Below are 112565 nucleotides of genomic sequence, written 5' to 3' on the forward strand. Positions count from 1 at the left end.
ACCGCCAGGCACCTAATAAACGAAGAACCCCAGCCTTACGGCTGGGGTTTTTTCGTTTATAGCGCCCAACGGCGCCCACCCGCCCATCACGGCCATCGCCGCAAGCGGTGTGGCATGGCGACGCACGTCCTTGTGCGTCGTCCCTGCGGGACCGTGCTGCGCACGTCCAAGCGCCGGTTCCCGACGCGCTTGTCGCCGCCGCTTCGTTAGCTTCTACCAGGCGTTCATTAGCGCCAGACTCCTTGTGCGACCTCATTAATCTTTCCTCATTGCCATCTTTCGACAGCTAGGCTCCTTTCCTGATGCGCCTTGCATTGACGCTGGGCGGCGCGGTGTTTTCAGGCAACTGTCTGTCCACAGACAGATTTTTTGTGCCTTTGGTTGTCACACTTTGGTGGCTGCTATCGTCTTATGACCAAAATCCAGTGGAGAAGCTGTGGCGACGGGCTTTGCAAGGGACATCGACAAAGACGTGATCCGGCGTGCCGCCAAAGGGCAGCGCCGGGCGCAGCGCCAGCTATTCGAGGTGTTCTACGACCCGGTTTATCGCCTGGCGTTGGCGATGACCCGCCATGAGGCGGATGCGCGGGATCTGGTGCAAGACGCCTTTATCAAGGCCTTCACGGCCTTGCCGTCCTTGCACGAGCCCGGCGCTTTTGGTGGTTGGCTGAAAAGGCTGGTGGTCAACCTGGCGCTCGACGGTTTTAAAGGGCGGCGCCTTGACCAAAGCCTCGACAGCGCCGAATTGGCGCCGGACTGGAGCAATGCCACCGAGCAACTGGCGGTACTGGACGATATCGATGCCTTGCTGGTCCGGCTGCCGGATCTGGAGCGGGCGCTGGTTTGGCTCTATGCGGTAGAAGGCTTTGAGCACCGAGAGCTGGCTACCCTTTTTGCCATGAAGGAAGCGGCGGTGCGCCAGCGTTATCGCCGGGCCCTGGCAAAACTGGCGGTCTGGGCAAGTAATGGAGATTGGCAAGATGCAGGCTGAACAGGATTTTGAGCGGCACTTAGCAGTCCGCTTACAGCGACTACCCAGCCAACCCTTGGATGAAGCCTTGTGGCAGGGCATTGACGGCGTGCTCAAGCATCCGGTGCGGATATGGCCTTGGGCGGGCTCGGCGGCGGTGGCGCTGCTGGCACTGCTGCTTTGGCCAAAGCCTGAGGTGGCCGGCACCATTGTGCCTTACGAATTGACCCAGCAAGATCGGCAATTGCAGCAGGCTTACCTTTATGGCGATTCCGACCAGGCGCTCAATGCCCAGTGGCAGCGGCGCCAGCAGATCCTTGATGACATGGCATCACGCCCTGAGGAGTAATCATGAGAGCACTTTGGTTGTTGGGCTTACTGGCCCTGACTTCGCTGCCGACCCTGGCGGCCGATAACGACGCCGAGCAGTTGGCCCGAGAGCGGGCTCGGGCGGCTGTGATGGCGGCAGAGACCGACGGCAACATCAAACACCAGGTACTGGAAGAGCCTGCCCGGCGCTTTTACGACTGGGGCGCGGTGATGAACAAGGATTTCGAGGTGGTGGCGGTAACACCGGGTTCCGACGCCGCCCAGATGGGCATTCAAAAAGGCGACAAGGTGTTGTCGGTTAATGGCAAGCTGACCAACAGACGCGAACTCAAGGACGTGCTGGCCCAGCTCAATGAGCTGGAAAACGGCGCCGCCCTTAGCGTGCAGGTGCAAAGGGGCAAGGAGAAGAGCAGTTTTTCTACCGAAGTACACGTCAAAGTGATCCCCGCCTGGCGCCTGGAGATCCAGCCTAAAGCCGCCACTGCCGCCGTCGACCATGGCCAGTGTGGCCGGGTATCGGTGTTCTTTACTCCGCCCCAGGCCCGCGACCTCTACCCTGCCTATGTGAACAGTATCGACGGCAAGGGGGTACTGCGTACCATCGACAGCTTCGAGCTGTCCCCTGGGCGCCACACCATAGCCCTGCATGAGCTCATTACCGATTACCGCCTGTCTCATCGCGGTATGGGGATGGAGAACGCCAAGCTGCTGACCATCGATGTCGAGCCCAACAAGGTCTATTACATGGCAGCGAAGTTTCTTCCCGAGAACCGCTTCAAGACCTACAAGTCGCAGTTCTGGGAGCCGGTGATGTGGAGGGTGGCTGACAAGGCCTGCCCTTGAGGCTGAACAAGAGGCGGCCAAGGCCGCCTTTTCCTTTTCATTTGCCGGGGGGCAAGGCAAGGTAGGGGCTCTGGATAGGGAAGTTAAAAGACCATGCAATTTATTGAAGTGATTGACAATGCCTTGCCGGCCGACCTTTGTGACACGCTGCTGGCCCGCTTTGCCGAAGAGCCGGCGGTGGCGCCGGGCCTCACCGGTGGCGGCGTTGATACCAGCAAGAAGCGCAGCCGCGACATCACCTTGGACAGGCACCCGCACTGGCAGGACATGCACCAGGCCATCATGGCGCAGACCTATCCCCATATCCGCGCCTATCTGGACAAGCATTTTATGCTGCTGATGGGAGCGGTATCGCCTCAGGTGGTACACCCGGCAACGGGCCAGCCGGTCACCCTCACCCCCGAGAATTACCTGGAGGCCGGGCGCCCCAACCTGGATGCCCTGGTGCGCCATTTCTACCGCAGCGGCTATATCAACCTGCAACATTACCAGCAGCAAACCGGTGGTTACCCCCATTGGCATTCCGAGGTGTTCCCCCAGTCGCCTCACAACGAGCCACTGCACCGGGTATTGCTGTGGATGTATTACCTCAATGACGTGGCCGATGGCGGCGAGACCGAGTTCTTCTACCAGCGCCACCGGGTGCAGCCCAAAAAAGGCCGCATGGTTATCGCCCCGGCCGGCTTTACTCATAGCCACAGGGGTAACGCCCCCCTGTCGGGGGACAAATACATCCTCACATCCTGGGTGATGTTCAACCGCGCCGAGCAGCTCTACGGCAACGCCAAAGGTTAATTGACGGTCACCCCGAGGCTGGCTAGCTGCGCCTTGAGCAGGTCGGTGTCGGCCTGCATGTCCTTGAGGGTGTGCTGCTCCATGTCATCGGCCAGGGCCCGCAGCCGGGGCACAAAGTAGGCGCGGGCATAAATGGCCTTTTCCCCTTTACCCACCAGTTCGTCAACGCCGGCATAAAAACGCCGGGCGGCGGTGAGAAATTCGCTGGGAGTTTGCAGGGTCTGGTCGGAATAACGCATGTTGTTCCAGATAAAGGTCTGCAACCTGGGGTGATATTCGGTGAGGTCGAACGGCCGTTCCTTTTCCACCGCATCGGCGTACTCGCGGACGATACGCACGTTGTCGGCTAGTTCGTCGTGCAACGAGCGGCGCAGGTAGTAATTTTTTTGCTGATCGTCGATATCGCTGAAGGTAATGGCCTGGCTCAGGCCCTGCTGGGCGGCCAGGTAAACCCCCAGCACGGTGGCCAGCAGCATAAAAACCTGGCCGACCCAAAAGCCGGTTTTTACCAGCTCGGAGTTATCCAGCCGGGGCCGGGTTTTTTGCTCGCTTTCCATAACAACCACATCCGTGCGTCTTGAATTGAGGCGTTATTATGGCCAGCGGCCCGGCCCTGGCAAGGGTCTATCTCCCTGAATGCAGGAAGAAAAGTCTCAATTTGCCTCACTCAACGGCAACGTTGTTGGCGTTTAGGTCCCGCTTCAACGCCGCGGTGTTGGCGGCCAGGTCCTTGAGCGCCCCTTGCTCGATGGCATCGGTCTTCTTGGCCAGCAGATCCAGGAAGTAGTCACGGCCATAGGTGCGGTGCTCGCCTCTGTCTATCAGGTGCTTAATCTGGCTGTAGTAACGGCGCACCGCCGAGAGGTAGGCGCTGGGGGTTTGCAGGGTGTTGCTGTTGAACTTCATGGCGTCCCAGATATAGAACTCCAGCTGTGGGTGGTAGAGCTTCAGATCGTAAGGTTTGTCTTCCTTCACCGCTTTGATGTAATCGCGGATCACCTGCACGTTGTCGGCCAGCTCGTCATGCAGTGAGCTGCGCAGGTAATAGTTCTTTTGCAGATCGTCGATGTCGCTAAAGGCGATGGCTTGGCTCAGGCCTTGTTGCGAGGCGAGATACACACCCAGCACGGTGGCCATCAGCATAAAGATTTGCCCTACCCAGAAGCCGGTTTTCACCAGTTCCGAGTTGTCCAGTTTCGGGCGGCGTTTGGGGGAGTTTGTTGCCATGGTCGGGTCCTTCTTTTTACAGCTACAGCAAATGAATCAGTGCAAAAAACCGGGCCTGGGCCCGGTTTGGTCAACGAGAGACCATCAATTTGGGATGGTCCAGTACCAGCAATACCGGGTAGCGGCGTCGCACCCAGCCCAGCAAGGCCCAACCCAGCAGCAGGCCAGCGGCAAAGCCGCCCAGGTGCGCCATGTAGGCTACGCCCTGGCCGCCGGTCGCCATGCCAAGAATGTTGATGCCCACCCAAATCAGGAAGAATACCCAAGGGGGCAGCTTCTTCTGGTAGACAAAGAACATGAAGGTGATGCTGGCTTTGCGAAACCACAGCAGGTACATGCCAAACAGGCCGGCAATGGCACCTGAGGCACCAATGGTGGGGATAACCGACGCTGGGTCAATCAGGGTTTGGGCCAGGGCCGCAGCCAGGCCGCAAAGGAGGTACAGCCCCAAAAAGCGCCAATGGCCCAGAGCATCTTCAAGGTTGTCGCCGGTTAGCCACAGGAAGTACATATTGCCAATAAGGTGCATCCAACTGCCGTGCAGAAACTGGCTGCTAATAAGCGCGCTTAAGTGCTCGCCGTGGCTGACCTCGTTGGGCACCATGGCGCCGCCATAGAACAGCTCACCAAGCTCCGGCGAGAGGATGCCGGCAATGAAAATAAGGCTGTTTACCAATACCAGCAGCCAGGTCATCCAGGGGCGTCGCTTAGGCTTGATGTTGTATTCCACCGGCATCTGGGTCAGGAATTGGAACACCCAGGTCTTCCAGTTTACCTTGCCGTTCAGCTGGCCAAGGTGGCTGTGCAGCTGGCTGGCGTTGTGGGTTTCTTCCAACTCGTCTTTGTCTATCCAAAGCCCATGGCCATTGGGGCAGCGATCCACTTCCACTTCGTAGCCCGGCAACAGGTGGTTGCGCACCATCAGTTCGCTACAAGTGGGGCATTTGAGGGTGGTTTTCCCCAAATCGTAGCCCGGAGCACTTTCTACTTCGACCTTGTCGTAGTCGTCATCGGCGGCGGCCAATACTTGGTCAAGTTCGCCTTTATCAAACCACAGGCCACCGCATTGGCGGCAGACGTCGACTTCTTCACCGTGATAGCGGGTGGGTTGCAGCTTGGCTGTTTGGCAATGGGGACAGTTCTTCATGGGTTGGGGTTACTCCACTGAGATGCCGGATTTTTGTAAGTCGCCTTTAAGACCCTGAATGTTTTGTTCCAGGCCCTTGAGGGTGGTTTGTTCGGCGGCGTCGGTTTTTTCTTTAAGCTGTTGCAGGAAGTAACCGGTGCTAAAACTCATGTGCTCGCCGTTATCAATGATTTCTTCGAGTTCGGCATAATAGCGGCGCACGCCGGCGATGTACTCGCTGGGGGTCTGCAGGGTGTTGGGGTTGTACTTCATGCTCTCCCACACGTAAAACTGCAGGCGCGGGTGGTAGCGCTTGAAGTGCATGGGGCTTTGGTCCTTGATAACGTCAGCGTACTGGCGCACCAGCTTGATGTTGTCGGCCAGTTCGTCGTGCAAGGAGCGGCGCAGGTAATAGTTCTTTTGCTGGTCGTCCAGGTCACTGAAGGTGATGGCCTGGCTAAGTCCTTCCTGGGAAGCGAGGAATACCCCCAGTACGGTGGCGATCAGCATGAACACCTGGCCAACCCAGAAGCCGGTTTTGGTGAGTTCGGAATTGTCGAGCTTGGGGCGGCGCCCCGGGCGGGATACAGCATCCTTGTCCATCTACAGCGTCCTTACATTGTCCTTGAACAAAATCTAGCCGCGCATCTTAACGATTATGACAATCTGAGGCAACGGCAGCGAAAGCGGGCAAGTTTCGGCATAATGCCCTCACGCTAACGTGGCCTGGTCACAGCAAAAACTTGGAGAGCAGCATGTCCCAATACCAATACGACCTCTTTGTCATCGGCGCCGGCTCCGGTGGCGTCAGGGCCAGCCGCATGGCGGCAGCCACCGGCGCCCGGGTCGCGGTGGCCGAAGGCAGCGCCATGGGCGGGACCTGCGTCAACTTAGGCTGCGTACCGAAAAAACTCTACGCCTACGCCGCCGATTACGGCCACGGCTTTATTGATGCCCGCGGCTTTGGCTGGCAATCGGCGCGCCCGTCCTTTGACTGGCAACAGCTCAAAGCCAACCGCGCCACCGAGATCTCCCGCCTCAACGGCATTTACGACGGTCTGATGGACGGCGCCAAGGTCACGGTTTACCGCGACTTTGCCACCATCAAAGACGCCCACACTGTTACCGTTGCCGGTACCGACATCAGCGCCGAGCGCATTCTGGTGGCGGTGGGTGGCTGGCCCTTCGTGCCCGATATCGCCGGTAAAGAACACGCCATCACCTCCAACGAGATTTTTGACCTGGCCCAGTTCCCGGCGCGCCTAGCGGTGGTGGGGGGCGGCTATATCGCCTCTGAATTTGCCTCCATCTTCCATGGTCTTGGCAGCCAGGTGACCCAGATCTACCGCAAAGACAAACTGCTGCGCGGCTTTGATGAAGACATCCGCCAGTTTGTGACCGACGAAATGGCCAAAGACGGCATTGCCTTTCGCTTTAACAACAACGTCGCCGCCATCGAGAAAACCGCCACCGGCCTGCTGTTGCAACTGGACGACGGCGAGTCGCTGGAAGTTGACCAAGTGCTCTTTGCCACCGGCCGGGTGCCGCGCACCATGAATCTGGGCCTCGAAGCCGTGGGCGTTGAGCTCAGTGAAAGCGGCGCCATCAAGGTCAATGATCGCTTTCAAAGCAGCGTGCCCAGCATCTACGCCCTTGGCGATGTGATTGACCGCTTCCAGCTCACCCCGGTGGCCCTAGCCGAGGCGATGACGGTGGTCAACCAGCTGTTTGGCGACGGCACCCGGGTGATGGACTACGAGACCATTCCCACCGCCGTCTTTACCCACCCCAATGTGGGCACGGTGGGCCTCACCGAAGCCCAGGCCCGAGAAAGGTACGGCGATATCGCCCTTTTTAAATCCGATTTTCGGCCCCTCAAACACACCTTGTCTGGCAGCAGCGAGCGCAGCTTTATGAAGCTGATTGTCGATAGGGCCTCAGACCGGGTGGTGGGCCTGCATATGGTGGGGGCAGAGGCGGGTGAAATTACCCAGGGTTTCGCGGTGGCCATGAAGGCCGGCGCCACCAAGGCGGTGTTTGACAGCACCATCGGCATTCACCCCACCTCCGCCGAAGAGTTCGTCACCATGCGCACCGAGGCAAAAGGGTAAACAAATATGTCGGCTGGTTTTGGCAACCTGAATATAAGGTAAAGTAGGTTCATCGATATCGGGAGGATGGTATGAACGTCTTTGTCTTTATTTTATCGGTGGTTATCGTGGTCACATTGGGGCGCATCATCCGTGCCTGGATGGCCAGCAAGGCCAGCCAAACCAGCCAGCCGGACCCTGAATTGAACCGGGAGATGGTCCAGCTCAAAGAGCGGGTAGCGGCGCTGGAGCGCATCGTTACCGACAGCGAATATCAGCTGAAAAAAGACTTTGAGAAACTTTAAGGGGTAGCCTTACCCCTTGATTTCTCTGAGTCTGGCCTCATGTGAGTAAGACCTGGACAAAGAGAAATCATCATGTCGAATCCGTTATTAGAAAATCCTGTCCTGCCCCCTTTCAGTGCCATCAAGGTTGAGCATATCAAGCCTGCCGTTGAAGCCTTGCTGGCCGAATGCAAAAGCGCCGTTGAAGCCGTGGTGGCCAGCACCGATGAGCCCAGTTGGCAGACCCTGATTGAACCCCTGGAAGAAAGCAACGACCGCCTGGCTAAGGCTTGGTCGCCGGTGTCGCACCTCAATTCGGTGATGAGCAGCCCCCAGTGGCGCGAAGCCTACGAGTCCTGCCTGCCGCTGCTCAGCGAATTCTCCACCTGGGTTGGCCAGCACCAGGGCCTTTTTACCGCCTATAAAAAACTGGCTGACAGCCCCGCCTTTGCCACGCTTTCTGCGGCCCAGCAAAAGGCCGTGAACAACACCCTGCGCGATTTTCGTCTGGGCGGCGTTGATCTCGCCGACGATAAAAAGCAGCGCTATGGCGAAATCAAAGCGCGGCTGTCTGAGCTTTCCAGCAAGTTCTCCAACAACCTGCTGGATGCCACCCAAGCCTGGCAAAAGCACATCGTTGATGAAGCGGAGCTTACTGGCCTGCCGGATGACGCCAAGGCCATGCTCAGCGAAATGGCCCAAAGCAAAGGCAAAGACGGCTACCTGCTGACCCTGGATATCCCCGTCTACCTGGCGGTTATCACCTACGCCGACAACCGCGCCCTGCGCGAAGAGATGTACCAGGCTTACTGCACCCGCGCCTCCGACCAGGGCGATGCCCAGTTCGACAACAGCGCCCTGATGGACGAAATCCTGGCGCTGCGCCATGAGCTGGCCCAGCTGCTGGGTTTTGCCAACTACGCCGAGCTGAGCCTGGCCACCAAAATGGCCCAAAGCACCGATCAGGTGCTGAGCTTCTTGAACGATCTTGCTCGCCGCTCCAAGGCCCAGGGCCAAAAGGATCTGGACGAGCTCAAGGCCTTTGCCGCCAGCAAAGGCTGTGAAGACTTCAAATCCTGGGATGCTGGCTACTACGGCGAGCAGCTCAAGGAAGCCCGCTATGCGGTGAGCGACGAGAAGCTCAAACCCTATTTCCCAGAAACCAAAGTGGTGTCCGGCCTCTTTGCGGTGGTGAACAAGCTGTTCGGTATCGAGATTCAGGAACGTAAAGACGTCGACCTCTACCACCCGCAGGTGCGTTTTTTCGAGATCCACAAAGACGGCGAGCATCTGGGCAGCTTCTACCTCGACCTCTACGCCCGTGAAGGCAAGCGCGGCGGCGCCTGGATGGACGACTGCCGTGGCAGCCGCGTTCTTCCGGACGGCTCTCGCCAAAAACCGGTGGCCTATCTCACCTGTAACTTCTCGCGGCCCATCGGCGGCAAACCGGCGCTGTTTACCCACAACGAAGTCACCACCCTGTTCCACGAGTTCGGCCATGGCCTGCACCATATGTTGACCAAGGTGGAGGTGTCCGAGGTAGCCGGCATCAACGGTGTGCCCTGGGACGCGGTAGAGCTACCCAGCCAGTTCCTGGAAAACTGGTGCTGGGCGCCGGAGGCGCTGGCCATCATCTCCGGCCATGTCGAAACCGGCGAGCCGCTGCCCCAATCCTTGCTGGACAACCTGCTGGCGGCCCGCAACTTCCAAAGTGCCATGCAGATGCTGCGGCAGTTGGAGTTTTCCCTGTTCGATTTTCGCCTGCACGCCGAGTACGACCCGGCCCAGGGCGGGCGAGTGCAGGCCATTTTGGATGATGTGCGCAGCCAGGTGGCGGTATCGGTACCACCCAGCTACAACCGCTTCCAGCACGGCTTTGCCCACATCTTTGCCGGTGGCTACGCAGCCGGTTATTACTCCTACAAGTGGGCCGAGGTGCTGAGCGCCGATGCCTTTGGCCGCTTCGAGGAAGAAGGGGTATTCAACCCCAAAACCGGGCAGGACTTCCTCGACTGCATCCTCAGCCAGGGCGGCTCCAAAGAACCGATGGAACTGTTCAAGGCCTTCCGTGGCCGCGAGCCGTCGGTTGAGTCGCTGCTGCGCCACAGCGGGATAGCGGCCTGATGCGCGAGCCCTTTGCCAAAATCTGGGCGCGCGCCTCAGACCGTAAGGGCGGCGACGCCGCCCTTGAATCTTTGTTGCGCCCACCGGCCCACTACGGCTCTCTCGATACCCTCACTGACGACCGGCTGCTGGCGGCGTTTACCCGCCAGATCTTCCAAAGCGGCTTTGTGTGGCGGGTAGTAGAGAACAAGTGGCCGGATTTCGAGGCGCTGTTTTTTGGCTTTGATATCGAGAAAATGCTGCTGCTCCCCGATGAAATGTGGGAGCAAAAAGCCCAGGACCCGCGCATCATCCGTAACCTCTCCAAGGTGATGACCATCCGCGAAAACGCCCAGATGCTGGCTGATTTGGCCGACAAGCACGGCAGCGCTGTGGCTTGGCTCAAGGCCTGGCCCAGTAGCGATCTGGTAGGGCTTTGGCAGTATCTCAAGCGTCACGGCAAACGCCTGGGCGGCAACACCGGGCCTTATGCCTTGCGCCGGTTGGGGGTGGACTGCTTTATGCTGAGCCAGGATGTGGAGCAGTACCTCAAGCACACCGCCATTTTCGATGGCGGCGTTACCAGCCAGAAATCCCAGCAGGCTATTCAGGCCGCTTTTAATGCCTGGCAGCAAGAATCCGGCCGCAGCTTTAACGAGATCAGCCAGACCATCGCCTATTCGGTGGGGGATAACCTGGCCAATTAACGCCTTGGCTGTAAGGAACCCCATGTCTTTTGCTTCTTTGGATGCGCTCAAGGCGCAACTGGCTACCAGCCCCGACACCATTGAATTTGCCGACGTTATCGCCCTTATCGATGCCGAGTTCGTGTTCACCCCCAGCGCTTTTGGCAACGGCGAGGTGAACAATGAGGCGGGCCAGAACAACGGTTCGTGCAAGCTGCTGGCCCTTGGCCAATACCTTGAGCTGGATAAAGACCAGACCCTGGCCCTGTTTGGCCGCTTTTACCGCGAGGACGTGCTGGGTAACCCTGGCGGCAGCGACCACGCCAATATCCGCAATTTCATGCAAAGCGGTCAGGCCGGGGTGGCGTTTGCCCAGTTCCCGCTGGTTGCCAAGGCGTAGTCGGCCTTGAAGGGGTGGCTGGCGGCCACCTTGGCCAGCATGGCGCCGTCCAGGCCTTTGCTGGTGTCCAGGTAACTCATGCCTTGGTAATGCATCCCAAGGTAGTCAAAAGTCAGCCTAAACGGCTCTTCAAAGCAGGGCGGGGGCACTCTGGCGCCACCGCTGGCAATCACCCCGGCTGCCTTGCCCCTTAATTGTCGCCCTAGCGCCTTGTGGTGGTTCAACAGATCGGTAAGGCGGTCCAAAAACACCTTCATCGGGCCGCTCATGCTGTACCAGTACAGGGGGCTGGCCAAGAGGATGCGGTCATGGCGCAGCAGCTCTTCGATTAGCCCAAGAAAGTCATCGCCGCGGCCATCACCGCGATAGTCATAGGGCCTTATCTGATAGTCGTTCAAATTCAGTGTTTTAAAGCCAATGGCCTCGCACAGGGCGGCGGTGTAGCCGTTGCCGCGGGCGCTGCCCAGCAGGGTGATGGTGTTCATGAACGTTCCTTTCCGGCGGCTGGCTGTTGCACGCCTTGAATGTTGACCCGCCAAGGGGGATTGAGCCGGTTTTGACCTGCCCAGAACAGTTTGATCTTGTTACCGGCCGGGTCTTTCAGTACCGCTTCTCGCCACAAGTAAGGCTGGTCCTGGGGCTCTTGTTCAAAGGCGATCCCCTTGGCTTTAAGCCGTGCCACCTGGGCATCTAGATCTTCACATTCAAAATAGATAACAGCGCTGTTGGTGCAGGGTGCGCTTTGCTCTATCAGCGAAAAGCTGGCTTCCCCCTGAGGGCAGGCGAAGCGGGCGTAATGCGGGCTATCGACTATCTGGGTAAAGCCAAGGTCCAGATAGAAACGGTTGGCCAGGGCCAGGTCGTGGACCGGCAGGGTGACTTGGTTAAGGTTCATGGCTCGTTCCTTGGATTTAGCTATAGCTGTGGCGCAGCGCCTGATCTTCGGTTTGGTATTCAATCAGCTCCAACATCAAGCCGGTGGCTACCTGCACATAGGCCCGTCTACGGCCGGGGTGAGGCGGGCTTTCCTTGGCTAATAACCCCAGTCGTTCGGCCCGTTGCAGGCAGGCAGCCAGATCGGTCACCACAATGCCGAGGTGGCTGAAGTAAGGCTGAGGGTTGGGAATGAAATCGGCGTTATCTGGCGGAGCCTGCAACGCCAGATAGCTGTGCTCGGTGCCCACATGGGCCCAGTCCAGCTCAAAGGGGCGGTTGCCGAAGGTAGGCTGGATAAATTCGCGGCGTCGGGCCCGAAGCCGCCAGGCCGGGAACAGCGCCAGCAGGGCGTCAATGGTGGCGGACAGGTTCGGCACCGTGATGTTCTGGTGTTCGACATAGGGCGCGGTCATGAGGCAATTCCTTTTACAAAGTTATTTGTTTATTTAATCTGGCTCCCTTCACTTGTTTTGTAAAGTAAATTGTTTATTTAATGCTTGGGGCCGTTGTCGCCAGCCGGGCAGGGCAGTAGACTTGCCCCGCCCAACAGGAGAAACCCATGGCCGTGCCTCTTATCTGCGAAAGTCCCGCCCGCGAGTCCCAGGCCGAGTTATTGCGCCAGCGCTACGGCTTTTCAGCAGAGCTTGGCGAGGCCCCTTGCGTGTTGGTGCTCACCGAAACTCGCCTGGAGCTTCGCAAGACCGACGAGCCCAAGCTGGGGGCCATTTTTGTCGATTTTGTGGAAGGGGCGGCGGCGCACCGGCGTAAGTTTGGTGGCGGCCGGGGCCAGGCCATTGCCAAGGCGGTGGGGCTGAAAAAGGGCGCCAATCCTTCGGTGATTGACGGCACCGCCGGCCTTGGCCGCGACGCCTTTGTGCTGGCTACCCTGGGCTGCATGGTGACTTTAGTGGAGCGCCACCCGGCGGTAGCCGCCTTGTTGGAAGATGGCCTTGAGCGCGCCAGGGGCAGCGAGGTGGACGATATCGCCGCCCGCATGACGCTGCATTTCGGGCCTTCGCTGGATGTGCTGCCGAGTCTTCGCGCCGATGTGGTGTACTTGGACCCGATGTACCCGCACCGGGAAAAGTCGGCGCTGGTGAAAAAGGAAATGCGCATCTTCCAGACCCTGGTGGGGGCCGACTTGGATGCCGATGCGCTGCTGGCGGCCGCCAGGGCGGCAGCGCGCGTTAAGGTGGTAGTAAAAAGGCCCGATTATGCCGAGCCTTTGGCTGGGGTGAAGCCTGCTTCCTCTGTGCCCACCAAGAAAAACCGCTTCGATATCTACCCTATTTAAGGGCCAGGCTCAGGTCGTCGGTCAGTACCAGCCAGCGGCTGCCGTCCCATTTCACTTCACCGTTGAGGGGGGAAGCCAGGCCAACATCGGCCTGGGGGCTGACGGCAACGAGGTAAAAGCCGCTGTCGTCACTGAGCTTTTTGCATTTGAGTACCTGTTGGTCGGCGCCAAAGCCGCGTTTATCGGCATCGCTGCCCAAGGTGCGTTGGTCGGCCTCGCTACCCAAGGCGCGGCCGTCGGCAGCGCTGCCAAAGCCGCGTTTATCTGCGTCGCTGCCGAGCGTCCGCTGGTCGGCGCTACTGCCAAAATCGCGTTGGCCGGCGTCATCCCCAAAGGCGCGATCGCCGGCGTCGGCGCCGAAGCCGCGTTTGTCTTTGTCATCACCGAAACTTCTTTTATCAGCGCTGCTGCCAAAGGCCCGCTTGTCGCTGCTGGCGCCCAAATCACGCTGGTCGGCACCGCTGCCAAAGCCGCGTTTGTCTTCACTGGCACCAAAGCCCCTGCTGTCTTGCTTGGCGCCAAGGGTGCGTGACGGGATGCAGTCGGCCGGAATGGCAAACCAGGTGTTGCCGATGCGCAGTGTCGGCTCGGCCTGGGCGGTGGCTGAGAGCAGCAGGGTAGCCAGCAACAGATAGCTTTTCATGGCGATTCCTTAAAAGGGATAGGCCGACATCCACAGTGCCCAGCCGTACCAGTGTTTCTCGCTCTTGGAGCCGCTGCTCCAGGAGGCGGTCCAGTACATGCGCTCAAAGGCTACCGAGGTAACGCCATTACGGGCCGCCGTCAGTTTGTCTTCTGGGATCTGCACCATGTAGGAGCGGGCACCGGGGCCGTGGGCACTGACAACGGCCTGATTGAACAGTAATACGCCATAGAGCGGCTCGCTGATCCCCTGCTGATAGATGCGAACCTTGCGGGCGCCACTAGCCAGGGCATTGTTGTAGTTCTCCAGCAGCTTATCGTCGCTGGCGAAGGCATTGCTGTTTTTCCAGCCGTAGATATCAAAGGGGGTAGTGAAGCGCTGGCCACCTTGCAGGGTGAAGCTACCGTCTTCGGCGACGATCTTGATGTCTTTATTGGCCACCACGCCGCCTGGCACTTTCACCGGCGACCAGTTAGTGGTGTCGTAGGAAGCCGGTTCGCTGGCTGAGCCCGCGGCCAGCAGAATGAAAAGGGCACTAACGGCCAGCGAGGCCAGGGTTTTCCATAGGGTCATGGTTTTGCTCCATTGCAGAGTTTGAAAGAAAGTGTGCCGCCGGCACGGCCAGCGATATTGCTGCCATGTCCAGCCAATCGAAGGTGCCCGGCAGCCAGCCTGGCCATTGGGTCAGCTCGGTGCCAAGGGCCAGGCTCAGCGCCCACCAGGGCTTTTGGTGGCCGAGGCGAGCAAGGGAGGCGGTGAGTGCGAAGGCCCAGCAAAAATCGGGCAGCACGGCGCTGATAACAGGAATTTTCGGGAGCAAAAGCCATTGGCGCAGGTTGTCTAGCCCCTGGCTGGCAGCTGGCCAATAGATCCCGAGCCACGACTCCACCAAGGTGCCTGGCCGCCAACACAGGTAGCAGTAAAAACCCACCAGCAGTGGCAGCGCGATCAACCCGTTGCGGCGGTGGAAGAGGGAATGTGTCGGGGGCATCTTCTTGATTGATAAATTTTTATTTATCAATTGTAATTTAGATGTTTCATTTGGCAACTGCATTTGCTGTGTTGCCTTAATGACAGCGCGCCCCGGGGTGGCGGCTATCAGTGGCCTGGGGTAGGCTCTTTGCAGATTTTTCCTCAAGGAGCGCAACATGATCCAGGTTGGTGACAATATCCCCGCTGCCAGTGTGCAGCAGATGATCGACGGCAAGCCTGCCGAGGTGCATACCCAGGACTTTTTCAAAGGCAAAAAGGTAGTGCTGTTTGCGGTGCCCGGCGCCTTTACCCCAACCTGCAGCGCCGCGCACCTGCCCGGTTATGTGGTGCTGGCTGATGAGATTAAAGCCAAGGGAATAGACGCCATCGTCTGTCTGGCGGTGAACGATGCCTTTGTCATGGATGCCTGGGGCAAGGCTCAAAATGCCAGTGAACTGCTGATGTGGGGCGACGGCGATGGCAGCTTTACCAAAGCTCTTGGCCTGGATGTGGACACCGGCGCCTTTGGCGGCCTGCGCTCGCGCCGCTACGCCATGGTGGTAGAGGACGGCGTGGTAACGCTGCTTAACGTCGAGCCCCCCAAGACCTTTGAGAACTCCAAGGCGGAAGTGGTGCTGGCGGTACTCTGATGGCTCAACTGAAATCCCTTTGGCAAAGCCTGTACCGCGCCATGACCGACTGGCTGGGCGAAGGTTGGCTGGTAGATGTGCTGGTGATTATCGCCGTCACCCTGCTGGTGACGGTGCTGTGGCGGGTGGTAGCCAAGCGGTTGGTGAACCTGGTGGGCCGGTCTTCTTCCACCTGGGACGACATGCTCTGGGACAGCCTCAACGGCCCGGTTAACTGGCTGATTTTGCTGGTGGGCGTGTCCATGGTGGCGCAAACGGTGGCGGGCCGCATCGACTCGGAGCTGGCCAATTACCTGCCGGTGCTGCGCAAGGTGCTGTTCGAGTGCCTGATCGCCTGGAGCCTGTGGCGCCTCACCAACGGCGGCGAGCATGAGTTTATCCGCCGTGGCCGGGACATCACCACGGTGCAGGCGGTTGGCAAGCTGCTTAAAGCTTCCATCATCGTGGTGTTCCTGCTGACCCTGTTCCAGACCCTGGGAGTGAATATCTCCGGCATCCTGGCCCTGGGTGGGGTTGGTGGCCTGGTGATCGGTATGGCCGCCAAGGATTTGCTGGCCAACTTCTTTGGCTCGTTGGTGGTGTATTTTGACAAACCGTTCAAGGTAGGGGATTGGATCCGCAGCCCTGACCGGCCAATCGAGGGTACGGTGGAGCGTATCGGCTTTCGGGTCACCCAAATCCGCACCTTCGACCAGCGACCGCTCTATGTGCCCAACTCGGTGTTCACCCAAATTTCGGTGGAAAACCCGTCAAGGATGCTCAACCGCCGCATCAACGAAACCATCGGTATCCGCTACGAAGATGCCGACAAAATGGGCGATGTGGTAGCCAAAGTGAAGGAAATGCTGGAAAACCACCCGGATATCGACCAGCACAAGACGCTGATGGTGAACTTCAACGCCTTCGGCCCCTCCAGCCTCGATTTCTTTATCTACACCTTCACCAAAACCACGGTGTGGGCCGAGTACCACCAGGTGAAGCAGGATGTGATGTTGAAGATCATCCACATCATCCACGAACTGGGGGCAGATTGCGCCTTCCCCACTCAGACCCTGCATATCGAGTCCCTGCCCGAGGGCTTTGGGCGGCCGGCCGGCGAACCCGGCGCTGCCTAACCTTGTACGTTGCAGCCGGCCTCAGGGCCGGCTTTTTGTTTCACAAAATCGAATGTACAGGGGTATTTTTTGTCATTGTGGAGATGGCTTTAGAACGATAACGTTAAGGCATCAGCGTAACGACAGAGACATTTGCCATGAAAATCATTGCCTTCGGTGCCAGCAACAGCTCAACCTCCATCAATAAAGCCCTGGCCACGTACACCGCCGGCCTGGTGCCCGGCGCCGAGGTCAAGGTCTTGGACATTCGCGACTACGACGTGCCCATGTTCAGCCAGGATCTGGAAAAGGAAATCGGCCAGGCCGACGGCGCCAAGCGCTTCTTGGCAGACCTTGCAGAGGCGGATGCCTTTGTTATCTCTTACGCCGAGCACAACGGCCATTATCCGGCGGCCTACAAGAACCTCTTTGACTGGGCCACCCGCATCGACCGTAACCTGTTCAATGAAAAGCCCGCCCTTTACTTGGCCACCTCCCCTGGCCCCGGTGGCGCCAAATCGGTGCTGGCGGCGGCCCAAGCCTCGGCCCCTTTCTTTGGCGGTAACGTCAAAGCGGCGGTGTCGGTAGCGAGCTTCTTCGACAACTTCGATATGGCCAGCGGCCAGGTAACCAACGCCGCGATTGATGCCGAGCTGCAAGCCGCGGTGGCCAAACTCAGCGCCTGAGTCGCATTGCCGCTTGGTGATGAAAAAACCACCTCCCAGAGGTGGTTTTTTCTTGCCCGGCCTTGTGTAGACTAGCGGCCCTGATTGAGAGGGGAGCCCCATGGCCCAGTTTGACGTTGTGATCATTGGCGCCGGCGCCGCCGGTTTGATGTGCGCCGCCCAGGCCGGTTACCGAGGCCGCAAGGTGTTGGTGGTGGATCACGCCAAACAGGCCGGCAAGAAAATCCTCATCAGTGGCGGCGGGCGCTGCAATTTCACCAACCTATTTGCCAGCCCGGCCAACTACCTGTGCCGCAACCCCCACTTCGTGAAATCAGCCCTGGCCCGCTTTACCCAGCACGATTTTATCGAGCTGGTGGACCGCCACGGCATCGCCTATCACGAAAAGACCTTGGGCCAGCTGTTTTGCGACGACTCGGCCAAAGACATAGTGCAGCTGCTGCTCACCGAGTGTGACTGGGCCGGCGCCAAGGTGCAGCTCAAAAGCCAGGTTAGCCAGATTGAAAAGACCGCCGCTGGCTTTAGCCTCAAGGTCAATGGCGAGGCGGTGACCTGCCAGAGTCTGGTGGTGGCCTGCGGGGGGTTGTCCATGCCCAAGCTCTGCGCCACCCCTTTGGGCTACCAGATAGCCGAGCAGTTTGGCCTGGCCATACTGCCCACCCGCGCCGGGTTGGTGCCCTTTACCCTCGACAAACCTGATTTGGATAAATTTGCCGAGCTGGCCGGGGTGTCTTTGCCGGTCAGCGCCCACAGCGAAGACGGCACTGTCTTTAAAGAAGCGCTGCTCTTTACCCACCGCGGTTTGTCGGGCCCGGCCATTTTGCAGATCTCCAGCTTCTGGCAGCCAGGGCAGGATGTGACCCTCAACCTGTTGCCGGGGCTGGATATCAGTGACGCCCTTGGCAAGATGGCGGCCAAGCACCCCAACCAGGCGTTAAAAACCGCCCTGGCGCGGTTGCTGCCCAAACGTCTTGTGGAAATATTGGGCGAACATGGCGCCATCGACGGCGAAATGCCGCTAAAAGCCCTGGATGCCGGGCGCATGAAAAAGCTGGCCACAGCGCTTGGCGAGTTTCGGGTTCACCCCAACGGCACCGAGGGTTATCGCACCGCCGAAGTGACTCTTGGGGGCCTGGATACCGATGAGTTGTCCTCCAAAACCATGGAGAGCAAGCAGGTGCCGGGGCTCTATTTTATCGGTGAAGTGATGGACGTTACCGGCTGGCTGGGGGGCTACAACTTCCAGTGGGCCTGGAGCTCCGGCTGGGCCGCCGGCCAGGCGGTGTGAGGGTCAGTCAAGGTTTGGGCAAGGCGGCTTAGCATGGCGCCATTGGAGGTAACCATGACCCGGCGACTACTCCCCCTGGTGGCCTTATTGGCCCTGGCCGGTTGTTCGGCCAATAAACCCTGGATAGTGGATCTGGGCGGCACCTGCGATGTGGGGGCCAAGTACGATATCAAGGCGCCGCGCTTTGATGAATTGGCCCAGCAACTGGCCCACGCCACCGGTTGTTTTATCGAGACCGATTTGGCGCAAACCGGCGCCGTTAAGCCCAACCCCGTCAAGGGTTACATGACCATCCGCCAAGCAGTAAAGGTGGCCATCAAAGGCACCGGCCTGAAGGTGGTGCGGGAAGACAAAGACTTTATCCAAGTTGCCAAAAAGCCCGCCTGAGCGGGCTTTTTTAATGGCCGAAGTGGCGCCTGGCGAGATTGACCAACACCGCCCCCAGAAAGACCCCAAAGGCACCGATGATCCCACTGAGCGTCGGCGGCGCCGGCAGTGGCAATTTCAGCCAGGTGAAAAAGGCCCCGGCAGAGAGCCCGGCGCACAGTGCCAACAGATATTGCATCACGCCTCCTTAGAGCCCGGCCAAAAAGCCGTTCAGCTGGGCGCCGATAAAGCTCAGGGTAGCGTCGTCGCTGAGCTTGCCGTCTTTGACCTTCTGGTGGACAAAGGTGATGGCCATTTCCGGCATGGGCGGCAGCACGCAGAGCATGGAGGAGAGCGTCTCGCGCAGCTGGTACTGGGCACGTACTCCGCCAAGGCCACCTTCGGACTGGGTGACAAAAAATACCGGCTTGCCGGCCATGGGGCTGGCTTTAAAGGGGCGGGACAACCAGTCCAGGCTGTTTTTCAATACGCCGGGGACGCCGTGGTTGTATTCGGGCACCGCCAACAACACCGCGTCGGCATTGGCTGCCAAGGCTCTGGCTTGCTTGACGCTGTCTGGTAGCTGGCCGGCTTCCAGGTCCTGGTTGTAATAGGGCAGGGCGCCGATATCGAGCAGCTTGAAGGTGCTGCCGGCTGGCAGCATGTCCGCAAGACTGGCCAGTACGGCGTGGGAATAGGATTGGCTGCGCAGGCTGCCGGCAATACCAAGGATATTCAGGGGTTTCATAAGGGCCTCGACATTATCGTGTTGATGCCTTGTATTTTCGCTATATAAAGAACTTAATCTGTCGCGTAACGGCCAACTGCCATTGAGCTCCTGCCATGTCGCTTTTTAGCGCCCAGACCCTGTCTCATCAAAAAGGCCATGAGATCAGCCTGCACAGCCACCTCCAAGGGCAGCTGACCCTGGTGCTGGGCGGCACGGCCAATATCCATAACGACCAAGGCTGGTGGCTGGCTACCGCTGGCAGCGCGGTGTGGGTGCCGCCCGGTGTGCGCCATTGCGCCAGTTACCAGGAGCAGGCCGAGATCATCAACCTGCTGCTGGACGTCGAAGCGGGTGATAAAGCCCCCGGTGATTGTTGCCTGGTGATGGTATCGGCGCTGCTGCGGGAGCTGGCCAGAGAAGCCAGCCGCCTGGAGAAAAATGACGATGCCCAGAAACCCATTCGGGCGCTGGTGCTTCGCCAGTTGCAGGGGCATGCCGTACAAACCGAGCTTTATGTGCCACAAGGGGAAGATAAAAGATTGCGGGCGGTTACCGGCTGGCTGCGCAGCCACCCCGGCAGCACCGACGAGCTGGCGGCCCTTGCCGAGCGCGCCTTTACCAGCCCGCGCACCCTGGCACGGCTCTTTGAAAAGGAAACCGGCATGAGCTTTAGCCGCTGGCGCGAGCGGCTGCGCATCGTGGTGGCCATAGACCGGCTGGTGTCGGGCCAAAGCATCATCACCATCGCCCTAGATCTGGGCTACCAAAGTGCCAGCGCCTTTACCGCCGTCTTTACCCGGGTGATGGGCATGCCGCCCCGCAAATACCTGGCCCGGCTGCAACAGCCGGACCTTTAGCCGCTAAAGCCAGGGGCGCTCGCCTAGGTAGCGCTGCTCAAAGGCGGCGATATCGGCGGCCCGCTGCAAGGTAACGCCGATGGCGTCCTGGCCGGCCAGGATGGCGGCTTTACGAAGGCCGTCGATCTCAAAGGCGATGTCGGCCATGCCGTCGGCACTGATGCGCTGGGCGCCCAGGTTGATGGTCAGGCGGTTATGCTGGGGGTGGCTAACCCGCGCCAGCAGCGCCGCTGTCTCTGGCTCAGGCAACTCGATAAGCAGCAAGCCGTTACGCTGGCAGTTATCGAAGAAGATACCGGCAAAACTGCTGCCGATAATGGCGCGGATCCCCAGTTGCATCAGCCCCCACACCGCATGTTCGCGGCTCGAACCACAGCCGAAGTTGGGCCCCACCACTAAAAACGCGGCCTGCTGCCAGGCCGCTTGGTTGAGGATAAAGCCCGGATTGGGCTGGTCATGCAAAAAGCGCTGGTCGAAGAACACCCCTTTATCCAGGCCGCTGCGGTCTATGCCTTTTAAAAACTGCTTGGGCATGATCACGTCGGTGTCGACATTGGCGGCGCCATAGGGGGCGGCGATACCGGTTTCAACGTCAAAAGGGCGCATCAGACTGACTCCTCCATCAGGGTACGAACATCCACCAGGGCGCCGGTAATAGCGGCGGCGGCCACCATGGCCGGGCTCATCAGGTGGGTGCGGGCACCCGCTCCCTGGCGGCCTTCAAAGTTGCGGTTGGTGCTGGAGGCGCAGCGGTCCCCCGGGCCCAGCACGTCGTCGTTCATGGCCAGGCACATGGAGCAGCCCGACTGGCGCCACTCAAAACCGGCTTCCATCAGGGTCTGGGCCAACCCTTCGGCTTCGGCCTGGCGGCGCACTGCACTGGAGCCCGGTACCACCAGCGCCCGTACTCCTTTGGCTACTTTACGGCCCTTGGCGACTTGGGCCGCCAGGCGTAAGTCTTCAATGCGGGCATTGGTACAGGAGCCGATAAAAGCGTGGCTGATGGCAAGGCCGCTCAAGGCCTGGGCCGGGCTTAGCGCCATGTAGTCCAAGGCGCGGCGATGTTGCGCGTCGGCGTCATTGGGCACGGCGCCGCCAATGGTGGTGGCCTGGTCGGGGCTGGTTCCCCAGCTCACCATGGGCGCCAGGGCGCCTACGTCCAGCGCTACTTCTTGGTCAAAGTGGGCGCCAGGGTCCGAGTAAAGCTGCTGCCATTGGGCCAGGGCTTGGTCCCACAGCTCGCCTTTGGGGGCGCGGGGTTTGTCTTTGAGGTAGGCAAAGACCTTGTCGTCAGGGGCCATAAAAGCGCCCCTGGCGCCGGCTTCCACCGCCATATTGCAGATGGTCATCCGCCCTTCGACACTGATGTCCTTAACAGTGGAGCCTGCAAATTCAATGGCATAGCCGGTAGCGCCGTCGGCCCCGATTTTGGCAACCAGGGCCATGATGATGTCTTTGGCGCTGACCCAGGGGCCAAGGGCGCCGCTCAGCGTCACCCTCATGGTTTTCAGCTGTTTGTAAACCAGGGTCTGGGTGGCCAGCAGGTGCTCAATCTGGGAGGTGCCGATACCGAAACCAAAGGCGCCCAGAGCGCCATAGGTGGTGGTGTGGCTGTCGCCGGCGGCCACCACCATGCCGGGCAGAATAAAGCCCAGCTCTGGCGCCACCACGTGCTCGATGCCTTGGTGCACATCGAGGATATCCAGGTGTTCGAGCCCGAAATCGCGGCAGTTTTCGGCAAGATAGCTGATTTGCCGCGCCGCCTGGCTGTCGGTGACCAGGGCGATGCGGTTAGGGGTGGTGGGGTTGACGTGGTCTACCACCGTCAGCTGTGCCTGGGGCCTTGCCACCTTGCGCCCGGCTTGGCGCAGGCCGCTGAAGGCCTGGGGGCTGGTGTATTCGTTCAGCACCTGGCGGTCGATGTAGAGCAGCACATGGCCGTCGTCGTCCAGGCGAGCAATGGTGTGGCTGTCGATATGCTTGTGATAAAGGGTCTTGGCCATGGCGCGGGCTCCGGTTGGCAGTGTCCCTTCAGGCTATTGCATACGCTGGAGCCTAAAAATGCGCCTTATGTGACAGTGAAAAACACGATTCGTGAATGATCAGCCGGCAAAATACTGCTGCAAGAACTCCACGGCGCAGCGCAGCTTGGCGGAATGGCTGAGCCGGGTGGGGTAAACGGCCCAGACATTGGCGCTTTGGCTGTAGCCGGGCAGCAGCTGCACCAGTTCGCCACTGGCCAGATAGGGCGCTAAATCCCAACTGGAGCGCAGCGCTACGCCTTTGCCGGCCAGGGCCCATTGCAGGATGATCTCGCCGTTGTTGGAAGACAGGGCGCCGCTGATTTTCACATCCTTGCGGCCGCTGCTGCTGTCGAGCTGCCAGTGGCCAAAGGAGACGTTGCGCTCCTTGAGTACCAGGCACTGGTGGTTGGCGAGGTCGGCCAGCTTTTGCGGGGTGCCGTAGCGGGCGAGGTAAGCGGGGGCAGCCACCAGCAGCCGCTGGTTGGCCAGCAATTGCTTGCTGATGTAGCGCTCCGGCAGGTCGTCGCCGACCCGGATCTCCAAGTCAAAGCCTTCGCTGACCAGATCCACATGGCGGTCAAACACGTCGAGGCGCACTTCCAGCTCCGGGTATTGGCTTTGCAAGGCCGCCAGGGCTGGCGCCAGGTGCTGGCGGCCAAAGCCGAAACTGGCGCAGATATGCAGGCTGCCCCGGGGGGAAAGCCGATTCTGGTTGAGTTGGTCCAGGAGGCTGTCCATGTCGTCCAGCACTTGCAGCGCCGAGCGTTGCAGCCGCTCGCCGTCTTCGGTCAGCGCCACCACCCGGGTGGTGCGGTGCAGCAAGCGGCAGCCCAGGGTCTTTTCCAGCAAGCTGATGCGCTTGCTGACATAGGCCGGAGATTGGCCCAGCTCGTCGGCCGCGGCCACAAAACTGCCCTTGCGTACCACCACCAGGAACACCCGCAGATCGTCCGGTAGCGGGTATTGTTGACGAACCGTGTTCATTGCCGTTCCTTTAGTGCGCTTTATGGCCAAAGTGTCTGTATATAGGATGACGGATATCAGAGGCAAGCGAGTAGCCCCCATGTTTGCAGGATTTGAAAAGAAACGGCTGGCAGTCAACGGCGTTGAAATTGCCTTTCGCATCGGCGGCAGCGGCCCGGCGCTGCTGCTGCTCCACGGCCACCCCCAGACTTCCGCCATCTGGCACAAGGTCGCGCCCACCCTGGCCCGGCATTTCACGGTGGTGGCGGCCGACCTTCGCGGCTACGGCGACAGCGCCAAGCCCGAGGACGACCCACTGCACCTTAACTATTCCAAGCGGGAAATGGCCAACGACATGGCCGAGCTGATGGCCGCCCTTGGCTTTGCCCACTTTAAGGTGCTGGCCCACGACCGCGGCGCGCGGGTGGCGCACCGGCTGGCGGTAGACCACGCCGCGCGGGTCGAGAAAATGGTGCTGCTGGATATCGCCCCAACCCTCGCCATGTACCGGGGCACCAGCGAAGCCTTTGCCCGGGCCTACTGGCACTGGTTCTTTTTGATTCGCCCCCAACCGCTGCCGGAGATGCTGATTGAGGCCAAACCGGCCCAGTATCTGCAGTCGGTGATGGGTGCCCGCAGCGCCGGCATGGCGCCGTTTAGCCCCGAGGCCCTGGCCGAATACGAGCGCTGCCTGGCGCTGCCCGGCACAGCCAGAGGCATTTGTGGCGACTATCGCGCCAGCGCCGGCATTGATTTAGTGCACGACCAGGCCGACATTGACGCCGGGGTGAAACTGGCTTGCCCCACTTTGGTGTTGTGGGGCGCAGAGGGCGCCATAGAGCAATGCTTTGACGCCCTTGGCGAGTGGCAGAAGGTGGCGCTGGATGTAGACGGCAAGGCGCTTGCCTGCGGCCACTACATCGCCGAGGAAGCGCCCGAGTTGTTGCTGGCCGAAGCCTTGGGCTTTTTGCGCTAGGCCAGTACCCGCACTTCGGCATCAACGCCGCTGCCCAGGGTAATGACGGGCACCAACAGCGGCTGCTCGCTGCCGATAAGCCGGGCCAGAATAAGTTGCAGGTCCAGCATCGAGTTGGTCAGGGACTCGGTGGCCAGCAGGCCCATCAGCACGTTTTGGCACTCAAGCCAGCCCTTGACGGCTTGCTGGATATCCCGGTTCAGGGCGTCCAGGGCCGCCAGCAGCTCCTCGGGCTGGCCTTTGAGGGTCGCCACCGCCGTTTTTAACTGGGCCAGGTAGCCCGGCAGGGCTGCCAACTGGTCAAGGTGCTTGATGGCGCCGCGAATGCGCCTGGCCTTGTTGGCCTCCCACCGGTATTTATCAGATGTGAACTGGTTCAAGACTCCATCCACCTGGGCGTCAAAGGTGCGCAGCACGGTCAGGGCGTCGCTCTGGCTGTTGCCCACCGTCATCTTCATCAGCTTGGCTAAATCCGGCTTTTGGGTGACTCGCTCCAGCACCACCTTGGCGCCGGTTGCCAACCATTGCTGGGCGCTGGCGTTTAGTAGGGTGTGCAGCTGCTGGGGGCTGAGCTGGGTGGTGCATTGTACCGCCGAGCGCTTGCTGCCGGTGGGCAGCACCACCTGGCTGTACCACTGGTAGGCACTTTGGTAGGCGCTGGCTGCCAGCAGCGGCGGTTGGGTGGTGGTCAGCGGCGCCAGCAGTTGTTTGAATTCCTTCTGGCTCATGCCCTTGTCGTCCACAAAGCTAAAACTCAGCCCCAGTTGCGGCAAGGTGCCGTCACTCAAGGCGCGGGCCAGATCGTAGCTGCACAGGAAGCCGGCGCTGCGCGACTCGCCCCAGAAGCTGGAGCTGTCGGTTTGGGCGACCTCGCTGGTGGCCAGTAGCAAATCGCCATTGGCCGCCACCTTGACGGTGCTGATGTCGTTAAAGGCGCGCTGTTGACTGAGTTCAAAGCCAAACAGCTGGCAGGTTACCCCCAGTTTGCGGCTGTGCTGGTGGCGGGCAATCAGCCAGCCTTGTGGGGTGCTGATAAGCCCCTGCTGGTTGGCGGCGGCAAGCTCGTCAAGGTCCAGCCCCTGGCCGGCCAGCAGCTTGCGATAAAGGGCGCTGCCCGCCGGCGAGCCGGCATCGAGCAGGGTAAAGGCCAGCATCGCTTCTTGCTCTTGGTCCTCGCCGGCTTCGGCCAAAAAGGCGATACCCACCTTCATGCGGGCGCTTTGGCCCAGGGCGTCGCTCACCTTCTTGCGAAGGGCTTGGTAATCGTTAAGCCAGTGATACACCCCCTGCACCAGTGGCGTCGTGGCGTTATTGACGCCGCCGGCCAGGGCCGCCAGCGCGTCTTTGGAGCGGGCTAGCTGCTGCTGGGCTTCGTCGATGGCAGCGCCGCCCTTGCTGCTGGCCCATTGGTTGATGGCCTCGGTCAGTTTGCCGTAGAGCTGGTCGATACCGCCGCTGAGGCTGTCTTGCAGCTGGGTGGTGAGGTTTGCCGGCAGCTTCAAACTGGCGCCGAGCTTGGCGGCCAGGCTCTGGGCCAGGGTGTTGGCGTCTTGTTGGTAGGGGGCCAGTTGCGCATCCATCAGGGCGCTGACCTTATCGTTCAACAGGGTTTTCACCGGGCCCAGGTTCTCGCTCTGGCCGGTCAGGTACTGGCTGATGGCGCTGACGGTGGCCTGAAGGTTGTCACCGGCGGCCGAAGTGAGCTCATCCCCCAGCCATTGGCGCAGCTTGTCGCCGGGCTTTTTCCATTCCTCCAGCACGGCGCCAAGGCTGGTGGCCTGGCTGTCCAGTGGCGCCAGCAGTTGGTCTGTCCACTTTGCCAAACCGTCGATGGCGATGTCGGCCCCCAAGGAGAGGCTGTGTTGCTGGCTGTTCTTGTGCTGGCGATAAAGGCTTAAGGCCAGCTGCGCCGGTTGCCCCTTGACCCCTTTTATAACCAGCCGGAACTGGCCGTCAAACTGGCCGGTAAAGCCGATGGCGCCGCTCAGGCTCACCCCGGCCGACACCGTGCTGCCCAGCTGATAACTCTTGCCGGCCTGCACCTTAAAATGCACCCCAAGGCGGTGGCTGCGCAGCAGGCTAAGCCCCTCAAGGCGTGGGCCGGCGCCGGGCAGCGCCAGGGCGGCGGCCAGGGCCTTGGCATCCAACAGCTTAAAGGGCTGGGCGCCCTGGCTGCTCACCAACGCCCACAAATCGCTTTGCTCAGGCGCCGAGCAGGCCACCTGATAATCCACCTTGAGGCTGCCGTCGATGCCGCCACCGAGCGCCCCGGCGTTGCCCTCGGCGTTGACGGCGAGGCTCGCCTGGAGCTGGCTTATCACCAGGCGCCGGTCGGCACTGGTGGAAAAATGCGGGTAGTCGGCGGCTTCGTCTGCCTGCACCACATCCAGCAGGGCCTGGGCGCCGGCGTCAAAGCCAAGGGCGCTGCCGCCGGGGCTGGCCTTGGCCAACGGGTACCCAAAATCCTGGTTAACCTCCCCCAATGGCGAGCAAAGGGCCACCAAGAAATCGGTGTTGATGCCTTTGGCGGCCAGCTTGTCTTTAACGGAGGAGGGCAGGCCCTTGGCCAGCAGGGCGCGCAGGCTGTCGCTGTTAAGGTCGGGGCCCAGCTCGGCGAGTAGCTCATCGAGCTGGTTAAAGGCGGCAAAGATGGACATTCGAACTCCTTTTCCTGGTGAGGTTGGCCGCCTTATTGGTAGTTCACCTTTAGCGAATGTACAAGTCAGCCTGTAAAGCCGGCCAGGACCAGCTTGCCGATGGTGGCGTTGCTTTCGATAAGGGCGTGGGCCTTTTTAAGGTTTGCGGCACTGATGGTACCCAAAACCTCAGCCAGGGTGGTCTTCAACTGGTCTTTATCCACCATGGCGGCCACCTGGGTCAGTAGCTGGTGCTGCCGTTCTATGTCGTCGGTTACAAACATGGGGCGGGTAAACATCAGTTCCCAGTGCAGCGACAGGCTTTTGCGCTTGAGCTTGCGCACATCAATCAGCTCGGGGTCGTCAATGAGCGCCAGCTTACCCTGGGGTTTGAGGGCTTCGATGATGGCGTCGAAGTGATGGTCGGTCTGGTTAAGGCTCACCACAAAATCCACCTGCTCAAAACCGGCTGCTTGCAGGGCTTGGTCCAGGGGCTGGCGGTGGTCGATAACGGCGTCGGCCCCCAGCGACAACACCCACTCTTGGCTTTGCGGCCGCGAGGCGGTGCCAATCACGGTGAGCCCGGTAAGGGTCTTGGCCAGCTGCACCAAAATCGAGCCCACGCCGCCGGCAGCGCCTACCACCAGCAGGGTTTTACCTTGAGTGTCGCGCTTATCTAGCTCCAGGCGGTCAAACAGCAGCTCCCAGGCGGTAATGGCGGTCAGGGGCATGGCTGCCGCTTCGCCGTCGCTAAGGCGTTGGGGGGCGAGGGCGGCAATGCGCTCGTCCACCAGCTGAAACTCGGCATTGGAGCCGGGGCGGGTGATGTCGCCTGCGTACCAGACCCGGTCGCCGACTTTAAAGCGGGTGACCTGGCTTCCGATGGCATCGACCACGCCCACGGCGTCAAAACCGAGGATGCGCGGCTCGCCGGGCGCTGGCTGCGCGCCGGCGCGCACTTTTACGTCCACCGGGTTAACCGACACGGCGCTGACGGCCACCCGAATATCGTGGGGGCCGGGGGCGGGCATTGGCAGCTCCATCTCTTGCAGGGCGTTGGCATCGCTGATGGGCAGGCTTTGGGTAAAGGCAATGGCTTTCATGGGGCAGGTTTCCTGTGGCGGTAAGTGGCTCCAGCATGCCTAAGGGGGTTTTCTTAAAAAAGCGGGTAAACTCGGTAACAGTTTCGCCTGGAATTTGAAAATCATGGTGCGATTGGACGATTTGCAAGTGCTGGTACTGGCCGCCGAACAAGGCAGCTTGTCGGCGGCAGCCCGGGAGCTGGACATCACCCCGGCGGTGGCCAGCGCCGCCGTCAAACGGCTGGAAGATGCCCTTGGCCTGCGGCTGTTAGTGCGCTCCACCCGCAGCCTGCGGCCCACCCCGGAGGGCTCCCATTATCTGGTGCATGCCAAGGCGGCCCTGGCGGCCTTGCAGCAAGGCCAGCAAGAGCTGAGCCGCGGCCGCCAACAGGTAGCGGGAGAATTAACCCTGTCCATGCCCTCCGATCTGGGCCGCAACCTGCTGCTGGGCTGGCTCGATGCCTTTATGGCCCACCACCCGGCCCTTAAGCTGCGGCTCAGGGTCAGCGACCGCATCAGCGACTTGTTTCGCCAACCGGTGGACGTGGCGCTGCGTTACGGGGTGCCGGAAGACTCCAGCCTGGTGGCGCTGCCCTTGGATACCAGCAATAAGCGCCTGCTGGTGGCCTCGCCGGCCTACCTTGCCCGCCATGGCGCCCCCCAGAGCCCGGCCGAGCTCAAAGATCACAACTGCCTGCGCTTTGTGCTGGGAGACAGGGTGTACGAGCAATGGCTGTTTGGCAGCGACAAGGTCAAGGTCAGCGGCAACAGGGTCAGTGACGATGCCGATTGTGTGCGCCGCTGGGCCATCAGCGGCCAGGGCATCGCCTATAAATCGGCCCTGGATGTCAGCGCCGACATCGCCGCCGGCCGCCTCAAGCCTTTGCTGGAAGGCTGGCCCACCGAGCCTACCCCCCTTTACCTGGTATGCCCGCACCGGCTCTCCATCACCCCGGCGGTGGTGGCCCTGAAGGACTTTTTGAGCCAGCAGATCAAGCAGTACCGGCCCTAAAAAAGCCCCGCATCAGCGGGGTTTTGCACTACTTCACCACCCCCATCTGGGTCAGCAGGGTGAGGTTGTCCTCGATATGCCAGTTCTCTTTGATCACGCCATCCGCCACCCGGTAGATATCGGTAGCAATAAAATCAATGGCTTGGCCTTCACCCTGCACCCCGTTGAACTGGCCGGTGAAATGGCCGGTAAAGTGCAGGTGCGCCACCACCCGGTCTGCCACGACCAGCATCTGCTCGACGGTGCAGTCAAGGTCTGGCACTGCTTGGCGAAACCCTTGCGAGGCGGCCAGGGGCCCGGCTATGCCCTGCGGCCGGTGTGGGGGCAGGGTGCGGTCCATAAAATCAGGAGCCAGGGCTTTAAGGGCCAGGGTTTTGTCGCCGGTGGCCCAGAAGGTGTCGTAGCGGCGGGCCGCCAGCACTGCCGCGTCTGCCACCGCCTTGGGCAGGCTGCTGTCCACCATCAGCTGCTGTGGCTTGACCAGCTCCTCGGCAGCCAGGGCTGGAGTGGCCAGAGCCCAGGCGGCAAGCGATGCCAGCGCCAGGGCTTTACCGGCCATGATCGGCGCCCTCGGGGTTACCGCTAGCCAAGGCCGGGTAATCGGTGTAACCCCTGGCGTCGCCGCCAAACAGCGTGCTGGGGTCTGTTACCTCGGCCAGGGGCTGGCCTTGCTGGAGCCGGGCTGGCAAGTCGGGGTTAGCGATGAACTTGCGGCCAAAGGCCACCAGATCCACCAAGCCGCTTTCTATCAAGGCGGCGCCAGACTCGGCGCTGTAGTTACCGGCCACGATCACCGGGCCACTGAAGGCGGCGCGAAAGGCGTGGCGAAAATCGTCAGAGACGGTGGGAGCGTCGTCCCAGTCGGCTTCTGCCAGGTGCAGGTAGGCGATGCCCAGCTTATCGCAGGCGTGGCCCAGGGCCAGGATGGCGTCGATAGCCTCTGGGTCGTCCATGCCCCTTTGGGTGATAAAGGGCGCCAGGCGGATGGCGGTGCGCTCCGGGCCTATGGCATCGCTGATGGCTTCAACTACCTCCCGGGCAAAGCGGATACGGTTTTCCAGGGGGCCGCCGTATTGGTCCTGGCGGTGGTTGGAGGTGCGCCGCAGGAACTGGTCCACCAGATAGCCGTTGCCGCCGTGTACCTCGACGCCGTCAAAGCCGGCCTCGATGGCATTCAAAGCGGCCTGGCGGTAATCGGCCACCACCTGCGCCACCTCATCGGTGCCAAGGGCCCGAGGCTCGGGACAGTCCAGCATCCGGCCTTCGCCATCTTTCCCCACTATCCACACCTGGGATTGTGGCGCGATAGCCGAGGGTGCCACCGGCTTGCCGTCCGGGTGCAGCGAGCCGTGGGACATCCGCCCCACATGCCACAGCTGCAAGAAGATGCGGCCACCGGCCTCATGCACGGCGCGGGTAACCAACTGCCAACCGGCAATTTGCGCCTGGCTGTAAATGCCGGGGGTAAAGGAATAGCCCTTACCCTGGGGCGAGATTTGCGAGGCTTCGGTCACTATCAGCCCGGCAGAAGCCCGCTGGGCATAGTATTGGGCCATCAGAGCGGTGGGAATGTCCCCTGGTTGGGCCGAGCGGGCACGGGTCATGGGGGCCATGACAATACGGCTGGGCAGGTGCAGCGCCCCTTTGTCGAGCGGTGTAAACAGCGTGGATAGGCTCATGATGGGCTCCAAAAATGTTGTTGCCCACAGGCTAAGTTCTGTTGCTGGCCTGAACAATTGGCGCCAATATGAAATCAATCTTCAGAAAAACTAAAGAATATGGACAAGCTTGGCGATATGGACCTCTTCGTGAGGGTGGTAAAAAACAAGGGCTTGGCCGCAGCAGGCCGGGAAGTGGGCTTGTCCCCTGCCAGCATGAGTGCCCGCATCAAAGGCCTGGAAGACCGCTACGGGGTGCGGCTGCTGATCCGCTCCACCCGCCGTATTACCCTCACCGACGAGGGGCGGCGCTTTTTTGAAGACTGTGTGCGGGTGCTAGACGCCATCGACGAAACCGAGTCGCGGCTGGTGAGCGCCAGTCAGGCCCTGAGCGGCCAGCTGCGGGTGACCACCACCGCCGACCTTGGCCAGCAGCATATTGCGCCGCTGCTGGACCGCTTTCAGCAGCGCCACCCTGGGGTCAGCGTTTATCTGCACCTGGGGGATGGCTTGGTCAACATCATCGAAGACGGCTTTGATCTCGGTGTCCGCTATGGCCTGCCGGGCGACAGCCGTCTTATCAGCCGCCGCCTGGCCCGCAGCCGCCGGGTGTTGTGCGCGGCCCCTACCTACCTGGCAACACAGGGCACTCCCCGCCATCCTGACGACCTTCGCCAGCATCGTTGCCTGGTGATGGTGCGTAGCGCCGAGCCCCTGGCCACCTGGCACTTCAACAGCCCTGGCGGCCCGGTGTCGGTGCCCATCACCCCGGCACGCCTGGCCAGCGACGGCGCCCTGGTGCGGCGCTGGGCCTTGGAAGGGGCCGGCATTGCCATGAAATCCTACTGGGACGTGGCCGCCGACCTCGCCGCCGGCCGCCTGGTAACGGTGCTGGACGACTGCGCCCTGGATTTTGAGAAAAAGGGCGTGGACGGCGGCGCCGATATCCAGTTGCTATACCCCAGCCGCGACTACCTGCCGCAGCGCAGCCGCCGCTTTATGGACGAGCTGGTGCACTATTTCGACGCCCTGCAAAAAGGCCAATAAAAAGCCCCGCATCAGCGGGGCTTTTTGAGGGCTGACTTCTTAATAGAAGTTGGCTTTGAATTCGACACCGACGATGCGCGGGTCGTTGACGAAGCCGGTCAGGTTGTTGAAGTCGATACCGCCGGTCATGCTCTGGTCGTTGTTGATGTTACGACCGTAAGCCGCGATCTCGTAATCGGTGCCGTCGGTGCTCCAGCGGTAACCGAGGCGCAGGCCGCCTTCAAGCATGGACGCATCCTGGTATTCCTTGGACTCGTACAGGAAGAAGTGGTCGCGTGAGCGCCAGGCCCAGTCGGTGAACACAAACAGCTCGCCGGTGGTGAGCGGGTAGGTGTAGGTGGCGGTGATGTTGGCTATCCACTTAGGCGCGTGGGGCAGGGAGTTGCCGTCGATGATGGCATTGCCGTTGGCATCCAGCGGGTCGGTGACGGTACAGCCGCTACCACAGATACCCACGGCCAGGCCCGGATCTTTGATCTCGGTTTTGTTGTAGCTCAAGCCGGCAGTGACCAGGAAGTCGCTGGTGACGGCGAACTGGCTGTCCAGCTCCACACCGTAACCGATGGTCTTGTCGGCGTTGATCAGGCGGTTGAAGTTGGCACCGCCACCGACGGCGGTCAGCTGCTGGTCGTTGAGCTGGTAGTAGTAGGTGTCGATGTTGACGCGGCCGCGGTTGTCGAGGATATCGGATTTGATACCCACTTCACCGCTGTACATGGTTTCAGACTTGGCCACGGTTACTTCGTCACCGAACAGCAGGCGGCCCTGGATGGACGGGGCGCGGAAGCCCTTGGCCAGGCGGCCATAGACGTTGACGTCGTTGTTGACGGTGTACACACCGCTCAGATCCCAGCTGACTTCACCGTCAGAAGGGTTGGCGTAGAGCTTGTCGGTCGGGCCGACACCCAGGAAGGACAAAGGCGATTGCAGGCGCTGGGCCTCATAATCTTTCTTGTCGTGGGAGTAACGCACACCGGCGGTAACTTTGAAGGCGTCGGTGAGGTCGTAGTCGGCAGAGCCGAAGACCGCCCAGGCCTTGGTGTCTTGTTTCTGATAGGCGTAGCCGTTCTGGATGCCGTTGTCATCGTAGTTGAAGCTATCGATGTTCAGGGACTCGTCGAAGTAGAACAGGCCTACTTGGTAGTCCAAACGGCCCAGTTCGTTGGTGGCCAGGCGCAGCTCCTGGGTCCACTGGTGGTGGCCAGGCAGGCCGTCACCGGACTCGGCAGAGGCGGCAACCACACCGGGATTGCCAGGGGTGCCCAGGTAACCGCCGTCAACGTCACCGCGGGAGAAGGCGCGGGCGCGCTCGTAACCGGTGATGGAGGTCAGGGTGTAGTCGCCGAAGTCGTAGTCGACCTTGACGCTGCCGCCACGGGTTTTCACGTCTTGGGTGGCGCGGGCGGCGGCATCTTGGTAAACGGTGTCGCGGTCAAAACCGGGCACGAAGTTGTGGGTGCCGCGCTCAATGATGTTGGCGCGGAACACGCGGGGGGTACCGTTCAGGTCACGAAAGTGGGCGTTGAACAGCACTTTGAGCTGGGCGCTTGGGTCCCACAGCAGTTGCAGGCGGCCGGCGCTGTCGCGGTAGCCTTCAAGCTGGTCGTTTTTCTCAAAGCCGGGGGCTTTGTTGTCGACCCAATCGTCGCGGTGTTGGTCCAGCAAGGAGAAGCGGCCAGACAGGGTATCGGTCAGGCCACCACCCACAGCACCCTCGAGGTTACGGGTGTTGTAGGTACCCAGGGAGCCTTTGAAGTAGGCGTCGAAATCCTGGGTGGGCTTTTTGGAGTCGAACTTGACGATACCGGCGGTGGTGTTACGGCCAAACAGCGAGCCTTGTGGGCCACGCAGCACTTCGACGCGGTCCACGTCAAAAATCGGGAAGCCCTTGAGGATGGCGTTTTCCTGGACCACATCGTCAAGGACAAGGGATACCGGCTGGGATGAGTTCAAATCGAAATCGGTGTTACCCAGGCCGCGGATATAAAAGCGCGGGAAGGTACGGCCAAAGGAAGACTCGATGGTCAGGCTGGGCACCCGGGCAGACAGGGCGCGTACGTCCTGGCCGGCAGCGCCGAAGGCGTTGAGGGTGTCACCCTTGAGGGAAGTAATGGAAACCGGTACTTCCTGGGCGTTTTGGACCCGCTTTTGGGCGGTAACCATGATCCGCTCCAGCTTACCGTCGTCGGTAGTGTCGCTTTTCTTGCCGCTGTCATCGGCCGCATAGGCCAGTGAACTGGAGGCAAGCAGCGCCGCCTGGATGCTCAAAAAGAGCGTCGATTTTTTGCTCATCATCTGCGATACCCGTGTTTTTTGTTGGGGGGGAATACGGCGTTTCTCTTCTTTATTATGAAAACGTTTCCGCGGTGCGCGACTTTACGGGTTCTGTTGGTCTTTTTAAATGCAAAACGTCATAAATTGTGAACTGAGTTGCACGCTAAGTTGTTAAATTTTCACGATGAATAGAAAGTCGCCAATAGCGCGCAACAAGGCGGAAAAAGGGTACTGTGACAGTATTCAAGACTATGTTGATAAATTGTTTAACGCCGTCACAGGACCCCAAGATGAAACGGACCTTACTGAGCGCCGCCATGCTTGCCAGTTGCTCCCTGCCCAGCTTCGCTGCAGACCTCAAAGCCACCCTCGCCCCCACCATTCATCAGCTGATGCCCCAGGTCATTGACTGGCGGCGGGATATTCACACCCATCCTGAGCTGTCCAACAGCGAAGTACGCACCAGCAAGCTGGTGGCTGATGAGCTAAAAGCGCTGGGTCTTGAAGTGCGTACCGGCATTGCTCACCACGGCGTGGTGGGGATCCTCAAAGGCGGCCAGCCTGGGCCGGTAGTGGCCTTGCGCGCCGACATGGACGCCCTGCCGGTCAAAGAACAAACCGGCCTGCCTTTTGCCTCCAAAGTCACCGCCACCTTCAACGGCGAGCAAGTGGGGGTGATGCATGCCTGTGGCCACGACGCCCACACCGCCATGCTGCTGGGGGTGGCCAAGGCCCTTAGCAGCATTCGCGCGCAGATCCCCGGCACCGTGATGTTCGTGTTCCAGCCGGCCGAAGAAGGGGCACCTCCCGGTGAAGAAGGGGGGGCGGCCTTGATGCTCAAAGAAGGGGTATTCAACAATCCCAAACCGGACGCCATCTTCGGGCTGCATGTCTGGCCCATGGAGGCGGGCAAGATTTACGTACGCCCAGAAGGCACCATGGCCGCCTCCGACCGCTTTGAAGTGCATATCAAAGGCAAGCAGACCCACGGTTCCAGCCCCTGGCGCGGCGTTGACCCCATCACCGTGACCGGTTCGATGATAGAAGCCCTGGAGCTGATCCCCTCAAGGCAGGTGGACGTTACCCAGGCGCCGGCGGTGATCTCCATCGGCCAGGTAAAAAGCGGTATCCGCTTTAACATCATCCCCGACGACGCCACCCTGGTGGGCACCATTCGCACCTTTGACGAAGGCATGCGCCAAGACATCATCAACAAGATGCAGCGCACCGTCACCCACGTTGCCCAAGCCGCCGGTGCCACTGCCACCCTCAGCGTGAAAAGCGGCGCTGCCGTGACCTGGAACGACGCCAAGCTCACCGACTGGGCCGCGCCAACCCTGGCCTGGGCCGCCGGCAAGGAAGGGGTGGGCACCATCAAACCCATTACCGGTGCCGAGGATTTTTCTTACTTCCAACAAAACGTACCGGGGGTGTTTTTCTTCCTGGGGGTCGCCCCGGACGGAGTACCGCTGGACCAGGTGGCCGCCAACCACTCGCCGCACTTTATCGTCAATGAAAAGGGCCTGGAAAACGGCGTCAGGGCGCTATCCGGCCTGGCCCTCGACTACCTGCAAAGTCCCCCAAAATCCTGACCTGCTTGGCCTGGGCTATCGCCCAGGCCACACCGCAGAGCTGCCCCCGCCGCGCCGAGAAGCGGCAGGGCATTTTGCCCACGGATGTTGCCAAAGGGCGGAAAGTGACCAATATTTAGCGCCTGTGCCCCAAACAGGGATATGAGCAAGGATGGCTCAGCAAGACACAGTGGAATTGGTGGATATCTTTGGCGACAGGTACGCCTTGGTCAGGGCAGGCAGCGTTTCTCACCGGCTGCTGTTTGGCCAGAGTTTTACCTTCATCGAGCCCCCCGAGCGCTTTTTAAACCGGCTAGCAGGCGAGGACCATGCCGTGCTGGCGAGCCTGCTGCAGCTTGTCGATAGTCTTGGCACCTTCGGTATTAGCCCTTATACCGCTAAAAAGCGGCTGGTCGACGCCCTTGAGGCAGGCGAAATTAAGGTCTACCTGCTGGAAAGTGACCACTGGCTACAAGATGCTGGCGGTGTGCCAAGTCAGTCCTCACCGCCGCCCGAGCTTAGCCGCGAAGCCCCCCGCTCGCAACAAACCGGCAGCCGTCACGCCAAAGCGGCAGCGCCTTCGGTGAAAAAAGCGGAAGCTGCCATCGCCACTGACCCTGGTATCACCGGTGGTAAGGTGGCGCGGCTGGAATTTATGGGCGCCCCGGCAACGAAGAGCGAGCTTGATGCAACCGAAGCTAATAATCAGCGGGAAGACAGCTACAGCCTCAAGCAACAGGAGCAACTGATGACCAATGGCGCCGCCAGAACCACCCGAGAGATGCTGCTTGCCATTGAATCGGGCCATATCCCCCGCTACTTGGTCAGGGTGGGGCCGAAGAAGAATTTTGCTCACGGTACCTTTGCCAACCCCAACAACGAATTTGCCTTTGCCGCAGAGCCGGCCGATCTGCGAGGCTTAAGCGCAGAAGAAGCCATGAGAAAGGTGGGATGGACAGACGAATGGATAGAAAACTGTAAAGGCGAGGAGATAGTGGCTTGTATTGTTGATACGCATTCGTCTGAGGAGTTTCAGAGCGTAGGTAATTTGGAGTGGAGCGACCTGAAGGTAAAAGCGACAAAAAATAGGCGGTTTATGTTGGACCTACGCTCCCAAAGTATCTCAGAAAGTGATTGTGAAAGATTTTTCGAGTGTGCTCAAAGCACGCCTGTTGGGGCAATGCCGACGGGTCTATCGAAACAAGACCTTGTGAAGTACGACGCTTTCCGTCAAACGCTTAGTAGAAGGATGTCTGCTAATAGTCTTTACACCGGATTTGGCGCAACAATGAGAGAGGATGGAACACTAGGCGCCCGAGAATTAATGCTGGGTAATAGGCAAAAATTAGAGGGCTTTAAGCTCGACTCGGTTCAACATAAAGTCATTTCTTTGGGTGTTGTTTAGAGGTTTCTATGGTCGGTATCAAAGATTTTAAAATAGAAAAAAAGGCTGACGCTGGGCGCGTGAGAGTGGAGTGTAGTTATACCAGCGAAATGCTCGGCCAAAAGATTAAGCACCAAATCACAGTAAGTGAGGTGATGTTCAATAAGGGATTTTCGTTGATTGGCGATATGTTGGATAAGCATACCGGCGCCTTCGACTTTATCGAAGACGGAGTGGAATTTTTGGTTGATTACGGTGGCCCTGATTATCAGCCGGTAGTGAATATTCTGGTAGTCAAAGGAGAAGAGGTTGCGTCATTGGCAATACCGGAAGATGAGTGCCGTGCTTTCCTGGCAACCTTAAACCTGTAGGGCGAGGCTGACTCTGTTCATACGCTCGACCTCATAGACAACCTGCCGCTCTACTTCCCTATCCCACCACCTTAGGCGCCTCTTTTATCGCAAACCAACCCATGGTTGCCCCCAGTAGCGCGCCAAGCAGGTCGGCCAGCATATCTTTCTGGGCATCCCATTCATCGCCCTGGGCGCCAAGGAAGCTGACACCGGCATCGCCCCCTTCAAGAGCGGCGTAGGCCCACTCGATGATCTCGTAAACCGCGGCGATGGTGCCAACCGCGAAAACGGCAAAGCAGGCGGCAATGGCCTTGGTGGCGAGCCGGCAGCGCAGCAGCCATTCCATGATGGGGACCGCGAAAAAGCCCACCATAAAGTGGCCGATGCGATCATAGGGGTTACGTTCGAGATTAAGTAAGTCCATCAGCCAGCCGAACGGCACTTTGGAGAAGGTGTAGTGGGCGCCGATGGCGTGCCAGAGCAGCGGCACGAAGATACAAAGGTAGGAAAGGTTACCAAAGCGAAAGCGCCGGGCGCTGAGCAGCAAGGCGGCGTAAACCAGCAGCAGCGGTGTCACTTCGGCGTACCAGACGGTACGGTCGGCAACCTGCCAGCCCAGGGTGATAAACAACGCGGCGTACAGCAACGCCAATCCTTCGGCAAAGTAGCGGCTCATGGCACCTCCTATAAGCCTCTACTTTACGCCTCTGGCGAGCTGGTTGTCCCTATCTTGCTAAGATTGTTCAGCTTTTTAGGGGTCAGCCTTGGGCGCTGAGGTTGTCGGCGTCGTCTGAACCGGCTTTACTTTCCGATTTCAGGGGGGTGATGTTGTTCTTCATCGGCTTGGATTCGCCGAAGAAGCGGCCGCCCTTGGCGATAATCAGCTCGTCGCAGTAAACGGTGCCTTCAATCAGGCCGCCTTCCACGATTTCCACCACCTTGGCATTGACGGTGCCGTCTACCTTGCCCGCTACCACTAGGCCGTCGGCCTTGAGCTCGCCTTTTATCTGGCCGTCTCGGCCAACACGAACGGCGTGGTCTGCTCTGATGGTGCCGTGAATTTCTCCATCGAGGTGAAGGTTACAGCTGAGCTCGATTTCGCCACTGAGGTAGGTGCCTGCTGCGATAACGGTGGTTGCCATAGGGTCCTGAGATTTTCGATTGTCGCCAGTAAAGATTGCCATGGCACTTGGTTCTCCGAGTCAAAAAGCTGTTCGTAGTTGTCCAGCTGCCAGTTCAAAAAGGGTTTTGGGTTCAGTGGGATACCTGCATACGTCACTTCATAGTGAAGATGCGGGCCGGTACTGGAACCGCTGTTGCCCGAGTAGGCGATGATATCGCCTTTATGAACATAAGCCCCCCGCTTGACCTTGACGGTTTTAAGGTGTGCGTAGCGGGTTTTAAAACCGAAGGCATGGCTTAGCAGCACCATGTTGCCGTAGCCTGACTTGCGATGGCTGACAATTTCCACCACCCCGTCGGCTGTTGCGTGCACCGCCGTGCCGGTATTGGCCGCCAGATCGTCGCCGGCGTGCTCAATCAAGCGGCCCTTGATGGGGTGCATGCGTCTGCCAAAGCCGGAGCTGATATAGGCGTAGTCCAGGGGCTGGCCGTTGGGGATCAGGTTTAAGGTGACCTCCCGGCTGCCCATGGCAATGGCTGCCAGATCCAGGCGCTGGGCCAGATCTTCGCTGTCAGCCGATGCGCTAATGCCACCACCGAGCTTGTCTTCCAGGCTGTCGAGCCGGTCGGACGCTGCGGTGAGTTCTTCGGTTTTACGGGCAATGCTGCTTTCCAACAGTTGCCGCTGTTCTTCAACCTCCTGGAAAGCTGCCTTGGCGGACTGCAAGTCCTGCTTCAGGGTGGCCAGTGCCTCACGGTTGTGGGCCAGCCTGGAGTCGGAGTCGTCAGCCTGCCATTGCAGGAAGCGGATGTAGCCGAACATCAACAGTAAAAAGACCACAAAGCCCACCAGTGTTCCCAGTAAGGCGTTGCGCCGCTTAACGGTCAGGGCAAGGTGGCGGGTGCCACTGTTGCTGCTAACGGTGATGTGCAGAATGTCTTTCATGCAAACAAGGTCTTCGCCAATGTCATTATCTGTTCTGTCGGCTGACCCTTCCTTGGGCTATGGCACTATTCCCGTTAAGGCCGTCACTGGCCATGGCAATAACTGCCCGGCAACCATACGTCATGCTTATTTTTTGTTAAAGCCTTGAGAGGCAAGGAATGTCCGGATATGTGGCCTGGATACTTTTTTCTGACGCCGTGCCCCGGCTCACTCAAGGCCTTATTCATAGTAACGACCCATAACGGCGCCATATTTAGCCAACAGTTGCCGGCCCAAGTGGCTGGTGGCGATTTTGGCGGTGACAACTAACCGGTTGTTGTTACAACTTGCCTTGGCGCATCTGGATTGACCTTTGCGGCTATGGCATGGTCATAGGGATTTTATTAATGCGAAGGATTTTGCTCATGGTGCTAAGAGCCACCGCCCTGGTGGTGTTGATGGCGGCCTCACTGGCTGGTTGCCAACATACCGCGACGCCCCCGGTTGACCCCAATGCCGTTATCACCAGCCCGGCCGATACCTTTAGCTACCGTTACCTCACCCTGGATAACGGCCTGCGGGTGGTGCTGGCGTCGGATCCAAAAGCCGACAAAGCGGCGGCGTCGCTGATGGTGGGAGTGGGTAGCACGGCCGACCCCAAGGGCCGCGAGGGCCTGGCGCACTTTCTTGAGCACATGCTGTTTATCTCCACCGACAAATACCCCAAGGTGGACGAATACATGCATTTCATCGAGGCCAACGGCGGCAGCACCAACGCCTATACCGCCCAAACCAAGACCGATTTCTTCTTCGACGTGGCGCCGGACAAGTTCGCCCCGGCGCTGGACCGCTTCGCCCAGTTCTTTATCGCCCCCACCCTGGACCCGCAATACGTTGACCGCGAAAAGCACGCCGTTTATTCCGAGTACCAGCTCAAGAAAAAAGACGACGGCCGGCGCATCAATGCCGTACTCAACGCCACCGGCAACCCCGCCAACCCCGCAGCCCGCTTTGCGGTGGGGGATTTAGATACCCTGGCCGACCGCCAGGGCGACAAGGTGTGGAGCGATCTCAAGGCCTTTCATGACCGCTACTACCACGCTGGCAACATGACGCTGGCGCTGGTGGGCAAAGACAGCCTCGATGACCTGGAAAAACTGGCGCGCCAAACCTTTACTGCCATTCCTGCCGGGCCGGCCAACCCGGTGCGCATCACCGAAGCGCCCTTTATGCCGAGCCAGCTCGGAGTGCGCATCGACATCGCGCCGCTCAAGGATTTTCGCAGCCTGATGCTGCGTTTCCCGGTGCCCTCCAGCCAGCCCTATTATCTGGAAAAGCCGCTGGATTACATCGCCTCCATGCTCTCCAACGCCGCGCCCGGTAGCCTCTACACCACCCTCAAGGAAAGCGGCTGGATAGACAGCATGTCGGCTTACCAGGACGGCCCCGACGACTACCAGCTGTTTAGCATCAACTTCAACCTCACCGAGCAAGGCGCCAAGCATGTGGATGACATCACTGCCGCCACCTTTGCCTATCTGCATAAACTGCAGCGTGAAGGGGTAAGTGACGATTTCTTCAACGAGCTGAAAAAGGCCGGTAACCTCGATTTTCGCTTCCAGGACAAGGCCAACAGCCAAGCCCTGGCCAACTACCTGGCCGGCAACATGCAAGAGGTGGCGCCAGCCCACTTGATGGATGCCGGTTTTGTCTACCAAACCTACAACCCGGCCCTGATCCACGATTACCTGTCACGGCTGACTCCAAGCAACTTGCGCCAGGTGGTGATTTTGCCTGGGGTGAAAATCGATAAAGTGGAGCCCCACTACCAGGCGCCTTATGCCATCAAGGCCCTGAGCCCCGAGCTTAAAGACAGCTGGGCCAAAGCCGAAGCCGAGCTGGCGCTGCCACCGGCCAACCCCTACTTGCCGGACGACCCCAAGGTCAAAGCCATCAAGGGCGACGCCACCTTGCCGGCGGAAATCGTCAAAGAGCCGGGGATCAGTGTCTGGGCCCTGCAAGACCCGCAATTTAGGGTACCCAAGGCCGAGAAACGGGTGGCGCTGATGCGGCCGATTGACAATATCCAAGACAGCGTGATGAACAGCCTCTATGCCGATTTGGTCAACGAGGCCCTGGAGTCCGAGGCTTATCCTGCCAGCCAGGCCGGGCTCTATTACAACCTGTCTGCCATCAGTAACGGCCTGATTTACAGCTTGTCGGGTTACGACGAGAAGCAGCCGCTTTTAGAAGATAAAATCTGGACGGCCCTGGCCCTTAGCGACCTTAGCCGTAGTAAGTTCCGCCAGTATCGCGACCAGATGGTGCGCCAGCTGCGTAACTTCAGCCAGGATTGGCCGGTACGCCAGCTGTTTGCCAGCCTCAACGCCTCCATGGTCAAGGAAGCTTACCCACCGATAGAACGGGCCGATGCCCTGAGCCGCGTTAACTACCGCCAATTCATGGGCTTTGTGCAGCATTATCGTGACCAGCTGTATTTGCAGGCCCTGGCCATCGGCAACATCAGCCCGGGCGAAGCGGCCAGCTGGGGTAAATCCATGGAGAACATGCTGGTGCGTGACGCCCAGCGCATCGACAAGCCCCAAACCCACTACGCCAATATCCCGGCCGGTGCCGAGCTGGCCCGCCAGCTGACCATCGACCATCACGACTCGGCGCTGGTGATGATTTACCAAGGCCACCATACCGACGCGGCGGCCAAGGCCCGTTGGGCGCTCTTGGGGCAAGTGATTGGCCAGCCGTTTTTTGCCAAGCTGCGCACCGAACAGCAGCTGGGCTACGTGGTACAAGCTGGTGCCAGCAGTGTCGGGTTATCGCCGGTGCTGCAATTTATCATCCAGTCACCGGTGGCCGACCCCTACAGCCTCAAAGGCCATGTGGAGGATTTTCTTACCCAGTTCGGCATCGAGTTGGCTGGCATGAGCCCCGAGCAATTCGAGGAGCAAAAAGCCGGGCTTATCAACAGCATCAACGAGGCCGACAAGCAGCTTGGCGATAAAACCAACCGCTATTGGTCTTATTTGAACAACGACCGGCCCTTTGATTGGCGAGAGCAACTGGTGGCGGCGGTCAAAGCCCTGCAATTGGGCGACATGCTGGCGTTTTACCAGCGCGACATCGTCCACAACGGTGCCGGCCGCTACCTGCTGTGGAGCCAAGGCCAGCAGCCGGCGGCAGGGGAGATGCCCAAAGCCTGCGACAGCCAAGCCTGCCTCGACCGGCAGTGGCAATACCTCGCCCAGTAATAAAAAAGCCCCGCGAGGGGCTTTTTTATATCAGGCGTTGGCGTAGCCTTCTCGGCCTGCTAGCCAGCGCTGGATAAGGGCGTCGGCGTTGGCGGGGTGGTCGCGCAGCAGCTGCTGCGCGGCGTGTTGCACCTTGGGCAGGAGGTAAGCGTCCCGTACCAAATCGGCGATGCGTAGCTCGGCAATGCCGGTCTGGCGGGTGCCCAGCAGCTCGCCGGGGCCGCGAATTTCCAGGTCTCGCTGGGCAATCACAAAGCCGTCGTTGGAATCGCGCAGCACCCCCAGCCGAGCGGTAGCGGTAGGGGACAGCGGCGCGTGGTAGAGCAGCACGCAGTGGGACGCAGTGCTACCCCGGCCAACCCGGCCCCGCAGTTGGTGCAGTTGGGCGAGGCCCAGGCGCTCGGGGTTTTCGATGATCATCAAAGAGGCGTTGGGTACGTCTACCCCCACCTCAATCACGGTGGTGGCCACCAGTAAGTTAAGCGTGCCTGCTTTAAAGGCGGCCATCACCGCCTGCTTTTCATCGCTTTTCATGCGGCCGTGCACCAGGCCGACGCGAAGCTCGGGCAGCGCCGTTTTCAGGGCTTCGGCAGTGGCCTCGGCGGCCTGGGCTTCCAGCACTTCGGATTCTTCCACCAGGGTACAGACCCAATAGGCTTGGCGCCCTTCCAGGCAGGCGTCACGGACCCGCGCTATCACTTGGTCTCGGCGGCCATCCGGCACCGCCACCGTGGTGACAGGGGTGCGGCCCGGCGGCAGCTCGTCAATGATGGAGCTGTTTAAGTCGGCGTAGGCGGCCATGGCCAGGGTGCGGGGAATGGGGGTGGCGGTCATGATCAGCTGATGCGGGTAATGCTCGCCCTGGCGGCCCTTTTCCCGCAAGGTCAGCCGCTGGTGCACACCAAAGCGGTGTTGCTCGTCGATGATCACCAGCGCCAGGTTGGCAAAGTCCACGTCGTTTTGAAACAAGGCATGGGTGCCCACCGCCAGTTGGCTGGCGCCGCTCGCCAGATCGCTTAGTGCCTGGGCGCGGGCCTTGGCCTTGAGCTTGCCGGCCAGCCAGCTAACGCCAATGCCTAAAGGCTCGAGCCACTGGCTGAAGTTAATGGCGTGCTGCTCGGCCAGTATTTCGGTGGGCGCCATCAGCGCCACCTGGTAGCCGTTGCTGATGGCCCTAAGCGCCGCCAGCGCTGCCACCAGGGTCTTGCCAGCCCCCACATCCCCTTGCACCAGCCGCATCATCGGTTTGTGGTCGGCCAGATCCCGGTGAATGTCGGCCACCACCCGGCTTTGGGCGCCAGTAGGGCTGTAGGGCAGGGCGGCCAGGAAGCGCTGCTCCAAATCACCTTTGGGGTGCATCGCCACCGCCTGGTGGTGCTGATGGTGGGCGCGCAGCTTTAAAAGAGAGAGCTGCTGGGCCAGCAACTCTTCCAGGGCCAGGCGCTGCTGGGCCGGGTGCTGGCCTTCTTCCAAAAGCGCCAGCGACACATCCGGCGGCGGCCGGTGCACGATGCGAAGGGCCTCAACCAGCGGCAGCTTGTGGGGATTTAACAGCGGCGGGATAAGCTCGGGAATGGCGTCCGACAAATACCCCAGACCCTGCTCGACAATGCTGCGCAGCGTCTGCTGGCGCAGGCCCTCGGTGGTGGGGTAAACCGCTGTGAGGCTTTCTTCCAGCTCGGGCTCGCTGCCTTCTTCCAGCAGCTTGTATTCGGGGTGGATGATTTCAAAGCGCACCTTGCCGGTGCGAATTTCCCCAAAGGCCCGCACCCATTTACCGGGAGTAAAGCTGTTCTTCTGAGCTGCCGAGAAGTTGAAAAACCGCAAGGTAGCGGCGCCGGAGGCATCGGCCACCGTCACCACCATCATCCGCCGCCGGCCATAGACAATCTCGGCCTTGACCACCTCGGCCATGACCGCGATATGCATGCCCGGCAGCAAATCGCTGATGGGGCAGATGCGGGTGCGATCTTCGTAGCGCAGCGGCAGGTGGAACCAGAGATCGGGAATGGTGCGAAGCCCTAGCCGTTCGAGTTTCTCGACAACCTTGGGGCCGACGCCCTTGAGGGCGCTGATGGGGGTTACCAGGCCAAGGTCCGGGGCCATGTTTACGCCTCCTTGGCGGGGGTGGCGGCGCGCATCGCCTGCCACCAGTCCTCGTCGGCCTGCACCTCACCGGCCTCGTCAATCAGCGGGAAGGGCAGCCCTTTGCGGTTGCACTGCTGGGCCAGCTGCGGGTAGCCGCGCTCGAACAGCAGCCGTTGCCATTCGGTCTCGGGCAGGCGGCTGTGGCCGTACATGCCGGCGTTTTGCCGCTGGCGCTGAGCCTCGTAAAGGATAAGGGCGCTGGCCACCGACACATTCAGCGATTGCACCATGCCCAGCATGGGGATCACCACATGGTGGTCAGCCAGTGCTAAGGCCTCGGGGCTGATGCCTTGCAGCTCCTGGCCCACCAGCAGCGCGGTGGGCTGGGTGTAGTCGATATCGCGAAAATCCTTGGCCTTTGCCGAGAGATTGGTGGCCACAATCTGCATGCCCTGAGTGCGCAGGGCCGTAACTGCCTCTTCGATATGGCGGTAGCGGTGCACCTTGACCCAGTTGAGGCTGCCGCCGGCGGTATGGGGGCGCATGCGCACGCCTTTTTGCGGGAAGATGGCGTGCACCTCGTGAATGCCGATGGCATCAGCGGTGCGCACCACGGCGCTGAGGTTGTGGGCTTTGTGCACCTCTTCCATACAGACCGTGAGATCGGGCTGGCGCATGGCCAGCACCGCCTTTATTTTCGCAAAACGCTCCGGGCTCATCCGCGCTTGGCCCGGGCGATACGCACCACCTCGGGCACTTTGCGAATGCGGCGCATCACGTTGGCCAAATGCACCCGGTTATGGGTGGTGAGCTGCACGTAGATGGAGTAGAGGCGGCTGTCCCGCTCCTCGGTATTGAGGTTCTGGATGCTGGCGCCAGCGGAGGAGATGGCCGAGGTGAGGGTCGCCAGGGCGCCCTGGTGGTTAAGGATATCCACCCGCACTTCGGTGATGAACTCGCCGTCGATGCCCTCTTCCCATTGCACCGGGATAAAGCGCACCGGGTCAGACTGCCAGCCGCTGATGTTGCCGCACGACTCCTGATGCACTACCAGGCCGCGGCCCGGGCTCATGTGGCCGACGATAGCGTCGCCGGGAATGGGGCGGCAGCAGCGGGCGAAGGTCACCAACATGCCTTCGGCGCCGCGTATCGGCAGCTTGCGGCCGCCGCTGCTGGCGGTGGCCTTTTTGGCGGTGTCTTCTTCGGCGTCGCCATCTTGCAGGCGGCGCGCCACCACGATGCTCATGGCGTTACCCAGGCCGATATTGGCCAGCAGGTCGTCGATGCTGTCGCTGTGGGTGCTTTCCAGCACTGCCTGGACCTTCTCTTTAGGCAGGTCGTCGAGCTTGGTACCGCCAAGGGCATGATTGAGCAGGCGTTTACCCAGCACGATGGCTTCTTCGGATTTGAGCAATTTGAGGTGCGAGCGAATTTTGGCCCGCGCCCTGCTGGTTACCACGAAGTTAAGCCAGGCGGCGTTGGGGCGCGCGCCGGGGCTGGTGATAATTTCCACGGTCTGGCCGTTTTCCAGCGGCATGGACAATGGATAAGGTAAGCGGTCTACCCGGGCGCCCACACAGGCGTGGCCCACGTCGGTGTGCACTGCGTAGGCAAAATCCACCGGGGTGGCGCCGGCTGGCAGTTCAAGGATGCGCCCGTCCGGGGTAAAGACGTAGATTTCGTCTGGGAACAGGTCGCTTTTAACGTTCTCGATAAACTCGAAGGAGTTGCCCGCGCTTTGCTGCAAGTCCAGCAGGCTTTGCATCCAGCGCCTTGCTCGTACCTGGGCGGTGGTGCCGGAGTTCTCGCCGTCTTTTTTGTACAGCCAGTGGGCCGCCACCCCGCGGTCAGCCATCAGATCCATGTCGTCGGTGCGGATCTGAATCTCAATCGGCACCCCATGGGGGCCGACCAGGGTGCTGTGCAAGGATTGGTAACCGTTGGCCTTGGGAATGGCGATGTAATCCTTGAAGCGGCCCGGCTTGGGTTTGTACAGGTTGTGCATGGCGCCCAGCACCCGGTAACAGGTGTCGAGATCCTTGACGATGATGCGAAAGGCGATGATGTCCATCACCTCGTGGAACTGCAGTTCCTTGTTACGCATCTTGTTGTACAGGGAGTAGAGGTGCTTCTCGCGGCCTTTGACCTCGCACTGGATATGCTGTTCATCCAGGCGGGCACGGATGCCGTCCAGGATGTTGTTAACCAGTTGCTTGCGGTTGCCGGTGGCGCGCTTGACCGATTCGCGCAGTACCCGCTGGCGCATCGGGTAGAGGGCCTCAAAGCCCAGCTCTTCCAGTTCGTTCTTGATGTTGTGGATACCAAGACGGTTGGCCAGCGGTGCGTAAATTTCCAGGGTTTCCCGGGCAATACGGCGTTTTTTATCGGGGCGCAAGGCTCCGAGGGTACGCATATTGTGGGTGCGGTCAGCCAGTTTGATGAGAATGACGCGGATGTCCTGGGTCATGGCCATGATCATCTTGCGAAAGTTCTCGGCCTGGGCCTCTTCCTTGGAGTTGAACTTGATTTTATCGAGCTTGGAGACCCCTTCCACCAGCTCGGCAACCGGCTCGCCAAATTGCTCGGCGATCTGTTCCTTGGTGACGGGGGTGTCTTCGATGGTGTCGTGCATCAGGGCGGCGCACAAGGTCTCGTGATCGAGTCTCATGTCCGCCAGGATGCCGGTCACCGCCACGGGGTGGGTGATATAGGGCTCGCCAGAGGAGCGGGACTGCCCCTCGTGGGCGTCCCGGGCCAGCACATAGGCCTGCCTGATGAGTTCCACTTGCGCCGGGTCCAGATAACTGGTCAGGCGCCCTTTCAAGCCCTCAAACAGATACACCGCGGCCCCTTGGTTGCTGGCTTATTCCAGACCGCCGTTGGCGATGGCGGAAACAGCAGCCATTTCGGCGGCTTCCTGCTCTTTTTGCATGCGGGCGTCTTCGGCGTCCAGTTTAACACCGTCAATCAGGCCGGCTTCGATTTCGCGCAGGGCGATAACGGTGGCTTTGTCGTTCTCAGGATCGACCAGGGTGTCTTTGCCCTGAGTGGCGATCTGACGGGCGCGGCGGGCAGCCAGCAGCACCAGATCAAAACGGTTACCGACTTTATCTACAGCGTCTTCAACGGTTACACGAGCCATGAATTACTCCCATCAGGCAAAACAAGTCTTCAAAGGTAGCCTGCTAGTTTACTTAACCGCCAATAAGGCGTCCAGCAGTGTGGTGTTGGCCTGGCGTTGATTGTCCAGGCTTTGGCGAGCCGCCAGCACCACCGAACGGAACCTGTCGAGGGTGGTTTCGAAGTCGTCGTTGATAAGCAGGTAGTCGTATTCGTCAAAATGCGACATCTCGGATACCGCCTCGTTCATGCGCTTGGCGATGGTCTCGCTGCTGTCTTGGCCGCGGCCCACCAGGCGCCGTTCCAGCTCTTCGCGGCTGGGGGGCAGGATAAAAATACCGATAGCTTCAGGCATCATTTCCCGCACTTGGCGGGCGCCTTGCCAGTCGATATCCAAAAACACGTCGATGCCGTTTTCCAACTGCTGCTCTACCGCCAGGCGGGAGGTGCCGTAGAAGTTGCCGAACACTTCGGCCCACTCGAAAAAAGCGTCTTGGTTGATCAGCGCCTTGAAATCGTCCACCGACACAAAGTGGTAGTGCACCCCGTGTTGCTCGCCGGGGCGTGTGGCGCGGGTGGTGTGGGACACGGAAACGGCCATGGAGTTATCCAGGGAATGGCGCTCAAGCAAGGCCTTGATAAGGCTTGATTTTCCGGCGCCGCTGGGGGCCGAGACGATAAAGAGGTTTCCGCGTCGCATGGGCTGAACCTGATGGTGAAAAACAGCCATTTTAGCAAGCCCCCACCACTTTGGGCAGTCAGCTGAGCTGGCGCAGCCCCCACACCAGCAGGCTGATGCCCCAGGTAACGGCAAAAAGGTGGCTGAAATCTTGCCGGCTTTGGGCCAATGGCGGGCCAAAGCGGCGCTCAAGAGGCCAAGACGCCAGCCAGGGCAGGGCGCAAATCGCGGCGCCTAGGGCCAGTCCAAAGCCAAAGTTCGGCACAAAATGGGGCAGGGTGGCGGTGGCGATGGGCAGCAGCACGTTCATGTCATAACGGCGCAGGCTCTGCTCGCTGTCCGCGCTTTGCCAGGCCGCAAAGGTGTAAGCGCAGGCCACCAGGGCGCAGAGCCCGTAAAGGCTTAGCACCAGGGCCGACCAGCCCGTGGCCACGCCCCCTTGCAGCTGGCTGTGGGCCAGCCTGCCGGTGAGGTTGATTAGCAGGTGCAAACCGATAGAGGCGCCCAGGGCAAACACCAGAATGACCAGCAGCGCGCAGCCGGTGCCGTGGTTTTTTTCGCGCTGCTCCAGGTGGCCTTCAATGGCCAGGATAAAAAAGGCGGCCAGGGCACTTAAGGCCCAGTGCAGCCAGAAATACTGGGCCAGCAGCGGCACTATGCCCAGCACGGCCAGCAGTGCCGTGACGCCGTTGACGGGCAGGCGAGTACGGTAGAAGGGGTAGGCCGCTACCAGGGCGATGTCGGCGCACAGCAGGCGCCAGTCCAGTTGGGTCAGTAACCAATCCATGGTGTGTGTTCCGTGTCAGCTTTATTCGTCGTCGCCGTAATACTGGACGCCGAGTTTGATGATGCCCCGGCCCTGGGCTTTGCGGCGTTGGTTGGTGTCGCGCAGGGAGTAAACGCAGCCGCAGTATTCTTGCTGGTAGAAGCGCTCGCGTTTACTGATCTCCACCATGCGGGCAGCACCGCCGCCTTTGCGCCAGTTGTAGTCCCAGTAATGCATGCCGGGGTAGGGCGCCACGGCCCGCTGGCCGCAGCCGTTGATCTGCTCCATGTTCTTCCAGCGGGAAATGCCAAGGGAACTGGAGATCACCTTAAAGCCGTGCTCATGGGCATAGAGGGCGGTGCGCTCAAAACGCATGTCAAAGCACATGGTGCAGCGCACGCCGCGCTCGGGCTCCCACTCCATGCCCCGGGCCCGCTCGAACCAGTTGTCGGTGTCGTAGTCGGCGTCGATAAAGGGCACCTGGTGCTGCTCGGCAAAGCGGATGTTCTCTTCTTTTCGTAGCCGGTACTCGCGCTCGGGGTGGATATTGGGGTTGTAGAAGAAGATGGTGTAGTCGATGCCGCTGGCATGGAGGGCTTCCATCACCTCCCCTGAGCAAGGGGCGCAGCACGAATGCAGCAGCAGTTTGTCCTCGCCGTCCGGCAGGTGCAGTTGGGGGCGGTTTGGCTCAGCCATGGTACGTCCTTGTGTTGGTCAGTGGCCCGGTTTGCCGCCCTCGGCAAAGGGAGGCTTGGCAAACCAGATAACCACGGTAATGGCCAGGAAGATGATTCCGAACAGCCAGAATATATCATTGAGGGCCAGGGTCGCGGCCTGGGTGTTGATCACCTGGTTTAGGGCGGCATCGGCGCTTTGCGGGGGGAGCCCCTGCTGCTGCACTCCTTGCAAGAAGGCTTCGGTGGCTGCGCCGCCGCTTTGGGTGCTCTCGGTGAGCACTGCATGGTGGTAGATGGTGCGATGGTCGTACAAGGTGGTGCTGACCGCCGTGGCCACTGAGGCGGCAAGGGTTCGAAAGAAGTTCGACAACCCCGAGGCCGAGGCCAGCTGCTCGGGGGGCAGCCCCGAGAGAATGATTTGGTTTACTGGCACAAAGAACAGGGCGATACCGGCCCCCATCAGCAGCCGTGGCTCGGCCACATCCCAGTAGTCCATGTTGGTGGCCGAGGAGGCCATCCAGAACGAGGCGGCCGCAAAGATGGCAAAGCCCAAGGTGTTGAGCACCCGTAAGTCGAACTTGTCCTGGTTGGCGCCGATGATAGGCGACATAAAGATGGCCGCCAGCCCCACTGGCGCTACCGCAAAGCCGGCCCAGGTGGCGGTATACCCCATCACCGACTGCAACCAGTTGGGCAGCACCACGGTGCCACCGAAGAAGGCGAACATGCCAAGGGACAAGCACGCCACCCCCACCAAAAAGTTGCGCCGGCCCAGCAGGCGAAGGTCCACCACCGGGTTTTTGTGCATCAGCTCCCAGGCGATCAAGAAGGTAATGCCTACCACCGCCACCACCGCCAGGGTGGTGATGAGGTTGGAGGAGAACCAGTCTTTGTCGTTGCCGTTATCGAGCATAAATTGCAAGGATCCCACACCCACCGTCAGCAGCACCAAGCCCACGGCATCGATGGGTTTGTGCACGGTTTTGGTCTCGCGTTTTCTCAGCAGGATCAAGGTCACCAGCAGTGAGAAAATGCCCACCGGAATGTTGATGTAGAAGATCCAGGGCCAGGAGAAGTTGTCGGTGATCCAGCCCCCCAAAATGGGGCCAAATACCGGCGCGATTACCACCATCATCACCCATAGCGCCAGGGCGATGGAGCGCCGCTGGGGAGGATAGTTGTTTAGCAGCAGGGTCTGGGACAGCGGCACCATGGGGCCGGATACCAAGCCTTGCAGCAGCCGAAAGAAGATCAGCATGTCCATGCTGGTGGACAAGCCGCACAGGAAGGAGAACACCACGAACAGCGCCACCGACACCGCAAAGGTGCGCACCTCGCCAAAACGCTGGGAGATCCAGCCGGTCAACGGCTGCATGATGGCGCTGGCCAGGGAGTAGGCGCTGATGGCCATGGTGCCTTCCGAGGCGCTCACCCCCACATCGCCGGCGATGGTGTGTACCGACACATTGACGATGGAGATGTCCAGCACCTCCATGAAGGTGGCCATGGCCACCCCGGCGGTCAGGGCGATAAGCGGCGCGCCTTTTAATGGCTCGCCGCTCTGTTCGCGGCTGAAAAACCCTGTCATCTGGCGACCAGGTTAGCGTTGATGATGGCCTGGGCATCGGCGCGGGCCGCGGCTTGCTGGCCTTGGTAGATGTCGGTGCTCATTACTTCTTTATCGGCTGGCTGCTGGGGCAGGGCGCTGCCGTTACGGTCGTGGGTGTCGATGGTCACCACGGTCGAGAGCCCCAGTTGCAGCGGCTTTTGGGCCAGCTCTTGCGGGTCGATGGCGATACGCACCGGCAACCGCTGGATCACCTTGATCCAGTTGCCGGTGGCGTTCTGGGCCGGTAGCAGCGAGAACACGCTGCCGGTGCCGGCGGTCAGGCCCACCACCTTGCCGTGGTAGGTCATGTCGCTGTGGGCATCCACTTTGAGGGTTACCGGCTGGCCTACCCGGATATGGGCGATTTGGGTTTCCTTGAAGTTGGCCTCAATCCAGGCGTTGTGGAGCGGCACCACCGTCATCAGGTTTTGCCCGGCCTGGATGTGTTGGCCTGCTTGCACTTGGCGCTTGGCCACGTAACCGTCGATGGGCGAGCGGATCTCGCGGCGCTTGTTGTCTATCCAGGCGCTCACGTAAGCGGCCTCGGCTTGTTGCACCGCCGGGAAACGGGCTACCGCCATGCCGTCTACCGCCACATGGGCGGCGCGGGCGCTGGCTTTGGCCTGTTCAAAGGCGGCCTTGGCGGCTTCCATCTGGCGACGGGCGGCGTCGACGTTTTCTTTGGCGGCGGCCCGCTCAGCCAGCAGCGGCTTGCGGCGTTGGTAGTCTTCTTCGGCGCGCACATAGGCCGCTTCACTCTGGGCCACGGCGGCGTCGGCCTCGGCGGCTTGGGCAATTTGTTGCTGGGCCTGGCGCACCGCTTGGCTGAGCTGGCCTTCGGCGCGGGCCAATGCCAGCTCGGTGTCTACCGGGTCTAGCGACACCAGCACCTGGCCTTTTTTGACCATGTCGGTGCTGTCGGCCATCACCGCAATCACGGTGCCGTTGCTGCGTGAAGAAATGCTCACCTGATCGCCGGTGACATAGGCGTCGTCGGTCTCTTCCTGGTAGGCCAGCACCAGTTTGGCGTAGGCGTACCAGGCGCCACCGGCCAGGATAAACACCAGGGCGATGATCGCCAGCACCACGCGGCGCTTGGTGGGAGAGGTTTGCTGCGGCGGCTTGTTGTTGTCCTGTTCTGTCATGGTGAGTCCTCAAGGGCCGCAGGTTGGGCGTTGTCTGTTGCGGTGGGGGCGGGCTCCTGATAGCCACCTCCCAGTTCATGGATAAGTTGCAGCTGGGCGTCCAGGCGCTGGGCGGTCAGTTGCAGCTGGCTGTCGGTTTGGCTGTCCAGCTCAAGGCTGGCGCCAAGGGCCTGGCGGGGATCGTCTACCCCTTGCTTGACCCGCAAACTGGCCCGTTGGTACTGGGAGCGGCTGGCCAGCCAGCGCTTTTGCAGTTCGCCAGCGGCATCGGTCAGTTGCCCCAGGGTCAGTACCTGCCTTGCCACCTGGGCGGCGGCCTGCACCACGGTTTGGTTGTAATTGGCGATGGCACTGTTGAGCTGGGCATTGCTGGCGGCAAAGGCGGCGTCCAGGCGGCCAGCCTCGAAAATGGGTAGGCTGATGGACGGCCCCACCGTGCCCAACGTGAGCTGGGCGTCGTCACCGCTCCCCAGATCCGGGAAGCTTTTTAAAAAGCCGGCCAGGCCGCTTAGGCTGATGTTGGGGTAATAGGCGGCGCGGGCCTGCTCTATGCCTTGGCTGGCAGCTTCTACCTGCCAGCGGGCGGCGACGATATCAGGGCGGCGGCCAATCAGGCCAAGGCCGGCATCGGCCGGCAGCGCCCCGGCCGGAGTGGGCAGCGGTTTGACCTCAAGGGCGCCTAGCTGCTGGCTGCTAATGCCCATCAGCGCGGCTATCTGGGCATGGATAATGCGCTGCTGGCCGGCCAGCATGGCTTGTTGCTGGCGAATCTGCGCCAGTTGGGCGCGGGCCTTATCGAGGCTGTCTTCCTCTTCAACCCCGGCATCCACCCGCGCTTTAACCACCCGCAGGTATTCGTTGGCGGTGGCGAGGCTCCCCTGGCTGACCTTGAGCCTGGCGGCGATGGCTTGCCACTGGAAATACAGCGCCGAGAGGTTGTATTGCAAGGCACTTAAGGCCGCGGCCTGGCTGGCCTTTTGGGCATGGGCGGTGTCAATGGCTTGCTTGAGGGCCGCTTCTTTTTTGCCCCAAAGGTCCAGATCCCAGCTCAGCCTGGCGCCAACAATGGCGGCCACGCCTTGGGTGGTGTTGTTGATGTGGCTATTGCCGGCGTCGGCATCGATGTCGCTCAGGCTGTAGCCCGCCGTGCCATAACCTGTGATTTCGATGTTTTTGTCGGCTTCTTTACGGGCGATATCGCTGCTGGCCTGGCGGTAGCGGGCCATGGCCACATCCAGGGTAGGAGCGCCAGCCATGGCGGTCGCCATCAGCTTATCTAATTGCGGGTCATGAAAATGTTGCCACCAATTGGCGGCGGGCCAGCCTGGCGCGCTGTCTGGCAGCCCGGCCAGGGGCGCCTGGTCGCGCAGGGAGAATTCGGGTTTGGGGCGCTCGGGAGCCGTGCAGCTCGCCAGCAGTAAACAAAGCCCCAACCATAATGGGGTGATGAGGCCTTTGCCTGGTTCCTTGTGCATTCGCATCCACCCTTGGCGTCGGGAGAGAGTGGCTTTGGGCTCTCCGGTTGCCGGCCGGATAACCATCAAAAATCAGTCCCGGCAGCTGTCCGGGACTGGTTGAGAAATGTTAACGCAAAAAAACGCTGTTCGTAGAGCCTACCCAAGTACCCAAAAGATGCAATAGAACAGTGCGTTTTCCAAGGTAAAACCCTTTATGGCAAAGCGATACCCTGGGCGTGGAAACGTTTCATCAGGGTTTTGGAAACCACCATGAAAAGGGCGCCGCATACCAGGGTGGCAATAGCCAGCTCCAGGTAGTAATGGGTGTAAATGGGCAGGGTGAGCTCGGGGGCCAGCTTTTTCTCGGGCAGAGCCACCAGGCCGCTCAGTTTGCCCGACACCAGGTTGGACAGCGACACCACCAGATAGAACACCCCCATGGCAAAGGCCATCATCTCCATGTCGCAGTAAAGGGAGATCATCGACAGGCCGATGGCGCTGATCAGCAGCTCAGAGATGGTCAGGGTCAGGTAGGAAAGGCCGATGTAATCGCCGTTTACCAGGCCGTTGTGCTCACTAAAACCGGAGGCGTAGAGCAAGAAGATGCCAAAAGCCCCCAGCAGCAACCCGGCCGAGAACTGGTAGGGAATGTTAAAGCCCGGAAAGCGCTTATAAACCTTGGAGATAAAGGAGCCAATCAAGATGATGGCAATGGGGTTTATCAGCTGGAACGAGGCCGGGTACAGGGTAAAGCCCAGCAGTTCGTGGTTGGAGTTGTTCTTGGTAAAGAGGATGAGGCTGGTGTTCATCTGGGTGTAGAGCACGAAGAACACGAATACCGCCAGCAACAGATAAATAGACATCAGCTGCTTGGAACGGCTAACCCCTTGCAAGGTGAGGGTTTTACGGACGTAGAACACCAGGGTCACGGCAATACAGGTGCCAATGAGGTAGAACGACAGGCCGGGCTGGGAAAACAAGAAGCAGGTCACGGCGTAAGCGGCGGCAAAATAGCCGACCAGCAGCCCGATATCGCGGCGGCCAATGGCTTGAGAGTCCTTACCAAACAGCACGTCACGGTAGAGTTTGCCGCGCAGGGCGAAGTTGAGCCAGGCAATAAACTTGCCGGCAAAGGCCACCAGGAAGATAGACATAGGCCCCATGCTCGAATGCAGCAGGTAAGGGGCCAGGCCGATACCGAGCATGGAGCCGATGTTGATCATCACGTAGTAGACGGTCATGCCGCGCTTGGCGCCGTGCTCGTCGCCCTCGTAGATGCGGCCGATCAGTGCCGAAGCGGTGCCGGTATAAAGGGAGCTGCCGATGGGTACCAGCGCATAGGCCAGCAAAAAGGCTTCGCGCATGTTGTTTTTAAAGGCATCGGTGGCCACCACCAAAATAAGGTAACCAAAGGCCAGCAGGCAGGCGCCGATATTCATGGCCCGCCTGACCCCCAGCACCTTGTCGGCTAGATAGCCACCAACCACCGGCAGGATATAGCCCATGGCTTGCACCACGCCGTACATCAGGTAGGCGTCGTGGTCGTCCATCCCCAGGCCGTCCTGGGCCACCGGCATGGTGAAAAACACAATCAAAATGCCGACAAAGGTGTAGCTGGCAAACATGCTCCAGAAGGTCATGCTGGCAATGTTGAGAAGCTGCTTGGTTTTGGTGTTCATAAGGCCGCCAAAAAGTGATGCCTCGGCTTAACCGAAGCAAATAAGAACCCAGGGCTTAGCTTTGGCAACTTGGCATGGCGGGGGCTGAGCACAATGTCATCAAGCCTAAAAAGTGATCGGGCGCACGGAAAAAAGCGGCTGTTAAAGAAAAAACTGATGCAATGTAACGTGCTGTTAAAAAAGCCAAAACACCAATGAAAAGCGGCCATCTGGCCGCTTTTGTGCATCACTTGATAGAAGCGGCCAGAGCCAGGGCTTCGTCGATCAGGGCGTTGCTGGCCCCCAGGTGGCCGGCCGGGTCGCAGGCTCTGGCCAGTTCGTCGTCGCTGAAATGGGCCATCACCGCCGGGGTGTCGCGCAGCAGTGCTGGCAACTGCCAGTGTGGCTCGGGATGGCGGGCTATGGCGTCTTTTACCAAGCCGTAGGCCTGTTCGCGGCCCACCTTCTCGGCCAGTTTCATCATCACCGCCTCAGAGAGGATAAGGTGGCGCGAGGCCTGGAAGTTATCGCGCATCCGCTGGCTGTTGATGTGCAGCTTGGCCAGCAGCTTATTGGCCCGCAACAAGCCTCCCGACACCGCCAGGCAAGCTTCGGGCAGTAGCGACCAGTCCAACATGCGGGCCGAGGAGGAGCGCACATCCTGCTGGTCGAGCATGGCTGGGGCACTGCTGGCGTACATCCAGCCCAGCCGGGCCAGGGCCTGGATCATATTGGCGGCGCGGGGGTTGGCCTTGTGGGGCATGGTGCTGGAGCCGCCGCCGCTTTCCCCTTCTTGCACCTCGGCGATGGGGGCGCGGCTCATCAGCTCCACGTCGTTGGCGATGCGCAGCAAGGTGCCGTGCACCAGGGCGAAAAACTGCACCACTTCCACCAGGCCGTCATGGCTGGCGTTCCATTGGCCTTGGGGGCAAGGCAGCCCCAACTTGGCCAGCAACCGGTTGCGTATCGCTATGCCCTGGCTGCCTACCGACGCCAGGTTGCCGATGGCGCCGCCATACATGCCCATGGTTGCTCTTGGGGTCAGTTCCCCAAGGCGCTGCCAGTGCCGGCAAAGCTCGGTGAGGTAAGAGCTGGCATGAAAGCCCCAGGTGCTGGGGGCGGCGTCCTGGGCGTTGGTGCGGGCCACCATCAGGGTGTGACGATGGGCCTCGACCATGGCCGACAGCACTGCGATCAGCTCGCAAAGCTGCGTTTTGATAAGGGCCAGGGCCCGTTGCAGGCGCAGCGCCTGGCCGCTGTCCAGCACGTCCTGGGTGGTGGCGCCCCAATGCAGGTACTGTTGCACCAGCGGGCCACCGGCCGCCGCTATCTGGTCTATCACCGGCTTGATGGCCATGCCCACTTCGGCGGTGTCTAGCGCCAGGCGTGACCAATCCAGGTTGTCCACCAGGGCCGCTTTGGCAATGGCCTGGGCTGCCTCGGTGGGGATCACCCCCAGCTCTGCCTGCACCTGGGCCAGGGCGGTTTCCACGCTCAGCCAGCTCTTTACCATTTCATCGTCCGACCACAGCGCCGCCATGGCCGGGTTGCTAAAGATCGGCCCATAAAGTGTTGAATCGTAAACGGAGGTGCTGCGTGCGCTGCGGTCCATGTCAGGCTCCCATACTGCTTAGGATGATAAGGGTGACGATGCCGCCCAGCATCGGTAGCGCCGTGCGTTTAACCAAGTCCATCGGTGACACCTCGGCCACCCCGGCGCAGGCGATGATCACCCCCGACACCGGCGAGAAGGACCGAAACAGCCCCGCCGCCAACTGCATGGGCATGGCGATAACGGCGGTGCTGACCCCGGCTTGGGCCGCCACGCCGGGCGCCAGGCTTGAGAAGCTAAAAAAGGCGGCGTTGCCAGAGCCCGACAAAATCGCGGTCAGGCCGATAATGGCGATAAGCACTATGGTGATGGCCACATAGCCAAAGCCCAGGTGCTCGGAGGTGGACAGCAACAAATCGATAAAACCCATGGCCTTGAGGCCGGCGACAAAGGTTTGGGCGGCGATGATAAGCGACACCACAGAGGCAAAAATAGCGCCCATGCCTTGCAGGTATACCGACAGCGACGCCGCCACCGTCTTGCCGTCTCGGCAGTAGAGGTACTGGCAGACCATGGCCACGAACAGGCTGATGAACATGGCGGTGATCACATCCACCTGGATGCTGGCGATGCCGTATTTGCTGAAGGTCAGTAGCAGCGCCAGGGGCATCACCGGCAAGAAAGCAAACCAGCGAGGGGCCTGGGCGCTGTCTTTGGGTTTTTCAACGGCTTTGAGCGAGCCCTTGCGCTGCTCGCGCCGGTCAAAATAGGACTGGGACAGGTAATGCAGCACTGCGATCACCAGCATCACCACCGGCGCGTACAGCATCTGGTGCTGCACAAAATAGGTGGCGGCGTCGATGCCAATCACGTCTGCCGCCTTGTTGGAGGCGCCGGAGGCCGGGCCCAAATCCAGGCAAGCGGTGGTGGCGATCACCGCCGCCGACGCCGCTGGCGAGCAGCCTACCTTGATAAGCACCGGGTACAGGGCCACCAGCAACAACATGGCCAGGCCCACGGCGCTGGGGATAAAGATGTTCAGCACTTGGCCCAGCAGGTAGGTAAAGGCGAGGATCAGGTAAGGGTTTTTGATCCACGACAGCGGCTTGGTGGCCACCTCGACCATGGCATCGGCGGCGCCGATGTGGTTCATGTATTTGGAAAAGCCCCCCACCGCCATGATGATAAGCCCCAGGTTACCCAGGGTGGTGGCGCTGAAATATTTGATGATTAAAAAGAAGTCGATGAAATGGCTGCCCGATGTGGTTAATTTTCCGGGCAAGAAGGAGGCATTATAAAAATAACAACCGATGGCCATCATTAATAAGCCGGCGGCAAATAAAACGGCTGAGGTTTGGTAGCGTTTTATTACCAGATAACCAGCGCCTATCACGATAGGAATGGCGAGGAGTGCAATCATCTTTGTTCCTTAAATGGCGATGTTTTGTTATAAGTGCCAGTACTGCTTTATTTTCTGCTTTTGCCATTGTGCACATGTTTTTGCCTGGGAGAATGGGAAATCCCTATTCCCATCCCGGGGTAACCATTATCAGGATCAAAAGAGGTCGTTATGCCCGGTCCGCAAACCCTGCACCTTGCCGATTACCGGGAGCGGCTGGCCAGCCTGCAACACCTGCCGGAAGCCGAGCTGAAAGTGGCCCATTACATCGAAGGCATCTTCAAGGAACTGCCGTTTTACGGCATTACCGATATCGCCAACACCTGCGGTGTCAGCAAGGCCACCATCGGGCGCTTTCTCAATAAAATCGGCTTTTTAGGCTATGCCCGCTTCAAGGCGGCGGTGGTCAGCTCCCTGGAGCAAGGCCGTTCCCCTTCGCCGTGGGAGGCCGCCAACCGGGGGCTGATGTCTGACGACCAGGCGGTGTTTGCCTGCCACGTCAAAGATGTGGTGGCTAACCTTTATGACTCCCTGGACCAGATAAGCGCCAGCGACTTTGACCAAGCTGCTAGTTATCTTGCTGATTTGTCTAAAAAACTCTATGTGATTGGCCCGGCGTCCAGCGGCTCGCTGGCGGTGTACTTCACCACCTTCATTCGCTATATCCGGGGCGACGTGCAGCAGCTGTCGCTGGATACCTCGCTGCTGCCCCACAGCCTGCTGGATGTAGACGAGCACAGCGTGCTGTTCGTGATTTCCTTCTACCGGTTCAATGTCGATGCGGCCAAGGTCACCAAGTGGTTTCGGGCCAGGGGCGCCAAGATCGTGGTGCTCAGCAACACCTCGGCCAACCCTTACAGCCCCCATAGCGACATCGAGCTGATTGTGGCCAGCACGTCCGGCAGCATTTTTCAAAGCCGCAGCAGTGGCCTGGTACTGATTGAAGCGCTGCTTCGAAAAATCGCGCTCGATCATATGGATAAGTCGCGAATGGATGCCCTGGAATCCCTTTTTGGTGAATTTAATACCTTCCCATAAAAAAGGGCCCTGCTTGTTAAAGCAGGGCCAAGTCCACTACAGAAGGTTAACGGTTGGTTAGTCTTTCAATAAATAAGGGTGCAGGCCTTTGGCGTCGGTTATCTTTTTCACTTCTTTACCGTCTTGATAAATAACTGCATAAAGTGGTTTATCTTTTTTATATTCGACTTTGGTAATAAGTTGACCTTGGTCATTATAAATTTTACGGGTGCCCTCCCGAGAGGAACTCTTATAGGGAATTTCCTGGGAGACTTTACCGTTTTTAAAATAATCGACCCGCATACCGGTTTTACGGCCATGGCTGTTGCGCTCAAGGCGGCTTAGCACTTCCCCGCTGGGGTAGTAGTGTACTTCCTTGGTGCTGCGGGCATGGCCGTTGTCGTAGGTGGTGGCCATTTTCAGCTGGCCGTTGTCGTAGTACTCCTCTACCGGGCCGGCCATCTTGCCCTTTTTGTCGTAGCTCGCACTGAGGCGAACTTTGCCGTTCTCGAAGTACTGGGTGTAGGGGCCAAAAGGCTTATTTTTGCGGTACTGCCCTTTGGAGAGCAGTTTGCCGTCTGGGTAGTAGGCCAGGGCCTCGCCGTCGCGGTGGTGTTTGTTGCCGCTAACCGCCACCACGGCTTTGACTTGGCCGCCGGGGTAGTAGGTGGTTTCCTTGCCGTTGGCGTAGGTGGGGGCGCCCAGTTGGTAGTCGCTTGCGAGCACCGGTGCGCTACCCAGCAGCAGGGCGGCAATGGCCAGCAGGTTATTTGCTTTCATTGATGTCTCCCATGATGGCTTGGACAGCGTCGAGCTGAACGATGAAGTTGTCGTGCTCGGCCCCTTTGACGGTGTGTTCCTGCCAGTTCAGGGGGGTATTAAGGGCTTTGGTCACGTCGCGGGCGTAGTTGAAGTAGTAATGGCCTCGTTCAAAACGGCCATCGATGCCGGTGCGGTTGGCCTCGGGGGCGTTACGGAACAGGTAGTGGTTAAAGTCGTCGTCGTGGTCGCCCAGCATCAGGGTCAAGGGTAGGGCGAAGAACCGCTTCAGGGTAGCGGTGTCAATCACGTCCACACCGCGCAGGCCGTAGGGCCACCTTTCGTCGCGGCTGGGCAGGGTGTACCAGCCGGGGTTGGCGACGATGGCCATCTTGATTTTGGCCTCGGGGTAGAACATCAGCATGCGCAGCAGGTATTGGCTGCCGCCGCCGTGGCCGTAGGCGTAGTAGCGGGTGGCGTGGGAGTCTTCACGGGTTTTGAAGTCGGCGAAGATCTTGTCGGCCAGGGTAAAGCTCCACTGGTCTTTGGGGTTGATCTCCTTGGGCACCACCAGGCCTTTGACCTCGGCGCGGCTGACGGCGTGGTAGACATTGCCGAGGTTATAGCCGTTGGCGCCGGGGTAGAGCTGGGTGGAGTACTCGGGCACCAGCAGCATCAGGTTGTATTTTTCGGCCAGCGCCTTCCACTGGGCCGAGTAGTTGTCGGCGTCGCGCTTGCGGCCGTGAAAGACAAACAGCACCGGGGTGTCGGCGGTGTAGTGGGACGGCTTGTAGTACCACACCTTCATCACCTGGCCGTTTTTGCCGGTGGCGGCCGGCAGGCTGTAGTCGTAGGTGTGATAGCCCTGTTCCAGGGCGGCGCTGGCGGCAAAGGACAGCAGCGACACCAGCATTGCAAATAGCATTCTCATGAGTCACCCCTTCGGTTTAGAAGTAGAAACGCAGCCCGAAAACATAGCTGTTTTCGTCTTTCACCCTGTCGCTCAGATAGGTGGCCGACAGATAGGTTTGAGAGGCTAGGCGGTAGCGCAGTTCGGCCCGCCAGTCTTCTTTTTTGCGGGTAACCGACACCTCCTGGATGCTGGAATAGCCCAGGGTCAGGCGGGTGCGGCCCATATCGTAGGCCACCAGGCCGTCAAAGCCGTTGAATTTACGCTCGGAGTTGTCGTAATCGGTGAGGATTTGGTGGTTGGCGGTGAAGCCGATGTTGAGGTCGCCGTAGTAGAAATCCAGGCCACCGATGATCTGCTGGTGCTCTTTTTCGTTTTTGTCTTCGATGCTGGCTTGGGAGGCGTTGAAATCGCTGTAGGCCAGCACCGGGATCAGGGTTATGTCGCCGCTTTTGTAGGTGTAGCGGTAACTGGCCATGGTGCCGTCGTCCACCTTGTCGCTGGAATTACCATTGCCCATCACGTAGGCGGCCTCGAACAGGTGGTTACCGTGGCTGAAGTTCCATTGGATGGTGCCGTCCTGGCGGTTGAACTGATAGGAGTTGTCGATGCGGGTCAGCAGGTAGCTGTTGGTGTTGGGCACCCAGTTCATGTACTTGTAGGTGATCTTGATGGCCTGCCAGAGCGGGTTCTGGGTGCGGCCAAACAGCAGGTCGCCGTATTTTTTGTTGCTCAGCCCCAGGTAGGCGTAGCGGGCGTTCCAGGTGCCGTCGGCATTGGTGTTGGTCTCATACTTCTCGGTATTGACTTGCCACTCGTATTTGCCCACCACCCGGGTGCCTTCCAGGGGCGAGTCGTCAAAGGCAGACAGAGCCCGGGACATGCTGATGCCCAGGCGGCCACCCATGTGGGTGTCGGCGCCGCTATCTTCCGAGCGTTCCCAGTCGTTGCCGACTTGGGCCTGCAAACGGCCATAGATATCCAGGGTGTTATCGGCATCTTTATAGACGGTTTGGCCATGGGCGGCGCACGACAGACCCCCAATCACCACGGCGGCGGCCAGTGGCGCAAATGCAATTTTGTTATTCACGTTGTCTTCCTGCTGTGTTTTTTGGTTTTGGCTGCATCAGCCCTGTTGCGGGCCTGGCTGGAAGATTTAACGCAATTGCGACCACAAATGGACGGGAAAGCGGCTTTCCCAATCAGGGAAACGCCCTTTCCCTATCGGGAGGCGGGAATAGCGTAAAAAAGCGGCGCTCAGGCCGCCTTTTTTACCCTCAGGCGAGGGCGGCTTGATAGCGCGTTTCTACCTCGGCCCAGTCAACCACCTGGTAGAAGGCCTGAATGTACTCGGGGCGCTTGTTTTGGTACTTGAGGTAATAGGCGTGCTCCCACACGTCCAGCCCCAGAATGGGGGTGTGGCCGTGCATCAGCGGGCTGTCCTGGTTGAGGGTATTTTCCACCACCAGCTTGTTGTCGCCGGTTACCGACAACCAAGCCCAGCCCGAGCCAAAGCGGGCCACGGCGGCATTGGTAAAGGCCTCTTTGAAGGCGTCAAAACCGCCCAGTTCTTTGTCGATGGCATCGGCCACCCGGCCTTTGGGGGCGCCGCCGCCTTCAGGCGACATAACCTGCCAGAACAGCGAATGGTTGGCGTGGCCACCGCCATTGTTGATAACCGCCTGGCGTTTGGCGTCAGGCAGGTCACTCAAATGTCGCAGCAGCTGCTCGACCGGCATGGCTGCAAAGCCGGTGCCGCTCAGGGCGTCGTTGAGCTTGTCCACGTAGGCCTGGTGATGGCGGCTGTGGTGAATTTCCATGGTCAGTGCGTCAATGTGGGGTTCGAGGGCGGTATAGGCGTAGGGCAGGGTGGGGAGTTGGTGTGCCATAAGCGGATCTCCTTGGCTGTGGGTGTCGCCAGGCCTTAAGCCCTGGCGAGGGGAGTTCAGTAAAGCACTTTCCCATAAAGATCAAAAGAGAATCGTTATCAATAAATGCTTGGTAAAATAGCTTAAGACCATCGCTTTTGCTGGCAAGGGCGGGGCAAACGCCTGAAGACGGCAGCTTGTCGCAGCGGCTTTACATTATTGCAACCTTCTGTAGTAGCCTGATCCCAGGTTCCTTTTTGAGTATCAGCCCATGCAATACCAAGGTCTTTTCGCCCTCAGCCTGCTGGCCAGCAACCTGGCCTGGGCCGGCTCCGTTGAAGAGCTGGCCGATAAGGTTCAGCCCCAGGTGGTGGAGTGGCGCCACCACTTCCACCAGCACCCGGAATTGTCCAACCGCGAGTTTCAAACCGCGGCTTATGTGGCCAAGTACCTGAAAGGCCTGGGCCTTGAGGTGCAGACCGGCGTTGCCAAAACCGGGGTGGTGGCAGTGCTGGACAGCGGCAAGCCGGGCCCGGTGGTGGCCCTTCGCGCCGACATGGACGCCCTGCCGGTTAAAGAAGTGAACAACCTGCCGTACCGCTCCGAGGTCACCGGCGAATACAACGGTGAAACGGTGCCGGTGATGCACGCCTGCGGCCACGACACCCATATCGCCATGCTGATGGGCGCCGCCAAGGTGCTGGTGGCCATGAAGGGCGAGCTTAAGGGCAAAGTGAAATTTATCTTCCAGCCCGCCGAAGAGGGCGCGCCGGTGGGAGAAGAGGGCGGCGCCAAGCTGATGGTCAAAGAAGGGGTACTGAAAAACCCTGACGTGGACGTGGTATTTGGCCTGCACATCAATTCCCAGACCGACATCGGCACCGTCAAATACCGCGCTGGCGGGGTGATGGCGGCGGTGGACCCGTTCAAGATTGAGGTGCACGGCAAGCAATCCCATGGCGCCTACCCCTGGATGAGCGTCGACCCTGTGGTGACCTCGGCGCAGCTGGTGATGGCACTGCAAACCATCGTCAGCCGTGAAGTGAAAGTCATCGACAACGGCGCCGTGGTGAGCGTGGGCATGATCAAAGGCGGTAACCGCACCAACATCATCCCCGCCGAGGTAGACCTTGCCGGCACCGTGCGCACCCTCAACCCCAAGGCGCGTGAGCTGGTGTATGAAGCCATGGCCCGTAAGGTGAAAGGCATTGCCGACAGCATGGGCGCCACCGCTACCCTAACCATGCCCTATGGCGATTCCTACCCCATCACCTACAACGACCCGGCGCTGATGGCCAAAATGCTGCCCACCTTAAGCCGCACCGCAGGGGAAGGCCACGTCAAAGAAGCCCAGGCCGTCACCGGCGCCGAGGACTTTTCGTTCTATCAGGAAAAAGTACCGGGTTTGTTCCTGTTCGTCGGCGGCAAACCCCTGGACGTACCCGAAGACAAGGCCCCGTCCCACCACACCCCGGATTTTTACGTGGACGACGCGGGCATGGAATTGGGGGTAAAGCTGCTCTCCAACCTCACCCTCGATTACATGCAAAAGAGCTGAGATCAACGCGCAAAAAAGCCCGGCACCGCCGGGCTTTTTTATAACCCGCCGGTGCTGGCCTGGGGCTGGGCTACCGGCAGGGTGAGCACCATCACGGTGCCGTTGGGGCTGGTGCTGGCGATATCGAGGGTGCCGCCGTGCACTTGGGCAATGGAGCGGCAGATGGCCAGGCCCATTCCCAGGCCGCTGTCTTTGGTGGTGAAAAAGGGATTGAAGATCTGGTCGCGGTCGGCGGCGGTAATGCCGCTGCCGTTATCTTCAATGGTCAGCACCACGAAGTTGTCACGGCGGCTGGAGGTGATGCGCAGGTGCCGGTTGCCGGGCTCTGTCTCGGTCATGGCGTCCAGGGCGTTGGTCACTAGGTTCAAGACCACTTGTTGCAACTGGGTACTGTCAGCCAGCACCCATTCATTGGCATTGAGCTGCGTTTCTATATCGGCGGCCGAGTCGGTCAGTTCGGTGCTCAGCACCCCCAGTACCGCTTCTACCACCTGGTCGAATTCAAGCAGGCTGAGCTGCTCTGGCGCTTGGCGGGCGAGGGTGCGTACGGCTCTGACGATATCACCGGCCCGCAGGCCCGCAGACTCAATGGCCTGCAGGTTAGTGGCCACCTCCTCCATATTGGGGGGCGTGAGTTTCAGCCAACGGCTGGCTGCCGCAGCATTGGCCACCATGGCCAGCAGCGGTTGGTTTATCTCGTGAGCCAAAGAGGCGGCAAAGCCCCCCAGCACCCGCAGGTGAGAAGTATGGATAAGCTCGTGGCGGGCGCTGGCCAGAGCCGACTCAGTTTGCAGCTGCCGGGTACTTCGGCCCAGCAACTCGGCATAGAGGTGGCTTTGGTGCAGGGCAATGGCTGCGTAATCGGCAAACTGCTTGAGGGCCTCCACTTCCGACAAGGCAAAGGCGTGGGTCCGGGAGTTGTTCTCGAGGTAGAGCACGGCCACGGTGCTGCCTTGCGCTTTTAACGGCAAACAGAGCAGGGAGTGGACCGGGTGTTGCTCCAAACTGCTGGCGTGCTGCTCGGTGGCCTCGGCAATGGCGTTGTCGAACACCAAGGTTTTACCGGTTTGCACCGCCAGGGCTACGATGGAGAGCGGTGCATGCTGGTTGGTCAGGGGTGTTGCGTTTTGATAAAGCTGCACTTTATTGCCCGCCAAGCTGGCGCTGGCGGTCAGTTGCAACTGCTGTTGCTGTACGCAGATAAAGAGCGCTGTTTGGGCCGAGCTGAGTGCCAGAGCGTCTTCGAGCACCTTTTCAATCAGCAACTGGCGACCGGCACTGTGGCTGATGTCGCGCAGGGGTTTTAGCGCCAGCTCGGTTTTGGGGGCCAACTCGGCTCCAAACTCGGCGCTGAGCTGCTTGACCTTGGCATGGGCTCCCCAGTCCCGGTACGCCGTCAGGGCCTTTTGCAGATAATTGCCGGCCACTTCCTGCAGGTGGCAGGCACTGGCGCAGCGGGCCGCCAGCTCGTAGGCCAGGGCATTTTCATGGATGAGGTTCGCTGCCTGGGCGGCGCGAGCTGAGCCTTCATAGGCGGCAAGGGCTGCAATGCTGTCGCCAGACATCAGTGCCAGCTCGGCATCAAGCAGCAACACCTTGTTGTTAAAGGTAAAGGGGTTGCGCTGTGCGTAACTGGCCAGCACGGCGCGGCATTCCAGTGCATGGCCCGCGGCTTGAGGGTGGCGGCTTTGAATATGACAAAGCGCATTGAACAGGTACCAATCGGCCAGTTGGATGTGAGCCGGGGTTGCCCAGCGCCACTCTTTGGCTTCGGCCAGCGCCGCCATGGCGGCGCCCAGGTCTCGAAACAAAAAGGCTGCCATGCCTTCAAAGAGTTGCCGCCAAAAAAGCAGCGGCGAAAGGGTGCTTTGGCCGGCGGCTTTAATGATGTGCCCGGGCTTAAAGCCGTCCTGGGCCATGGTACAGGCATAGGCCCGCTGGGTATTGAGGATATCTTCAACATCCCGGAAACCCACTTGCCTGGCAATAAGCAGGCCCCGGCCAATTTCATCTTGCACCAGTTGCAGGTGCTCGCCGGCCACCATCATGTTGCCGGCCACATGGTTACAGGCGTAGCAGGCCATGGGCAGGTCGCCGCTGGTTTTGCCAAAGGCAAAGGCCTCGCGGGCTTGCTCCAAGGCGTAGCTGAGCGGCAGCGTCCAGGCACTGACTTGGTCAAGTGCGATCAATACCGCCGTTTTTGAGCTGTGGAAATGGTGCTTGTCGATTAACTGCTTCGCTGTCTGAGCCAGACTCAAGCCGTCGCGAACCGCGTCGTGGCGGCTGGCAATGGAGACTCCAAACCAGGCCAGGGCGTAGCAGGAGGTGTCGGTCAGGCCATGCTTAAGGGTCAGCTCCACCATTTTGGCCAGGTGCAAAAACATCAGGCCGTCATTGGCGAAGAAAGACGACTGCAAGGTCGCCAGCAGCCCCATGGCGGTTTCAGTGGCTGGGTCTTTCAGTAGTTGTAGCGCCAGCAGGCCGTCCGGCCCCAGGGCGTTTATCTTGGCCATGACCGATTGGTAGGTCTGGTCTAGCAGTTGCGGGCTGGGCTGGCGGGGCAGGTCGATATGCAGCTGCTTGAGGCCGTCCAGGGTTATCTCGGTGGCTTCCTCATAACGGCCCCGCAGGGTCATCATGCTGGCTTTGAAGGCGATGGCTTGGGCCAACTGCTGGGGGCTGGCCGAGTTGTTGATGAGCGACTCAATGGCCAAGGCGGTGCTGTCGGTGCCTGCATCCTCCAGCAAGCCTTCGCAGCGCAGCGCTTCAATCTCCCAAAACTGCGCCGGGTTGTAACTGGCGCTTTTGCTAAAGGCCATGGCCGCGTCCAGATACAGCCGGGCGCTGTCCAGCACACCGATTTTGCGGGCCAGGGTAGCGGCGGTTTTAAGTACTCGGATAAAACGCCCGGCATCAATAGGGCTTACCGGTAGCTGCGCCGATTTGGCAAGCTGCCCGGCCAACAGCAGCAGGTTGTCCCGCGATTTGTTGTAATTGAGATCCAGCATGGCGATGGCAATACGCCGGTGCAGGGCCTGGCGTTCTGTCGCCGACAGCAGCCGGTAGGCGGCGTCTTGCACGGTGTCGTGGCAGAAATTCCAGTTACAGGCATCCCTGTATAAAAGGGACTGCGCCAGGGCCGCATTCAGGGCCGGACCCAGCTGCTGCTCTGTCAGGTTGGCGCACTTGCTGAGCAAAGGCCCCTCGATAGTGGCGCCAATACCGGCTGCCAGTTTCAGCAGCTCACGGGTTTGCTGGGGCAGCTGATTAATCTTGTCGCGAAGCAGCCTTTTTAAGTCGTCACTGCTGGGCCGCGGGTGCTGGCCCTCTTCGCCAAGGCTTTTCATCCGTTCCAGCAGCAAGCCAACATAAAAAGGATTGCCGCCGGTTTCTTGAAAGATGCGCGCCGATAACTGCGGTTGGTTGTGGCCGGGGAGCGAATGGGCAAGCCAGGTCTGTACCGCGCTTTGCGTCAGGCCGGCCAATTGTAGGTGGGTGACCTTCAAGGCGCCCTGGTGCACCTTATTTAGCACCTGGCTCAGGGCGCCGGCGTCCAGCTCGGTGCGGTAGGTACCGATCAGCAAAATATCCTGCTGGGCGCCAAGGGCAAAAGCGGGCAGCAGGGTCAGGGAACCTTGGTCGAGCCATTGCAAGTCGTCCAGTACCACCACCAGCGGGTGCCCGGGAGAGGAGAGTTGCTCAAAGCAACCCAAAAACCGCTGGTGCAGGTTGCTCTGAGCCTGGGCCGAAGACAACGTGGCGGTGGGTACCAGCTCGCGGCCAAAGTGCTCGTCGTAGGGTAAAACCGTGAATTCGTTAAAGCCCTTGTTAAAAAGCTCCTGCTGAGTGGCATGGGCTTGAGGGCCGGTGACCGAGCGCAGCGCTTTGGCAAGGCTGGAGTAGGGCACTTTGAACTGGCTTTGGTCCGCCTTGGCGATGGCGGCCGAGTAACTTGGGTGGCGGTTCAGGAACGCTTTGGCCAGGGCGGTTTTGCCAACTCCGGCGGTGCCAGAAATAAGCACTATCTCGCAGTAGCTGGTGCGGGCTACGCGGTTATAGGCTTGCTCTATTTGTGCAAGCTCGCTATCCCTGCCAAGGAGCTGATTGACTGCCATAGCGCTAACCCTTTGCCCGATAAAGGAGGGCAAAATATCCGGTGTTTGAAGAAACCTCCCGGACCTACTGACTTGCCAAAGGCGCAATGAGGTAAAGAGGAGTCGGTAAAATAGCTAGCTTTAAATACCAGATTTATTGATAAATTAATAATATACCGAAGTATCATTGCCAGCTTTTCCGGTCGAGTATCTCGCCTCTCGCTGGCTTTATACCAAGCCATTTTCGACGCAAGTGCGCAATTGCCCTTCGTTTCCCAGACACCACCCAGTTAGATAAGCCGACTGCGTCCTAAGCGGTGCTTGTGAGCAGTAAATGCCACCCTGAGCAGTTCAACATCGAAGCGGTCAAGTAAATCACTGCCTTTGGCCATATCCTGCCGATGTGGCCAAACGCTTAGCTATCACCACAACTGGAATGGAGTCCCATACACTATTTCCCTTCAGCGCTGATGTGAACAACTCGGATCTTGTCACGGCCAGTTATCACCGCTCTGCTGTTGCCAGGGGCTGATGGCCAGTTTTACCCGGCCATCATGCTGAACAACGACAGGGCTAAAAGTGCTCCTTCAACAGCGCCAGCATATTGCGCTTGCGCCGGTATTGATCAGCCAACTGTTCGATGGTGTCCTGGAAGGGCTTCAGTGAGTGACCTTGGTCGCGTAACTGCTTTTGCAACTGCGACAGGTGAAGGATGGCTTGCTGGTAGGCATCGTTATGGGTCTGCTCAATCAGGGGCTTGACCACCTTCAGCACGAGGGCGATGGCCTCGTCGGGATGCCACTCCAGCAGCTCTTCTGACAAGGCCAGCAATAGCCCTGAATTGGCGCTGTGGTTTTTGGTCCACTCCCTTGCCTTATCCAATTGCCGCTGTTCGAGGTAAAAGGCCAGCAATGCCTCGCCACCTTTTTGCTCGAAGCACGATTCCACCTGCGCCAGGAAGTCAGGGCTGGGCTGGCCCAGCTGGCCATATAACTTGGCAAGCTCCTGGTAGGCTTCATAATTTGGCGCTTCGGTGAACAGTTGCCAGGCCAGTGACCAAGCTCCCTGACTGTCACCAAAGGCCAGCTTCACTTCGACCTCGTGATGGCGGCAGGCATTCTTTTCGTGGCGGCTTTTGGCTGAGGCATAGGCCCTGTCCAGCCAGGCCTGGGCCTCGTCTTGGGCCTGGTGCGCCAGGCAGAGCTGGCAGAGGGCCAGGAAATCGTCGCTTTGACTGGCCAGCATGGCCCGGATGCGCAACTGTTCGCGCCAGTCGTCGTTCTGTATGGCCAAGGCCAGCAAGGGCGCGGCATAACGACTCATGCGCCAGGTGTACTCAAAGTCTGGGGTTTTTCCCTTGAGCACCTTGGTCTCTTTTTGTAATGCCTGCTCACAGAGTGCGCCCAAGGCATGCCGCGTTTCGGCACTCAAGCTGAAATCCTCAGGAACCCTGGGGAAGATGTCCTGGTCGTTATCCAGGTTGTCGAACAACCATTGGGCTTTTTTCTGGTCGCTCCAGTCGAGGCGGTCGAAGACGGTCGCCAGTTGTCGGCACAGTTGCTCTTCGACGGCGAAGCGGTTGCCGCCCGAGTCGTCCAGCCGTTCCAGCACCAGGTTGAAACGTTTCAGGGCATGGTTGACCAAGCTCCACTGGTCTTCGGTAGCCAACCTGGCCAGGACGGGCCAGAGGATGTCCAATTGCTGCTCCGCATCAAGGAAGTAGTCTCGGACTTCGTCCCAATCCCAGAGGCTGCGCAGTGGCAGGGCCTGGGTAAGGCGCTTTTTCAACTCGGTGACACTGAGTGGCTGCTTGGCTGAACGTACCTGTAGCAGCCACTTCTGCCACAGGTGAGGGCTCTGCTCCAGGCAGCCCAGCACTATCTCCACCAATTCATCGGCGGCCTTGTCGGCGAAGTGTGCCCTGAGCTGGGCCCTTTCATCGTTTGCCGGTTCTACACCCTGGTTGGCGAGGCTGAGGCGCAAAGCTACCGCCACCCCATGTTTGCAGAGGCTTTGGTACTCGGCGGCGGGGCAGCTGCAAAAGGCCCGACCTGAATGGAGATCGATTTGGACCTGATAAGGCCGGGATCCCTGCACCATTGCCGTGCAACGTTCGGCCCCCAACTTGAACTGCAAGACCTTGTTCTGAGCCAACAGTTGCATTCCCTTGGCGAAAGTGGCGCTGCCTGCTTCGGCCAAGATCTGCTGTTCGTTCAGCATTATCGTTACCTTATCTGTTCTTTGTTGCGGTGGCGTCGGCTGGTCGCCGTTGGTGAGGCCTATTTTACAGGAAGCGAAGGGTGATGGGCTGCGAGTCAAAACAGCAAACCAAGAGCCGGTACGACCTCACATCACAAACGCATGCTTGTCGCCAGACTCGTCGGCCTGCAGTGGACACAAAGACCATTTATCCGTGTGCTTTGTGTCTACCTGCTATTGCTGGTGGCCTTGCTCCCAAATAAAGCCCCACACCAATCCGTGGGATCGAGGTGAGTTGGCGGATGTTGTCATCAATTTGGCGTTGGCTGGCGTGCAGGGGGTCTGCGGTGACCTGACGCGGTAAGAGGTGCTTGGTCAGGCTTGTAAAGTGACTGGCCCCATCGCAGATCTTGCCGATGATGTCACTGACTTGAGCCTCTGACAGTTCAGCCTCTTGCACGCCAAGCTGAAGCAGCTGCTTTCGACCAATCGCCATCGCCTCGCCCATCACGTCCATCTGATGATAACCACCCGGTCCCTCGCAGGAGGTCACATCATAAGCGGGAGCCAGTGTCCAGGTGCCGGTGGGCGACATGAGGTAGGCGAAATTCTTGGGGTGATCATCTCTGTTGTCGAACACAAGGTTGAAGACGACCCGCTCAAAGACCTTGGCCTTCTCTCGCAGTCACGATTAACTCTTATATTGTGTGAATTAACTCTAGTTATTTGGTTTTAGTGCACAATTTATCGGATTTACGATGCGCTATATGGCGGACCTATTCTTCGACGGTTTGGTGCGTGTGGCGAGATGGGTGGTACTGAAGAAGGCTTGGTATTAAAGGAGAGTTGTGCCGGATTGTACTACCCAAAGTACTCCCCAAAAGTGGGTGGCTTGGGTGAGATGGATAAAGATCGTCATAGACAACGGGCATAAAAAAAGGCCCTATTATCAGGACCTTGTGTATTTCTGCATCGCTTGCTGTCGCTTATTCGATATTCTGGATCTGCTCGCGCATCTGCTCAATCAGTACCTTGAGTTCGACCGAGCTGGCGGTGATCTCACTGTTGATAGACTTGGAGCCCAGGGTGTTCGCCTCGCGGTTGAACTCCTGCATCATAAAGTCCAGGCGGCGGCCGATGGCGCCTTTGGTCTTGAGGATTTTGCGGGTTTCTTTGACGTGAGACTCGAGGCGGTCAAGCTCTTCGGCTACGTCAACGCGGCTGGCCAGCATCACCATTTCCTGCTCGAGGCGGGCAGGGTCTAGCTCTACTTTGGCTTCTTCAAAGCGGCTTTGCATGCGCTCGCGCTGCCAGGCCAGCACCTCCGGCATTTTCTCCCGCACCTTGGCCACTTCCGCCAGCACGCCGTCGAGGCGGGCTTCGATAAGGGCTTTGAGGTTTTCCCCTTCGCGGCCACGGGCGGCGATAAAGTCTTCCAGGCCTTCGTCAAAGGCGGCCAGTAGCGCTTCGCTGATGGCGTCAAGGTCGGCTTCCGGGGCGTTCATCACGCCGGGCCAGCGCAGCACGTCCAGCACGTTGATTTGCGCCTGGGGCGCCTTGGCGGCCAGCTCGCTGGCGCGGGCCATCAGCATCTCGGCCAGGGCACTGTTAAAGGCCAGGGCATTGGCGTCGGCGGTGGCGGCGTCAAAGCGCAGCTGGATTTCCACTTTGCCGCGGTTCAGTTTGGCGCGCAGTTTTTCACGGATGACGGGGTCAAAGCTTCGGAAGGATTCGGGCAGGCGCAGGTAGGCTTCGAGGTAACGCTGGTTTACCGAGCGAATTTCCCAAGAGGCGGTGCCCCAATCAGCCCGTACATCTTTACGGGCAAAGGCGGTCATGCTGTAAGTCATAAGGGTTGTCCTTATTGGTTTGGGCCCAGTATACCCACAGAAGGGGCCTGGCGTGAAAATCGCTTCTGCGGCACCGCTCACCTTGTGGCCCCTGGCCGTGGCCGCAGATGGCCGCTTCCCCTATAATGGCGCCACCTCGGACCCACAGGATTATCCATGCGACACAGCGGCAGAACCCCCAGCCAGACCCGTCAGGTCACCCTTACCCGCAACTTCACCGGCCATGCCGAAGGCTCGGTGCTGGTGGCTTTTGGTAACACCAAGGTGCTGTGCACCGCCTCTGTGGTGGATGGCGCGCCCCGTTGGCTCAAAGGCAAGGGCCAAGGCTGGGTGACCGCCGAATACGGCATGCTGCCTCGCTCCACCCACACCCGGAACGACCGGGAGGCGGCCCGTGGCAAGCAGTCTGGCCGCACCATGGAAATTCAGCGCCTTATTGCCCGCAGCCTGCGCGCCGCGGTGGATCTGACCAAACTGGGCGATGTCACCATCACCGTGGACTGCGACGTGATCCAAGCCGACGGCGGCACCCGCACCGCGGCCATTACCGGCGGCTGTGTGGCGCTGTTTGACGCCCTTAACTGGATGGTTGAGCAGAAGAAGGTCAAGGAGAATCCCTTCAAGCAGATGGTGGCGGCGTTGTCGGTGGGTATCGTCGCAGGTGAGGCGGTGTGTGACCTCGACTACATCGAAGACTCCAGCGCACAAACCGACATGAACGTGGTGATGACCGAAGATGGCCGCATGATTGAAGTGCAGGGCACCGCCGAGGCCGAGCCCTTTAGCCGCCAGGAACTGAACGCCATGCTGGATCTGGCCGACAGCGGCATCCGTGACCTCTTTGCTGCCCAGCGCGCTGCGCTGGCCTGATTGTATTGACGGGGCATTGGCCCCGTTTTTTATAGGACCAACTCATGAAAGCCTATCAAAAAGCCTTTATTGAATTTGCTATCGAACGCCAAGTACTGCGCTTTGGCAGCTTTACCCTCAAATCCGGCCGCCAGAGCCCCTATTTCTTCAACGCCGGCCTCTTTAACACCGGCCGCGATCTGGCCAAACTGGGCCGTTTTTATGCCGATGCCCTGGTGGATTCCGGCATCGAATTCGACCTGCTGTTCGGCCCGGCTTACAAGGGTATTCCCATCGCCACCACCACCGCTGTGGCGCTCAATGACCACCACGACCGCGACTACCCCTACTGCTTTAACCGCAAAGAGAAAAAAGATCACGGCGAAGGCGGCAGCCTGGTAGGTAGCCCACTTAAAGGCCGGGTAATGCTGGTGGACGATGTGATCACCGCCGGTACCGCCATTCGCGAGTCCATGGACATCATCCAAGCCGAAGGCGCCGAGCTTGCCGGGGTGCTGATTGCTCTGGATCGCCAAGAGAAGGGCAAGGGCGAGCTGTCGGCTATTCAGGAAGTGGAGCGCGATTTCGGCTGCGCCGTGGTGAGCATTATCACCCTGGCCGACCTCATCAGCTACCTGGAGCAAAAACCGGAGCTGGCAGAATCTTTACAAGCGGTACGGAACTATCGCCAGCAGTACGGCGTCTAACCCGGCGTTGCAAGTAAACACGGATGTTTAGGCGTTACGCCTTTTCAATTGTCTGCAAGGACTATGGCCAGATGTGATGTCTGGCCTTTCTTTTATCTACACCCCGCTAACACCCGCGCCGGTGGATTTGCATTGAAATGAGAATGTTTTTCATTTAAATTCTTCCGCCATTGTGGTTTCAACCCGGGCTGGAAATGAAGTCTTTTGCCTTGCTCCCCCTGGCGGCCTTTGCGGCGGCCTACAGCCTGCCGATACTGGCAGCGACCGATGACGCCAACAACAGCGACATAGAGCGCATCACCGTCAAGGGGCGGGCCCAGTCCATGTACCGTATTGATGACGGCTCGGTGGCCATGAAAACCGCCACCCCTTTGGAGCGCACCCCACAGTCGGTGCAAATTCTGCCGCTCTCCTTGATTGAAGATCAGGCCGCCACCGAGGTGACCGACCTCTACCGCTCCATCAGCGGGGTGAGCCAATACAACTACGCTTCGGTGACCTTCCGGGGCTTTCGCCAAAATGACGTGCGCTACGACGGCGTGCGGGGCGACCCTTATGGCGATGTTTCCACGCCGCAGCTTTTTAATATTCAGCAGGTGCAGGTGCTAAAAGGCCCTAGCGGCGCCCTTTATGGCGCTGGCGACCCGGGCGGCCTGATTAACTACGTCACCAAAAAGCCCGGCTACCAGGCGGATAAACGCATCAAGCTCACCACCGGTAACGACGATTTTGTCAGTGGCAGCCTGGAGCTCTCCGGCCCTTTGACCCAAGCCGCCGACCAGCGCTATCGCCTCGGGCTCTATCAGGACCACGAAAACCCCTACCGCTGGAATACCGACAACCGCCGCCGCATCATCGACACCGGCTATGCCATCGATTTAAGCGATGCCAGCACCCTAACCCTGCAACTGACCGACGTGCGCCAAAACGAAGCAGGCGCCCGGCTCCGGGGTATACCGGCCGACAGCCAAGGTAACTTCCTGGCCAGCATGCGCTGGAATGCCAACGAGAAGTCCGATTTTCTGCGCCTTACCGCCACCGTTTTCCAGGCAAGGCTCGACCACGATTTTAACGACTGGCTGTCGGCCGACGTAACGGTGCGCTATTTCGATAACACCGAGCGCCAGAAGTACCATGAGCCAGCCAGCGCCGACGACACCAACGGCGATGGCCTGGCCGACTACACCGAGCGCCAGTACCGCGACCAAACCCGCGACACCAAGGCTGGCTCGGTTACCGCCAACCTGGTGGCCGAACTGGGCGCCCATACCCTGCTTTTGGGGGGCGATTTTTCCCATCAAAAAGAAGATTTCTACTACCAGCGAGCCCGCACTGCCGATGGCGTAGTGGGGCTCAGTTACAGCAACCCCCAATACGGGGTGACCGACCCGGCCAGTTACCGGATGCGGCTAATAACCGATTCTGACACCACCGCCGAGCGTTACGGCTTTTACCTGCAGGACCAGTGGCGTATCACCCAGGCTTGGGATATTACCGGCAGCGCCCGCCTGGACGGTTTTGACGACAAGGTGCTGGACAACATCGCCGGCGGCGAAGAGCACTATAACGACACCGGTTTTTCCTACCGTTTGGGCAGCACCTATAAGATCAACGAGCACTTACATCCCTATGTAAGCTGGTCTACCGGCTTTACCCCCCAGGATGTGTCGAGCCAGCTGGCCAGCAATGGCGGGCCTTTCGACCCGGAAGAGAGCAAGCAGGCCGAGCTTGGGCTGCGCAGCTATTGGTTTGATAGCGCCATCAACCTCAACCTGGCGGCCTACCATATCGAGCGCAAAAACATCCTGCAGACCGACCCAGATGATACCGACCGGCAAATTGCCCTGGGCAAGGTGCGCAGCCAGGGTGTGGAAGTGGATTTATTGGGGGATCTCAGTGAGAACTGGGTGATTAACGCCAACTACGCCTACAACGACGCGGTGGTAAAAGACGCTACCAGCGGTATCAGCCGCTCGGTTGGCAAGCGTTTTGCCAATGCCCCGCGCCATCAGTTCGGGCTCTGGACCCGCTATGACATCACCGCCTTGGATTCGGCCATCGCCTTTGGCGCCGATTATGTGTCCGAGCAGTTCGACCAGGACGGCAACCGCATCAAGCCCTACACCGTGTTTGATGCGTCCTGGCAAACCCAGTGGCAGGCCTGGCAGTTCCAGCTCAATGTCAAAAACCTCTTTGACAAGGCCTATGCGGTAAGCGGCCTTTTAGGGCGCACCGGCCAGTTCCCTGGCGAGCGGCGCCGGGTATACGCCTCGGCCAGTTACCGGTTCTAAAAAAGAAGGAGGCTCAGGCCTCCTTTTTTGTTTTCAGCGTTAAACCACCTCCTATGGAGGTGGTGATCGTCAAGTCGGGGCTATGCCCGTAGAGAGCCCACGCTAGACACTAGCCAACGATTGCTACCAACAGTCGAAGGAGAGTAACTAGCGTGAGCCGTTACAAATCATCATCGCACGTCTACTGGCGCCTGCAATATCACATCGTCTGGACCCCGAAATACCGGCACCGGATTTTGAAGAACAATGTAGGAAAAGAGGTTTACCGAAGTATCTACGTGTACTGCAGCATGAAACAGTGCGAGGTATTGGAGTTGAATGTCCAAGTGGACCATGTCCATTTGGTGGTAAGTGTTCCGCCAAAATTGTCGATATCGGAGTTGATGGGTTTCTTGAAGGGACGTAGCGCAATACGGTTGTTCAATAAGTTTCCATACCTGCGCAAGCAAAAACTTTGGGGAAACCACTTTTGGTCTAGAGGGTACTTTGTGGACTCAGTCGGTGTGAATGAAGCGATAATCAGACGTTATGTGCGTCACCAAGAGAAAAAAGAGAAAGAGTCAGAACAGCTAGAACTACTGTCAGTGGGCTCATAAAGACGAAAGCCCCCTTCTAGGGGGCCTTCTCTCAAAGCCACCTTCTAAGAAGGTGGTTTTTTACTTTCAGCGTTAAACCACCTCCTATGGAGGTGGTGATCGTCAAGTCGGGGCTATGCCCGTAGAGAGCCCACGCTAGACACTAGCTAACGATTGCTACCAACAGTCGAAGGAGAGTAACTAGCGTGAGCCGTTACAAATCATCATCGTACGTCTACTGGCGCCTGCAATATCACATCGTCTGGACACCGAAATACCGGCACCGGATTTTGAAGAACAATGTAGGAAAAGAGGTCTACCGAAGTATCTACGTGTACTGCAGCATGAAACAGTGCGAGGTATTGGAGTTGAATGTCCAAGTGGACCATGTCCATTTGGTGGTAAGTGTTCCGCCAAAATTGTCGATATCGGAGTTGATGGGTTTCTTGAAGGGGCGTAGCGCAATACGGTTGTTCAATAAGTTTCCATACCTGCGCAAGCAAAAACTTTGGTGAAACCACTTTTGGTCGAGAGGGTACTTTGTGGACTCAGTCGGTGTGAATGAAGCGATAATCAGACGGTATGTGCGTCACCAAGAGAAAAAAGAGAAAGAGTCAGAACAGCTAAATAACTGTTCCGAATAGTAGATCACTCAAAGAAGGGAACCCGGGTCCGTTTGTGCGATCAGATCTGTCGCCAAACAAAAACCTACCGCCGGACACCGGGTTCTCGCCATGCTACCACGACTCAACGCCACCGAACGACGTGAACTGACCTCGCGTCTCCATCGCACCTTAGACAAGGCCCTCTGCCGCAGGCTCAACGCCATTCTCTTGTTGGATAAGGGGCATTCCGTGTCCTCCACCGCCGCGCTCTTGGCCGCTGGACGTTCATCGGTGCGTCGCTGGTTGGATTGGTATCAAGAAGCAGGTCTGGATGGGTTGGAAAGCTTGCAGGCGGGGCGCCGTCGGCGTTTGCCCTACGCGCATATCACCGCCTTGCTCAAGGCCTTGACCGCGCTCACGCCAACGGACTTCGGCTACCAACGGTCGCGTTGGAGCACCGAAATCTTGGCTATGGAAATCAATAGGATGCTCAATAGCACTCTGTGCGCATCCACCGTCCGCCGCTGGCTGCCTCGTATCGGCATTGTCTGGCGCCGGGCCGCGCCAACGTTGCATATCAAAGATCCCTATAAGGCCGAGAAGATGCAGGCTATCGAACAGGCCCTTAGCCAGTGCAGCCACAAGCATCCGGTGTTCTTTGAAGATGAAGTGGATATCCACCTCAACCCGAAAATGGGAGCGGACTGGATGCCGCGAGGCCAGCAACGACGGGTGGCCACGCCGGGCCAGAACGCCAAGCACTATCTGGCGGGCGCGCTCCATGCCAAAACCGGGCGAGTGCTGTATGTCTCGGGGCAAAGTAAGGACTCGGGGTTGTTCATTGCCATGTTGAGCAAGCTGCGCAGCACCTATCGGCAAGCGAAAAGCATCACCCTGGTGGTGGACAACTACATCATCCACAAAAGCCGGAAGACGCAGCGCTGGCTGGCCGACAATCCCAAGTTCAAGCTGGTGTTCCAGCCGGTTTACTCGCCCTGGGTCAACCGTATAGAACGGCTCTGGCAGGCGCTGCACGAAACCATTACCCGCAATCACCGATGCAAAACGATGTGGCAATTACTGGGCAGGGTTCGTCACTTCATGGAGCGCGAATTCAACTCTGAAGTGCAACACCCGCCTATGCTGCTTGTAGGTATTCTTGGAATACCAGCGCTGGCTGCCTGAACCCCAAGCATTTGCGCGGCTGCAGGTTTAATCGCTGCTGTGCCATCCTGACATCCTCGGTGCTGACCGTGCACAGATCCGTGCCCTTCGGGATGTACTGGCGCAGCAGGCCGTTGAAGTTCTCGTTCAGGCCGCGCTCCCAAGGACTGTAGGGGTGGGCGAAGTAGAAGTCTGCCGCCAATGCCTTGGCGATGGCCTTATGCTCCACGAACTCGCTGCCATTGTCCGCCGTTATGGTATGCACATGGGCCTGGTAGGGCTTGAGCATATCGATGATCGCCTCGCTTACCTCACTGGCCTCTTTGGTTTTGACCTTGCGCACCAGGTAGAAGCGGCTCTTGCGTTCGGCCAGGGTCACCAAGGCACCACTGCCTTGCTTACCCAGCACCGTGTCCACTTCCCAGTCGCCAAAGCGTTCCCTACTGTCGACGATGGCGGGACATTCCTCTATTGAGCGGCGCTCGGCTATCACCGCACGCTTAGGGTGGCGGCCCTTGCGGTAGCGCTTATGGCCCTGGCGCAAGGCCTTATAAAGCTTGCCACCTCGGGCCTTATCGGCGGCGACATGACGATAGATCCATTCATGGCTCACCGGCCGGCTGATGCGATGGCTGAGCTGACTGATCTGTTCCGGACTCCACTGCCAGGAAAGGGTCAACTCGACATACTCAAGGGTCTGCGTAGGCACCCGGTACTTGCGGGCCTGGGCCCTGCGTGTCGAGGTGGCAGCATGCGCCTGTTGTGGCTGATAAACCCCGTCCAGACTATTGCGCTTGAGCTCCCGGTACAGGGTGGTGCGGTGGACGCCGATGGCTTTGGCGACGTCGGCCCGGGAACACCCCTGGGCGATAAGGGCGGCGATCTGGTATCGTTTGCCCTCGGTCAACTGCTGATAACTCATGGTGATACTGCTTTGTCTTTGGCGAGAAGAAGCGTACCACTGTCAGCAGTTGGCCAACTCCCGCCGTTCATCCATGAGTGTTGCACTTATTATCTGAATTCCCGAGACCGTTTCACCCTTCCCTGGCAGTGGTCATGGTATCCGCAAGGTGGAGCACAATTAGGATCAGTTATTTAGAACTCCAGGCTGTACTGCTGAGTGCGTTTTCCGGTCTTGTAAGCAGGCATCGACGTCCTCTCAGTGAGTTAGCGATGCGTGTCCGTTAAAGTGGGTAAAGTCCACCATTCAGTTAAATAAAGAATTTAAATAAATATTAAGTGCTGATTCTTTGTCTTTTAAGATTATGTTTTCGGTAAGCCCTTATAATGAAAATAATCGAAATGAACTAGATAGCAGACTTTGTGGTTGCTGATTTAGTAAGAGGGTAAGTTGATTTTTTTCATTTAGATTGATATCTAATAAACCTCGAATTCTCAGTTCAATTGAGGGGGGCTGCTCACTCCCTACTTTAATTTTATAAATATCAGTGACATAAGGTCTTGGCTCTGTGAACCATAAGTAGCTATCATCACTTACTATCCAAGTACTTTCTGGGGACAGGTGCAATGGTTTACTAAAGTAGATAATATCTCCACTTTTGCTTTTTGACTTGATTATTCCATCTCTACTATCTACCCAAAATAGTTTTCCATTAATAAAAAACCTTATCCTCTCGTGTAGTGCCAATGCGGATAAGCTGTTATTTTTATAATTCCATAACAATGTCTGCCAACCAGCGGGAGATAATGTGATAAGCCATAATGCATCCATGTTTGGAACTGGTATAGCTTGTTTAACATCTCCTTGAGCATCTAATCGGTATTGTAGAGTTCCCTTTTCTTTATTTATTATTTCCAATTTATTGTTTTTAAATATAACAATGCTTTTATTTTTTTCAATCGATGTCAAAACTTGAATCAAATTATTGCTGGTGGCTAAAATTTTCTGATCGCTTATGTTTTTTAGGATGTAGCCTGATGGTTGGTGATCAATGAAGACTGAACTGTCATTAAGTACGGGTAACATGTGAGGATCGAGGAATGTCGTATTAAAAAGTTCAAGATGCCCTGAACGTTCGATGTAGGTATTTAGGTGCTGAGTTGTATCCTTATCTTCTTCATGAAGAACTTGCACCTTTCCAGCGTAAATAGAAAAGTCAATTATTTTGGTTTTTTTGGATAGATTTGTTCGTACATCGAATTTCTCTAAAGCACCTGTTTTGTTGTCTAACTTATATAGTGAACTTTCAGTGGCGAGTTTTAATACTGAATCTTGCCAGCGTAACTGTATGATCTTTTCAGGGATGTCATTATTTTTAATTTGTAAGTTGTTCTTTAGATCCAAAAGCCTTAATGTGCTGCCCCGTAAACTCGGATATGACATGGCCAGTATATTTTCATCGGATGATAAGCTGGCAATAAATGGAGTTTCCATTTTTGCGTCGCTTATTGGAAACGTTTTCTCATTTTTTATTTTAAACAAGTAGGATTGATAAGTATCATCTTGTTTTGGCCTCATTGTAATAAGAAATTCGCCGTTGTTAACAATCGACATATGCACTAGGGTAGAACAGTTTAGCGATATTTTTGACGATTTTTTTGTTTTGATATCGACCTTGAGTAAACCGCAGCTATCAATACTCTGCCAGCCTACCCATATCGTATTTTTTATAAAAATTGGACTTAGCAAAGGGTCATGTGAAAAAGCCAGTATTTCGTCATTCCTGGTTTCATCCGGGCGATAAAATAGCTGGTATCGGGTATCGCCAGGAGAATAACCGATATAGGCATAGTCACCATTTTGCGGGTTTCTTGTCACCGCTAGAACATGCTCTTGTACAAGGGTATCAATCTTGAAAAATGTGGTGTTAGCAATAAAGATGAATAAAGTTATAAAGGCGATGTAGAGAAATGAATAAAAGACCTTCTTCCATTTTATCCGAAATTTATTTTTAGGACGTTGACTTTCCTCTTCCTTCTCTTCTTCCTCTACGTCACAAACAAATTTATAACCCTTTTTGACTACCGACTTGATATACTCGGCTTCTTCACCGTTATCATCAAAGAGTTTACGTAGTTTGCTGATGGTGCGTCTGACGGCGGAGTCGCTGACAATGCGACCAGACCAAACGTTTTCGTGTAGTTCTTCTAAGGAGACGTAACGGTCACGATTATCGAAAAGATAAAAGAGGATCTCCTGAACTTTCGCTTCGAGGGCGATCTCATTTTTATTTTCGTCCAGCAAGAGCTGCTGCTGGGGATTGATATAAAAACGTCCTACTTTTAACACGTTACGTGCCAACCTATTTCCCTGATAGGACTATTATTATCAGATGTATCAATGGCGGTAAATGCCTAGTGACGGCATATAGGTCATTGATTGCTAACCCGTGATGTAAAGCCCTCTTGCCTGCCAGTGCTGTGTGACTTTCGTGTGACTTGGCAAAAGTCACCCCAATATCAGCTGCTCCTTATAGTCATACCAAAGCCATGTTCCTACTGTGGAACCACACCACGGTCGTTAAGGATAAGAACATGGAAGGGCACATTGATATCTGTAGCGTTCTGGCTGATGCCAGGGCCATTGACAGCAGGGCCAGCCTGGGCCAGAGCCTGGGCAACCTGACCCGTCAGCTTGGCGCCACCCACTACTGGTTTGCCATGCACAAACCCCTCACCCTGACTCGCCATGATGTACTGAGCCTGCACAACATTCCTTTCGAGTGGGGCGCTGGCCTGACCCAAAGCAAGACAGTGGACTGCCCTGTCGCGCAATACGCCTCGGAGCACACCGAGGTTACCGCTCTGTCCCCTCTTTTAAAAAAGAACTATCAACAGGCACTAAAAAGCCAACGGCTGATTGGTTTGGTAACGCCGGTTCATGGTATGGGACTGTCTTTTGGTAGCCTGACCTTCTTTTTCCGCGACCCGGATAGTGTACGATTCTTCAGTGCCAACGTGGATTTGCTGGCTGCCATATTCCAAGTGCTTCATCAGCAGGCTAACCGCATTTTAATGGAGGAAGCGCAAAATCCGAAACTTAGCCCAAGGGAAAAGGAATGCCTTAAGTGGGTGTCTGAGGGTAAAACCACCTGGGAAGTGGCCAAGATTTTGAATATTGCAGAAAGGACAGCTTCATTTCACCTCAATAATGTGTTAGCAAAGACGCAAAGCGAAAATCGCAACCAGGCGATCACCAAGTTACTTTTGAATGGAAGCATATTTTAATGACAGGAAGTCAGGCCATTAACGGCTTCGCCAAGTTCTCCGTCAGCTTTTGTGTGCTGGCATTGGCTGTTGCCGTGTTTTTAAAGACCGAGCCCGGGCGCTACACCCTGGACTTGTTCTTTAACAATAACGCCAGTTTTCTCTCACTGGCGGAAAAGGAAAAGCAGCACAACCTGAATATGAAGATAGATCTTTCTACCAAGGTAGTGGTGCAGGGAAAAAATGCGCGGTTGGGTGATTTTATCAACAGGGATACCCTTATCCTGCCTTATGTTGAGAACTGCCCATCCTGCGATGAGCTGGTACATTACCTGGGTCAACAACGCGATGTGCCTTTTCTAGTCATTGCTTTTGATGATGAAAAGGCGCCGGCCATGGCCGATGCCAGTAACCGCAATATGGTGGTGCTTTCTACAGCTGCTAAACCCAGCGTGCTTTATATGGACGCCATCTTGTCGCCGGTGCTGTATGAAGTTGACGGCGACGGGGTAATAAAAGCCAAATACCCGGGTTTTTCAGCGGACAAGGTGGCCGATTTGGTTAATCGGCTGCGGGGCTAACCAGGCCAGGCCCAGTTGGGCATAATGGTGGCAAATTTGTATTGAGTCAGGCTCTGCCATGCCGCCCATTGCCGCGAAAAAAAACCACATTCATCATTGCCACGGCCACCAGCGCCACGACCCCTACCACTGGCTGCGCGACGACGAGCGCAAAAGCCCAGAGGTCATGGCGCATCTTGAGGCTGAAAACCATCATGCCCAATCGCTGCTGGCGGTAAACGGTGAGCTCGAGCAGCAGCTTTTTGACGAGATGCGGTCACGCACCGCCCCAGAAGACGCCAGCCTGCCCTGGTGGGATCACCTTTGGCAGCTTCGCGAGCGCACCTTGGACGGCAAGGAATATGCGCTGGTGGAGGGGCGGCGCAGTGAAGATGCCCCCTGGCAGTTGCTGCTGGACGGCAACCAGTTGGCCGGGTCAGCCAGTTACTTTTCCTTAGGCGACATGGCCTTCAGCCCCGACGGCAACTTGCTGGCCTACAGCACCGACCACAATGGCGATCGCAGCTATGAGGTGCAGTTGCTGGATTTAACCAGCGGCAAACTGCTGGACCACCACTTCCCTGCCATCAGCGGCGAATTGATCTGGGGTAGCGATAGCCAAACCCTCTATTACCTCACCCTCGACGACAGCCTGCTGCCTTATCGCCTTAACCGCCAAGTGCTTGGCCAGGCGCCACAGGTGCTCTACGAGGAGACCGACAACACCTTCTGGCTGGGCATGGGCGAAAGCCGCGACCGCCAATGGCTGCTGCTGTCTTGTGCTGCGACCTTGACCTCGGAAGTGCGGCTGTTGCCCCTGGATGGCAGCAGCGACGTGCCAGCGCCATTTTGGCCGCGCCGCGACGGCATCGAGTACAACCTTGATCGCCTCGGCGCGCGCTTTGTGGTGCTCAGCAATGAAAATGCCCTTAATTTCAAGCTGCTAACCGGCACTGGCCCTGATGCCATGAGCCAGTGCCAGGCCCATAACCCGGCGGTGTTACTGGAAGATTTTGACCTGCTGGATACCGGTATTGCCCTGCTGGAGCGCTTTGAAGGCCAGCCTCGGGTGCGGATCCTGCAAGGTGACGCCAACCAACTGCTCACCTGGGACGCCGAGGTGCACGATGTCTGGCTTGGCCACAGTGACAACACCGGCGAGCTGCTAGTGGGTTACCAAAACCCGCTGCAGCCCCCCAGTCTTTATCGCATCGACGCGGGTCTTACCAAGACGCTGCTTAAAACCAAGCCGGTGCCCAATGTCGAGCCGGCCCTTTACGACTGCAAACGTATTGAAGTACCGGCAAGAGACGGCGCCTTGGTGCCGGTCACCCTGGTGTGGCGCAAAGACAACTTTAAAAGCGGCACCAATCCCTTGCTGATCGACGGCTACGGCGCCTACGGCATCAGCATCGACCCTGGCTTTTCCATGGCGCGTCTCAGTCTATTGGATAGAGGCTTCGTGGTAGCCATGGCCCACATTCGCGGCGGCCAGGAAAAGGGCCGCGCCTGGTATGAAGGGGGCCGGCGCCAGCATAAATGGCACAGCTTCCATGACTTTATCGACGTCACCAAAGCGCTGGTTGCCGAAGGTTACGGCGCTCACGACCAAGTGTTTTGCGAGGGGCGCAGCGCCGGTGGCCTGTTGATGGGCGCCGTGCTCAACGAAGCGCCTGAGCTTTATAAAGGAGCGCTGGTGGGAGTGCCGTTCGTGGATGTGGTGTCCACCATGCTCGATGACAGCCTGCCGCTGACCACTGGCGAGTACGACGAATGGGGCAACCCCAATAACCCTTCCGATTACTTCCTGATGCTCTCGTACAGCCCCTACGACAACATCCGCCCCCAAGCCTACCCGCATATCTATGTGCGAAGCGGCCTGCACGACACCCAAGTCGCCTACTGGGAACCGGCCAAATGGGTGGCCAGGCTTCGGGAACTGAAAACCGATAACCACTTGCTGCTGCTGGAAACCGAGCTGGAGGTGGGCCACGGCGGCCTTTCCGGGCGTTATCAGCGCTTTAAGGAAATCGCCCGCGACTTCGCCTTTGTGCTGGCGCTGGCCAGCGGCAAGCTGGGATAAAAAGGCGCTAGTTGGCGTAATGCTGATCAGTTAGCCACTTTCTTGAATAATTATGCTTGTTTTGTTCAGCGTGTGGATGAAAGCATTTAACAGCTGTTCTTTAGGATAAATGTAGTTACAGCAAGGGCTCCAGAAGGAATGACTAAAATCCCTCTGGAGCCCTTTATTTTGCTGGCATTTGCTTAACTGACTGACATTAGCCTTTCGACGCCCTTTTTATTAGGGGGACGGCTCAGTGATAGCCGCCCATGCCGGCCATACCTGCCAAGAGTCCTATGCCGCCAAGCAGCATAAACAGCACGGTGATGGCCAGGCCAATCAGCACTGTTACCCCCATCAGGGTGAAGTAGGTCTTGAGCTTGGCCAGAGCGTCAGTGAAGGCTTCGACCGAGCCACTGCGCTCGGCCGCTTCAATGGCAGAGCCGGCCTGCATCAGCAGTACCCCCATCCATATCGGCAGCCAGGCCCACAGCAGGCCCACCAGGGTAATGGCTTGCAGAGCGCCGGTGATGATGCCCATCACGCCGACAAACTTCATCCAGCCTTTGGCCTGGAACAGGGGGGTAGACAGCTTTTGCACCAGGCTTTGCTGTTCGGTTTCCATAACGATCTCTCCTTGGTTGGTGGTGGCTTCCCTGGCAAAAAACTCAGAGCAGCTGTTGTTCGATAAGCTGCCACTGGGCATTGAAGCCGTCAGTGGGCTTGTGTTTAAAGCCCGAGCGTACGAACTGGCCGATGCGGCCCTCGGTGAAGGCCAGCAGCAAGTTGGCCAGCACGCTTTCGTCAACGCTAAAGGCTTTGCCTTCACGCAGGCGGCGCTCACGCAACACTTGTTTTAGCTGGGTTTCGAGCTTTTGGAACAGCAGTTCGATGCGGTCGCGCAGCCTTTCTTGCTCGCCCTGCAAGGCGTCACCGTTGATGATGCGGGTCAGGCCGGGGTTCTTCTCGGCAAACACCAGCAGCAAATGCAGCATGTGGTGGATGCGGGTCAAGGTGTCTTTTTCGTCACGCAAAATCAGGTTGATGCGGGACAGCAAAGACTCTTCGATAAAGTCGATGAGGCCTTCAAACATCCGGGCCTTGGAGGGGAAATGGCGATACAGAGCAGCTTCAGACACCCCGACCTGGGCGGCCAGTTTGGCAGTGGTGATCCGTTGTCCTGCTTGGGTTTCCAGCATCTGAGCCAGACTTTGCAGGATCTGCTCCCGGCGACTGGTTTTGGCATTGGCCATGGTACTACTTCCCTGCAAAATGAAGCGGGGCCTCTAGTGCGAGACCCCAAGAAGTAGGCATAGTTTATCTTGTGTTCAGGATGGAAAAAAGCGCTGGTCAGTGCCGCCCGGAGTGTCCGAAGCCCCCTTCACCGCGTTCGGTTGCCTGAAACTCGTCCACCACCTCAAATTGCGCCTGCACCACTGGCAACAACACCAGTTGGGCGATGCGCTCGCCGGGGGCGATGGTGAAGCTGTCGTTGCCGCGGTTCCACACCGACACCATCAGCTGGCCTTGATAGTCGGAATCAATCAGGCCCACCAGGTTACCCAGCACAATGCCGTGCTTATGGCCAAGGCCGCTGCGGGGCAGGATAGTGGCGCACAGGTTCGGGTCTTGAATGTAAATGGCAAGGCCGGTGGGAATAAGGGTGGTCTGGCCCGGGGCCAGCTCGATGGCGGCGTCGATAACGGCGCGCAGGTCGAGGCCAGCCGAGCCTTCGGTAGCGTAAGCGGGCAGGGGGAATTCGGTGCCGACCCGGGGGTCGAGAATTTTAAGTTGGATAGCGTGTTTCATCAGTGCTCGCTCAGTCGGTTGGCCAGGATTGCCAGCAATTGCTCGGCCAGTTTGGCCTTGGAAGCCTGGGGCAATACCTGGGTCTGGTCTTTGCTAATGAGGGTCAGTTGGTTGTCGTCAGTGCCGAAGGCCAGGCCGTTGCCCACGGCGTTGGCGGCGATAAGGTCAAGGCCCTTGCGTGCCAGTTTGCCTTTGGCGTACTGCTCCACATCGCGGGTCTCGGCGGCAAAACCTACCACCAGGGCCGGGCGCGCCGCCATGGCGGCCACATCGCTGATGATGTCGGGGTTTTTAACCATCTCCACCGACAGTGTGTCGCCGTCTTTTTTGATTTTGTGCTCGTTGGCCGCCACTGGCCGGTAATCGGCCACGGCCGCGCAGCCGATGAAAATATCGCAGCCGCCGGCAAGCTCAAGGGCCGCGGCGTGCATCTCAAGGGCCGAGCCCACGTCGGTGCGCTTTACGCCCGCCGGTGTGGCCAGCGCCACCGGGCCGGTTATCAGCTCTACCTCGGCGCCCATGGCGGCGGCAGCAGCAGCAATGGCAAAGCCCATCTTGCCGGAGCTGTGGTTGGAGAGATAACGCACTGGGTCCAGTGGCTCGCGGGTTGGGCCAGCGGTCAGCACCAGGCGTTTGCCAGCCAGGGGCTTGGGCCCGAACAGCCCTTCAACCTCAGCCACCAGTTCCAACGGCTCTTTCATGCGCCCTGGGCCCACATCGCCGCAGGCCTGCTCGCCGCCGTTAGGGCCCCAGATGTGCACGCCACGGCGCTTGAGGGTAGCCAGGTTTTCCTGGGTCGCTACCGCCTTGTACATCTGCTGGTTCATGGCCGGCGCCACCGCCAATGGAGCGCTGGAGGCCAAAATCAGGGTAGTGAGCAGGTCGTCGGCGAGGCCGGCGCTGACGCGGGCCAGCAGGCTGGCGGTGGCCGGGGCCACCAGAATCAAATCGGCCCAGCGGGCCAGCTCGATATGGCCCATGGCCGCTTCGGCAGAAGGGTCGAGCAGGCTGTCGCCCACCGGGTTACCCGACAGCGCCTGCAGGGTCAGCGGGGTGATGAACTCCTTGGCGGAATCGGTCATCACCACCCGCACGTCGGCGCCGCGCTCTTTGAGGCGGCGCACCAAGTCGGCGCTTTTATAGGCGGCAATGCCGCCGCTGATGCCCAGCAATATGCGTTTTGTCGAAAGACTCATGATTGGCAGGTCCTGCTCGCTAAGGCCGCTACGATAGCACATTTCCCGCCCCGCCTGACTAAGCTTCAGCTTGAGTGTTTTCGGCCGTTACAGGTTAAAACAGCAGTGTAATCTTGGGGGAGAACGCGGCATGAATGGCCTTTCAGTCAAAGCGCGCATGATGTTGCTGGCGGTGATGCCGGTGTTGCTGGTGTCGTTGGTGGTCAACGGCTTGCTGTGGTTTAAAGAGAGCGGATCGCTGCGCCAGAGCGTGGCCCAGATGCGCCAGCAAATGATGGCTCAGCATCAGGCCCAGCTCACCAGTTATATCCGCCTGGCGCTCACCGCCATCGACGATCTGTATAAGCAAGACACGCCCCAAAGTAAGGAAGAAGCCAAAAAAGTGCTGCGGGGGCTACGCTACCAGGATGACGGCTACTACTACGTTTACGACGAAAAAGGCGTGAACGTGGTGCACGGCGCCAACCCGGCCCTGGAAGGCAAGGACCTGCTGGCCATGAAAGACAAAATGGGCAATACCGTTATCCAGGACATCCTGGCCGCCGCCAAAAGCGGTGACGGCTTTACCCGTTTTTATTGGAACAAACCCTCCAAAGGTAGCGAAGAGCCTAAGCTGGCTCTGGCCAAAGCCCTGCCCAAATGGGGTTGGGTGCTGGGCACCGGTTTTTATATTGACGATGTAGACGAGCAGGTCGCCGCCTTCTCCGCCGAGGAAAAGGCCAAGCTGCATGCGCTGATGGCCTTTGTGGTGTTGGGCAGCCTGGCATTGGTGGTAGTGGCGGCCTTGCTGGCGCTGCTGGCAGCCAGCCGCATCAACACCCCGTTACAGCACCTGCTGACCGGCCTTAACGACATATCCGAAGGGGAAGGGGACCTAACCCGCCGCTTGGCCGTGGAAGGGCGTGACGAGCTGGGCCAGGTTGCCCAGGCCTTTAACCGTTTTGTCAGCCGCATTCAGCAATCCATCAGCGAAGTGGCCGGGGTCTCCGGCAAACTGGGCAGCAGCGCCGATGTGATTGAGCGCCAGGCGCAGGATCACCAGCAGCAGATGCAGCGCCATCGCCAGCAAACCGAGCAGGTGGTGGCGGCAGTTACCGAGATGAGCGCCACCGCCCAGGAAGTGGCGGCCAGTGCCAGCCGCGCCGCCGACGCTACCGCCAATGCCGAGCATGAATCGGCCACCGCCACCCAGGTGGTACAGGGGGCTATTGCCAGCATCGATCAACTGGTGCGAGACGTAGAACAAGCCGGGCGGGTGATCACCGAGCTGGATAAGGAAACCGACAAAATATCCCAGGTGGTGGCAGCCATTTCCGCCATCGCCGAACAAACCAACCTGCTGGCCCTTAACGCCGCCATCGAGGCGGCCAGGGCCGGTGAGCAAGGCCGAGGCTTTGCGGTGGTAGCCGACGAAGTACGTGGCCTGGCGGCGCGCACCCAGCAAAGCACCGGCGAGATAAGCCTGATGCTCGGCAACCTGCAAAGTGGCGTCAAACGGGCGGTGGAGGCGGTCGAGACCGGCCAACAGCGCAGCCAGGTAACGGTAGAAGAGGCCAGCCGGGTGGTCAGCACCCTCAACGTGGTGGCCATGGCGGTGGGCACCATCAACGAGATGAACATGCAAATTGCCAGTGCCGCCGAGGAGCAAAACGCCGTGTCTGAGGAGATTAACCGTAACTTGTCGGCGATCTCCGACATCGTCGAGCACTTGGCTCAAGGCGCCCACGAGGCGCAAAGCACCGGCGCCGAGCTGGCCGGTGCCAGCCAGTCGCTGAGCCGGTTGCTGGGGCAATTTCGTATTTAACGGCTAACACCCATGGGTCAAGGAGGACTACATGGCAATTCGAGACTGGCCCGAGGCCGAGCGCCCTAGGGAAAAGCTGCTCAGTAAAGGCGCAGGGGCGCTGAGCGACGCCGAACTGCTGGCCATCTTCTTGCGAGTGGGGGTGGCTGGCAAAGACGCCGTAACCCTGGCCCGTGAGCTACTGGGCCACTTTGGCAGCCTGCGCAGCCTTATCAATGCCGATGCCGGCCTTTTTTGCCAGGCCCCCGGCATGGGCCCGGCCAAATTTGCCCAGTTGCAGGCGGCGGTGGAGCTGAGCCGCCGCTTTTTAGGGGAAAAGCTCAGCCGCGAGGCGGTACTGAGTTGCCCCGATGATGTGCGCCGCTACCTTATCAGCCGGCTGCGAGACCAACCCCGGGAAGTGTTCTGCCTGCTGCTGCTCGACGCCCAACACCGGGTTATCAAACTCCACGAACTTTTCTTTGGCACCCTCGATGGCGCCGCCGTCTATCCACGCGAAGTAGTGAAAGCGGTGTTGGCCGCTAATGCCGCGGCGGTGATTTTGGTGCATAATCACCCGTCCGGCATCGCCGAGCCCAGCCGGGCCGACAGGCAACTGACCGAACGCCTGGGGGCCGCCCTGGGACTGGTGGAAGTGCGGGTGCTGGACCATTTAGTGATAGGGGATGGCGAGGCGATTTCCTTTGCGGAGCGAGGATGGCTGTGATCGTTGTTGATCTCGGCGGGACTTTTCTGTATAAATTGCGCCCTCTCTGCGCCTGAGGCGACGGCCTCGAGGTGATAATCGCTCGAGCTGATGTTTTTGGAGATTAATTACAATGTCCCGAGTATGCCAAGTAACCGGCAAGGGTCCGGTTGTGGGTAACAACGTTTCCCACGCTAACAACAAGACCCGCCGCCGTTTTCTGCCTAACCTGCAAACCCACCGTTTTTGGGTAGCCAGCGAAAACCGTTTCGTTAAGCTGCGTCTGTCCACCAAGGGTATGCGTATTATCGACAAGAAGGGCATCGACGCCGTACTGGCTGACCTGCGTGCCCGCGGTGAGAAGATCTAAGGGGATAAACCATGGCAAAAGGTATTCGTGAGAAGATCAAGCTGGTTTCCTCTGCTGGCACCGGTCACTTCTACACCACCGACAAGAACAAGCGCAACATGCCGGAAAAGATGGAAATCAAAAAGTTTGATCCGGTTGTTCGTCAGCACGTTCTCTACAAAGAAGCCAAAATCAAATAAGATTTGCTTCCTTGCGAAAAAGCCCGGCTCAAGCCGGGCTTTTTTGTGCCCGCCATTTCGCGAGTGCCCAAAGCGCTATTTTCGCCACCGCCGATAGCGGCGATCTCTGCATTGAATTTGTGATGTTATAACGTTTAAGGTTGTGGCCACCTTTTTGCCAGCCAAACAGACCTGACCATGACCCATGCCCTGCCCGATGTCTCCCTTAGCGAATCGCCACTAAACGCCAGTGCCCTGGAATGGGTAGGGATGGAAGGCATCGATTTACCCATTACCCTGGCCGAGCCGGGCTACCGGCGCCAGCTCCATGCCAAGGTCGACATGCAGGTGGACCTGCCGGAGCCCGGCATCAAGGGTATTCACATGTCCCGGCTGTACCGGTTGCTCGAACCCTTGGCCAATGGCCGAGCACTGCTACCTGGGCGCCTTCGCCAACTGCTGCGCGCCATGGTGGCCAGCCATGGCGATTGCCACAGCAGCCATGCCCGGTTGCGGCTGCACTTCTCGCTGCTGGTGCGCCGTGCCGCGCTGAAAAGTGACGGGCTATCAGGGTGGAAGGCTTACCCGATGGTGATTGACGCCAGCCTGGTTGGCGGCCAAGTGGCCCTTACTAGCCAGGTAACGGTGGCCTATTCCTCAACCTGCCCCTGCTCGGCGGCGCTGACTCGCCAACTGCAGGAGCAGGGCTTTTTAGCGGCCTTTGCTGGCCAAGGGTTGCTGGCACCAGAAACGGTTGCTGCCTGGCTGCGTCAGCACGGCACCCTCGCTACCCCCCACAGCCAGCGAAGCCTCGCCGAGGTCTCGGTTAGCCATAGCAGCGGTGCTGGCCACTTTGGGCTGCTGGGGCTTATCGACACCATCGAGCAGGCTCTGGCTACGCCGGTGCAAACCGCCGTCAAGCGGGCCGACGAACAAGCCTTTGCTGCCCTTAATGGCCAGAACCTAATGTTTGTGGAAGACGCCGCCCGCCGTTTGCAAGGGGCGTTGGCGCATTACCCGGAGGCCAAAATCAAGGTGCGCCATATGGAGAGCCTGCATCCTCATGACGCGATAGCCATGGCCGGCTGAGGCCGGTGTCAAATGGCGCCATAGACGTTATGCTAGGCGGCAAACCAAGGAGGACCCGATGTCTATCGTGCTTTATGAGCTGGCCGGCGCCAATCCGCAGCGCCGTTTCAGCCCTTACTGCTGGCGTATTCACCTGGCGCTGTGGCTTAAAGGAGTGAGCTTTGATGCCCGCGCCTGGCGTTATAACGACAAACCGCTGATCGCCGCCTCCGGCCAAGGCAAGGTGCCGGTGTTGTTTGCTGGTGAGCAAGTGCTGTGGGAGTCCTGGGATATTGCCTGTTACTTGGAGGCGCACTACCCTGAGGGGCCGTCGTTGTTCCCGGAAGGGCAGGCCCAGGCTAAAGCCTTTATGGAACGCTGCGACAAGGTGTTCAATGTCGCCATTCGCTGGTTTTTGCTGCCGGCCATCTACCCGCTGCTGACCCCGGGCGACCAGCGCTATTTTCGCGCCACCCGCGAGGCGCAGATCGGCATGGCTCTGGAAGCTTGCTCGCAAAAGGCCGACCAGGCTGCTTTTTACGCAGTGCTGGCACAGTTTGCCGAGGAGCTCGGGGATAAACCGTTTTTTGCCGGCAACGAACCCGGTTACAGCGATTTGAGCCTGCTGGGCTCGATGCTGTGGGGCGCCGCCACCTGGCCTGTTGATTTCCTGGCTGATGAGCCGCGTCTTAACAGCTGGCGCGCCCGGCTGGCGGCCCGCTTCCCTGGCCTTGGCGACTATTGCTTCTGTTATCCGCTGTAAGGAGCCTTGATGCCGGAATTACCGGAAGTTGAAACCACCCGCCGTGGTGTATCCCCCTTTTTATTAGGCCAGCAGATCGCTCGCATCGAAGTGCGCCAGCGTGGCCTGCGCTGGCCGGTGCCGGAGGCGCTGGCGCTGCTGGAAGGCCAGGTCATTGAGAAAGTCAGCCGCCGCGCCAAGTATCTGGTGATCGAAACCGCCATGGGCAGCGCCCTGGTGCACCTGGGCATGAGCGGGGCGCTGCGTATCCTCACCGAAGTTCAGGCACCCGGTAAGCACGACCACGTGGATTTGGTGCTGGCCGGTGGCCAGGTGATGCGCTTCACCGATCCGCGCCGCTTTGGCGCCTGGCTCTATGTGCCCCCCGGCGAGCAGCATCAACTGCTTGGCAAGCTGGGGCCGGAGCCGCTTACCGAGGCCTTTGACGGCCAGCGCCTCTTTGAGCTCAGCCGCAAGCGGCAGATCCCGGTCAAAACCTTCATCATGGATAACGCCGTGGTGGTGGGGGTGGGCAATATCTACGCCAACGAAGCACTGTTTATGGCCGGTATCGATCCGCGCCGCCCGGCCGGTAATGTCAGCCAGGAGCGCTACCTGAAGCTCGCCGAAGCTATCAAGGCGGTGCTGGCCCGGGCCATCGAGCAGGGCGGCACCACCTTGAAGGATTTTACCGCCGCCGACGGCAAGCCCGGCTACTTTGCCCAAGAGCTCAAGGTCTATGGCCGCAAGGGATTGCCTTGCCCGGCCTGCGGCGCAGAACTTCGGGAAGTGCGCATTGGCGGGCGCAGCACGGTATACTGCGCCCTTTGTCAGCGCTGAATTGTGGAGTGATGGTGCTATGGCGCGGTATTTGATTGCAGGGGCAGGCCTTGCCGGGGCGGTACTGGCCCGGGAACTGGCCGAAGGCGGCGCCGAAGTGGTGGTGAGGGACGAGCGCCCCCATGTGGCCGGTAACTGCCACACCGAGCGTGACGCTGAAACCGGGGTCATGGTGCACCGCTACGGGCCCCACATCTTCAACACCAACAGCGATGAAGCCTGGCAATACGTTAACCGTTTCACGCCGTTTCGGCCCTTTATCAACAGGGTTAAGGCGGTCACCCACAAAGGGGTGTTCAGTCTGCCGGTGAACCTGCATACCATTAACCAGTTCTTTGGCGAGGCGTTCAGCCCGGCCGAGGCCCGCACTTTTGTCGAAGGCCTGGGGGATGACATTGCCGAACCGGCCAACTTCGAAGAACAGGGCCGCAAGCTGCTGGGCTCGGCGCTGTATGAAACCTTCTTTGACGGTTACACCCGCAAGCAGTGGGGCTGCGAGCCCAGCGAGTTGCCAGCCTCGGTGCTAAAACGCCTGCCGGTGCGCTTCAACTACGACGACAACTACTACAACGCCCGCTACCAGGGTATCCCCGAAGCAGGCTATACCGCCATGGTGGAGGCTATTTTGGACCACCCCGGCATTAAGGTGGAGCTGGGCCAGGCGGTGGCGCCGGGTGACGGCGCGGGCTTTGACCACCTGTTCTGGAGCGGCCCGCTGGACCAGTACTTCGGTTGCCAACTGGGCAAGCTAGGGTATCGCACCGTCTACTGGACCGAACAGCGCTTCGATGGCGACGCCTTGGGCAACGCCGTGCTCAACTACCCGGACATGAGCGTGCCCTTTACCCGCAAGCACGAGCACAAGCACTTCACCCCCTGGGAGCAGCACCACAAGACCATCGTCTTTACCGAGTTCAGCAAGGCCACCGAGGATGGCGACATCCCCTATTACCCGGTCAGCCGCCCGGCCGACAAAGCCCTGTTCGGGCAATATGCGGCGCTGGCCAAGCAAACCGCCGGGGTGTCCTTTATCGGCCGGCTGGGATCGTATCGCTACCTCAATATGGATTTGGTGATCCTCGAAACCCTGGCCTTTGCCCGGGCCTTCAAGGCCGACCCCGGGCTGACTTTCCCCCCCGCCGTTGAGGAGATGCTGGCGCAATGAACAACCTGGTGATCTGTTGTGTCGGGGACGGCTCCTTGCATCCCCAGTGGCTAGAAGGCCAAAAGGACTTTGACTTGTTCCTGATTTACTTTGGTGACCAGTCGGGTCTCTACCGGGAGCAATGCCAGCATTATGCCGAGGCGAAGGGCAGCAAGTGGCAGCTGCTGAGCAGCCAGATAGCGGCCAATTGGGATTGGATCAAAGAGTATGACGCCATCTGGTTGCCCGATGACGACATCAAAACCGATGCCGCCAACATCAACCGCATCTTTGCGCTGTTCCACCAGTATCAGCTGAAGCTGGCTCAGCCGGCACTGACCCCGGACAGCTACATCAGCCTCAAGATCACCCGCCAGCGCAACTGGGCCCAGCTTCGCTTTACCAATTACGTTGAAGTGATGGTGCCGGTGATGACCAGCGACACCCTGGAGATGTTGCTGCCCACCTTTACCCTCAACAAAACCGGTTGGGGCGTGGACTACTACTGGAACAAGCTGGTGCGTGAGCGCGGCTGGGGGCCACTTGGCATCATCGATGCGGCGGCGGTCACCCACACCCGGCCAGTCAATCCCGAAGGCGGCTACTACCAGGCCATGGGTATCAGCCCGGGCCAGGAGCGGGACGAGATCATGCGCCGCTATAAGCTCAGTAAGAAAAAGCGCCATTACGGCGCTGTGATGGAGCTGGCGGGTAGGGCAGTCAAACTGCGTTGGCTGCCCTATATCTTCTGATCAGAACCGCTTTTGGATAGACAGGGTGGCGCTTTGGATGTCGAAGTAGACATCCTGCCGCCCTGCCGGATCGCTAGGCTCTTTGTCGCGGGCCAGCTTGTCGGCCTTGCGAAAATCCAGCCCTATCGACCAGCCTTGGTAGGGCAGTTTGTAGCTGACACCGGCGCCGTAGTAGTAACCGTAGGCCGGGCGGGTGTCAGACAAGCGGGCGCCCCCCAAAAAGCCGTGCACCTCGAAGCTGTCACCCAGCGGATAGTGGTAATCCAGGGCTCTTAGCCCCAAAAGGTTGCGGCCGTTGCTGCGGTCCCAATCCAGTGCTACGCCAAAAAGGCCATTACCGGCCGGGCGATAGACGCCGGCCATCAGGTGCGGGGTAACTTCGCTGCTGCGGTTAAAAGGCTCCATGGTGGGCGTACCCAAATCCACCTTCTCGCGGCTGAAACTGGCCCCCACTTCGGTCATTACCGTGGTGGCGGAGGCCTCAAAGGTCATCAGGCCGGCCAGGGCCACAAATGCGATTTTCTTCATTGTCGATTCCTTACCAACGGATATAGCCGCTCAGCATGGCGGAGCTGTCGCCAAAGACGTCGCGTTGTACTGTCACTTCACCACCCACCATGTAGCGGCGCCAAACCGTTGAATAGGCGGCGCTCAGCTGCTGGAAGCGGCTGTAATCAATGCTGGAGTAACCCTGGTTTTGCAGGGTTCGGTATTTAAAGCGCCACATGTCGGTGGCAGAAGGGGTCCAGCCGAGGATCAGGGTATGGGCCTGGGCGCCGATGCCGTCGCCAAACTGGCGCTCGCTGGCGCCCCAGTGACCGATGATCACGCCTTTATTGCTCAGGCCGTCCTGGTAGATGTGGTGCACATACCAGCTGTTCTGCCACTCGGAGAACTCGTAAGTGAGATCCCAGTTATCGGCGATGCGCGGGATATAAAGCCCACCAGACAGCGAGACATTGCCCAGGCGCCAGTTTGTGGCATGAGAGGTGTCTTCGCCGGCGTACTCGAAATAGAGGTTAAAGGGGGTGTCGCCGTCAAAGTGGAACTGGGTGGTAACGGACGCCGCTTGGTTACCAAATTCGGAGTCTTCGTTGACCCCCTGGCCGGTGTTGTCGTTGCCGGTAGGGTTAAAAAACGCCTTGCCGATATCACTCAGGGAGTTGCCGCCACGGGCGCCACCGCCAAACTGCATGATGCGGTTAAAGCCGATGGACCAGCCCTCCAAAGGCTCCATGGACAGGTGCAGCCCGGTGATCTTCGGCTTGCCGGCGGTGTAGCCGCCTTGGTAGGCGATGTGGCTACTGTAGGACATCTCCCCCACGAAGAATTCGTAGCGGATATTGAAATCGGTCAGCGGCCGGGTGTTGGACAAGGTGATACCCGGCATATTCTCGGCCTGGGTCGACAGCAACATGGCGCTGTCGTGCATCGGCGAGTACCAGTGCGAGCGGTAGCCGATATCGAGCTGGGCCCAGTCAAAACCCAGAGACAGCATGGTGTCCACCGGCTGGGCGTTGTCTTCGGTGAACTGGCCGCCGACGGTGACGATGCCGTAGTCGGAGAACTGCCAATACCCGCTGACATCCACCCGCAGGTTATCGTCAGAACTCAGGCCACGCTGGTTCGGGTCCAGGGTTTTGCCGTCGCCGGAGTCGACCCGGGCAGTCAGGCTGGCCTGGGTCAGCGACAGCCGCTGTTTGTAGCGCTCCAAAAAGCGTTTGATCTGGCCGCAAAGGGCCTGGTCCTTGCCACAAATGGCCGGCAGGGCGTCTTGTACCTCGGCGGCGCTGTAGGGCTTTTTCAGGGGGGCGCGGCCGGCAATGGCCATGGCCCGCTCCACTTGGTGCTCCAGCTCGGGGTATTGGTTGAGGGGCAAATAAGGGCTGACACCCTTGGCGGCGGCAGCGGTGCTGACCAGCACCAGTGAGGCCAGGGCGCTAAGGCGTAACAACATGGATTTATCCTTGTCTCTGTTGGACTTTTTCTAACAAAGCCTTTGCAACATCGGGATGAACGAACTGCGAAACGTCGCCGCCGTGAAGGGCCACTTCCTTGACCAGGGTCGAGGAAATAAAGGAATTCTCTTCGGCCGGTGTCAAAAACACCGACTCCAGATCCGGCTTGAGGCGGCGGTTCATGTTGGCCAGCTGGAACTCGTATTCGAAATCCGATACCGCGCGCAGGCCGCGGATCAGCACCGTTGCCTGGTTCTTGCTGGCAAAGTCGATCAACAACCCGGAAAAGCCTACCACCGACACGTTACTCAGATGCGACACCACCTGCTTGGCCAGTGCCACTCGCTCGTCGAGGCTGAACATGGGTTTCTTGGACGGGTTGGCGGCAACGCCGACAATCACCTGGCTGAACAGTCTTGAAGCCCGCTCCACCAAATCGGTATGGCCGTTGGTGATGGGGTCGAAGGTTCCGGGGTAGATCACCCTGACAGTCATAGCGGGCTCCTGGCTATCATCCTTGGCTGCCGATATCGACGACGATCTTCTCGAATCGGCCTTCGGTGTGTGCGGCGAGAATACTATAGGTCAGCGAGTTAAGGCCATCGCGGGCCGGGTCCAGTTGCAAACGTAACATACTGTTGCGCCGGTGGCGGTTGGCGCTGAGCTGCGGCGACACCCGTTTTTGGGTGGCTTTGGTGAAGTGCTGCGACTGGGGGTTGGCCAAGTCCCGGTAAACCCCTTGGTAATCGGCAAAGCAGCAAAGACCCTGCATCAGCAGCCGAAAGAAGAAGTCGTCGTCTTCCTTGCCCCAGCCCCAGTATTGGTTGGACAAGCCATTGGCGGCAAAGGCATGTTCCTTGCGAAAGGTGATGGCGCCGGAGAAGTAGTGGTCTTTGTACTCGGTTTCACGTCTGTGGGTGGTTTGCAGCTTGGTCACCAGCCGCAGCGGCAGGCTGGGGCAGCGGTAGTCGGCGTTGACCGGGATATTGTCCACATCGTGGATGCAGTAATAGTCGCTGTCGTCAGCGGCGTGGAGGATACCGGTGTTAATCAGCCGGGCCTTGTTGAAGATGCCGTCACCGGCTTGCTCCACCACCAAAATGCGGTAATCGATATGCTGGCCATCAAGCTGCGCTTCCAATGCCGGGCGCAGCGCCGCCAGGTGCTCGTCACGGTTGCGAAAGGGGATGATCACCGTCAGCTTCTTGCCTTCTTCAAAGGCAAATTCGCTGGGCCGGCGGGAGCGGCGCAGGTCTGTTGCGGCCAGCCAGGGCATTTTCAGGTTGTAAACCGGTACCGGCCGGTAACGGCCTTGGCTGCCCGCAAGGGCGGGGTCAGTGCCGACCCGGCCCCGGGGTAAAAAACGGTTGAGCAGTCTTTTTAACGCATTCTGGGCCGGGAACCTGGGGGACGACACGTCTTGGCATTCCTTGGTCTGGTAAAGGCGGGGCGCGCCGCCATCTTGAGCGCTGAGTATATCAGCGCCGGGGCGGGGCCAGTACCCTTTGGCCGCCTTGGTGTAAAGAAGGGGGGCCGCGCTCGGCAGGCGAATGTCCCCGGTATTTGTGCTATGTTGGCGCCGATTTTAAGGGGAGATAACGCCATGAAACTGCTGGTGATCAGTTCCTACAAAGACACTTGGAACTCGGTGCGGCCGGAAGCCGAGATGCTCATTGGCTTAAAAGAGCACGGCATCGAGCTGGAAGTGATGACCCAGGACGACGCCGAATACGTGCGCCGTTTCGAAGAAATGGGCGTGAAGGTCCACCCATATCACCCCAAGAAGAAATTCAGCCTGGCCAGCATCAAATACATTCGCCGGGTACTGAAAGAGGGCCGTTTTGACGCCGTTTACGGCTTTAACAACAAGGCCATCTGCAACACCAACTTTGCCGCCATCGGCCTGCCGGTAAAAGTGCTCACTTATCGTGGCCAGACCGGCAACATTGAGAAGTGGAACCCCACCGGTTATCTCACCCACCTCAACCCACGGGTAGACCGCATCGTCTGTGTGGCTAAGGCCACCGAGGTGGACTTGCGCCCCCAGGTGTGGGGCAACAAGAACAAGGTTTGCACCGTCTATAAGGGCCATGACCTTGCCTGGTACAACGACACCCCGGTGGATTTGAGCGAATTTGGCATCCCCGAAGGCGCCTTTGTGATGGGTTCGGTGGCTAACCTGCGGCCCCGCAAGGGCTTGCCGGTGTTGATGGAAATGACCCATCAGCTGCCCAAGGACGCCAATATCCACCTGTTGCTGGTGGGGGGCGGCATGGACAAGCCCGAAGTGCAGGCGATGATTGACGCCAGCCCCATGAAGGGCCGTATCCACCTGGCCGGCTTTCGTAAAGACGCCCCGGCCATTATCGCCGGCTGCGATGTCTCTATCCTTGCCTCAACCAAGCGCGAAGGCCTGCCCAAGACCGTGATTGAAGCCATGGTCTACGGGGTGGCGCCCATAGTGTCTGACACCGGCGGCAGCGCCGAGCTGATTGAAGACGGCATCAGCGGCATCAAGATAGCGCCGGGTGATGTAAAGGCCATGGCCGAAGGGGTAATGCGCCTTTTCAATGACCGCGAGCTGTGCCGCGCCATGGGCGAAAATGCCCGCCAGCGCATTGGCGAGCATTTCAACGTGGCGCAGTCAGCCAGGGATCTGGCCAAGGTCATTAAAGACACCGTCAACGGCGCGTTTTAAGCCACAGCGCCGCGTATTTGTTGAAGGAATAATGGGCAGCGAACACGGCCAGCAAAAAGCCGTGTTTGCCGTCCATAAAGCCGCGCTGGAACACGAATTTTCGTAAAAAGGTCGACATGCTGTGCAGCACTGCCGACGACACCCCCGCCTTTTTCCCCTTGCGCGCCTTGTTGTCGGCCCAGTCGTTGGCGTAGCGCACCGACTTTTGCAGGTAACTGGTCAGGTCGCCGGTGGTGTAATGCAAAAGGTGCCCTGGCAGGTCTTTGAACTTGGCACCTTTGCAGTCCACCTTTTCATGCACCAGGGCATCGTCGTAGCGGTACTCGCTATTGCGGTGCAGCCGCACGATGCGGTCGGGGTACCAGCCGGAGGTCTTGATAAAGCGGCCGAAGAAATCGGTGAGCCGGTTGGCGCGGTACACCAGCTGCGGGGTGCTGTCCTCAATGGCGGCCAGAATGCCGGCTTTGAGCTCCGGGGTAACCACCTCGTCGGCGTCTATCCAGAAAAGCCATTCCCCTTTTGCATGCTGTTGGGCCCGTTGGCGCTGGGGGCCAAAACCGGGCCAGCCGTCACTTTGGAAAATACGGGCGCCAAAGGCTTCGGCCTGGGCCAGGGTGTCGTCGGTGGAGCCGGAGTCCAGCACCACAATCTCATCAACGAAATCGAGGCTTTTCAGGCAGTTTGGCAAGTCCTTGCCGACATTTTTGCTGATGATCACCGCAGAAAGTTTCATGCAAGGGTCTCCAGCACCTGCTCGACGCCAATTTCGGTCAGGCACCGGTAATGGCCAAAGCGGCAGGTGCGCTCAAAGCAGGGGCTGCATTCGATGGGGTGGCGCACTATGGTGGCCTTGCCTGTGAGTGGCGGCGTGAAATCCGGGCTGGTGGAGCCGTAAATAGCCACCACAGGCGCGCCGGCAGCGGCGGCCACGTGCATCAACCCCGAGTCGTGGCTCACTACCTGTTGGCAATGGGCGAACAGATCCACGGTGTCTTCCAGGCGGGTCTTGCCACAGAGGTTAAAAACAAACGCCTGGCCGTCGCTTATCACTTGGCCAGCGTCCACATCCTTGGGGCCGCCCATCACCCACACCTGGTAGCCCTTGGCCACCAGCCGAGCGGCCAAGGCGCGGTGGCTTTCTAGCGGCCACTGCTTGGAGGGGCCGTATTCAGCGCCGGGGCACAGCGCTATCGCCGGTTTATCCAGCGGCAGTGCCAGTTTGGCCATCACCGCCTTGAGGTTGTCTTTATTGATGGTCAGCGCCGGGCTCGGCACCTCGAACTGGTAACGCTGGTAGTCGGCTTTGCTGACCCCCATGGCCATGTAGCGCCACACCGTTTTGTCGGTAATGACATTGCCACTGCGGGTAGGGCGGCGTTTGCGGGCATCGCTCAGCATAAAGCTTCGCCCTTCGCCGCTAAAACCCACCCGCTCGGGGATACCGGCCATAAAGGGAATAAGCGCCGATTTAAAGGAGCGAGGCAGCACCAGGGCTTTGTCGTAGCCTTCTTTTTTCAAGGTTCTGGCCAGTTGCCATTGGCCCTTGAGGTTGAGCTTGCCGTGGCCCCAAGGGGCGGCAATACCCCGGCGCACCTGCGGCATACGGGCGATGATCGGCAGCGACCAGCCCGGTGCCAGTACGTCGATAACGGCATCGGGGTGGCGCTTTTGGATATCGATGAACAGTGCCTGGGCCATGACCATGTCACCGACCCAGGACGGGCCCACTACCAGCAGCTTCATGCCTTGGCGTCGAGCCATTGCAGGTATTCGCCCACCCCTTCGGCCACGGTTTTGAAGGGTTCTTTGTAGCCCACGGTGCGCAGCTTGCTGATGTCGGCCTGGGTAAAGCTCTGGTAGCGGCCTTTAAGCTCGTCGGGGAAAGGAATGTATTCCACCTGGCCCTTGCCGTGATGGGCTATTACCGCTTCGGCTACGTTCTGGAACGGCTCGGCGCGGCCGGTACCCAGGTTGAAGATGCCGGACAAATGCGGGTGGTCGAAGAACCAGAGGTTGACCTTGCACACGTCGCCCACATAGACAAAATCGCGCTGCTGGCCGCCGTTGGGGTAGCCGTCGTAGCCTTCGAACAAGCGCGGGTTCTTGTCTTCCAGCAGTTGGTTGTGCAGGTGATAGGCCACCGAGGCCATCTTGCCCTTGTGGTGCTCGCGGGGGCCATAGACGTTGAAGTAGCGAAAGCCCACCACTTGGCTGTCGGCCTGGGGCAGAATGCGGCGCACGTACTGGTCGAACTGCCACTTGGAGTAGCCGTAGACGTTAAGCGGGCCTTCGCATTCGCGGTCTTCGCGAAACTCTTCTGAACCGCCATAAACGGCGGCGCTGGAGGCATAGAGGAAGGGCACTTCCCGCTCCAGACACCAGTGCAGCAGCTCCTTGGAGTACTCGTAGTTGTTCTCCATCATGAACTTGCCGTCCCACTCGGTGGTGGCAGAGCAGGCGCCTTCATGGAAAATGGCATCTACGGGGCCGAATTCGTCGCCGGAAACGATGCGGGCGATGAAGTCGTCTTTGTCCAGGTAATCGGCGATGTCCAAGTCGGCGAGATTCTTGAATTTGGTGCCGTCGGTGAGGTCGTCCACCACCAGAATGTCTTTATAACCACGCTCGTTGAGCGCCTTGACGATGTTAGCGCCGATAAAACCGGCACCCCCCGTTACGATGATCATCAATTTCCCCTGTGTGCCAAGCGCATTGGCTACATGGTAGACTCTGGTTAATTTGGCTAGAAGGCCTAAGCATGTGAAAACCAGAGACAAAATTCTGAAAGCCAGCCTGGCGCTGTTTAACGAAAAGGGTGAGCGGAACGTCACCACCAACCATATTGCGGCGCATCTGGGCATCAGCCCAGGGAATTTATACTATCACTTTCGCAATAAGGAGGACATTGTCCACGCCATCTTCGGCGAGTACGTGCGCCACCTTGAAACCGCCTTTACCCCCAAGGAAAACGGCCCCACCCTGGACGTATTAATGTCCTACCTGGACGGGGTTTTCTACACCATGTGGGAGTTCCGGTTCTTCTACGCCAGCCTGCCCGATATTCTGGCCCGCAACCCGGCCCTGCATCAGGAATACTTCCTGGTGCAAACCCAACTGGCCGACCGGGTGGTGGCGATACTCCATACCCTTAAGGCCGAGGGCATTCTTGCCATCGACGAGGCCGACCTGCCCGATCTGGCTCATACGGTGAAGATCATGGTCACCTTCTGGATAAGCTACCAGACCACCCAGGCGGTGGACGCCGCCATTACCCGGCCGGTGATTTACCAGGGGGTATTGAAGGTGTTGTTCCTTATCCGCCCCTACCTGGCGCCAGATGCCCGCGACACCATCGCCCGCCTCGAAGATCACTACCGCCGCCTGGCCCTTCGTACCCGCTAAGGCCACGGCCGACGGGGCTGTCAGGGCTGCTTGACGAAAGCGTCAAGCAGCTGGCCCTGGTCCGACTGTTTCTTGCCACGGTATTCGCTACAATAGCGCCCGAAATCGATTTTTCGGAGCCACCCATGAGTGCCAAGCTGTTCGACCACCTGCGCCAGGAACTGGCCACTTTGAAAGAAGAAGGCCTGTACAAAGACGAGCGCATTATCACCAGCGCCCAGCAGGCTGCCATCCACGTCGGTAACAAGGACGTGCTGAACTTCTGTGCCAACAACTACCTGGGCCTGGCCGACCACCCTGAGCTCATCAAGGCCGCCAAGGCGGGCCTGGACACTCATGGCTTCGGCATGGCCTCGGTGCGCTTTATCTGCGGCACCCAGGACAACCACAAAGTGCTGGAGCAAAAGATTGCCGCCTTCCTGAACATGGAAGACGCCATCCTCTACAGCTCCTGCTTTGACGCCAACGCTGGCCTCTTTGAAACCCTGCTGGGCCCGGAAGATGCCATTATCTCCGACGAACTGAACCACGCCTCCATCATTGACGGCGTGCGTCTCTGTAAGGCCAAGCGATTCCGCTACAAAAACAACGACATGGCCAGCCTTGAAGAACAGCTCAAAGCGGCCGATGCCGCCGGTGCCCGCTTCAAGCTCATTGCCACCGACGGCGTGTTCTCCATGGACGGCATCATCGCCGACCTGCCCGGCGTTTGTGACCTTGCCGAGCAATACGACGCCCTGGTGATGGTGGACGACTCCCACGCCGTGGGTTTTGTCGGTGAAGGTGGCCGCGGCGTACACGAATTCCACAACTGCCTGGACCGGGTACACATCATCACCGGCACCCTGGGCAAGGCCCTGGGCGGCGCCTCCGGCGGTTACACCGCCGCCAGCAAGGAAGTGGTGGACATGCTGCGTAACCGCAGTCGCCCCTACCTCTTTTCCAACTCCCTGGCCCCGGCCATTGTCAGCGCCTCCATCAAGGTGCTGGACATGCTGGGTGAAGGCAGCGAGCTGCGCCAAAAACTCTGGGACAACAGCGCTTACTTCCGTGAGCGCATGAGCGCCGCCGGTTTCACCCTGGCCGGTAAAGACCACGCCATCATCCCGGTGATGCTGGGCGACGCCAAACTGGCCAAGGCCTTTGCCGACAAGATGCTGGAGAAGGGTATCTACGTGGTGGGCTTTAGCTTCCCGGTGGTGCCCAAGGGTCAGGCCCGTATTCGCACCCAGATGTCTGCCGCCCACAGCCGCGAGCAGCTGGACAAGGCTATCGACGCCTTTATCGCCACAGGTAAAGAACTGGGCGTGATTTAACCGAATTTTGCCCGCAAGGGTTCTGGAGTGTAAGCCATGAAAGCGCTCAGCAAACTGCATTCACAAGAAGGGATCTGGATGGTCGATGTGGAGAAACCCGAAATGGGCCACAACGACGTGATGATCAAGATTAAAAAGACCGCCATCTGCGGCACCGACATGCACATCTACAAGTGGGACGAATGGGCGCAAAACACCATCCCGGTGCCGATGGTGGTGGGCCACGAGTACGTGGGCGAGATTGTTGCCATGGGCGAGGAAGTGCGCGGCTACAAGATTGGCGACCGGGTTTCCGGTGAAGGCCATATCACCTGCGGCCATTGCCGCAACTGCCGTGCCGGCCGTGTGCACCTGTGCCGCAACACCACCGGTGTGGGTGTTAACCGTGCTGGCGCCTTTGCCGAATACCTGGTTATTCCGGCCTACAACGTGTTCAAACTGCCCGACAACATCCCTGACGAAGTGGCCGCCATTTTCGACCCCTTCGGCAACGCCGTGCACACCGCCCTGAGTTTTGATTTGGTGGGTGAAGACGTGCTTATCAGCGGCGCCGGCCCCATTGGCATCATGGCCGCGGCCATCGCCCGTCATGTGGGTGCCCGCCATGTGGTGATAACCGACGTCAACGAATATCGCCTGGAGCTTGCCAAGAAGATGGGCGCTACCCGCGCCGTCAACGTCGCCAAGGAAAACCTCAAGGACGTGATGAAAGAGCTGGGCATGACCGAAGGCTTTGACGTGGGCCTGGAGATGTCCGGGGTACCGTCTGCCTTCAGGCTGATGCTCGACACCATGAACCACGGCGGCAAAATTGCCATGCTGGGCATTCCGCCTTCCGACATGGCCATCGACTGGAACAAGGTGATCTTCAAGGGCCTGGTTATCAAAGGCATCTACGGCCGGGAAATGTTTGAAACCTGGTACAAGATGGCTTCTTTGGTGCAATCGGGCCTGGATCTCACCCCCATCATCACCCACCAGTTCAAGGTGGAGGAGTTCCAGAAAGGCTTTGACACCATGGGCTCTGGCCAAAGCGGCAAAGTCATCCTCGACTGGAGCTAAACAAAAAACCGGCCAAAAAGGCCGGTTTTTTTATCACCTTCTCCCTTAGCTGCGGGGGCTGGTGGCTATCTGGTAGAGCACCGTGGTGCCGGACACTTCGTGGCCGACAATCAGCATCGGCTCGCCGCTTGGGGAGTCTGCGGCGCTGACAAAGTGTACCCCTTCCGGGCCCAGGTCGCCGGCGGCTTCCAGGGTCTCGGCGCCAAAATCGCGGCTGTTGATGTAGTCCTGGAACACCGGCGCTGCCGGGTCGGTGACGTCGTAGACCATGATGCCGCCAATGCGCTCCAGGCCCACAAAGGCAAAGTGCTGCTCGCCGATGGTGCCCACCGCTATGCCTTCCGGCTCGGGGCCCTTATTGTCGGAGCGATTATCGAAGCTGTCTTGCTCTTCGTTATCGGAGTTGAAGTCTTCTGGCAGGGCCTCGGCCAGGTACTGCTCGAAGGCATCGCCGCTGTCCCACACCTGGCTGACCACGCCGCCTTCGTCTTTCCAGACGCTAAAGGAGCGGCCACCGAAGCTGTAGAGCTGGGTGTAGAGGCCGGTGGTGGCGTCCTGGCCGAGGGTGGTGGTGACCTGCAAACGGCCCAGGTTGGCGTTGTCTTGCAAGCTGGCGTCGGCAAAGACGGTTGGGTCGAGCGCCAGGTCTTTAACCCGGGCTTCTTCGGAGAAGCCATCGTAGTCGCGGCTGTCGCCTTCGTTGGCGGTGACCAGGTAGGTAACGCCGTCAACGGTGAAGCTGGCCACCGAGTCGGGCATGTACATGCCCATCACCGGCCAGGTTTTGATGTTGATGGCATCGTCTTTGTCGGAGGCGTCCAGGCCGTTGCCTGCAAGGCTGTGGTCTTTAAAGCCTAGGGCCGAGATGCCGGTGATGCTGGCAGAGGCCAGATCCACCACCGCCACGGCGTTGTTTTCCTGCAAGGTTACGTAGGCTTTGGTGCTGTCGCTGCTAACGGCGATGTATTCGGGTTCGAGGTCTTGGCTGACGCTGGCATTGGGGCCAAAGATGCGCACGCCGCTCGCCATCAAACTGTCTTTTTGCGCGTCAAAGGCGTTGAAGTTGAGCTGTTTGACGTCTTCTGGCTTGAGGCTGGCTGCTTTGGCCAGGGGGTCTTCGCCTAAGTCCACCAGGGTTACTGAGCCTTCGGGGTCGTTGTCGTAGGCGGCGTTGGGTTCGCCTTCGTTGGCGCTCAGCACATAGCGGCCGTCGGGGCTGAAGGTCACCATGTCCGGCAGGGCGCCGGCGCCCACAAAGCCCAGCGCCTGCAGGCCATCGGCCTTGTAGAAGGCGATGTAACCGGCGGCTTGTTTGTTGTCGTTCTCCACCGCGACGGCCACCAGGCCGTTTTTCACCGCCACCGAGTTGACGCCGCCGATGGCTTCACCGATGAGGGCTGCTACATCCAGGGTGGCGGTCTTGGTGGGGGTGGGCGGGTTAGCGGCATCCAGTACGTCCACGGTGCCGGCGGCGGCGTTAATCACAAACAGCTGTTTACTGGCCGGGTCAAAGTCGACGATTTCGGCGGCGCTCTCGCCAATCACCCCGGCGCTGTAGCGGCCCAGCACCGACAATTTGATGTCGACCTTGGCCGGAGCCGGCTCCGGCGTCACTACTGGCGGCGTGTCGTTATCGTTGTCATCACAGGCGCTCAGGCCTAAAAGGGCCAGGGCGATAAGGGAAAAGCGTTTGGTCATGGCTGCACACCTCAGGGTTTTTGATGGCGCACACCCTAATGATGAGTTGTTTCATTGATGTGACTGGTTTTTCCTTTTCGCTACATCTGCGATGAGCGGTAGCAGGGGGAGGTTGAAGGTGGGAGATAAAAGGGGATGCGAATTCACCCCCTGCCATGCCTGTTGGCGCCGGGATCTGGTATCTTGCGCGAATAATCAACCGTATGCCGCCCCGGCGGGGCATTGGAAAGGGCGCCAGTGACAGCTGCCAAGAATGCGATCTGCTTTGTAAACACCAACGGCCAGTGGGGCGGGGGCGAGAAATGGCACCTGTCCACCGCGTGTTATTTCAGGGATCAGCAAGTCTCCACCCTGATGGTGACCAACCGTGATTCGGCCCTGTACCGGGCAGCCACCCAAGCGGGCTTTTCGCCCCTGGCCATGCAAATTGGCAACCTCAGCCTGCTAAACCCGCTCAAGCTGTTTAAATTGGTTAAATTTTTCAAAGACAACGGCGTCAGCACCGTGGTGCTGAACCTGCCGTCCGATGCCAAGTTTGCCGGCCTGGCGGCAAGGCTTGCCGGGGTCAGGCACATTGTCTACCGGCGCGGCATGCCCAAAAAGCCCAGCGCCAGTGCGCTCAATAAATGGCTGTTCAACGACGTTATTACCCATGTGGTGGGTAATTCCCAGGAGATCGTCGACAAGATGGTCCAGGGTAACGAAACCTGGTTCCCGGTGGCCAAGACCAGCATCATCTATAACGGGGTCGACACCCGGCAGCCTTTTCCCGCGCCCAAGCCTTTGGCGGCAGACAAAAATCCGCTGGTGATCGGCAGTGTCGGGCGGCTGGTAGACCAAAAGGGTCAGCTGTGGCTGGTGGAGATCTGCCAGCGCCTCAAGGCCAAGGGCCATCAGGTGCGCATCGATATCGCCGGTGAAGGTGAAAAACGGGCGGAGCTGGAAGCGGCTATCGAGGCGGCGGGGCTAGGGGAGGATATCCGGCTGCTGGGCCATGTCAGCGACATGGCCGGATTTATGGCGGCTATCGACCTGCTGGCCTTTACCTCCAAGTACGAAGGCAGCGCCAACACCCTGATTGAAGCCCTGTATCACGGAGTGCCGGTGGTAGCCTTTGACGCCTCTTCCAACCCGGAAGTGGTGGTGCATGGTCAAACCGGTTTGCTGGCCAAGGCCTTTGATGTGGCCGACATGGCCGCGAAAATTGAAGACTTGATCAATAACAAGACATTAACGGCGCAGATGGTGCAAAGTGGCCAGGCATTGGTGAAAAGCAAGTTCGACATGCACCGTAACCTGGAAAAACTGCTCGCCATTCATCGCCAACAGTAACGGCGCGACCGGATAAAAATGGGCCCGGACCTGTTTTTTCCGTCCAGGCTGTCCACACTGGTTTAGGACCTAACAAAAAGACTGGGTAGTCATGAGCACTGTCTACGACATCTTCAAAAAAACCCTTGGCTTGCTATCCAAATACCGGCTGCCGCCGACGCCTGAGCATTACAGCCTCTGGTACGTCTATGTCAGCGAGGAAAACCCAGAGCTGAACCGCGCCCTGGACCAAACCTTGGCGAAAAGCGACGAGTTGGGCCCGAGCTCGGCGGCGCTTTTATACCAGGCGCACCTGGCCGACAGCCGTTGGCGCGACACCCAGGGCCTTAACGACAGCTTGCAGGCCCTGACGCAGGAGCTGAGCTCCACCCTGCAAGACACCCGCCAGGACACCGCCCAATTCCAGCGTGCCTTGAACGAGCGCTTCGCGCGCCTGAGCGGCATTGAGGACGGCAATATCAGCCTCGACACCCTGATGGATGAAGTGCGTAACCTGGTGAAAGACGCCAAGTGGATGAACGGCAGCGCCGATCACCTGCAAAGCCGGCTCAGCACCGCCGAAGACGAGGTGTCCAGGCTCAAAGAGGCCCTGGCCAAGAGCCGCGAAGAAGCGCTGGTGGACGTTTTGACCGGCCTTCGCAACCGCCGCGCCTTCGACATGGAGCTGGCCAGCATGACAGGCCCGGTGTCGCTTATCCTGCTGGACCTCGACCATTTCAAAGCGGTTAACGACAACTACGGCCACCTTCTCGGTGACCAGGTACTCAAAGCCACGGCCCGGCAAATCAGCCTGTTTTTAAAGGACGAAGCCCTGGCGTTTCGTTTTGGCGGCGAGGAGTTTGCGGTGTTGGTGGATGCGCCACTGGCGGTGGCCAGGCGCAAAGCCGAGAGCCTGCGCAGCCTGATTGCCAAAGTAACAGTGACCGACAAACGCACCGGCCAGAAGATTGACAAAATTACCGCCTCCCTGGGGGTGGCCCAGGGCCAAGGCGGTGAAAGCAGCATCCAGTTGGTGGATAAGGCCGACGCCCTGTTGTACGAGGCCAAGCGCCTGGGCCGCAACCGGGTAATGCCGCTATCCCTTTAAGGTCAGCGCCATAAAAAAGAGCGGGTTAATCCCGCTCTTTTTTTTGAGGTACGCAGCTGCGCTTATAGACCGGATGCAGGCCCCAGCGCAGCGACCAGGCGTCGTACCGGGCCAGCCAGTTTTTAAACCAATTCACGTACCGAGTTCCGCTCAATCAGTTCCGGATGCAGGGTCAGCACCTTGCTGTCGCTCTCTTCCTTGTTGACCTTGGCCAGCAAAATCTTGGCGGCCTTGTGGCCGAGGCGATACTTGGGCTGATGGATGGTGGTCAGCGGCGGGCTGAAAAAGCCGGCCATGGGCACATCGTCATAGCCGATAACCGAGAGGTCTTCCGGTACGTGCAGGCCGGCCATGTGGGCAGCGCTGATAACGCCAAGGGCCATGGGGTCTGAGAACACGAACAGCGCGGTGGGGCGGCTTTGCTGGGTCAGCAGCTGTTCCATGGCGGCGCAGCCCCCTTCAGGCTCGAAATCCCCTTCGAGGATCCAATCTGGGTTGATGGCAAGCCCTGCCTCTTTCATGGCCCGCTTAAACCCGGCCAGGCGCTCTACGGTCAGGCTCTTGCTGGCCGGGCCGGTGATGCAACCGATTGCCTTGTGACCTTTATCAATCAGATGCTTGGTGGCTAAATACCCGCCCTGTTCGGCGTTGTCCTGGATGCGGTAGATATCCCCTTGGGTATCGCCCCATTCCATGATCACCTGCGGCAGCTCCGGGTGGGTGCCCAGCAGTTCGTAGACCTCGGAGGCGTCTTCGGAGAGCATCACCAGGATGCCGTCGACCCGCTTTTCAATCAGCATGCGCAGGCTGGCCTGCTGGCGGGCAACTTCGCCACCGGAGTTGGAGAGAATGAGGGTGTAACCCAGGGCGGAACAGGCCTCCTCAACCCCGCGGATCACCTCGGCGAAGAAGGGGTTGGTGGAGGTGGTAACCAGCATGCCGATGGTGCGGGTGCGGTTGACCTTGAGGCTGCGGGCGACCGCCGAAGGGGCGTAGTTGAGCTCCTTGATGGCCAGGAACACCCGTTCCTTGGTGGCTTCGGCCACAAAACGGGTGCTGTTGAGCACGTGAGAGACGGTAGAAATACTGACGCCAGCTTTGTTGGCGACATCTTTTATGGTGGCCATGAACTAATCCTGCGGGAGCTCTGCGTAAAGCTTAACCAAAACCCTTGGCCAAGTTAACGCCCACTGCCATTAAAGAGGTATGCTAGGGCAGCAAATCAAGAGAGGTATTGTATGGAGCAGTTCGCCCATATATCAATCGATGAAGCGTTTCATAAGCTTAATGATGGCCAAGCAAGGCTGGTGGACATCCGCGACGAGGCCAGTTTTGCCGGCGGTCATATCGATGGTGCCTACCATCTGACCAACGGTACCTTGCATCGGTTTATGAC

Annotated in this window: 107 protein-coding genes and 2 pseudogenes (1 of these 109 running past the window's edge); 50 read left to right on the top strand and 59 right to left on the bottom strand. The window is 59.0% G+C overall.

The features are described from left to right. Nucleotides 1-436: 436 nt before the first annotated feature. The 4 genes from EDC28_RS17205 to EDC28_RS17220 all read left to right on the top strand — a co-directional run bounded on the left by EDC28_RS17205 (nt 437) and on the right by EDC28_RS17220 (nt 2938). Nucleotides 437-991 carry an RNA polymerase sigma factor gene (locus EDC28_RS17205; protein ID WP_123422420.1) on the top strand — a complete coding sequence of 185 codons (555 nt, stop codon included), beginning with the start codon at nt 437-439 and terminating at the stop codon, nt 989-991. Then, a complete protein-coding gene (locus tag EDC28_RS17210) occupies nt 981-1319 on the top strand; it encodes a hypothetical protein (RefSeq protein ID WP_123422421.1) in 339 nt (112 codons plus the stop codon). The genes EDC28_RS17205 and EDC28_RS17210 overlap by 11 nt, the downstream gene beginning before the upstream one ends. Nucleotides 1320-1321: 2 nt before the next feature. Continuing rightward, on the top strand, nt 1322-2143 hold the full coding sequence (locus EDC28_RS17215; protein WP_123422422.1) for a PDZ domain-containing protein: 822 nt from the start codon (nt 1322-1324) through the stop codon (nt 2141-2143). Nucleotides 2144-2236: 93 nt separating this feature from the next. Further along, nucleotides 2237-2938, top strand: coding sequence for a 2OG-Fe(II) oxygenase (locus EDC28_RS17220; RefSeq protein WP_050658992.1), 702 nt, complete (start codon nt 2237-2239; stop codon nt 2936-2938). Here the strand turns inward: EDC28_RS17220 and EDC28_RS17225 are convergent. From EDC28_RS17225 to EDC28_RS17240, 4 genes are all read right to left on the bottom strand, one after another. Beyond that, on the bottom strand, nt 2935-3495 hold the full coding sequence (locus EDC28_RS17225) for a hypothetical protein (protein WP_123422423.1): 561 nt from the start codon (nt 3493-3495) through the stop codon (nt 2935-2937). The genes EDC28_RS17220 and EDC28_RS17225 overlap by 4 nt on opposite strands. Nucleotides 3496-3601: 106 nt before the next feature. After that, nucleotides 3602-4165, bottom strand: coding sequence for a hypothetical protein (locus EDC28_RS17230; protein ID WP_123422424.1), 564 nt, complete (start codon nt 4163-4165; stop codon nt 3602-3604). Between the two features lie 70 nt (nt 4166-4235). Continuing rightward, complete coding sequence (locus EDC28_RS17235; protein ID WP_050658989.1) at nt 4236-5312, bottom strand: rhomboid family intramembrane serine protease; 1077 nt, start codon at nt 5310-5312, stop codon at nt 4236-4238. A gap of 9 nt (nt 5313-5321) precedes the next feature. Next, entirely contained in the window at nt 5322-5894 is a 573-nt protein-coding gene (locus EDC28_RS17240) for a hypothetical protein (RefSeq protein ID WP_050658988.1), read from the bottom strand. 152 nt (nt 5895-6046) lie between these two features. Here EDC28_RS17240 and gorA point away from each other — a divergent pair, with 152 nt between their 5' ends. The 5 genes from gorA to EDC28_RS17265 all read left to right on the top strand — a co-directional run bounded on the left by gorA (nt 6047) and on the right by EDC28_RS17265 (nt 10854). Then, on the top strand, nt 6047-7402 hold the full coding sequence (gorA, locus tag EDC28_RS17245; RefSeq protein WP_123422425.1) for a glutathione-disulfide reductase: 1356 nt from the start codon (nt 6047-6049) through the stop codon (nt 7400-7402). A gap of 71 nt (nt 7403-7473) precedes the next feature. Next, complete coding sequence (locus EDC28_RS17250) at nt 7474-7686, top strand: hypothetical protein (RefSeq protein WP_050658986.1); 213 nt, start codon at nt 7474-7476, stop codon at nt 7684-7686. Nucleotides 7687-7758: 72 nt separating this feature from the next. After that, nucleotides 7759-9789 carry an oligopeptidase A gene (gene prlC, locus EDC28_RS17255; protein ID WP_123422426.1) on the top strand — a complete coding sequence of 677 codons (2031 nt, stop codon included), beginning with the start codon at nt 7759-7761 and terminating at the stop codon, nt 9787-9789. Further along, nucleotides 9789-10475: a DNA-3-methyladenine glycosylase I gene (locus tag EDC28_RS17260; RefSeq protein WP_123422427.1), complete on the top strand. Its 687-nt coding sequence runs from the start codon at nt 9789-9791 to the stop codon at nt 10473-10475. The genes prlC and EDC28_RS17260 overlap by 1 nt, the downstream gene beginning before the upstream one ends. Nucleotides 10476-10497: 22 nt before the next feature. Continuing rightward, nucleotides 10498-10854 carry a HopJ type III effector protein gene (locus EDC28_RS17265; protein ID WP_123422428.1) on the top strand — a complete coding sequence of 119 codons (357 nt, stop codon included), beginning with the start codon at nt 10498-10500 and terminating at the stop codon, nt 10852-10854. Here the strand turns inward: EDC28_RS17265 and EDC28_RS17270 are convergent. The 3 genes from EDC28_RS17270 to EDC28_RS17280 are packed head-to-tail and all read right to left on the bottom strand — an operon-like array spanning nt 10806 to nt 12203. Next, nucleotides 10806-11339, bottom strand: coding sequence for a flavodoxin family protein (locus EDC28_RS17270; RefSeq protein WP_123422429.1), 534 nt, complete (start codon nt 11337-11339; stop codon nt 10806-10808). The genes EDC28_RS17265 and EDC28_RS17270 overlap by 49 nt on opposite strands. Then, complete coding sequence (locus tag EDC28_RS17275) at nt 11336-11749, bottom strand: VOC family protein (protein ID WP_123422430.1); 414 nt, start codon at nt 11747-11749, stop codon at nt 11336-11338. The genes EDC28_RS17270 and EDC28_RS17275 overlap by 4 nt, the downstream gene beginning before the upstream one ends. A gap of 16 nt (nt 11750-11765) precedes the next feature. Further along, complete coding sequence (locus EDC28_RS17280; protein WP_050658980.1) at nt 11766-12203, bottom strand: VOC family protein; 438 nt, start codon at nt 12201-12203, stop codon at nt 11766-11768. A 245-nt stretch (nt 12204-12448) separates the two neighbouring features. Between EDC28_RS17280 and EDC28_RS17285 the strand changes: the two are divergent. Further along, nucleotides 12449-13084 (top strand): annotated as a pseudogene (locus EDC28_RS17285) (class I SAM-dependent methyltransferase); the annotation flags it as partial. On the opposite strand, the gene EDC28_RS17290 reads toward EDC28_RS17285, so the two are convergent. Genes EDC28_RS17290 through EDC28_RS17300 form a run of 3 tightly spaced genes read right to left on the bottom strand, consistent with a single transcriptional unit; the run spans nt 13077 to nt 14718 of the window. Continuing rightward, a complete protein-coding gene (locus EDC28_RS17290) occupies nt 13077-13727 on the bottom strand; it encodes a hypothetical protein (protein WP_123422432.1) in 651 nt (216 codons plus the stop codon). The pseudogene EDC28_RS17285 and the gene EDC28_RS17290 overlap by 8 nt on opposite strands. Before the next feature lie 9 nt (nt 13728-13736). Next, a complete protein-coding gene (locus EDC28_RS17295; RefSeq protein ID WP_050658977.1) occupies nt 13737-14300 on the bottom strand; it encodes a hypothetical protein in 564 nt (187 codons plus the stop codon). Further along, nucleotides 14263-14718, bottom strand: coding sequence for a hypothetical protein (locus tag EDC28_RS17300; protein ID WP_123422433.1), 456 nt, complete (start codon nt 14716-14718; stop codon nt 14263-14265). Before EDC28_RS17300 ends, EDC28_RS17295 begins: the two co-directional genes overlap by 38 nt. Before the next feature lie 157 nt (nt 14719-14875). Here EDC28_RS17300 and EDC28_RS17305 point away from each other — a divergent pair, with 157 nt between their 5' ends. From EDC28_RS17305 to EDC28_RS17325, 5 genes are all read left to right on the top strand, one after another. Further along, nucleotides 14876-15349: a peroxiredoxin gene (locus EDC28_RS17305; RefSeq protein ID WP_123422434.1), complete on the top strand. Its 474-nt coding sequence runs from the start codon at nt 14876-14878 to the stop codon at nt 15347-15349. Continuing rightward, the gene (locus EDC28_RS17310; protein ID WP_123422435.1) at nt 15349-16464 is read left to right on the top strand and encodes a mechanosensitive ion channel family protein; all 1116 of its coding nucleotides are present in this window, start codon (nt 15349-15351) and stop codon (nt 16462-16464) included. The genes EDC28_RS17305 and EDC28_RS17310 overlap by 1 nt, the downstream gene beginning before the upstream one ends. 137 nt (nt 16465-16601) lie before the next feature. Further along, nucleotides 16602-17129, top strand: coding sequence for an NADPH-dependent FMN reductase (locus EDC28_RS17315; RefSeq protein ID WP_123422436.1), 528 nt, complete (start codon nt 16602-16604; stop codon nt 17127-17129). Between the two features lie 100 nt (nt 17130-17229). Continuing rightward, entirely contained in the window at nt 17230-18417 is a 1188-nt protein-coding gene (locus EDC28_RS17320) for a BaiN/RdsA family NAD(P)/FAD-dependent oxidoreductase (RefSeq protein WP_123422437.1), read from the top strand. A 54-nt stretch (nt 18418-18471) separates the two neighbouring features. After that, nucleotides 18472-18804, top strand: coding sequence for a hypothetical protein (locus tag EDC28_RS17325; protein WP_123422529.1), 333 nt, complete (start codon nt 18472-18474; stop codon nt 18802-18804). Between the two features lie 10 nt (nt 18805-18814). On the opposite strand, the gene EDC28_RS17330 is transcribed toward EDC28_RS17325, so the two are convergent. Both EDC28_RS17330 and EDC28_RS17335 read right to left on the bottom strand, forming a co-directional pair. After that, nucleotides 18815-18982: a XapX domain-containing protein gene (locus EDC28_RS17330; RefSeq protein WP_083445856.1), complete on the bottom strand. Its 168-nt coding sequence runs from the start codon at nt 18980-18982 to the stop codon at nt 18815-18817. Between the two features lie 9 nt (nt 18983-18991). After that, nucleotides 18992-19531: an NADPH-dependent FMN reductase gene (locus EDC28_RS17335; protein ID WP_123422438.1), complete on the bottom strand. Its 540-nt coding sequence runs from the start codon at nt 19529-19531 to the stop codon at nt 18992-18994. A 95-nt stretch (nt 19532-19626) separates the two neighbouring features. On the opposite strand from EDC28_RS17335, the gene EDC28_RS17340 reads away from it, so the two are divergent. Next, complete coding sequence (locus tag EDC28_RS17340) at nt 19627-20370, top strand: AraC family transcriptional regulator (protein WP_123422439.1); 744 nt, start codon at nt 19627-19629, stop codon at nt 20368-20370. Nucleotides 20371-20373: 3 nt separating this feature from the next. Here the strand turns inward: EDC28_RS17340 and leuD are convergent, their stop codons facing one another. The 3 genes from leuD to EDC28_RS17355 all read right to left on the bottom strand — a co-directional run bounded on the left by leuD (nt 20374) and on the right by EDC28_RS17355 (nt 23378). Beyond that, nucleotides 20374-20976: a 3-isopropylmalate dehydratase small subunit gene (gene leuD, locus EDC28_RS17345; protein WP_123422440.1), complete on the bottom strand. Its 603-nt coding sequence runs from the start codon at nt 20974-20976 to the stop codon at nt 20374-20376. Then, nucleotides 20976-22373 (bottom strand): 3-isopropylmalate dehydratase large subunit, encoded by a 1398-nt coding sequence (gene leuC / locus EDC28_RS17350; RefSeq protein WP_123422441.1) that lies wholly within the window; start codon nt 22371-22373, stop codon nt 20976-20978. The genes leuD and leuC overlap by 1 nt, the downstream gene beginning before the upstream one ends. A gap of 99 nt (nt 22374-22472) precedes the next feature. Next, entirely contained in the window at nt 22473-23378 is a 906-nt protein-coding gene (locus EDC28_RS17355) for a LysR substrate-binding domain-containing protein (RefSeq protein ID WP_050658968.1), read from the bottom strand. 79 nt (nt 23379-23457) lie between these two features. Between EDC28_RS17355 and EDC28_RS17360 the strand changes: the two genes are divergently transcribed. Beyond that, entirely contained in the window at nt 23458-24333 is an 876-nt protein-coding gene (locus EDC28_RS17360; RefSeq protein WP_123422442.1) for an alpha/beta fold hydrolase, read from the top strand. Here EDC28_RS17360 and EDC28_RS17365 read toward each other — a convergent pair. Further along, on the bottom strand, nt 24330-26990 hold the full coding sequence (locus EDC28_RS17365) for a hypothetical protein (protein WP_123422443.1): 2661 nt from the start codon (nt 26988-26990) through the stop codon (nt 24330-24332). The genes EDC28_RS17360 and EDC28_RS17365 overlap by 4 nt on opposite strands. 65 nt (nt 26991-27055) lie before the next feature. Then, the gene (locus tag EDC28_RS17370) at nt 27056-28072 is read right to left on the bottom strand and encodes a zinc-binding alcohol dehydrogenase family protein (RefSeq protein ID WP_123422444.1); all 1017 of its coding nucleotides are present in this window, start codon (nt 28070-28072) and stop codon (nt 27056-27058) included. A 103-nt stretch (nt 28073-28175) separates the two neighbouring features. Between EDC28_RS17370 and EDC28_RS17375 the strand changes: the two genes are divergently transcribed. Then, nucleotides 28176-29063: a LysR family transcriptional regulator gene (locus EDC28_RS17375; RefSeq protein ID WP_123422530.1), complete on the top strand. Its 888-nt coding sequence runs from the start codon at nt 28176-28178 to the stop codon at nt 29061-29063. Nucleotides 29064-29091: 28 nt separating this feature from the next. On the opposite strand, the gene EDC28_RS17380 is transcribed toward EDC28_RS17375, so the two are convergent. Further along, the gene (locus tag EDC28_RS17380; RefSeq protein ID WP_123422445.1) at nt 29092-29622 is read right to left on the bottom strand and encodes an ester cyclase; all 531 of its coding nucleotides are present in this window, start codon (nt 29620-29622) and stop codon (nt 29092-29094) included. After that, nucleotides 29612-30742 (bottom strand): alkene reductase, encoded by a 1131-nt coding sequence (locus EDC28_RS17385; protein ID WP_123422446.1) that lies wholly within the window; start codon nt 30740-30742, stop codon nt 29612-29614. The genes EDC28_RS17380 and EDC28_RS17385 overlap by 11 nt, the downstream gene beginning before the upstream one ends. A gap of 117 nt (nt 30743-30859) precedes the next feature. Between EDC28_RS17385 and EDC28_RS17390 the strand changes: the two genes are divergently transcribed. Further along, nucleotides 30860-31768 carry a LysR family transcriptional regulator gene (locus EDC28_RS17390; RefSeq protein WP_336391558.1) on the top strand — a complete coding sequence of 303 codons (909 nt, stop codon included), beginning with the start codon at nt 30860-30862 and terminating at the stop codon, nt 31766-31768. 39 nt (nt 31769-31807) lie between these two features. Here EDC28_RS17390 and EDC28_RS17395 read toward each other — a convergent pair whose 3' ends face one another. Then, complete coding sequence (locus EDC28_RS17395; protein ID WP_123422448.1) at nt 31808-34063, bottom strand: TonB-dependent receptor; 2256 nt, start codon at nt 34061-34063, stop codon at nt 31808-31810. 269 nt (nt 34064-34332) lie between these two features. Between EDC28_RS17395 and EDC28_RS17400 the strand changes: the two genes are divergently transcribed. From EDC28_RS17400 to EDC28_RS17410, 3 genes are all read left to right on the top strand, one after another. Beyond that, the gene (locus EDC28_RS17400; protein ID WP_123422449.1) at nt 34333-35634 is read left to right on the top strand and encodes an amidohydrolase; all 1302 of its coding nucleotides are present in this window, start codon (nt 34333-34335) and stop codon (nt 35632-35634) included. A 151-nt stretch (nt 35635-35785) separates the two neighbouring features. Beyond that, the gene (locus EDC28_RS17405) at nt 35786-37018 is read left to right on the top strand and encodes a hypothetical protein (RefSeq protein ID WP_123422450.1); all 1233 of its coding nucleotides are present in this window, start codon (nt 35786-35788) and stop codon (nt 37016-37018) included. Between the two features lie 8 nt (nt 37019-37026). Then, nucleotides 37027-37368 carry a hypothetical protein gene (locus tag EDC28_RS17410; RefSeq protein WP_123422451.1) on the top strand — a complete coding sequence of 114 codons (342 nt, stop codon included), beginning with the start codon at nt 37027-37029 and terminating at the stop codon, nt 37366-37368. A 58-nt stretch (nt 37369-37426) separates the two neighbouring features. Here the strand turns inward: EDC28_RS17410 and EDC28_RS17415 are convergent, their stop codons facing one another. The 3 genes from EDC28_RS17415 to EDC28_RS17425 all read right to left on the bottom strand — a co-directional run bounded on the left by EDC28_RS17415 (nt 37427) and on the right by EDC28_RS17425 (nt 39418). Next, nucleotides 37427-38026, bottom strand: a complete 600-nt coding sequence (locus tag EDC28_RS17415) for a DUF2238 domain-containing protein (protein WP_050658953.1) — start codon at nt 38024-38026, stop codon at nt 37427-37429. Between the two features lie 82 nt (nt 38027-38108). Further along, nucleotides 38109-38447, bottom strand: a complete 339-nt coding sequence (locus EDC28_RS20360; RefSeq protein ID WP_244946612.1) for a bactofilin family protein — start codon at nt 38445-38447, stop codon at nt 38109-38111. Next, nucleotides 38354-39418: a M23 family metallopeptidase gene (locus tag EDC28_RS17425; protein ID WP_050658951.1), complete on the bottom strand. Its 1065-nt coding sequence runs from the start codon at nt 39416-39418 to the stop codon at nt 38354-38356. Before EDC28_RS17425 ends, EDC28_RS20360 begins: the two co-directional genes overlap by 94 nt. A 404-nt stretch (nt 39419-39822) precedes the next feature. Here EDC28_RS17425 and EDC28_RS17430 point away from each other — a divergent pair, with 404 nt between their 5' ends. Beyond that, nucleotides 39823-42663 carry an insulinase family protein gene (locus EDC28_RS17430; RefSeq protein ID WP_170164164.1) on the top strand — a complete coding sequence of 947 codons (2841 nt, stop codon included), beginning with the start codon at nt 39823-39825 and terminating at the stop codon, nt 42661-42663. Nucleotides 42664-42693: 30 nt separating this feature from the next. Here EDC28_RS17430 and recG read toward each other — a convergent pair whose 3' ends face one another. The 13 genes from recG to dcuC all read right to left on the bottom strand — a co-directional run bounded on the left by recG (nt 42694) and on the right by dcuC (nt 58834). Continuing rightward, nucleotides 42694-44769, bottom strand: coding sequence for an ATP-dependent DNA helicase RecG (recG, locus tag EDC28_RS17435; protein WP_123422454.1), 2076 nt, complete (start codon nt 44767-44769; stop codon nt 42694-42696). A 2-nt stretch (nt 44770-44771) separates the two neighbouring features. Further along, nucleotides 44772-45470, bottom strand: coding sequence for a tRNA (guanosine(18)-2'-O)-methyltransferase TrmH (gene trmH, locus EDC28_RS17440; protein ID WP_123422455.1), 699 nt, complete (start codon nt 45468-45470; stop codon nt 44772-44774). Then, nucleotides 45467-47593: a bifunctional GTP diphosphokinase/guanosine-3',5'-bis pyrophosphate 3'-pyrophosphohydrolase gene (gene spoT / locus EDC28_RS17445; protein ID WP_123422456.1), complete on the bottom strand. Its 2127-nt coding sequence runs from the start codon at nt 47591-47593 to the stop codon at nt 45467-45469. The genes trmH and spoT overlap by 4 nt, the downstream gene beginning before the upstream one ends. A 21-nt stretch (nt 47594-47614) precedes the next feature. After that, entirely contained in the window at nt 47615-47893 is a 279-nt protein-coding gene (gene rpoZ, locus EDC28_RS17450; protein ID WP_050658946.1) for a DNA-directed RNA polymerase subunit omega, read from the bottom strand. A 48-nt stretch (nt 47894-47941) separates the two neighbouring features. Beyond that, nucleotides 47942-48571, bottom strand: coding sequence for a guanylate kinase (gmk, locus tag EDC28_RS17455; RefSeq protein ID WP_050658945.1), 630 nt, complete (start codon nt 48569-48571; stop codon nt 47942-47944). Between the two features lie 58 nt (nt 48572-48629). Continuing rightward, the gene (locus EDC28_RS17460) at nt 48630-49337 is read right to left on the bottom strand and encodes a hypothetical protein (protein WP_123422457.1); all 708 of its coding nucleotides are present in this window, start codon (nt 49335-49337) and stop codon (nt 48630-48632) included. A 21-nt stretch (nt 49338-49358) separates the two neighbouring features. Then, nucleotides 49359-50012: an epoxyqueuosine reductase QueH gene (locus EDC28_RS17465; RefSeq protein ID WP_123422458.1), complete on the bottom strand. Its 654-nt coding sequence runs from the start codon at nt 50010-50012 to the stop codon at nt 49359-49361. Between the two features lie 18 nt (nt 50013-50030). Next, nucleotides 50031-51581, bottom strand: a complete 1551-nt coding sequence (locus EDC28_RS17470; RefSeq protein WP_123422459.1) for a DHA2 family efflux MFS transporter permease subunit — start codon at nt 51579-51581, stop codon at nt 50031-50033. After that, nucleotides 51578-52747: an HlyD/EmrA/EmrK family protein gene (locus EDC28_RS17475; protein WP_123422460.1), complete on the bottom strand. Its 1170-nt coding sequence runs from the start codon at nt 52745-52747 to the stop codon at nt 51578-51580. Before EDC28_RS17475 ends, EDC28_RS17470 begins: the two co-directional genes overlap by 4 nt. Further along, entirely contained in the window at nt 52744-54222 is a 1479-nt protein-coding gene (locus EDC28_RS17480) for an efflux transporter outer membrane subunit (protein WP_170164165.1), read from the bottom strand. Before EDC28_RS17480 ends, EDC28_RS17475 begins: the two co-directional genes overlap by 4 nt. Nucleotides 54223-54416: 194 nt before the next feature. After that, on the bottom strand, nt 54417-55883 hold the full coding sequence (locus EDC28_RS17485; protein ID WP_123422462.1) for a peptide MFS transporter: 1467 nt from the start codon (nt 55881-55883) through the stop codon (nt 54417-54419). Nucleotides 55884-56109: 226 nt separating this feature from the next. Beyond that, nucleotides 56110-57474: a class-II fumarase/aspartase family protein gene (locus tag EDC28_RS17495; RefSeq protein WP_123422463.1), complete on the bottom strand. Its 1365-nt coding sequence runs from the start codon at nt 57472-57474 to the stop codon at nt 56110-56112. Between the two features lies 1 nt (nt 57475). Further along, entirely contained in the window at nt 57476-58834 is a 1359-nt protein-coding gene (gene dcuC / locus EDC28_RS17500; protein ID WP_050658935.1) for a C4-dicarboxylate transporter DcuC, read from the bottom strand. Nucleotides 58835-58984: 150 nt separating this feature from the next. Between dcuC and EDC28_RS17505 the strand changes: the two genes are divergently transcribed. Next, nucleotides 58985-59851 carry a MurR/RpiR family transcriptional regulator gene (locus EDC28_RS17505; protein WP_123422464.1) on the top strand — a complete coding sequence of 289 codons (867 nt, stop codon included), beginning with the start codon at nt 58985-58987 and terminating at the stop codon, nt 59849-59851. A 57-nt stretch (nt 59852-59908) separates the two neighbouring features. Here the strand turns inward: EDC28_RS17505 and EDC28_RS17510 are convergent, their stop codons facing one another. From EDC28_RS17510 to EDC28_RS17525, 4 genes are all read right to left on the bottom strand, one after another. Beyond that, entirely contained in the window at nt 59909-60610 is a 702-nt protein-coding gene (locus EDC28_RS17510) for a toxin-antitoxin system YwqK family antitoxin (protein ID WP_123422465.1), read from the bottom strand. After that, on the bottom strand, nt 60597-61520 hold the full coding sequence (locus EDC28_RS17515; RefSeq protein ID WP_148049878.1) for a hypothetical protein: 924 nt from the start codon (nt 61518-61520) through the stop codon (nt 60597-60599). Before EDC28_RS17515 ends, EDC28_RS17510 begins: the two co-directional genes overlap by 14 nt. Before the next feature lie 16 nt (nt 61521-61536). Continuing rightward, entirely contained in the window at nt 61537-62589 is a 1053-nt protein-coding gene (locus EDC28_RS17520; protein WP_123422467.1) for a porin, read from the bottom strand. Between the two features lie 187 nt (nt 62590-62776). Further along, complete coding sequence (locus EDC28_RS17525) at nt 62777-63388, bottom strand: superoxide dismutase (RefSeq protein ID WP_123422468.1); 612 nt, start codon at nt 63386-63388, stop codon at nt 62777-62779. A 250-nt stretch (nt 63389-63638) separates the two neighbouring features. Between EDC28_RS17525 and EDC28_RS17530 the strand changes: the two genes are divergently transcribed. After that, a complete protein-coding gene (locus tag EDC28_RS17530) occupies nt 63639-64925 on the top strand; it encodes an amidohydrolase (protein ID WP_123422469.1) in 1287 nt (428 codons plus the stop codon). A 38-nt stretch (nt 64926-64963) separates the two neighbouring features. On the opposite strand, the gene EDC28_RS17535 is transcribed toward EDC28_RS17530, so the two are convergent. From EDC28_RS17535 to EDC28_RS17550, 4 genes are all read right to left on the bottom strand, one after another. After that, entirely contained in the window at nt 64964-69040 is a 4077-nt protein-coding gene (locus EDC28_RS17535; RefSeq protein ID WP_123422470.1) for a trifunctional serine/threonine-protein kinase/ATP-binding protein/sensor histidine kinase, read from the bottom strand. A gap of 552 nt (nt 69041-69592) precedes the next feature. After that, nucleotides 69593-71239, bottom strand: coding sequence for an SWIM zinc finger family protein (locus EDC28_RS17540; protein WP_123422471.1), 1647 nt, complete (start codon nt 71237-71239; stop codon nt 69593-69595). A gap of 187 nt (nt 71240-71426) precedes the next feature. After that, complete coding sequence (locus tag EDC28_RS17545) at nt 71427-71858, bottom strand: HipA domain-containing protein (RefSeq protein ID WP_419179038.1); 432 nt, start codon at nt 71856-71858, stop codon at nt 71427-71429. 346 nt (nt 71859-72204) lie between these two features. Then, complete coding sequence (locus EDC28_RS17550) at nt 72205-73068, bottom strand: YicC/YloC family endoribonuclease (RefSeq protein ID WP_123422473.1); 864 nt, start codon at nt 73066-73068, stop codon at nt 72205-72207. A 156-nt stretch (nt 73069-73224) separates the two neighbouring features. Between EDC28_RS17550 and rph the strand changes: the two genes are divergently transcribed. The 6 genes and pseudogenes from rph to EDC28_RS17580 all read left to right on the top strand — a co-directional run bounded on the left by rph (nt 73225) and on the right by EDC28_RS17580 (nt 79280). Beyond that, nucleotides 73225-73938: a ribonuclease PH gene (gene rph, locus EDC28_RS17555; RefSeq protein ID WP_123422474.1), complete on the top strand. Its 714-nt coding sequence runs from the start codon at nt 73225-73227 to the stop codon at nt 73936-73938. 44 nt (nt 73939-73982) lie between these two features. Continuing rightward, nucleotides 73983-74624, top strand: coding sequence for an orotate phosphoribosyltransferase (pyrE, locus tag EDC28_RS17560; protein ID WP_123422475.1), 642 nt, complete (start codon nt 73983-73985; stop codon nt 74622-74624). A gap of 194 nt (nt 74625-74818) precedes the next feature. Beyond that, the gene (locus EDC28_RS17565; RefSeq protein ID WP_123422476.1) at nt 74819-76915 is read left to right on the top strand and encodes a TonB-dependent siderophore receptor; all 2097 of its coding nucleotides are present in this window, start codon (nt 74819-74821) and stop codon (nt 76913-76915) included. Between the two features lie 152 nt (nt 76916-77067). Then, a complete protein-coding gene (gene tnpA, locus EDC28_RS17570; protein ID WP_123422477.1) occupies nt 77068-77511 on the top strand; it encodes an IS200/IS605 family transposase in 444 nt (147 codons plus the stop codon). Between the two features lie 185 nt (nt 77512-77696). Further along, a pseudogene (tnpA, locus tag EDC28_RS17575) lies at nt 77697-78134 on the top strand (IS200/IS605 family transposase). A gap of 90 nt (nt 78135-78224) precedes the next feature. After that, nucleotides 78225-79280 (top strand): IS630 family transposase, encoded by a 1056-nt coding sequence (locus tag EDC28_RS17580; protein WP_244946607.1) that lies wholly within the window; start codon nt 78225-78227, stop codon nt 79278-79280. Here EDC28_RS17580 and EDC28_RS17585 read toward each other — a convergent pair. Further along, a complete protein-coding gene (locus tag EDC28_RS17585) occupies nt 79234-80181 on the bottom strand; it encodes an IS30 family transposase (RefSeq protein WP_123422478.1) in 948 nt (315 codons plus the stop codon). The two genes, EDC28_RS17580 and EDC28_RS17585, sit on opposite strands and share 47 nt — an antisense overlap. Before the next feature lie 360 nt (nt 80182-80541). Further along, the gene (locus EDC28_RS17590) at nt 80542-82521 is read right to left on the bottom strand and encodes a winged helix-turn-helix domain-containing protein (RefSeq protein WP_244946608.1); all 1980 of its coding nucleotides are present in this window, start codon (nt 82519-82521) and stop codon (nt 80542-80544) included. A gap of 233 nt (nt 82522-82754) precedes the next feature. On the opposite strand from EDC28_RS17590, the gene EDC28_RS17595 reads away from it, so the two are divergent. Genes EDC28_RS17595 through EDC28_RS17605 form a run of 3 tightly spaced genes read left to right on the top strand, consistent with a single transcriptional unit; the run spans nt 82755 to nt 86069 of the window. Next, the gene (locus EDC28_RS17595) at nt 82755-83447 is read left to right on the top strand and encodes a helix-turn-helix transcriptional regulator (protein WP_170164166.1); all 693 of its coding nucleotides are present in this window, start codon (nt 82755-82757) and stop codon (nt 83445-83447) included. Further along, entirely contained in the window at nt 83447-84007 is a 561-nt protein-coding gene (locus EDC28_RS17600; protein WP_123422480.1) for a hypothetical protein, read from the top strand. The genes EDC28_RS17595 and EDC28_RS17600 overlap by 1 nt, the downstream gene beginning before the upstream one ends. Nucleotides 84008-84065: 58 nt before the next feature. Next, a complete protein-coding gene (locus EDC28_RS17605) occupies nt 84066-86069 on the top strand; it encodes a S9 family peptidase (protein ID WP_123422481.1) in 2004 nt (667 codons plus the stop codon). A gap of 232 nt (nt 86070-86301) precedes the next feature. On the opposite strand, the gene EDC28_RS17610 is transcribed toward EDC28_RS17605, so the two are convergent. The 4 genes from EDC28_RS17610 to coaBC form a co-directional block, all read right to left on the bottom strand. Beyond that, a complete protein-coding gene (locus tag EDC28_RS17610; protein ID WP_123422482.1) occupies nt 86302-86673 on the bottom strand; it encodes a DUF5362 domain-containing protein in 372 nt (123 codons plus the stop codon). 43 nt (nt 86674-86716) lie between these two features. Next, nucleotides 86717-87301: a nucleoid occlusion factor SlmA gene (slmA, locus tag EDC28_RS17615; RefSeq protein WP_050658905.1), complete on the bottom strand. Its 585-nt coding sequence runs from the start codon at nt 87299-87301 to the stop codon at nt 86717-86719. A gap of 97 nt (nt 87302-87398) precedes the next feature. Beyond that, nucleotides 87399-87857, bottom strand: a complete 459-nt coding sequence (gene dut / locus EDC28_RS17620) for a dUTP diphosphatase (RefSeq protein WP_050658904.1) — start codon at nt 87855-87857, stop codon at nt 87399-87401. Further along, complete coding sequence (gene coaBC, locus EDC28_RS17625; protein ID WP_419179039.1) at nt 87857-89053, bottom strand: bifunctional phosphopantothenoylcysteine decarboxylase/phosphopantothenate--cysteine ligase CoaBC; 1197 nt, start codon at nt 89051-89053, stop codon at nt 87857-87859. The genes dut and coaBC overlap by 1 nt, the downstream gene beginning before the upstream one ends. Nucleotides 89054-89183: 130 nt before the next feature. Between coaBC and EDC28_RS17630 the strand changes: the two genes are divergently transcribed. From EDC28_RS17630 to EDC28_RS17670, 9 genes are all read left to right on the top strand, one after another. After that, nucleotides 89184-90857 (top strand): methyl-accepting chemotaxis protein, encoded by a 1674-nt coding sequence (locus EDC28_RS17630; protein ID WP_123422483.1) that lies wholly within the window; start codon nt 89184-89186, stop codon nt 90855-90857. Between the two features lie 31 nt (nt 90858-90888). After that, nucleotides 90889-91563: a RadC family protein gene (gene radC / locus EDC28_RS17635; protein ID WP_050658902.1), complete on the top strand. Its 675-nt coding sequence runs from the start codon at nt 90889-90891 to the stop codon at nt 91561-91563. 112 nt (nt 91564-91675) lie between these two features. Next, entirely contained in the window at nt 91676-91912 is a 237-nt protein-coding gene (gene rpmB, locus EDC28_RS17640; RefSeq protein ID WP_008482453.1) for a 50S ribosomal protein L28, read from the top strand. Nucleotides 91913-91923: 11 nt separating this feature from the next. Then, a complete protein-coding gene (gene rpmG, locus EDC28_RS17645) occupies nt 91924-92091 on the top strand; it encodes a 50S ribosomal protein L33 (protein ID WP_050658901.1) in 168 nt (55 codons plus the stop codon). Between the two features lie 177 nt (nt 92092-92268). Continuing rightward, the gene (gene folE2, locus EDC28_RS17650; RefSeq protein WP_123422484.1) at nt 92269-93159 is read left to right on the top strand and encodes a GTP cyclohydrolase FolE2; all 891 of its coding nucleotides are present in this window, start codon (nt 92269-92271) and stop codon (nt 93157-93159) included. A 58-nt stretch (nt 93160-93217) separates the two neighbouring features. Further along, entirely contained in the window at nt 93218-93901 is a 684-nt protein-coding gene (locus EDC28_RS17655; protein WP_123422485.1) for a glutathione S-transferase family protein, read from the top strand. 9 nt (nt 93902-93910) lie between these two features. Further along, nucleotides 93911-94720, top strand: coding sequence for a bifunctional DNA-formamidopyrimidine glycosylase/DNA-(apurinic or apyrimidinic site) lyase (gene mutM / locus EDC28_RS17660; protein WP_123422486.1), 810 nt, complete (start codon nt 93911-93913; stop codon nt 94718-94720). Nucleotides 94721-94739: 19 nt separating this feature from the next. Next, complete coding sequence (locus EDC28_RS17665; RefSeq protein ID WP_123422487.1) at nt 94740-95885, top strand: UDP-galactopyranose/dTDP-fucopyranose mutase family protein; 1146 nt, start codon at nt 94740-94742, stop codon at nt 95883-95885. Beyond that, nucleotides 95882-96616: a DUF707 domain-containing protein gene (locus EDC28_RS17670; RefSeq protein WP_123422488.1), complete on the top strand. Its 735-nt coding sequence runs from the start codon at nt 95882-95884 to the stop codon at nt 96614-96616. The genes EDC28_RS17665 and EDC28_RS17670 overlap by 4 nt, the downstream gene beginning before the upstream one ends. Here EDC28_RS17670 and EDC28_RS17675 read toward each other — a convergent pair whose 3' ends face one another. The 4 genes from EDC28_RS17675 to EDC28_RS17690 are packed head-to-tail and all read right to left on the bottom strand — an operon-like array spanning nt 96617 to nt 99991. Continuing rightward, nucleotides 96617-97144 carry a hypothetical protein gene (locus tag EDC28_RS17675; RefSeq protein WP_123422489.1) on the bottom strand — a complete coding sequence of 176 codons (528 nt, stop codon included), beginning with the start codon at nt 97142-97144 and terminating at the stop codon, nt 96617-96619. A 10-nt stretch (nt 97145-97154) separates the two neighbouring features. Beyond that, nucleotides 97155-98573 carry a capsule assembly Wzi family protein gene (locus EDC28_RS17680; protein ID WP_123422490.1) on the bottom strand — a complete coding sequence of 473 codons (1419 nt, stop codon included), beginning with the start codon at nt 98571-98573 and terminating at the stop codon, nt 97155-97157. Nucleotides 98574-98577: 4 nt separating this feature from the next. After that, nucleotides 98578-99069: a pantetheine-phosphate adenylyltransferase gene (coaD, locus tag EDC28_RS17685; RefSeq protein ID WP_050658892.1), complete on the bottom strand. Its 492-nt coding sequence runs from the start codon at nt 99067-99069 to the stop codon at nt 98578-98580. A 16-nt stretch (nt 99070-99085) separates the two neighbouring features. Next, complete coding sequence (locus tag EDC28_RS17690) at nt 99086-99991, bottom strand: galactosyltransferase-related protein (RefSeq protein WP_123422491.1); 906 nt, start codon at nt 99989-99991, stop codon at nt 99086-99088. Nucleotides 99992-100177: 186 nt separating this feature from the next. Between EDC28_RS17690 and EDC28_RS17695 the strand changes: the two genes are divergently transcribed. Continuing rightward, nucleotides 100178-101272 (top strand): glycosyltransferase, encoded by a 1095-nt coding sequence (locus tag EDC28_RS17695; protein ID WP_123422492.1) that lies wholly within the window; start codon nt 100178-100180, stop codon nt 101270-101272. Here the strand turns inward: EDC28_RS17695 and EDC28_RS17700 are convergent. Genes EDC28_RS17700 through rfaD form a run of 3 tightly spaced genes read right to left on the bottom strand, consistent with a single transcriptional unit; the run spans nt 101256 to nt 103959 of the window. Then, on the bottom strand, nt 101256-102005 hold the full coding sequence (locus EDC28_RS17700) for a glycosyltransferase family 2 protein (RefSeq protein WP_123422493.1): 750 nt from the start codon (nt 102003-102005) through the stop codon (nt 101256-101258). The two genes, EDC28_RS17695 and EDC28_RS17700, sit on opposite strands and share 17 nt — an antisense overlap. Then, on the bottom strand, nt 102002-103033 hold the full coding sequence (gene waaF, locus EDC28_RS17705; RefSeq protein WP_336391559.1) for a lipopolysaccharide heptosyltransferase II: 1032 nt from the start codon (nt 103031-103033) through the stop codon (nt 102002-102004). The genes EDC28_RS17700 and waaF overlap by 4 nt, the downstream gene beginning before the upstream one ends. Continuing rightward, on the bottom strand, nt 103012-103959 hold the full coding sequence (gene rfaD, locus EDC28_RS17710) for an ADP-glyceromanno-heptose 6-epimerase (protein WP_123422495.1): 948 nt from the start codon (nt 103957-103959) through the stop codon (nt 103012-103014). Before rfaD ends, waaF begins: the two co-directional genes overlap by 22 nt. Before the next feature lie 73 nt (nt 103960-104032). Between rfaD and EDC28_RS17715 the strand changes: the two genes are divergently transcribed. The 3 genes from EDC28_RS17715 to tdh all read left to right on the top strand — a co-directional run bounded on the left by EDC28_RS17715 (nt 104033) and on the right by tdh (nt 107052). Continuing rightward, nucleotides 104033-104674, top strand: a complete 642-nt coding sequence (locus EDC28_RS17715) for a TetR/AcrR family transcriptional regulator (protein WP_050658887.1) — start codon at nt 104033-104035, stop codon at nt 104672-104674. Between the two features lie 125 nt (nt 104675-104799). After that, nucleotides 104800-105990 (top strand): glycine C-acetyltransferase, encoded by a 1191-nt coding sequence (locus EDC28_RS17720; RefSeq protein WP_123422496.1) that lies wholly within the window; start codon nt 104800-104802, stop codon nt 105988-105990. 36 nt (nt 105991-106026) lie between these two features. Beyond that, nucleotides 106027-107052: an L-threonine 3-dehydrogenase gene (gene tdh / locus EDC28_RS17725; protein ID WP_123422497.1), complete on the top strand. Its 1026-nt coding sequence runs from the start codon at nt 106027-106029 to the stop codon at nt 107050-107052. A 45-nt stretch (nt 107053-107097) separates the two neighbouring features. On the opposite strand, the gene EDC28_RS17730 is transcribed toward tdh, so the two are convergent. Continuing rightward, the gene (locus tag EDC28_RS17730; protein WP_123422498.1) at nt 107098-108750 is read right to left on the bottom strand and encodes a choice-of-anchor I family protein; all 1653 of its coding nucleotides are present in this window, start codon (nt 108748-108750) and stop codon (nt 107098-107100) included. Nucleotides 108751-108987: 237 nt separating this feature from the next. Between EDC28_RS17730 and EDC28_RS17735 the strand changes: the two genes are divergently transcribed. Both EDC28_RS17735 and EDC28_RS17740 read left to right on the top strand, forming a co-directional pair. Beyond that, the gene (locus EDC28_RS17735) at nt 108988-110082 is read left to right on the top strand and encodes a glycosyltransferase family 4 protein (protein WP_123422499.1); all 1095 of its coding nucleotides are present in this window, start codon (nt 108988-108990) and stop codon (nt 110080-110082) included. A gap of 91 nt (nt 110083-110173) precedes the next feature. After that, nucleotides 110174-111169 carry a GGDEF domain-containing protein gene (locus EDC28_RS17740; RefSeq protein ID WP_050658882.1) on the top strand — a complete coding sequence of 332 codons (996 nt, stop codon included), beginning with the start codon at nt 110174-110176 and terminating at the stop codon, nt 111167-111169. 122 nt (nt 111170-111291) lie between these two features. Here EDC28_RS17740 and EDC28_RS17745 read toward each other — a convergent pair whose 3' ends face one another. Then, nucleotides 111292-112296, bottom strand: a complete 1005-nt coding sequence (locus tag EDC28_RS17745) for a substrate-binding domain-containing protein (protein ID WP_050658881.1) — start codon at nt 112294-112296, stop codon at nt 111292-111294. A 111-nt stretch (nt 112297-112407) separates the two neighbouring features. On the opposite strand from EDC28_RS17745, the gene glpE reads away from it, so the two are divergent. Continuing rightward, nucleotides 112408-112565: the 5' portion of a thiosulfate sulfurtransferase GlpE gene (gene glpE / locus EDC28_RS17750; protein ID WP_050658880.1), read on the top strand. 181 nt of this gene lie beyond the right edge of the window; the window shows 158 of its 339 coding nt (coding positions 1-158); its start codon is at nt 112408-112410; its stop codon lies beyond the right edge, outside the window.

It is taken from the genome of Gallaecimonas pentaromativorans, from assembly GCF_003751625.1.
Classification (GTDB): domain Bacteria; phylum Pseudomonadota; class Gammaproteobacteria; order Enterobacterales; family Gallaecimonadaceae; genus Gallaecimonas; species Gallaecimonas pentaromativorans.

Bases quoted from the DNA above. Each gene is read 5' to 3' on its own strand.
- prlC (WP_123422426.1), top strand. From the start codon at position 7,759: ATGTCGAATCCGTTATTAGAAAATCCTGTCCTGCCCCCTTTCAGTGCC.
- EDC28_RS17580 (WP_244946607.1), top strand. From the start codon at position 78,225: ATGCTACCACGACTCAACGCCACCGAACGACGTGAACTGACCTCGCGT.
- EDC28_RS17465 (WP_123422458.1), bottom strand. From the start codon at position 50,012: ATGGCTGAGCCAAACCGCCCCCAACTGCACCTGCCGGACGGCGAGGAC.
- rpoZ (WP_050658946.1), bottom strand. From the start codon at position 47,893: ATGGCTCGTGTAACCGTTGAAGACGCTGTAGATAAAGTCGGTAACCGT.
- EDC28_RS17265 (WP_123422428.1), top strand. From the start codon at position 10,498: ATGTCTTTTGCTTCTTTGGATGCGCTCAAGGCGCAACTGGCTACCAGC.
- folE2 (WP_123422484.1), top strand. From the start codon at position 92,269: ATGACCCATGCCCTGCCCGATGTCTCCCTTAGCGAATCGCCACTAAAC.
- EDC28_RS17730 (WP_123422498.1), bottom strand. From the start codon at position 108,750: ATGACCAAACGCTTTTCCCTTATCGCCCTGGCCCTTTTAGGCCTGAGC.
- recG (WP_123422454.1), bottom strand. From the start codon at position 44,769: ATGGCCCCGGACCTTGGCCTGGTAACCCCCATCAGCGCCCTCAAGGGC.
- mutM (WP_123422486.1), top strand. From the start codon at position 93,911: ATGCCGGAATTACCGGAAGTTGAAACCACCCGCCGTGGTGTATCCCCC.
- EDC28_RS17655 (WP_123422485.1), top strand. From the start codon at position 93,218: ATGTCTATCGTGCTTTATGAGCTGGCCGGCGCCAATCCGCAGCGCCGT.
- EDC28_RS17600 (WP_123422480.1), top strand. From the start codon at position 83,447: ATGACAGGAAGTCAGGCCATTAACGGCTTCGCCAAGTTCTCCGTCAGC.
- EDC28_RS17235 (WP_050658989.1), bottom strand. From the start codon at position 5,312: ATGAAGAACTGTCCCCATTGCCAAACAGCCAAGCTGCAACCCACCCGC.
- EDC28_RS17605 (WP_123422481.1), top strand. From the start codon at position 84,066: ATGCCGCCCATTGCCGCGAAAAAAAACCACATTCATCATTGCCACGGC.
- EDC28_RS17340 (WP_123422439.1), top strand. From the start codon at position 19,627: ATGTCGCTTTTTAGCGCCCAGACCCTGTCTCATCAAAAAGGCCATGAG.
- EDC28_RS17405 (WP_123422450.1), top strand. From the start codon at position 35,786: ATGGCTCAGCAAGACACAGTGGAATTGGTGGATATCTTTGGCGACAGG.
- EDC28_RS17240 (WP_050658988.1), bottom strand. From the start codon at position 5,894: ATGGACAAGGATGCTGTATCCCGCCCGGGGCGCCGCCCCAAGCTCGAC.
- EDC28_RS17415 (WP_050658953.1), bottom strand. From the start codon at position 38,026: ATGAGCCGCTACTTTGCCGAAGGATTGGCGTTGCTGTACGCCGCGTTG.
- EDC28_RS17670 (WP_123422488.1), top strand. From the start codon at position 95,882: ATGAACAACCTGGTGATCTGTTGTGTCGGGGACGGCTCCTTGCATCCC.
- EDC28_RS17535 (WP_123422470.1), bottom strand. From the start codon at position 69,040: ATGGCAGTCAATCAGCTCCTTGGCAGGGATAGCGAGCTTGCACAAATA.
- EDC28_RS17695 (WP_123422492.1), top strand. From the start codon at position 100,178: ATGAAACTGCTGGTGATCAGTTCCTACAAAGACACTTGGAACTCGGTG.
- leuD (WP_123422440.1), bottom strand. From the start codon at position 20,976: ATGCGCCCTTTTGACGTTGAAACCGGTATCGCCGCCCCCTATGGCGCC.
- EDC28_RS17330 (WP_083445856.1), bottom strand. From the start codon at position 18,982: ATGCAATATCTGTTGGCACTGTGCGCCGGGCTCTCTGCCGGGGCCTTT.
- waaF (WP_336391559.1), bottom strand. From the start codon at position 103,033: ATGGCTCGACGCCAAGGCATGAAGCTGCTGGTAGTGGGCCCGTCCTGG.
- EDC28_RS17215 (WP_123422422.1), top strand. From the start codon at position 1,322: ATGAGAGCACTTTGGTTGTTGGGCTTACTGGCCCTGACTTCGCTGCCG.
- gmk (WP_050658945.1), bottom strand. From the start codon at position 48,571: ATGCGACGCGGAAACCTCTTTATCGTCTCGGCCCCCAGCGGCGCCGGA.
- EDC28_RS17505 (WP_123422464.1), top strand. From the start codon at position 58,985: ATGCCCGGTCCGCAAACCCTGCACCTTGCCGATTACCGGGAGCGGCTG.
- EDC28_RS17275 (WP_123422430.1), bottom strand. From the start codon at position 11,749: ATGAACCTTAACCAAGTCACCCTGCCGGTCCACGACCTGGCCCTGGCC.
- rpmG (WP_050658901.1), top strand. From the start codon at position 91,924: ATGGCAAAAGGTATTCGTGAGAAGATCAAGCTGGTTTCCTCTGCTGGC.
- EDC28_RS17295 (WP_050658977.1), bottom strand. From the start codon at position 14,300: ATGACCCTATGGAAAACCCTGGCCTCGCTGGCCGTTAGTGCCCTTTTC.
- slmA (WP_050658905.1), bottom strand. From the start codon at position 87,301: ATGGCCAATGCCAAAACCAGTCGCCGGGAGCAGATCCTGCAAAGTCTG.
- EDC28_RS17365 (WP_123422443.1), bottom strand. From the start codon at position 26,990: ATGTCCATCTTTGCCGCCTTTAACCAGCTCGATGAGCTACTCGCCGAG.
- dut (WP_050658904.1), bottom strand. From the start codon at position 87,857: ATGAAACACGCTATCCAACTTAAAATTCTCGACCCCCGGGTCGGCACC.
- EDC28_RS17390 (WP_336391558.1), top strand. From the start codon at position 30,860: ATGGACCTCTTCGTGAGGGTGGTAAAAAACAAGGGCTTGGCCGCAGCA.
- EDC28_RS17550 (WP_123422473.1), bottom strand. From the start codon at position 73,068: ATGACTTACAGCATGACCGCCTTTGCCCGTAAAGATGTACGGGCTGAT.
- rfaD (WP_123422495.1), bottom strand. From the start codon at position 103,959: ATGATCATCGTAACGGGGGGTGCCGGTTTTATCGGCGCTAACATCGTC.
- EDC28_RS17310 (WP_123422435.1), top strand. From the start codon at position 15,349: ATGGCTCAACTGAAATCCCTTTGGCAAAGCCTGTACCGCGCCATGACC.
- EDC28_RS17260 (WP_123422427.1), top strand. From the start codon at position 9,789: ATGCGCGAGCCCTTTGCCAAAATCTGGGCGCGCGCCTCAGACCGTAAG.
- trmH (WP_123422455.1), bottom strand. From the start codon at position 45,470: ATGAGCCCGGAGCGTTTTGCGAAAATAAAGGCGGTGCTGGCCATGCGC.
- EDC28_RS17220 (WP_050658992.1), top strand. From the start codon at position 2,237: ATGCAATTTATTGAAGTGATTGACAATGCCTTGCCGGCCGACCTTTGT.
- leuC (WP_123422441.1), bottom strand. From the start codon at position 22,373: ATGGCCAAGACCCTTTATCACAAGCATATCGACAGCCACACCATTGCT.
- EDC28_RS17495 (WP_123422463.1), bottom strand. From the start codon at position 57,474: ATGGACCGCAGCGCACGCAGCACCTCCGTTTACGATTCAACACTTTAT.
- EDC28_RS17665 (WP_123422487.1), top strand. From the start codon at position 94,740: ATGGCGCGGTATTTGATTGCAGGGGCAGGCCTTGCCGGGGCGGTACTG.
- dcuC (WP_050658935.1), bottom strand. From the start codon at position 58,834: ATGATTGCACTCCTCGCCATTCCTATCGTGATAGGCGCTGGTTATCTG.
- tdh (WP_123422497.1), top strand. From the start codon at position 106,027: ATGAAAGCGCTCAGCAAACTGCATTCACAAGAAGGGATCTGGATGGTC.
- EDC28_RS17370 (WP_123422444.1), bottom strand. From the start codon at position 28,072: ATGAAAGCCATTGCCTTTACCCAAAGCCTGCCCATCAGCGATGCCAAC.
- EDC28_RS17325 (WP_123422529.1), top strand. From the start codon at position 18,472: ATGACCCGGCGACTACTCCCCCTGGTGGCCTTATTGGCCCTGGCCGGT.
- EDC28_RS17565 (WP_123422476.1), top strand. From the start codon at position 74,819: ATGAAGTCTTTTGCCTTGCTCCCCCTGGCGGCCTTTGCGGCGGCCTAC.
- radC (WP_050658902.1), top strand. From the start codon at position 90,889: ATGGCAATTCGAGACTGGCCCGAGGCCGAGCGCCCTAGGGAAAAGCTG.
- EDC28_RS17320 (WP_123422437.1), top strand. From the start codon at position 17,230: ATGGCCCAGTTTGACGTTGTGATCATTGGCGCCGGCGCCGCCGGTTTG.
- EDC28_RS17375 (WP_123422530.1), top strand. From the start codon at position 28,176: ATGGTGCGATTGGACGATTTGCAAGTGCTGGTACTGGCCGCCGAACAA.
- gorA (WP_123422425.1), top strand. From the start codon at position 6,047: ATGTCCCAATACCAATACGACCTCTTTGTCATCGGCGCCGGCTCCGGT.
- EDC28_RS17470 (WP_123422459.1), bottom strand. From the start codon at position 51,581: ATGACAGGGTTTTTCAGCCGCGAACAGAGCGGCGAGCCATTAAAAGGC.
- EDC28_RS17745 (WP_050658881.1), bottom strand. From the start codon at position 112,296: ATGGCCACCATAAAAGATGTCGCCAACAAAGCTGGCGTCAGTATTTCT.
- EDC28_RS17225 (WP_123422423.1), bottom strand. From the start codon at position 3,495: ATGGAAAGCGAGCAAAAAACCCGGCCCCGGCTGGATAACTCCGAGCTG.
- EDC28_RS17525 (WP_123422468.1), bottom strand. From the start codon at position 63,388: ATGGCACACCAACTCCCCACCCTGCCCTACGCCTATACCGCCCTCGAA.
- EDC28_RS17355 (WP_050658968.1), bottom strand. From the start codon at position 23,378: ATGAACACGGTTCGTCAACAATACCCGCTACCGGACGATCTGCGGGTG.
- EDC28_RS17210 (WP_123422421.1), top strand. From the start codon at position 981: ATGCAGGCTGAACAGGATTTTGAGCGGCACTTAGCAGTCCGCTTACAG.
- EDC28_RS17305 (WP_123422434.1), top strand. From the start codon at position 14,876: ATGATCCAGGTTGGTGACAATATCCCCGCTGCCAGTGTGCAGCAGATG.
- EDC28_RS17485 (WP_123422462.1), bottom strand. From the start codon at position 55,883: ATGAACACCAAAACCAAGCAGCTTCTCAACATTGCCAGCATGACCTTC.
- EDC28_RS17740 (WP_050658882.1), top strand. From the start codon at position 110,174: ATGAGCACTGTCTACGACATCTTCAAAAAAACCCTTGGCTTGCTATCC.
- EDC28_RS17410 (WP_123422451.1), top strand. From the start codon at position 37,027: ATGGTCGGTATCAAAGATTTTAAAATAGAAAAAAAGGCTGACGCTGGG.
- EDC28_RS17270 (WP_123422429.1), bottom strand. From the start codon at position 11,339: ATGAACACCATCACCCTGCTGGGCAGCGCCCGCGGCAACGGCTACACC.
- EDC28_RS17430 (WP_170164164.1), top strand. From the start codon at position 39,823: ATGGTGCTAAGAGCCACCGCCCTGGTGGTGTTGATGGCGGCCTCACTG.
- EDC28_RS17585 (WP_123422478.1), bottom strand. From the start codon at position 80,181: ATGAGTTATCAGCAGTTGACCGAGGGCAAACGATACCAGATCGCCGCC.
- rph (WP_123422474.1), top strand. From the start codon at position 73,225: ATGCGACACAGCGGCAGAACCCCCAGCCAGACCCGTCAGGTCACCCTT.
- EDC28_RS17540 (WP_123422471.1), bottom strand. From the start codon at position 71,239: ATGCTGAACGAACAGCAGATCTTGGCCGAAGCAGGCAGCGCCACTTTC.
- EDC28_RS17290 (WP_123422432.1), bottom strand. From the start codon at position 13,727: ATGAAAAGCTATCTGTTGCTGGCTACCCTGCTGCTCTCAGCCACCGCC.
- EDC28_RS17480 (WP_170164165.1), bottom strand. From the start codon at position 54,222: ATGCACAAGGAACCAGGCAAAGGCCTCATCACCCCATTATGGTTGGGG.
- EDC28_RS17595 (WP_170164166.1), top strand. From the start codon at position 82,755: ATGGAAGGGCACATTGATATCTGTAGCGTTCTGGCTGATGCCAGGGCC.
- EDC28_RS17385 (WP_123422446.1), bottom strand. From the start codon at position 30,742: ATGAGCCTATCCACGCTGTTTACACCGCTCGACAAAGGGGCGCTGCAC.
- EDC28_RS17230 (WP_123422424.1), bottom strand. From the start codon at position 4,165: ATGGCAACAAACTCCCCCAAACGCCGCCCGAAACTGGACAACTCGGAA.
- EDC28_RS17335 (WP_123422438.1), bottom strand. From the start codon at position 19,531: ATGAAACCCCTGAATATCCTTGGTATTGCCGGCAGCCTGCGCAGCCAA.
- EDC28_RS17610 (WP_123422482.1), bottom strand. From the start codon at position 86,673: ATGGAAACCGAACAGCAAAGCCTGGTGCAAAAGCTGTCTACCCCCCTG.
- EDC28_RS17425 (WP_050658951.1), bottom strand. From the start codon at position 39,418: ATGAAAGACATTCTGCACATCACCGTTAGCAGCAACAGTGGCACCCGC.
- EDC28_RS17360 (WP_123422442.1), top strand. From the start codon at position 23,458: ATGTTTGCAGGATTTGAAAAGAAACGGCTGGCAGTCAACGGCGTTGAA.
- EDC28_RS17515 (WP_148049878.1), bottom strand. From the start codon at position 61,520: ATGAGAATGCTATTTGCAATGCTGGTGTCGCTGCTGTCCTTTGCCGCC.
- EDC28_RS17315 (WP_123422436.1), top strand. From the start codon at position 16,602: ATGAAAATCATTGCCTTCGGTGCCAGCAACAGCTCAACCTCCATCAAT.
- EDC28_RS17700 (WP_123422493.1), bottom strand. From the start codon at position 102,005: ATGAAACTTTCTGCGGTGATCATCAGCAAAAATGTCGGCAAGGACTTG.
- EDC28_RS17720 (WP_123422496.1), top strand. From the start codon at position 104,800: ATGAGTGCCAAGCTGTTCGACCACCTGCGCCAGGAACTGGCCACTTTG.
- EDC28_RS17530 (WP_123422469.1), top strand. From the start codon at position 63,639: ATGCAATACCAAGGTCTTTTCGCCCTCAGCCTGCTGGCCAGCAACCTG.
- EDC28_RS17400 (WP_123422449.1), top strand. From the start codon at position 34,333: ATGAAACGGACCTTACTGAGCGCCGCCATGCTTGCCAGTTGCTCCCTG.
- EDC28_RS17630 (WP_123422483.1), top strand. From the start codon at position 89,184: ATGAATGGCCTTTCAGTCAAAGCGCGCATGATGTTGCTGGCGGTGATG.
- EDC28_RS17280 (WP_050658980.1), bottom strand. From the start codon at position 12,203: ATGACCGCGCCCTATGTCGAACACCAGAACATCACGGTGCCGAACCTG.
- EDC28_RS17680 (WP_123422490.1), bottom strand. From the start codon at position 98,573: ATGTTGTTACGCCTTAGCGCCCTGGCCTCACTGGTGCTGGTCAGCACC.
- EDC28_RS17460 (WP_123422457.1), bottom strand. From the start codon at position 49,337: ATGGATTGGTTACTGACCCAACTGGACTGGCGCCTGCTGTGCGCCGAC.
- coaD (WP_050658892.1), bottom strand. From the start codon at position 99,069: ATGACTGTCAGGGTGATCTACCCCGGAACCTTCGACCCCATCACCAAC.
- coaBC (WP_419179039.1), bottom strand. From the start codon at position 89,053: ATGAGTCTTTCGACAAAACGCATATTGCTGGGCATCAGCGGCGGCATT.
- EDC28_RS17395 (WP_123422448.1), bottom strand. From the start codon at position 34,063: ATGATGAGCAAAAAATCGACGCTCTTTTTGAGCATCCAGGCGGCGCTG.
- rpmB (WP_008482453.1), top strand. From the start codon at position 91,676: ATGTCCCGAGTATGCCAAGTAACCGGCAAGGGTCCGGTTGTGGGTAAC.
- EDC28_RS17380 (WP_123422445.1), bottom strand. From the start codon at position 29,622: ATGGCCGGTAAAGCCCTGGCGCTGGCATCGCTTGCCGCCTGGGCTCTG.
- EDC28_RS17510 (WP_123422465.1), bottom strand. From the start codon at position 60,610: ATGAAAGCAAATAACCTGCTGGCCATTGCCGCCCTGCTGCTGGGTAGC.
- EDC28_RS17675 (WP_123422489.1), bottom strand. From the start codon at position 97,144: ATGAAGAAAATCGCATTTGTGGCCCTGGCCGGCCTGATGACCTTTGAG.
- EDC28_RS17475 (WP_123422460.1), bottom strand. From the start codon at position 52,747: ATGACAGAACAGGACAACAACAAGCCGCCGCAGCAAACCTCTCCCACC.
- EDC28_RS17250 (WP_050658986.1), top strand. From the start codon at position 7,474: ATGAACGTCTTTGTCTTTATTTTATCGGTGGTTATCGTGGTCACATTG.
- EDC28_RS17300 (WP_123422433.1), bottom strand. From the start codon at position 14,718: ATGCCCCCGACACATTCCCTCTTCCACCGCCGCAACGGGTTGATCGCG.
- pyrE (WP_123422475.1), top strand. From the start codon at position 73,983: ATGAAAGCCTATCAAAAAGCCTTTATTGAATTTGCTATCGAACGCCAA.